Origin of the sequence: Kerstersia similis (assembly GCF_965139615.1) — a bacterium.
Taxonomy (GTDB): Bacteria; Pseudomonadota; Gammaproteobacteria; order Burkholderiales; family Burkholderiaceae_B; genus Kerstersia; species Kerstersia similis.
On sequence record NZ_CBCSIQ010000007.1, the window covers coordinates 1 to 113,213 of the forward strand.

Annotated in this window: 107 protein-coding genes, 2 tRNA genes, 2 pseudogenes and 1 riboswitch; of the genes and pseudogenes, 66 read left to right on the forward strand and 45 right to left on the reverse strand. The window is 61.1% G+C overall.

What is annotated here, in order from left to right; all coding sequences use genetic code 11:
- Positions 1-119 precede the first annotated feature (119 nt).
- Positions 120-401 (reverse strand): oxidoreductase-like domain-containing protein, encoded by a 282-nt coding sequence (locus tag ACNA1V_RS06145; RefSeq protein WP_415832712.1) that lies wholly within the window; start codon positions 399-401, stop codon positions 120-122.
- Between the two features lie 154 nt (positions 402-555).
- On the opposite strand from ACNA1V_RS06145, the gene ACNA1V_RS06150 reads away from it, so the two are divergent.
- Positions 556-1,317 (forward strand): phosphodiesterase, encoded by a 762-nt coding sequence (locus ACNA1V_RS06150; protein ID WP_415832713.1) that lies wholly within the window; start codon positions 556-558, stop codon positions 1,315-1,317.
- An 88-nt stretch (positions 1,318-1,405) separates the two neighbouring features.
- Here the strand turns inward: ACNA1V_RS06150 and ACNA1V_RS06155 are convergent, their stop codons facing one another.
- Genes ACNA1V_RS06155 through ACNA1V_RS06170 form a run of 4 tightly spaced genes read right to left on the reverse strand, consistent with a single transcriptional unit; the run spans position 1,406 to position 5,053 of the window.
- Complete coding sequence (locus tag ACNA1V_RS06155; RefSeq protein ID WP_415832714.1) at positions 1,406-2,260, reverse strand: metal ABC transporter permease; 855 nt, start codon at positions 2,258-2,260, stop codon at positions 1,406-1,408.
- Positions 2,257-3,135, reverse strand: coding sequence for a metal ABC transporter permease (locus ACNA1V_RS06160; protein WP_415832715.1), 879 nt, complete (start codon positions 3,133-3,135; stop codon positions 2,257-2,259). The genes ACNA1V_RS06155 and ACNA1V_RS06160 overlap by 4 nt, the downstream gene beginning before the upstream one ends.
- Entirely contained in the window at positions 3,132-4,148 is a 1,017-nt protein-coding gene (locus tag ACNA1V_RS06165) for a manganese/iron ABC transporter ATP-binding protein (protein WP_415832716.1), read from the reverse strand. Before ACNA1V_RS06165 ends, ACNA1V_RS06160 begins: the two co-directional genes overlap by 4 nt.
- Entirely contained in the window at positions 4,145-5,053 is a 909-nt protein-coding gene (locus tag ACNA1V_RS06170; RefSeq protein WP_415832717.1) for a metal ABC transporter substrate-binding protein, read from the reverse strand. Before ACNA1V_RS06170 ends, ACNA1V_RS06165 begins: the two co-directional genes overlap by 4 nt.
- A gap of 214 nt (positions 5,054-5,267) precedes the next feature.
- Here ACNA1V_RS06170 and mntR point away from each other — a divergent pair, with 214 nt between their 5' ends.
- Together mntR and ACNA1V_RS06180 are read left to right on the forward strand one after the other, a co-directional pair.
- Positions 5,268-5,735: a manganese-binding transcriptional regulator MntR gene (gene mntR / locus ACNA1V_RS06175; protein WP_415832718.1), complete on the forward strand. Its 468-nt coding sequence runs from the start codon at positions 5,268-5,270 to the stop codon at positions 5,733-5,735.
- A 141-nt stretch (positions 5,736-5,876) separates the two neighbouring features.
- A complete protein-coding gene (locus tag ACNA1V_RS06180) occupies positions 5,877-6,488 on the forward strand; it encodes an HdeD family acid-resistance protein (protein WP_415832719.1) in 612 nt (203 codons plus the stop codon).
- A 113-nt stretch (positions 6,489-6,601) separates the two neighbouring features.
- Here ACNA1V_RS06180 and ACNA1V_RS06185 read toward each other — a convergent pair whose 3' ends face one another.
- The 3 genes from ACNA1V_RS06185 to gloA all read right to left on the reverse strand — a co-directional run bounded on the left by ACNA1V_RS06185 (position 6,602) and on the right by gloA (position 11,057).
- Positions 6,602-9,244 (reverse strand): AAA family ATPase, encoded by a 2,643-nt coding sequence (locus ACNA1V_RS06185; RefSeq protein ID WP_415832721.1) that lies wholly within the window; start codon positions 9,242-9,244, stop codon positions 6,602-6,604.
- The gene (locus tag ACNA1V_RS06190) at positions 9,241-10,398 is read right to left on the reverse strand and encodes a metallophosphoesterase family protein (RefSeq protein WP_415832723.1); all 1,158 of its coding nucleotides are present in this window, start codon (positions 10,396-10,398) and stop codon (positions 9,241-9,243) included. The genes ACNA1V_RS06185 and ACNA1V_RS06190 overlap by 4 nt, the downstream gene beginning before the upstream one ends.
- 128 nt (positions 10,399-10,526) lie before the next feature.
- Complete coding sequence (gloA, locus tag ACNA1V_RS06195) at positions 10,527-11,057, reverse strand: lactoylglutathione lyase (RefSeq protein WP_415832725.1); 531 nt, start codon at positions 11,055-11,057, stop codon at positions 10,527-10,529.
- A gap of 468 nt (positions 11,058-11,525) precedes the next feature.
- Here gloA and ACNA1V_RS06200 point away from each other — a divergent pair, with 468 nt between their 5' ends.
- The 13 genes from ACNA1V_RS06200 (at position 11,526) to ACNA1V_RS06260 (ending at position 24,739) form a co-directional block, all read left to right on the forward strand.
- The gene (locus tag ACNA1V_RS06200) at positions 11,526-12,101 is read left to right on the forward strand and encodes an NADPH-dependent FMN reductase (RefSeq protein WP_415832726.1); all 576 of its coding nucleotides are present in this window, start codon (positions 11,526-11,528) and stop codon (positions 12,099-12,101) included.
- Between the two features lie 231 nt (positions 12,102-12,332).
- On the forward strand, positions 12,333-13,106 hold the full coding sequence (yaaA, locus tag ACNA1V_RS06205; protein ID WP_415832727.1) for a peroxide stress protein YaaA: 774 nt from the start codon (positions 12,333-12,335) through the stop codon (positions 13,104-13,106).
- A gap of 29 nt (positions 13,107-13,135) precedes the next feature.
- Positions 13,136-13,519: a SirB2 family protein gene (locus tag ACNA1V_RS06210; protein ID WP_415832728.1), complete on the forward strand. Its 384-nt coding sequence runs from the start codon at positions 13,136-13,138 to the stop codon at positions 13,517-13,519.
- 93 nt (positions 13,520-13,612) lie between these two features.
- Positions 13,613-13,960, forward strand: coding sequence for an Rdx family protein (locus ACNA1V_RS06215; protein WP_415832729.1), 348 nt, complete (start codon positions 13,613-13,615; stop codon positions 13,958-13,960).
- A gap of 216 nt (positions 13,961-14,176) precedes the next feature.
- Complete coding sequence (locus tag ACNA1V_RS06220) at positions 14,177-15,106, forward strand: LysR family transcriptional regulator (protein WP_415832730.1); 930 nt, start codon at positions 14,177-14,179, stop codon at positions 15,104-15,106.
- Positions 15,107-15,155: 49 nt separating this feature from the next.
- A complete protein-coding gene (locus ACNA1V_RS06225; protein WP_415832731.1) occupies positions 15,156-16,655 on the forward strand; it encodes an FAD-dependent oxidoreductase in 1,500 nt (499 codons plus the stop codon).
- Positions 16,652-17,626 carry an ABC transporter permease gene (locus ACNA1V_RS06230; protein WP_415832732.1) on the forward strand — a complete coding sequence of 325 codons (975 nt, stop codon included), beginning with the start codon at positions 16,652-16,654 and terminating at the stop codon, positions 17,624-17,626. Before ACNA1V_RS06225 ends, ACNA1V_RS06230 begins: the two co-directional genes overlap by 4 nt.
- Positions 17,623-18,537 (forward strand): ABC transporter permease, encoded by a 915-nt coding sequence (locus tag ACNA1V_RS06235; protein ID WP_415832733.1) that lies wholly within the window; start codon positions 17,623-17,625, stop codon positions 18,535-18,537. Before ACNA1V_RS06230 ends, ACNA1V_RS06235 begins: the two co-directional genes overlap by 4 nt.
- Positions 18,538-18,545: 8 nt before the next feature.
- Positions 18,546-19,589, forward strand: a complete 1,044-nt coding sequence (locus ACNA1V_RS06240) for an ABC transporter ATP-binding protein (RefSeq protein ID WP_415832734.1) — start codon at positions 18,546-18,548, stop codon at positions 19,587-19,589.
- Complete coding sequence (locus tag ACNA1V_RS06245; RefSeq protein ID WP_415832735.1) at positions 19,586-20,608, forward strand: ABC transporter ATP-binding protein; 1,023 nt, start codon at positions 19,586-19,588, stop codon at positions 20,606-20,608. Before ACNA1V_RS06240 ends, ACNA1V_RS06245 begins: the two co-directional genes overlap by 4 nt.
- A gap of 51 nt (positions 20,609-20,659) precedes the next feature.
- The gene (locus tag ACNA1V_RS06250) at positions 20,660-22,231 is read left to right on the forward strand and encodes an ABC transporter substrate-binding protein (protein ID WP_415832736.1); all 1,572 of its coding nucleotides are present in this window, start codon (positions 20,660-20,662) and stop codon (positions 22,229-22,231) included.
- A 36-nt stretch (positions 22,232-22,267) separates the two neighbouring features.
- Complete coding sequence (locus ACNA1V_RS06255) at positions 22,268-23,581, forward strand: acyl-CoA thioesterase/BAAT N-terminal domain-containing protein (RefSeq protein WP_415832737.1); 1,314 nt, start codon at positions 22,268-22,270, stop codon at positions 23,579-23,581.
- Positions 23,582-23,593: 12 nt separating this feature from the next.
- A complete protein-coding gene (locus tag ACNA1V_RS06260) occupies positions 23,594-24,739 on the forward strand; it encodes a CMD domain-containing protein (RefSeq protein ID WP_415832738.1) in 1,146 nt (381 codons plus the stop codon).
- 106 nt (positions 24,740-24,845) lie between these two features.
- Here ACNA1V_RS06260 and ACNA1V_RS06265 read toward each other — a convergent pair whose 3' ends face one another.
- Positions 24,846-25,424, reverse strand: a complete 579-nt coding sequence (locus ACNA1V_RS06265) for a cytochrome b (protein WP_415832739.1) — start codon at positions 25,422-25,424, stop codon at positions 24,846-24,848.
- A gap of 152 nt (positions 25,425-25,576) precedes the next feature.
- Between ACNA1V_RS06265 and ACNA1V_RS06270 the strand changes: the two genes are divergently transcribed.
- Positions 25,577-26,617 (forward strand): AraC family transcriptional regulator, encoded by a 1,041-nt coding sequence (locus tag ACNA1V_RS06270; RefSeq protein ID WP_415832740.1) that lies wholly within the window; start codon positions 25,577-25,579, stop codon positions 26,615-26,617.
- A gap of 85 nt (positions 26,618-26,702) precedes the next feature.
- On the opposite strand, the gene ACNA1V_RS06275 is transcribed toward ACNA1V_RS06270, so the two are convergent.
- The gene (locus ACNA1V_RS06275; RefSeq protein ID WP_415832741.1) at positions 26,703-26,864 is read right to left on the reverse strand and encodes a hypothetical protein; all 162 of its coding nucleotides are present in this window, start codon (positions 26,862-26,864) and stop codon (positions 26,703-26,705) included.
- A 423-nt stretch (positions 26,865-27,287) separates the two neighbouring features.
- Here ACNA1V_RS06275 and ACNA1V_RS06280 point away from each other — a divergent pair, with 423 nt between their 5' ends.
- From ACNA1V_RS06280 to ACNA1V_RS06295, 4 genes are all read left to right on the forward strand, one after another.
- Positions 27,288-29,174, forward strand: a complete 1,887-nt coding sequence (locus tag ACNA1V_RS06280) for an LTA synthase family protein (RefSeq protein WP_415832742.1) — start codon at positions 27,288-27,290, stop codon at positions 29,172-29,174.
- Between the two features lie 13 nt (positions 29,175-29,187).
- Positions 29,188-29,361: riboswitch (yybP-ykoY riboswitch) on the forward strand.
- Positions 29,362-29,366: 5 nt separating this feature from the next.
- Positions 29,367-29,945 carry a manganese efflux pump MntP gene (locus ACNA1V_RS06285; protein WP_415832743.1) on the forward strand — a complete coding sequence of 193 codons (579 nt, stop codon included), beginning with the start codon at positions 29,367-29,369 and terminating at the stop codon, positions 29,943-29,945.
- Between the two features lie 165 nt (positions 29,946-30,110).
- Positions 30,111-30,794, forward strand: a complete 684-nt coding sequence (locus tag ACNA1V_RS06290) for an HAD family hydrolase (RefSeq protein WP_415832744.1) — start codon at positions 30,111-30,113, stop codon at positions 30,792-30,794.
- Positions 30,795-30,851: 57 nt separating this feature from the next.
- Positions 30,852-31,943 (forward strand): oxidoreductase, encoded by a 1,092-nt coding sequence (locus tag ACNA1V_RS06295; RefSeq protein WP_415832745.1) that lies wholly within the window; start codon positions 30,852-30,854, stop codon positions 31,941-31,943.
- 11 nt (positions 31,944-31,954) lie between these two features.
- Here the strand turns inward: ACNA1V_RS06295 and ACNA1V_RS06300 are convergent, their stop codons facing one another.
- Genes ACNA1V_RS06300 through ACNA1V_RS06310 form a run of 3 tightly spaced genes read right to left on the reverse strand, consistent with a single transcriptional unit; the run spans position 31,955 to position 35,294 of the window.
- Entirely contained in the window at positions 31,955-32,515 is a 561-nt protein-coding gene (locus ACNA1V_RS06300; RefSeq protein WP_415832746.1) for a hypothetical protein, read from the reverse strand.
- Positions 32,476-34,161, reverse strand: a complete 1,686-nt coding sequence (locus tag ACNA1V_RS06305) for an esterase/lipase family protein (protein ID WP_415832747.1) — start codon at positions 34,159-34,161, stop codon at positions 32,476-32,478. The genes ACNA1V_RS06300 and ACNA1V_RS06305 overlap by 40 nt, the downstream gene beginning before the upstream one ends.
- Positions 34,158-35,294, reverse strand: coding sequence for an Lnb N-terminal periplasmic domain-containing protein (locus ACNA1V_RS06310; protein WP_462937400.1), 1,137 nt, complete (start codon positions 35,292-35,294; stop codon positions 34,158-34,160). The genes ACNA1V_RS06305 and ACNA1V_RS06310 overlap by 4 nt, the downstream gene beginning before the upstream one ends.
- A gap of 403 nt (positions 35,295-35,697) precedes the next feature.
- Between ACNA1V_RS06310 and ACNA1V_RS06315 the strand changes: the two genes are divergently transcribed.
- A complete protein-coding gene (locus tag ACNA1V_RS06315; RefSeq protein WP_415832748.1) occupies positions 35,698-36,855 on the forward strand; it encodes a linear amide C-N hydrolase in 1,158 nt (385 codons plus the stop codon).
- A 490-nt stretch (positions 36,856-37,345) separates the two neighbouring features.
- Here ACNA1V_RS06315 and ACNA1V_RS06320 read toward each other — a convergent pair.
- The 4 genes from ACNA1V_RS06320 to ACNA1V_RS06335 form a co-directional block, all read right to left on the reverse strand.
- Positions 37,346-37,430: transfer RNA gene (locus tag ACNA1V_RS06320), tRNA-Leu, on the reverse strand.
- Between the two features lie 194 nt (positions 37,431-37,624).
- Positions 37,625-38,209, reverse strand: coding sequence for a preprotein translocase subunit SecG (gene secG, locus ACNA1V_RS06325; protein WP_415832749.1), 585 nt, complete (start codon positions 38,207-38,209; stop codon positions 37,625-37,627).
- Positions 38,210-38,232: 23 nt separating this feature from the next.
- Complete coding sequence (gene tpiA, locus ACNA1V_RS06330) at positions 38,233-38,985, reverse strand: triose-phosphate isomerase (RefSeq protein WP_415832750.1); 753 nt, start codon at positions 38,983-38,985, stop codon at positions 38,233-38,235.
- Positions 38,986-39,229: 244 nt separating this feature from the next.
- Entirely contained in the window at positions 39,230-40,213 is a 984-nt protein-coding gene (locus tag ACNA1V_RS06335; RefSeq protein WP_415832751.1) for an NAD(P)H-quinone oxidoreductase, read from the reverse strand.
- A gap of 166 nt (positions 40,214-40,379) precedes the next feature.
- Between ACNA1V_RS06335 and ACNA1V_RS06340 the strand changes: the two genes are divergently transcribed.
- Positions 40,380-41,186: a rhomboid family intramembrane serine protease gene (locus ACNA1V_RS06340; RefSeq protein ID WP_415832752.1), complete on the forward strand. Its 807-nt coding sequence runs from the start codon at positions 40,380-40,382 to the stop codon at positions 41,184-41,186.
- Positions 41,187-41,305: 119 nt separating this feature from the next.
- Here ACNA1V_RS06340 and ACNA1V_RS06345 read toward each other — a convergent pair whose 3' ends face one another.
- Together ACNA1V_RS06345 and ACNA1V_RS06350 are read right to left on the reverse strand one after the other, a co-directional pair.
- Positions 41,306-42,817 carry an L-lactate permease gene (locus ACNA1V_RS06345; protein WP_415832753.1) on the reverse strand — a complete coding sequence of 504 codons (1,512 nt, stop codon included), beginning with the start codon at positions 42,815-42,817 and terminating at the stop codon, positions 41,306-41,308.
- A gap of 251 nt (positions 42,818-43,068) precedes the next feature.
- Entirely contained in the window at positions 43,069-44,139 is a 1,071-nt protein-coding gene (locus ACNA1V_RS06350) for an ornithine cyclodeaminase (protein ID WP_415832754.1), read from the reverse strand.
- 157 nt (positions 44,140-44,296) lie between these two features.
- On the opposite strand from ACNA1V_RS06350, the gene ACNA1V_RS06355 reads away from it, so the two are divergent.
- The 9 genes from ACNA1V_RS06355 (at position 44,297) to ACNA1V_RS06395 (ending at position 52,124) form a co-directional block, all read left to right on the forward strand.
- Entirely contained in the window at positions 44,297-44,719 is a 423-nt protein-coding gene (locus ACNA1V_RS06355) for an Lrp/AsnC family transcriptional regulator (protein ID WP_415832834.1), read from the forward strand.
- Positions 44,720-44,905: 186 nt separating this feature from the next.
- Entirely contained in the window at positions 44,906-45,796 is an 891-nt protein-coding gene (locus ACNA1V_RS06360) for a MurR/RpiR family transcriptional regulator (protein WP_415832755.1), read from the forward strand.
- An 87-nt stretch (positions 45,797-45,883) separates the two neighbouring features.
- Positions 45,884-46,645, forward strand: coding sequence for a transporter substrate-binding domain-containing protein (locus tag ACNA1V_RS06365; protein ID WP_415832756.1), 762 nt, complete (start codon positions 45,884-45,886; stop codon positions 46,643-46,645).
- A 25-nt stretch (positions 46,646-46,670) separates the two neighbouring features.
- Complete coding sequence (locus ACNA1V_RS06370) at positions 46,671-47,387, forward strand: ABC transporter permease (protein ID WP_415832757.1); 717 nt, start codon at positions 46,671-46,673, stop codon at positions 47,385-47,387.
- Positions 47,387-48,106 (forward strand): ABC transporter permease, encoded by a 720-nt coding sequence (locus tag ACNA1V_RS06375; RefSeq protein ID WP_415832758.1) that lies wholly within the window; start codon positions 47,387-47,389, stop codon positions 48,104-48,106. Before ACNA1V_RS06370 ends, ACNA1V_RS06375 begins: the two co-directional genes overlap by 1 nt.
- Positions 48,107-48,109: 3 nt before the next feature.
- A complete protein-coding gene (locus ACNA1V_RS06380) occupies positions 48,110-49,393 on the forward strand; it encodes an NAD(P)/FAD-dependent oxidoreductase (protein ID WP_415832759.1) in 1,284 nt (427 codons plus the stop codon).
- A gap of 18 nt (positions 49,394-49,411) precedes the next feature.
- Positions 49,412-50,200, forward strand: coding sequence for an amino acid ABC transporter ATP-binding protein (locus ACNA1V_RS06385; protein WP_415832760.1), 789 nt, complete (start codon positions 49,412-49,414; stop codon positions 50,198-50,200).
- Between the two features lie 237 nt (positions 50,201-50,437).
- Positions 50,438-51,370 carry a bifunctional Delta(1)-pyrroline-2-carboxylate/Delta(1)-piperideine-2-carboxylate reductase gene (gene lhpI, locus ACNA1V_RS06390; RefSeq protein ID WP_415832761.1) on the forward strand — a complete coding sequence of 311 codons (933 nt, stop codon included), beginning with the start codon at positions 50,438-50,440 and terminating at the stop codon, positions 51,368-51,370.
- Between the two features lie 418 nt (positions 51,371-51,788).
- Positions 51,789-52,124: a hypothetical protein gene (locus ACNA1V_RS06395; protein WP_415832762.1), complete on the forward strand. Its 336-nt coding sequence runs from the start codon at positions 51,789-51,791 to the stop codon at positions 52,122-52,124.
- A gap of 31 nt (positions 52,125-52,155) precedes the next feature.
- Here ACNA1V_RS06395 and ACNA1V_RS06400 read toward each other — a convergent pair whose 3' ends face one another.
- Together ACNA1V_RS06400 and trhA are read right to left on the reverse strand one after the other, a co-directional pair.
- A complete protein-coding gene (locus ACNA1V_RS06400) occupies positions 52,156-52,365 on the reverse strand; it encodes a cold-shock protein (protein ID WP_415832835.1) in 210 nt (69 codons plus the stop codon).
- Positions 52,366-52,495: 130 nt separating this feature from the next.
- Complete coding sequence (gene trhA / locus ACNA1V_RS06405; RefSeq protein ID WP_415832763.1) at positions 52,496-53,110, reverse strand: PAQR family membrane homeostasis protein TrhA; 615 nt, start codon at positions 53,108-53,110, stop codon at positions 52,496-52,498.
- A gap of 591 nt (positions 53,111-53,701) precedes the next feature.
- Between trhA and ACNA1V_RS06410 the strand changes: the two genes are divergently transcribed.
- The 3 genes from ACNA1V_RS06410 to ACNA1V_RS06420 all read left to right on the forward strand — a co-directional run bounded on the left by ACNA1V_RS06410 (position 53,702) and on the right by ACNA1V_RS06420 (position 56,147).
- Entirely contained in the window at positions 53,702-55,012 is a 1,311-nt protein-coding gene (locus ACNA1V_RS06410) for an APC family permease (protein WP_415832764.1), read from the forward strand.
- Positions 55,013-55,255: 243 nt separating this feature from the next.
- Complete coding sequence (locus ACNA1V_RS06415; protein WP_415832765.1) at positions 55,256-55,909, forward strand: DUF2975 domain-containing protein; 654 nt, start codon at positions 55,256-55,258, stop codon at positions 55,907-55,909.
- 4 nt (positions 55,910-55,913) lie between these two features.
- Positions 55,914-56,147, forward strand: coding sequence for a helix-turn-helix domain-containing protein (locus ACNA1V_RS06420; RefSeq protein WP_415832766.1), 234 nt, complete (start codon positions 55,914-55,916; stop codon positions 56,145-56,147).
- Between the two features lie 43 nt (positions 56,148-56,190).
- Here ACNA1V_RS06420 and ACNA1V_RS06425 read toward each other — a convergent pair whose 3' ends face one another.
- Both ACNA1V_RS06425 and ACNA1V_RS06430 read right to left on the reverse strand, forming a co-directional pair.
- The gene (locus ACNA1V_RS06425) at positions 56,191-57,849 is read right to left on the reverse strand and encodes a GMC family oxidoreductase (RefSeq protein ID WP_415832767.1); all 1,659 of its coding nucleotides are present in this window, start codon (positions 57,847-57,849) and stop codon (positions 56,191-56,193) included.
- Between the two features lie 91 nt (positions 57,850-57,940).
- Entirely contained in the window at positions 57,941-58,195 is a 255-nt protein-coding gene (locus ACNA1V_RS06430) for a hypothetical protein (RefSeq protein ID WP_415832768.1), read from the reverse strand.
- A gap of 86 nt (positions 58,196-58,281) precedes the next feature.
- On the opposite strand from ACNA1V_RS06430, the gene ACNA1V_RS06435 reads away from it, so the two are divergent.
- The 3 genes from ACNA1V_RS06435 (at position 58,282) to glsA (ending at position 59,967) form a co-directional block, all read left to right on the forward strand.
- A complete protein-coding gene (locus ACNA1V_RS06435) occupies positions 58,282-58,524 on the forward strand; it encodes a glycine zipper 2TM domain-containing protein (protein ID WP_415832769.1) in 243 nt (80 codons plus the stop codon).
- 15 nt (positions 58,525-58,539) lie between these two features.
- Complete coding sequence (locus tag ACNA1V_RS06440) at positions 58,540-58,905, forward strand: EF-hand domain-containing protein (protein ID WP_415832770.1); 366 nt, start codon at positions 58,540-58,542, stop codon at positions 58,903-58,905.
- A gap of 102 nt (positions 58,906-59,007) precedes the next feature.
- Positions 59,008-59,967, forward strand: a complete 960-nt coding sequence (glsA, locus tag ACNA1V_RS06445; protein WP_415832771.1) for a glutaminase A — start codon at positions 59,008-59,010, stop codon at positions 59,965-59,967.
- 131 nt (positions 59,968-60,098) lie between these two features.
- Here the strand turns inward: glsA and ACNA1V_RS06450 are convergent, their stop codons facing one another.
- The 3 genes from ACNA1V_RS06450 to ACNA1V_RS06460 all read right to left on the reverse strand — a co-directional run bounded on the left by ACNA1V_RS06450 (position 60,099) and on the right by ACNA1V_RS06460 (position 62,763).
- Positions 60,099-60,443 (reverse strand): hypothetical protein, encoded by a 345-nt coding sequence (locus tag ACNA1V_RS06450; protein WP_415832772.1) that lies wholly within the window; start codon positions 60,441-60,443, stop codon positions 60,099-60,101.
- Positions 60,444-60,799: 356 nt separating this feature from the next.
- On the reverse strand, positions 60,800-61,297 hold the full coding sequence (locus ACNA1V_RS06455) for a RidA family protein (RefSeq protein ID WP_415832773.1): 498 nt from the start codon (positions 61,295-61,297) through the stop codon (positions 60,800-60,802).
- Positions 61,298-61,347: 50 nt separating this feature from the next.
- Positions 61,348-62,763, reverse strand: coding sequence for an NAD(P)/FAD-dependent oxidoreductase (locus ACNA1V_RS06460; RefSeq protein ID WP_415832774.1), 1,416 nt, complete (start codon positions 62,761-62,763; stop codon positions 61,348-61,350).
- 663 nt (positions 62,764-63,426) lie between these two features.
- Between ACNA1V_RS06460 and ACNA1V_RS06465 the strand changes: the two genes are divergently transcribed.
- The 4 genes from ACNA1V_RS06465 (at position 63,427) to ACNA1V_RS06480 (ending at position 66,819) form a co-directional block, all read left to right on the forward strand.
- Entirely contained in the window at positions 63,427-64,341 is a 915-nt protein-coding gene (locus tag ACNA1V_RS06465; RefSeq protein ID WP_415832775.1) for a LysR family transcriptional regulator, read from the forward strand.
- A gap of 126 nt (positions 64,342-64,467) precedes the next feature.
- Positions 64,468-65,085, forward strand: coding sequence for a TetR/AcrR family transcriptional regulator (locus ACNA1V_RS06470; RefSeq protein WP_415832776.1), 618 nt, complete (start codon positions 64,468-64,470; stop codon positions 65,083-65,085).
- Positions 65,086-65,149: 64 nt separating this feature from the next.
- Positions 65,150-66,340, forward strand: a complete 1,191-nt coding sequence (locus tag ACNA1V_RS06475; protein ID WP_415832777.1) for an NAD(P)/FAD-dependent oxidoreductase — start codon at positions 65,150-65,152, stop codon at positions 66,338-66,340.
- 47 nt (positions 66,341-66,387) lie between these two features.
- Positions 66,388-66,819 carry a DUF1641 domain-containing protein gene (locus ACNA1V_RS06480; protein WP_415832778.1) on the forward strand — a complete coding sequence of 144 codons (432 nt, stop codon included), beginning with the start codon at positions 66,388-66,390 and terminating at the stop codon, positions 66,817-66,819.
- Positions 66,820-66,869: 50 nt separating this feature from the next.
- Here the strand turns inward: ACNA1V_RS06480 and ACNA1V_RS06485 are convergent, their stop codons facing one another.
- Positions 66,870-67,676 (reverse strand): AraC family transcriptional regulator, encoded by an 807-nt coding sequence (locus ACNA1V_RS06485; protein ID WP_415832779.1) that lies wholly within the window; start codon positions 67,674-67,676, stop codon positions 66,870-66,872.
- A 103-nt stretch (positions 67,677-67,779) separates the two neighbouring features.
- On the opposite strand from ACNA1V_RS06485, the gene ACNA1V_RS06490 reads away from it, so the two are divergent.
- Positions 67,780-68,919: an MFS transporter gene (locus ACNA1V_RS06490; RefSeq protein ID WP_415832780.1), complete on the forward strand. Its 1,140-nt coding sequence runs from the start codon at positions 67,780-67,782 to the stop codon at positions 68,917-68,919.
- Here ACNA1V_RS06490 and ACNA1V_RS06495 read toward each other — a convergent pair.
- Positions 68,916-69,863, reverse strand: coding sequence for a LysR family transcriptional regulator (locus ACNA1V_RS06495; RefSeq protein ID WP_415832781.1), 948 nt, complete (start codon positions 69,861-69,863; stop codon positions 68,916-68,918). The two genes, ACNA1V_RS06490 and ACNA1V_RS06495, sit on opposite strands and share 4 nt — an antisense overlap.
- A 277-nt stretch (positions 69,864-70,140) precedes the next feature.
- Between ACNA1V_RS06495 and ACNA1V_RS06500 the strand changes: the two genes are divergently transcribed.
- Both ACNA1V_RS06500 and ACNA1V_RS06505 read left to right on the forward strand, forming a co-directional pair.
- Positions 70,141-70,857: a pirin family protein gene (locus ACNA1V_RS06500; protein WP_415832782.1), complete on the forward strand. Its 717-nt coding sequence runs from the start codon at positions 70,141-70,143 to the stop codon at positions 70,855-70,857.
- Between the two features lie 271 nt (positions 70,858-71,128).
- Positions 71,129-71,983 carry an arsenic resistance protein gene (locus tag ACNA1V_RS06505; RefSeq protein ID WP_415832783.1) on the forward strand — a complete coding sequence of 285 codons (855 nt, stop codon included), beginning with the start codon at positions 71,129-71,131 and terminating at the stop codon, positions 71,981-71,983.
- Between the two features lie 37 nt (positions 71,984-72,020).
- On the opposite strand, the gene ACNA1V_RS06510 is transcribed toward ACNA1V_RS06505, so the two are convergent.
- Positions 72,021-72,752: a DUF6796 family protein gene (locus tag ACNA1V_RS06510; protein ID WP_415832784.1), complete on the reverse strand. Its 732-nt coding sequence runs from the start codon at positions 72,750-72,752 to the stop codon at positions 72,021-72,023.
- A gap of 136 nt (positions 72,753-72,888) precedes the next feature.
- Here ACNA1V_RS06510 and ACNA1V_RS06515 point away from each other — a divergent pair, with 136 nt between their 5' ends.
- Positions 72,889-74,136 (forward strand): ArsB/NhaD family transporter, encoded by a 1,248-nt coding sequence (locus ACNA1V_RS06515; protein WP_415832785.1) that lies wholly within the window; start codon positions 72,889-72,891, stop codon positions 74,134-74,136.
- Between the two features lie 7 nt (positions 74,137-74,143).
- Here ACNA1V_RS06515 and ACNA1V_RS06520 read toward each other — a convergent pair whose 3' ends face one another.
- Both ACNA1V_RS06520 and ACNA1V_RS06525 read right to left on the reverse strand, forming a co-directional pair.
- On the reverse strand, positions 74,144-74,440 hold the full coding sequence (locus ACNA1V_RS06520) for a hypothetical protein (protein ID WP_415832786.1): 297 nt from the start codon (positions 74,438-74,440) through the stop codon (positions 74,144-74,146).
- A gap of 400 nt (positions 74,441-74,840) precedes the next feature.
- Positions 74,841-75,245 carry a DUF1090 domain-containing protein gene (locus ACNA1V_RS06525; RefSeq protein WP_415832787.1) on the reverse strand — a complete coding sequence of 135 codons (405 nt, stop codon included), beginning with the start codon at positions 75,243-75,245 and terminating at the stop codon, positions 74,841-74,843.
- A gap of 500 nt (positions 75,246-75,745) precedes the next feature.
- On the opposite strand from ACNA1V_RS06525, the gene ACNA1V_RS06530 reads away from it, so the two are divergent.
- Positions 75,746-78,106: a penicillin acylase family protein gene (locus ACNA1V_RS06530; protein ID WP_415832788.1), complete on the forward strand. Its 2,361-nt coding sequence runs from the start codon at positions 75,746-75,748 to the stop codon at positions 78,104-78,106.
- A gap of 248 nt (positions 78,107-78,354) precedes the next feature.
- Here ACNA1V_RS06530 and ACNA1V_RS06535 read toward each other — a convergent pair whose 3' ends face one another.
- The 3 genes from ACNA1V_RS06535 to ACNA1V_RS06545 all read right to left on the reverse strand — a co-directional run bounded on the left by ACNA1V_RS06535 (position 78,355) and on the right by ACNA1V_RS06545 (position 80,036).
- A complete protein-coding gene (locus tag ACNA1V_RS06535; RefSeq protein WP_415832789.1) occupies positions 78,355-78,708 on the reverse strand; it encodes a hypothetical protein in 354 nt (117 codons plus the stop codon).
- 91 nt (positions 78,709-78,799) lie between these two features.
- Positions 78,800-79,072, reverse strand: a complete 273-nt coding sequence (locus ACNA1V_RS06540) for a hypothetical protein (RefSeq protein WP_415832790.1) — start codon at positions 79,070-79,072, stop codon at positions 78,800-78,802.
- Between the two features lie 46 nt (positions 79,073-79,118).
- Positions 79,119-80,036, reverse strand: coding sequence for a LysR family transcriptional regulator (locus tag ACNA1V_RS06545; protein ID WP_415832791.1), 918 nt, complete (start codon positions 80,034-80,036; stop codon positions 79,119-79,121).
- Between the two features lie 102 nt (positions 80,037-80,138).
- On the opposite strand from ACNA1V_RS06545, the gene ACNA1V_RS06550 reads away from it, so the two are divergent.
- Complete coding sequence (locus tag ACNA1V_RS06550) at positions 80,139-81,341, forward strand: MFS transporter (RefSeq protein WP_415832792.1); 1,203 nt, start codon at positions 80,139-80,141, stop codon at positions 81,339-81,341.
- 154 nt (positions 81,342-81,495) lie between these two features.
- Positions 81,496-81,789, forward strand: a complete 294-nt coding sequence (locus ACNA1V_RS06555) for a hypothetical protein (RefSeq protein WP_415832793.1) — start codon at positions 81,496-81,498, stop codon at positions 81,787-81,789.
- 94 nt (positions 81,790-81,883) lie between these two features.
- Here ACNA1V_RS06555 and ACNA1V_RS06560 read toward each other — a convergent pair whose 3' ends face one another.
- Together ACNA1V_RS06560 and ACNA1V_RS06565 are read right to left on the reverse strand one after the other, a co-directional pair.
- Positions 81,884-83,332, reverse strand: coding sequence for an NAD-dependent succinate-semialdehyde dehydrogenase (locus ACNA1V_RS06560; RefSeq protein WP_415832794.1), 1,449 nt, complete (start codon positions 83,330-83,332; stop codon positions 81,884-81,886).
- Between the two features lie 139 nt (positions 83,333-83,471).
- Entirely contained in the window at positions 83,472-84,179 is a 708-nt protein-coding gene (locus ACNA1V_RS06565) for a VIT1/CCC1 transporter family protein (RefSeq protein ID WP_415832795.1), read from the reverse strand.
- Positions 84,180-84,353: 174 nt separating this feature from the next.
- Here ACNA1V_RS06565 and ACNA1V_RS06570 point away from each other — a divergent pair, with 174 nt between their 5' ends.
- Entirely contained in the window at positions 84,354-84,719 is a 366-nt protein-coding gene (locus tag ACNA1V_RS06570) for a nuclear transport factor 2 family protein (RefSeq protein ID WP_415832796.1), read from the forward strand.
- An 87-nt stretch (positions 84,720-84,806) separates the two neighbouring features.
- Positions 84,807-85,445 (forward strand): type B chloramphenicol O-acetyltransferase, encoded by a 639-nt coding sequence (gene catB, locus ACNA1V_RS06575; protein WP_415832797.1) that lies wholly within the window; start codon positions 84,807-84,809, stop codon positions 85,443-85,445.
- Positions 85,446-85,568: 123 nt separating this feature from the next.
- On the opposite strand, the gene ACNA1V_RS06580 is transcribed toward catB, so the two are convergent.
- From ACNA1V_RS06580 to ACNA1V_RS06590, 3 genes are all read right to left on the reverse strand, one after another.
- Positions 85,569-87,533: an FUSC family protein gene (locus ACNA1V_RS06580; protein WP_415832798.1), complete on the reverse strand. Its 1,965-nt coding sequence runs from the start codon at positions 87,531-87,533 to the stop codon at positions 85,569-85,571.
- Between the two features lie 561 nt (positions 87,534-88,094).
- The gene (locus ACNA1V_RS06585; protein ID WP_415832799.1) at positions 88,095-88,271 is read right to left on the reverse strand and encodes a hypothetical protein; all 177 of its coding nucleotides are present in this window, start codon (positions 88,269-88,271) and stop codon (positions 88,095-88,097) included.
- Between the two features lie 314 nt (positions 88,272-88,585).
- Positions 88,586-88,672 (reverse strand) — tRNA-Leu (locus ACNA1V_RS06590).
- A gap of 94 nt (positions 88,673-88,766) precedes the next feature.
- Between ACNA1V_RS06590 and ACNA1V_RS06595 the strand changes: the two are divergent.
- From ACNA1V_RS06595 to ACNA1V_RS06625, 7 genes and pseudogenes are all read left to right on the forward strand, one after another.
- Positions 88,767-88,970: pseudogene (locus ACNA1V_RS06595) on the forward strand (succinyldiaminopimelate transaminase); the annotation flags it as partial.
- A gap of 1 nt (position 88,971) precedes the next feature.
- Positions 88,972-89,978, forward strand: a pseudogene (gene dapC, locus ACNA1V_RS06600) (succinyldiaminopimelate transaminase); the annotation flags it as partial.
- Positions 89,979-90,014: 36 nt separating this feature from the next.
- Complete coding sequence (gene dapD / locus ACNA1V_RS06605; protein WP_415832800.1) at positions 90,015-90,839, forward strand: 2,3,4,5-tetrahydropyridine-2,6-dicarboxylate N-succinyltransferase; 825 nt, start codon at positions 90,015-90,017, stop codon at positions 90,837-90,839.
- On the forward strand, positions 90,836-91,987 hold the full coding sequence (dapE, locus tag ACNA1V_RS06610) for a succinyl-diaminopimelate desuccinylase (protein ID WP_415832801.1): 1,152 nt from the start codon (positions 90,836-90,838) through the stop codon (positions 91,985-91,987). The genes dapD and dapE overlap by 4 nt, the downstream gene beginning before the upstream one ends.
- 8 nt (positions 91,988-91,995) lie before the next feature.
- On the forward strand, positions 91,996-92,937 hold the full coding sequence (gene prmB, locus ACNA1V_RS06615) for a 50S ribosomal protein L3 N(5)-glutamine methyltransferase (RefSeq protein WP_415832836.1): 942 nt from the start codon (positions 91,996-91,998) through the stop codon (positions 92,935-92,937).
- Entirely contained in the window at positions 92,934-94,874 is a 1,941-nt protein-coding gene (locus ACNA1V_RS06620; RefSeq protein WP_415832802.1) for an ABC-F family ATP-binding cassette domain-containing protein, read from the forward strand. The genes prmB and ACNA1V_RS06620 overlap by 4 nt, the downstream gene beginning before the upstream one ends.
- 26 nt (positions 94,875-94,900) lie before the next feature.
- Entirely contained in the window at positions 94,901-95,353 is a 453-nt protein-coding gene (locus tag ACNA1V_RS06625) for a DUF4260 domain-containing protein (RefSeq protein WP_415832803.1), read from the forward strand.
- Between the two features lie 110 nt (positions 95,354-95,463).
- On the opposite strand, the gene ACNA1V_RS06630 is transcribed toward ACNA1V_RS06625, so the two are convergent.
- From ACNA1V_RS06630 to purN, 4 genes are all read right to left on the reverse strand, one after another.
- Positions 95,464-97,755, reverse strand: a complete 2,292-nt coding sequence (locus tag ACNA1V_RS06630; RefSeq protein WP_415832837.1) for a UvrD-helicase domain-containing protein — start codon at positions 97,753-97,755, stop codon at positions 95,464-95,466.
- Entirely contained in the window at positions 97,755-98,963 is a 1,209-nt protein-coding gene (locus ACNA1V_RS06635) for a DesA family fatty acid desaturase (RefSeq protein WP_415832804.1), read from the reverse strand. The genes ACNA1V_RS06630 and ACNA1V_RS06635 overlap by 1 nt, the downstream gene beginning before the upstream one ends.
- 283 nt (positions 98,964-99,246) lie before the next feature.
- Positions 99,247-100,476, reverse strand: coding sequence for an RsmB/NOP family class I SAM-dependent RNA methyltransferase (locus ACNA1V_RS06640; RefSeq protein ID WP_415832838.1), 1,230 nt, complete (start codon positions 100,474-100,476; stop codon positions 99,247-99,249).
- A 697-nt stretch (positions 100,477-101,173) separates the two neighbouring features.
- Positions 101,174-101,821, reverse strand: coding sequence for a phosphoribosylglycinamide formyltransferase (gene purN, locus ACNA1V_RS06645; protein ID WP_415832839.1), 648 nt, complete (start codon positions 101,819-101,821; stop codon positions 101,174-101,176).
- 145 nt (positions 101,822-101,966) lie between these two features.
- On the opposite strand from purN, the gene ACNA1V_RS06650 reads away from it, so the two are divergent.
- From ACNA1V_RS06650 to dut, 6 genes are all read left to right on the forward strand, one after another.
- On the forward strand, positions 101,967-102,932 hold the full coding sequence (locus ACNA1V_RS06650; protein WP_415832805.1) for a bifunctional riboflavin kinase/FAD synthetase: 966 nt from the start codon (positions 101,967-101,969) through the stop codon (positions 102,930-102,932).
- Positions 102,922-105,804, forward strand: coding sequence for an isoleucine--tRNA ligase (ileS, locus tag ACNA1V_RS06655; RefSeq protein ID WP_415832840.1), 2,883 nt, complete (start codon positions 102,922-102,924; stop codon positions 105,802-105,804). The genes ACNA1V_RS06650 and ileS overlap by 11 nt, the downstream gene beginning before the upstream one ends.
- Complete coding sequence (gene lspA, locus ACNA1V_RS06660) at positions 105,801-106,319, forward strand: signal peptidase II (RefSeq protein ID WP_415832806.1); 519 nt, start codon at positions 105,801-105,803, stop codon at positions 106,317-106,319. Before ileS ends, lspA begins: the two co-directional genes overlap by 4 nt.
- Before the next feature lie 12 nt (positions 106,320-106,331).
- Complete coding sequence (coaBC, locus tag ACNA1V_RS06665) at positions 106,332-107,543, forward strand: bifunctional phosphopantothenoylcysteine decarboxylase/phosphopantothenate--cysteine ligase CoaBC (RefSeq protein ID WP_415832807.1); 1,212 nt, start codon at positions 106,332-106,334, stop codon at positions 107,541-107,543.
- A gap of 71 nt (positions 107,544-107,614) precedes the next feature.
- On the forward strand, positions 107,615-108,199 hold the full coding sequence (locus ACNA1V_RS06670) for a hypothetical protein (RefSeq protein ID WP_415832808.1): 585 nt from the start codon (positions 107,615-107,617) through the stop codon (positions 108,197-108,199).
- Positions 108,200-108,407: 208 nt separating this feature from the next.
- Complete coding sequence (gene dut, locus ACNA1V_RS06675) at positions 108,408-108,857, forward strand: dUTP diphosphatase (RefSeq protein WP_415832809.1); 450 nt, start codon at positions 108,408-108,410, stop codon at positions 108,855-108,857.
- Positions 108,858-108,987: 130 nt separating this feature from the next.
- Here the strand turns inward: dut and clpA are convergent, their stop codons facing one another.
- Together clpA and clpS are read right to left on the reverse strand one after the other, a co-directional pair.
- Positions 108,988-111,315 carry an ATP-dependent Clp protease ATP-binding subunit ClpA gene (clpA, locus tag ACNA1V_RS06680; protein WP_415832810.1) on the reverse strand — a complete coding sequence of 776 codons (2,328 nt, stop codon included), beginning with the start codon at positions 111,313-111,315 and terminating at the stop codon, positions 108,988-108,990.
- A 99-nt stretch (positions 111,316-111,414) separates the two neighbouring features.
- Positions 111,415-111,750, reverse strand: coding sequence for an ATP-dependent Clp protease adapter ClpS (gene clpS, locus ACNA1V_RS06685; protein WP_415832811.1), 336 nt, complete (start codon positions 111,748-111,750; stop codon positions 111,415-111,417).
- 304 nt (positions 111,751-112,054) lie between these two features.
- Between clpS and ACNA1V_RS06690 the strand changes: the two genes are divergently transcribed.
- On the forward strand, positions 112,055-112,300 hold the full coding sequence (locus ACNA1V_RS06690) for a cold-shock protein (protein WP_068368049.1): 246 nt from the start codon (positions 112,055-112,057) through the stop codon (positions 112,298-112,300).
- A 129-nt stretch (positions 112,301-112,429) separates the two neighbouring features.
- Positions 112,430-112,927 carry a DUF192 domain-containing protein gene (locus ACNA1V_RS06695; protein ID WP_415832812.1) on the forward strand — a complete coding sequence of 166 codons (498 nt, stop codon included), beginning with the start codon at positions 112,430-112,432 and terminating at the stop codon, positions 112,925-112,927.
- Positions 112,928-113,213: the final 286 nt, after the last annotated feature.

Here is a 113,213-nt window from a genome sequence, read left to right on the forward strand (position 1 = left end):
GCCCCCCCTGCCCATTCCCCCTCCCGCAGCACCTGATGGGTTCAGGGTTCAGGGTTCAGGGTTTAGGGTACAGGGCGCAGGAAGGACATCATGGCAGCCACGGCCTGCCCCCGGCAATCTCAGTTTTTTGCGTCCCGCGCGGCCTGGCGTTGTTCCCAGGCCGCCAAGGCTGCGCGGTACTCCTGCATGGCCTCGGCATAAAGGTCATAGACGCATGGCACACAGCCGCTTTCACAGCATTCATTCGGACCCGGTGCTTCCGGCGGCTCAGGCATGGGGTCTTCCGCCGTCAGGAACAGGCCTTGCTCGTGCAGTAGCGGATCATCGGCAGCCATCCTGCCGCCAGCCAAGCCCGCTGGCATAGCCCGGCCGACAGAGGCGGGACTGAGAGAAACAGACATAAACATACTCCGACCGCGGACAGGCCATGCGCCCCTGCATCGTGCCGCTTCCGGGCACCTGATGTGGCCCGTGCGGCACCTGCCTGCCGGTAGTCATCAAACTGTTATTTTCCAAGATTACCTTGTAGCACTTTCCTGCTGTTGCGGCATCTGCATGAAAGTTCTTCAAATCAGCGATTCACACCTGACCTCGCCCGGCCAATGGCTTCATGGCTCGGATCCCCTGGAACGCCTGCGCCAACTGCTGGAACATGCGGGCGAACATCATGGTGACGCCAACGGCATCATTCTTACCGGCGACCTGACGCACCGCGGCGAAGCTGCCGCCTACCAGGCCTTGGGCCTGCTGCTGCAGGAACAGCGCTTGCCCGTGCATCTCATGCTGGGCAATCATGACCGGCGCGATATGTTCCGCCAATGCCTGCCCCACCATACGCATGGCACCCTATCATTCCTGCAATATGTGCTGGTGCACGGACAGCACCGGCTATTGCTGCTGGACACGCTGGACGAAGGCAAATCCAGCGGCCACCTCTGCCCAGCCAGATTGTCATGGCTGCAAGCACAACTGGAGGCCGCAGGCAGCGACCCGGTGTATCTCTTCATGCATCACCCCCCGTTCGAGGTTGGCATGGCGCCGCTGGACAACTGCCGCCTGGATAACGCAGATGCGCTCCATGCGGTACTGGCTGCGCACGGCAATGTTCGGCACTTGTTCTGTGGCCACGTGCACCGCCATATTTCAGGCTGCTGGCGCGGCCTGCCCTTCAGCACCGTCAAGGGCAGCAATCATCAGACGGCGCTGCGCCTGGGGCAAGCCACGCATGCCCATAGCGGGGAAGCGCCGGGCTATAGCGTGATCCTGGCGGATGAATCCAGCGTCGTCGTGCATTACCAGGATGTCGCCTGTCCCTGAACGGCCGCCCTGGCAGGACCGGCCGGCCCAGGCATCAGCCAGCCATCTCCGCGCTGACTGCGCGGACCGCCCCCGCTGCCAGCCCCGCCTAGGCGTCGGGTGCTGTTGCGCCAGCGGCTTCCACACGCCGCTGGCGCGCCATGCTGACCAGCAGCACGATAATGAACAGCAAGGTCAGCAACAGAACGATGGTTGGCGCAGGCGCGCTGTCAATGAAAAAGCTCAGATACACGCCGCCCAGCGCGCAGCCGACACCGATAATGACCGACGTCAGCAGCATATAGCCGAAGGTACGCGTCATCAGATAGGCAATGGCGCCAGGGGCGATCAATAGTGAAATCGCCAGAATGATTCCGACGGCATGCAAGGCGCCGACGACAGCCAGCGACACCGCAGCCAGCAGACCGTAATGCAACAGCCCAACCTTCAGGCCAATGGTACGCGCCTGTACCGGGTCAAACGCGTGCACCAACAGCTCGCGCCACTTGAACAGCACCCAGCCGCCAATAACCAGCGCAATCAGGCCGCTGCCGCGCAAATCCTCGGCGTCCACGCCAAGGATATCGCCAAACAGAATGTGATCCAGGTGCACATCGCTGCGGATGCTGGTGTACAGCAGCAAACCAATGGCAAACATGCCGGAAAACACGACCCCCATGACCGTATCTTTCTTGATCCGGCTGTTGTCGGCGATATAGCCTGTCGCCAGGGCGCACACCATGCCGGCCGTGAACGCGCCCAGCGCATAAGGCAGGCCCAGCATGTAGGCGATCACCACGCCAGGAAATACCCCATGCGCAATGGCATCACCAATCAGGGCCCACCCCTTGAGCACCAGAAAACATGACAACAGCGACGCCGGCACCGCAACCAGCACGGCAATCGCCAGGGCATACTGCATGAAATCCAGTTGCAGCGGCAACATCAAGGTCTGGAACATCATGCCTCTCCCAGAGGGGCGGCTTGCGGCGCCGCCGTCCGGCGGCCCCTGCGCCTGGCAGCCAGAACACCGTGGCGCGGCGCAAAGATAAAAGCCAGCACGAAAAGCACGGTCTGCAACACCACGATCACGCCACCCGTCGCACCATCCAGGAAATAGCTGGCATAGGCGCCGAAAAAGCTGCTGATCACTCCGATGCTGACGGCAATCATGATCACGCGGTGGAAGCGATCCGACAGCAGATAGGCCGTGGCACCCGGCGTCACAATCATCGCAATCACCAGGAACGCGCCCACCGTCTGCATGGCTGCCACGGCGCAAGCTGACAGCAAGGCGAAAAACAGCACTTTCAGCGCAGTGGTGGAAATCCCGACGGAACGCGCATGGTTTTCATCAAAGAATGTCACCAGCAGGTCTTTCCACTTGAGCAGCAGCACCAGCAAGGTAATGCCCCCGATCAAGGCAAGCTGCAGGGTATCGCCCGGCGTAATCGCCAGTACATTGCCCAGAATGATGGTCTGGATATTCACCGATGCCGGCGAAAGCGACACCATGAACAGGCCCAGGCCAAAAAATGAAGAAAAAATCAGCCCGATGATGGCGTCTTCCTTGAGCCGCGTGCGCTGATTCAGGAACATCATGGCACCTGCCGCCAACGCGCCCGAGAAAAATGCGCCCAGCGAAAAAGACAGGCCCAGCATGTAGGCGCCGGCCACCCCCGGCACAATGGAGTGCGAGAGCGCATCGCCAATCAGCGACCAGCCCTTGAGCATCAGATAGCAAGACAGAAACGCGCAAACTCCGCCGATCAGCGCCGACACCCACATCGCGTTGATCATGTACTCGTACTGGAACGGCATCAGCAGCGTCGCCATCATCGCTCTCCGGCAGGCGGCGCTTCATCGTGATCCTGGCCCCGGATGGTAGAACGCCCGTCACGCAGCACCAGCGGACGCTCATCGTCCGTCACAATGCCCATCACGCCACCTTCGAAATCGGTGGCAGGCAAGTTGAAGTGGCGCAGCACGCCGCCGAAAGTCTTTTCCAGGTTTTCTCTGGTAAAGACATCTCGTGTGGCGCCATAGGCCAGCACCGTGCGATTGATCAGGATGGTACGGTCGCAGAACTCCGGCACGCTGCCGAGGTTGTGCGTTGACACCAGCATGACACGGCCTTCATCACGCAAACTTTTGAGCAGCGACACGATGGCGTCTTCTGTTTTGACGTCCACACCGGTAAAGGGCTCATCCAGCAAAATCACCTGGGCGTCCTGCGCCAGCGCCCGGGCGAGAAAAACGCGTTTTTTCTGTCCGCCCGACAATTCGCCGATCTGGCGGTGCCGGAAAGCCTGCATATTCACGCGCTCCAGCGCCTGCGTAACGGCTTCGCGGTCAGCCAGACGCGGCCGGCGCAGAAACCCCATATGCCCGTAGCGCCCCATCATCACCACATCTTCGACCAGCACCGGAAAATTCCAGTCCACATCTTCGCTCTGGGGCACGTACGCCACCAGGTTACGTCGCATGGCCTGGCGAACATCCTGGCGCAACACCTTGATGCTTCCCTGCGACACCCGCAGAAAGCCCATGATGGATTTGAACAGCGTGGACTTGCCGCTGCCGTTCACCCCTACCAGCGCAGCGATCGTGCCGGTAGGGATGGCAAAACTGGCATTACGCAAGGCGGTATGGCCATTGCGATATGTCACGGTGACATCTTTGACCTCAAGCCCCGCTCCCTCCTCTTCGCTGGCCTGTACCGGCTGCCGGCTGGATTGCCCGGCATGCCCGCCAGCAGCCGGCGTGGCTGCAGCCATCAGGGAATAGGCATGCGGCGCATGCCCGGATTGCGTCAGCCCGGTGCCCAGGCCTGTGGTCAATGCTGGCTTCATTTTTTCAGCGCTTTGGCAATCGTTTCTGAAGTGACTTGCAGCAGATCCAGATAGGTAGGAACCGGGCCGGAGGGCTCGCTCAGGGAATCCACATAGAGCACGCCACCATAGCTGGCGCCGGTTTCACGCGCCACCTGCTGTGCCGGGGCCGGAGAAATCGTGCTCTCGCTGAAGACGGCCGGGACCTTGTGCTCCCGCACTGCGTCGATCATCTTGCGCACCTGCTGCGGCGTACCTTGCTGATCGGCATTGATGGGCCAAAGATACAGTTCCTTCAAACCGAAGTCACGCGCCAGATAGCTGAAAGCGCCCTCACTGGTGGCCAGCCAGCGCTGATCCTCGGGAATCTGCGACAGTTCCTCGATGATGGGGGCCGTCACGGCTGTGATCTTGGCCTTGTAAGCCTCGGCGTTGGCATGGTAGGTCGCGGCATTGGCCGGATCCTGTTGCGCCATGGCATCGCGTATGTTGTCCACATAGATGAGCGCCGCGGACGGCGACATCCAGGCATGCGGATTCGGCTTGCCCTGATAGGGGCCTTCGTCGATGGAAATCGGCTCGACGCCATCGGAAACCACCGCGCTGGGCACATTTTTCAGGCGTTTGAAAAATTTCTCGAACCACAATTCCAGGTTCAGGCCATTCCACAGGATCAGCTGGGCATCCTGCGCCTTGAGCAAATCACCAGGCGTGGCCTGGTAGTTATGAATTTCGGCGCCAGGCTTGGTTATGGATTCAACGATTGCCGCATCGCCCGCCACATTCTGAGCCATATCGGCAATGACGGTAAAGGTCGTGACGACCTTCAGCTTGCCTGCTTCCTGTGCAGCTGCCGACCCGCCGGCCAGCACAAAAGCAAGCGTCAGACTGCCCGCCAACAGCTTGCGTCTCATTGAATTATGCATTTCCGACTCCGAATATGACTCATTGTTTGATGGATGATTCATGTAAATGCAGATGCATCGAATTTGCATTTGACGCATGCATCCGGAAAATATAGCACAGGCTATAACTGATAGCATCAACCATAATACATTTTGGCGCTATAGTGGCGGCTGATGCGCATCGCTAACCTGGGATGGGATGCAGACAAGCAAAGAAAAGCAGGATAAATCAGCCATGACCGACCCGACCTGTCGCCCGAAGACCACAGGCCTGATGGATGCCGCGCTACAGGTGGAAAGTTTCCGCCAGGCGCGCGAAGCACGCCGTCAGGAGCGTGTGGACGATTATGTCGAGCTGATCTCGGATCTGATCCGGGATACCGGGGAAGCCAGGCAAGTCGATATTGCCGCCCGCATAGGCGTCACCCAACCTACCGTTGCGAAGATGCTGCGCCGCCTGGTGGATGCCGGATATGTCATTCAGAAGCCCTATCGCGGCATTTTCCTGACCGAAGCCGGCGAACAACTGGCGGACATCAGCCGTACCCGCCACCAGCTGGTTGAGCAGTTGCTCCTGGCCGTCGGTGTCGATCCGGATTCCGCGCGCCGGGATGCCGAAGGCATCGAGCACCATGTCAGTGAAGCCACGCTGGCAGCCTTTGCCCGCTTCATCGCCAGCCAGGACCACTCCCGGGCAAGCTGAATACGTACTGCCGGTTTCAGCACGATTGCTTTGCCTGCCGCCGGTTTCCGGGCATTGACTTTATCTTCCGGCCAGCCTGACGCAAGTCGTGAAATTCCTTTAAAGTAATGGCATAGGGTTACCGTTACGAGGAATCGTTCAATGTCTGACCGCAAGCCCCCAGTTGTCCCATCCTCATCTTCCAACCCGCCGGAGTACGCGGCGCCGATCGCCAATGCCTTGCAGGCACTGCAGGCCAGTTGGCGCTGGTTCATCACCGTCGGCCTGCTCTTGCTGGTGCTGGGCCTGATCGCAAGCGTCCATGTCCTGGCCGCGACGGTTTTCAGCGTGGTGTTCGTCGGCGTTCTGATTGTCGTCGCCGGCATCAGTCAGCTGGTGCAGGCCTGGCGCATCAAAAGCTGGCCGGGTTTTCTGCTGTGGAGTCTCGCCGGGCTGCTCTATACCGCAGCGGGCGTCATTGCCATCATCAACCCGATCACTGGTGCAGCTGCCCTGACGCTGCTGCTGGGCGCCACCTTGATCGCCAGCGGCGCCATGCGGCTCTGGCTCTGGTTCAACAACCGCAGCCAGCAAGGCTGGGGCTGGATCGCCACCTCAGGTGTCATTACGCTGCTGGCTGGCATCCTGATCGCCGCCGGTTGGCCTGACAACAGCCTCTGGCTGCTTGGCCTGCTGCTGGCGCTCGATCTGTTGTTCCAGGGATGGACCCTGCTGCTGCTGGGCCTGGCGCTCCGCAATAGTGCATCCAAATAGGCAGCAGTATCCGGGTGTCACCCCGGTGCCACCCGCCATGCAAACCGCCCGTGCCTCTGGACAGAGACACGGGCGGTTTTTCGAACGAACAGCCCTACGGATAGCAATCTCGCTCAAGCCGCCTGCAAGCTGCGTGATGCAACGCCCAGATCCTCCCAGGCTGCCGGGTGGCAGGTAAAGATCAGGATCTGGTGTCGCCTGGCAGCGTCGTACAGCACGCGTTTCATTTGCCCCAGCCGGCCTTCGTCGGAGTGCACCAGCGCATCATCCAGGATGACCAATGAGGGGCGGCCGGCTTCCTGCAGCAAATCCGCATAGGCCAACCGCGCCAACACCCCGATCTGCTCCCGCGCCCCGTGGCTCAGGTCAGCCAGCGCACCGCTTTCCAGCCCCTGGCTGCCCGCGCGCCGGATCTGACCAGGCACCAGTTCGTCATCCAGCTCCACGCTTGCGCCCGGAAAAAGAATACGCAGATAGCGATCCAGATGTTTCTGCAAAGGCGCGTGCAGACGTCGCATCATGCGGCCTCGTGCCGCCTCCAGGCTGGCCAGCAAATAATCCAGCGCCTGCGCCCGTCGAGCCAAGTCGCCGGCACGCCGCCGGGCCTGTTCCAGCTGCAAGCGCCGGTCTGCCAGATCTTCTTCCAGCCCGGTACTGCCCATGGTTTCCAGACGGCTACCCAACTCGGCAAGCAAGCGCTCCCGTTCTTGATAGCGTTGCCGCTGTATGGCTTCGCTATCCGCCAGACGCTGCACATCTTGGCGCAGGAAGTCGAGATCCAGCGATGCCAACTGCGCCTCCAGCGCCTCCAGATGGGACTGGGCCTGGGCTTCGTCGCTGCGCGCATTGGCCAAATCCATCAGGGCCTGGCGTTGCTCCGCATCCCGGTCCGGTGCCGTCAGCGCGGCCTGCGCCCGTTGCCACTCGGCTTGAGCGGCCGTCAGTTCCGCTTCGCTGACGCCCGCCTGCAAGCGGCTATCCTGCAAGGACTGCATGACACGATCATGCTGATGCTGAACCTGCCGGGCCGTGGCTTCCGCCACCTCCAGCGCCGGCATCGCGTGCGCGTCAACCGCCACGCTGCGGCGCTGTGCCAGCCACTGCGTGGCCTCCTGCCATTGCAGCCTGGCATTCTGCAGCTCTTGCTGCAAGACGGCGTTGCCTTGAGGCGCATAGCTGGCGGCAACCTGCCGGGCGGCTTCGGCCTGCGCCTGCAACTGGTCATAGCGGCGCGCCCTGGCCTGGGCGGCGCCAGCATCGGCAACCCCCAATTCCTGCAACAGGCTGGCCAACTCTTGCTGCAGGCGGGCATGGTTGTCCCGCAAAGTTTCCAGCTCGCTGCCGCCCGGCAATATGCGCAACGAACCCAAGCCAGCCACCTGCCAAGTTGTCGCAGTGGCCAGCGTACGCCGGCCACTGCCGCTCAACCGTTCGTCGCCCGCGTCAATTTCCACGCCCGCATCCAGCGCATACTCTACGGTCGTGGCAGCTGCCTCCAGGCGCGCCTGGGCCAAACGCGCAGCCTGTTCCAGACGTTCCAGGCGCTTGATATCCTCTGGCGCCAGGCGTTCCTGGCGGGCCTGTGCCTCCCGCTCGCGCCAGCTGGCCTGGGCAGCCTCTGCCTGCGCCAAACGCAGCGTCAGTTGCTCGACCTGCCGCTGGGCAGCCTGGGCCTGGCGCTCCACTTCCGCTACACGCTGGCGCTGGCGAGCCGCATCCAGCTCGGCCTGCGCCTCGGTGCGTGCCTGCGAAGCCTGTGCCGCCAACTGCTCCTGCCGCTGCAATTCCGCTCGCGCTGCTGCGCTGCGCTGTTGCGCCGCCAGTAGCGCAGCCTGGCGCTCGTTGAGCGCCAACTCCTGTTGCCGCAGGTGCTCTACCCGCAACTGTTGAACACCAACCTGCGCCTGACACTGCCGCAGTCGCTCAAGCGCCTGCCGCCGCTTTTCTGCCAAGCCTTCGGCCTGTTGTAACCGGGCCTGCGCCTGCTCGCGTTCCTGCGCCAGCTGCTCCCATGGACGCTGTTGCCTGGCCTGCGCATGCTCGACCCGCAACTTGCTGAGGCGATCAATATCCTCATGGAACAGGGCGATGCGTTGCTCCAGGCCGCGTACCTCTTCGATCAGGCTCTCTGATTGCTTCAACGCCGCTGCGTAGTCGCCCTTGGGCGCGCCCGTGGCCGCATGCAGCAACGCTGCCCGCGCCTCTCGCACCTGGGCCAGCACCTCATCGCCCTCACTGGCGGAAAGTTCGCCCAGGCTGTCGCTCAAAGCATCGCGCAGATGCTGCCCGGCATGGCGCACGCGTTGGGTCAGGTCATGGGCATCGCCCTGGCGAATCCACAACAAACCCGGAACGCCCATATCTGCGGCATCGCTCGCGCCTTTGCGGGCAAAACGGAAACCGATCAGCTCAGCCAGATAATCTTCCGCTTCCGCACCATCGAGCGCCTTGCCGTCAATCAGCAGATGACAGCGCTTGCGGCCCATGAATGTCTTGGCCAGGCGGTATTCCCTGCCCTGCCAGACAAAATCCACCTCGACCTGCGGCGTAGCGGAAGGCTCATCCCAGGGCCGCAAATACGCGACCGAACTGGAACGGTGACGCTCCAGGAACGCTGCGCGTATGGCCTCGGCCACAGTAGATTTACCCGCCTCGTTCGGCGCTGCAAACAAATTGAGCCCAGGCGTCAGCCCCGTAATTTCCAAGGGCTGGCGGAAACGCCGGAACGACTCCAGACGGATACGCGTCAGTTTCATGCATCCCCCATTGGCAGCGTTGCCTGCCGGGCATCCTCTCGGACGCGGCCAGCCTCCAGAATGCGCGCCAGTTCCAGTAAAGCGCCGCGCGCAATTTCCGCCTGCGCCGGTTCCTGCGTCAACTGGGCTTCGCGTAATTGCCCCAGTGTTTCACCGACATAGCCATCTGCGCGCAGCGCGGCCAGGTCTTCATCGGTAGGTTCCAGGCGCAAGGCGGCATCATCCCATAACAAGGCCCGGGTTCTGGCGCCAGCCAGGCGTCCGGCCTGGCGCAAGCGTTCATGGCCCAGCAGATCCACGGTACCGCTCAGGCGCACCTGTGCGACATGCTCCGCCCCCAGGGCTGCCACCGCATCCAGGGCCTGATCCGTGTCAGACTCCCCTTGCAACGCCAACTCCAGCGACACCCATTGATATGCCCCGGCACGCCAGGGCTGTACCTGCGGCAGTGCGCCGGGTGCCGCTATTTCAACCAGCAGCGCATGACCGGCGTCGTTATCGCGAAAACGATCCTGCTCGGGCGTGCCCGAATACCAGCAACGCGCCTCAATGCCGCGCATGCCATGCCAATCTCCCATGGCCAGGTAATCCAGGCGGCCGGTTTGCACGCGATCGGCAGCAATCGGGTTTGTCGCGTCGATATCCTCTGCCAGAACACCTTGCACGCTGCCATGGGCCAGACCGATACGTGGCAGGCCTGGCGGCGTTTGCGCCTGCGCAAACCACTCGGTCAGATCGTTATAGGTGTGCCGTTGTGTCAATGGCGCCGGCAGGATGGCGCATTTGTCTTCAAGAATCACCACTTCGGGCGCCAATGCCAGCACGACGTTATCAGGCACGGCGCCCAGACGGCGCGCACGCGACCAGACGGATTCGGCCAGGGCGGCGTCATGATTGCCGGAAATCATGACCCACGGACCGGTAAAACCCGCCATGGCAAGAAACATGCGGTGTATGGTCTTATCACGAACGCCCTGGGCATCGAACACATCACCCGCCACCAGCACCGCATCCGCCTGCCAGCGTGTTGCCTGCGCGGCGATCCGCTCGATCACGGCAAAGCGCTCGGCGGCAAGGGCTTCTGCGTCGTCTTCTTCAAACTGTGAAAATACCCGGCCGATCTGCCAATCAGCGGTATGAATGAAACGCAGCACGTGCGATCTCCAGCACTCAACAAGCGAAACGCGCCGGCCCTCTGCCAGGCACGCTACCGCAGGACATCAGGGACGTTCTGATGGCCCGCAGGCCATTCGCACCGTCCTTCCCGGCATCCGCATGCGCCTCAGGCTTGCAGCGGCGTAAGCTGAATCACTTCCACCCAGTAACCGTCCGGATCCTTGATGAAAGCGATGTCTTTCATGCTGCCATCTTCCAGGCGTTTCTTGAAGGGGACGCCCAGCGCTTCGAAACGGGCTTGCGCAGCGCGGATATCCGGCACGGTGATACAGATATGACCAAAGCCGCGCGGTTCGCTGTTGCCATCGTGATACTGGAATGCCGGATCCTTCTCCGTGCCATGGTTGTGCGTCAGTTCCAGCATGCCTGGTTGCGCCTTGCGCCACTGGTGACGCGCCTGGGGGTCGTCGGGCATCACGCCGGGGTCAGCCAGCAGGGCCAGAAAATACAGGCTGAAACCCGCTTGCGGGAAATCATGTTTTTCCACCATGGAAAAGCCCAGGATCCGCGTATAGAAATCAAGCGAACGCTCAATATCTTTGACCCGCAGCATCGTGTGGTTGAAGACGAAATCGCGGGTAGCGGCATCCGGATTGGCCGTGACGCCAGGCAAGGAATGAAGGTCTTTGATGGACATATGCGGCTCCTGATCGGGTTTTTTACTGTCGTCGCCAGGCTTGCACGCCATCGTCGCGGCGCGGTTTGGCCTGGGCGCCCGCGCTAAAGCTGGCGCAGGCGTCAAAAATGGCAGACGCAGTTTACAACGCCCCCTGTTTCCCTGCGCCTGGCGGCCGTACTGAGCCCCCCCTGAGCCCTCGCACGCCAGCGTATCGCCCCATGATGGGACCCACACCCGACGCGGCGCACCATCGTTCACAATATAGAACGCTCCGTTATCTGCAAAACAAGAAAAATCACCCAAAAATACCCCTGAAACCCGCATGGAAACTTGTTTTTCCTGCATCAAGAAGCAAGGAAAACCTCCCAACCTGATTCTTCACTATCCAGCAAACCAGCGCTATGATTTGCCCAACGGTTAGCCAATGACTCCCACGCCAACGGCCACCGGATCTCTACGATCCCTCTCTTACTTAGCTGCTCAATCATGTCTGCCAAACCTCGCCTGCATATCATTATCTCCAGCACCCGTCCTGGCCGCGTCGGCCCGAAAATCGCCACCTGGTTCCAGCAGTTCGCCGTTGAACACGGTGGCTTCGACGCTCATCTGGTTGATCTGGCTGACTTCGAACTGCCGGTTTACGATGAACCCAACCATCCGCGCATGCAGAATTACCAGCATGAGCACACACGCCGCTGGGCGGCCAGCGTCGCCGCTGCCGATGCTTTCGTGTTCGTCACCCCGGAGTACAACTTCACCGCTCCACCGGCACTCTTCAATGCGCTGCAATATGTGTACAACGAGTGGAACTACAAGCCTGCAAGCTTCGTCAGCTATGCCTACGCATCCGGCGGCCTGCGCGCCGTGCAGGAAGTGAAGACCCTGCTGACCTCGCTGAAGATCGTGCCGCTGGTCGAACAGGTCATGGTGCCGATGTTCCCGCAGCATCTGGGGGAAGATGGCGAATTCATCGCCAACGAACAACACACCGCCTCGGCCCAGGCAGCCCTGGATGAACTGCTGCGCTGGACCAAGGCCCTGGCCCCGCTGCGCCAGCAATAAACCCCGCATCCCGCCCGCAACGCTACCGCCGGTTTCGGCGCTAGCGCTGCTGCTGCCGAAACCGTGCGCGCAGCCAATCCTGGCACTCTCGCACCAACCCTGGCCCCCGCTCCGGGCGGCCAGGGCCGGCGGATTCCCTCATGTGGCGTGTTCTCCCTTTGACGCCCACGCCTATACGCAGAAAAGCCCGACGGCTATGCTACGCTCACTCCTGAATTTTCCGGAGACGCCATGCTTTTCCTGCTATCCCCCGCCAAGAAACTCGACTATGACAGCGCCCTGCCCGCGCTGCCCCACACGCAACCCCGCTTCGTGCCGCAATCGGCCGAACTGATCCAGGTTCTGCGCCAGCTCTCCACCGACGATATTGCAGCCCTGATGTCGCTCAGCCCCGCACTGGCTCAACTCAACCATGATCGCTACGCGCAATGGGAGCCGAGTTTCACTGACGCCGACTCCCGCCAGGCGATCCTGGCCTTCAACGGCGACGTTTATGAAGGGCTGGATGCCCGTACCCTGGCCCCCAAGGATCTGGAATGGGCACAGCAGCACCTGGCCATCCTGAGCGGCCTGTATGGCGTGCTGCGCCCGCTGGATCTGATGCGCCCCTATCGCCTGGAAATGGGCACCCGCCTGGAAACCGCCCAGGGCAAGACCTTGTACGCCTATTGGGGTACACAGATCGCCCATGCGCTACGCGAGCAATTGGCCGAGAGCAAGGGCCCGGTGATCAATCTGGCATCCGAAGAGTATTTCAAGGCCGTGGACCAGAAAGCGCTGAGCGCCGAAATCGTGCAATGCGTTTTCCAGGACTGGAAAAATGGTGCCTGGAAAATCATCAGCTTCCATGCCAAGCGCGCACGCGGCCTGATGGCACGCCACGCCATCGAACAACGCGCCCGTACCCTGGACGACCTGCGCAGCTTCGACAGCGAAGGCTACCGCTATGACGCGGCCGCCTCCAGCACCACCAAGCTGGTCTTCCGCCGCCGGCTGGAAGACTGAGCACACGGCCACGGACATGACTGCCAGCCATGGATAGCGCCTATGCCTTCATACGCGGCGCCCATCTGGCCGCAGTGATGCTCAGCGGCTGCCTGTTCATGGGGCGCGGCGCCGCCATGCTGCTGGGCTTTCCCGGCATGATGCGGCCGGCGTTGCGCTATGCCAGCTATGCCATAGATACCGTGCTGCTGGCCAGTGCCGTTGCCCTGGCCGCGGTGCTGGCGCTCAACCCATTGAGTACCCCTTGGCTGGCACTCAAAATCGGGCTGGTCGTTCTATATATCGTGCTGGGGTCTTTCGCCCTCAAGCGTGCGCGCACCCGCCAGGGCAAGGCCATCGCCTATGCAGCAGCGCTGATCTGTTTCATACTTATCGCTCACGTTGCCCACACCCGGGAAACCCTGTTCCCTTGACACGCCAGCACTGCCAGCCTGCCATCGACCCGCCCGAGTGTCGCCGCCGCTTATATTCCCACACGCCTTGCCACAGCCTTCAGGCCAGCCACCATGTCGATTGAAGCACGCTCTCCTGCCGCCACGCCGGATGCACCGGCAGCCCCCTTAGGCACACAGCCGCGCATCGTCATCAGCTATTGCACACAATGTCTATGGTTGCTGCGCGCCGGCTGGATGGCCCAGGAGCTGTTGTCCACCTTCGGCACAGACCTGGGTGAAGTGTCGCTGAAGCCGGGCACCGGGGGAATTTTCCAGATCCACTACAACGATGAACTGATCTGGGACCGCAAACGCGACCATGGCTTCCCCGAAGCCAAGACCCTCAAGCAACGGGTACGCGATCGCCTGGATCCATCCCGCGACCTGGGCCATATCGACCGCAGCCGCGAACACGGTTAATCCCTGCCGCGCCACTCGGCGCTCTGCCTGACGGCCTCCGACGCATCGGAAGAGGCCGGCCTGAGCACGCCTGTACGCAGGCAAAAACACTGGCGGCAGGACGGTTGCCTGCCTCGCTGCCCGGCCCGCCTTAGGCCGATTCCCCATATGCATATACAAAACAATTATTTTGATTGTGCATACAAACAGCCAAATAATGCATAAAACGCATAAATCATGGAACTACGACAACTTGAAGCCTTCACCGCCGTCATGGCTGCGGGCAGTATTACCGGCGCTGCCCGGCAACTGAACCGCTCGCAATCCATGATCACCCGCCAGATCCAGGATCTGGAGGCGGAGCTCGGCTATGACCTGCTGCACCGCAATGGTCCCCGCATCAAGCCCACCTTGCTGGCATCTCACCTGTACGAGGAAGCCGAACGCATCATTTCCAGCGTACGTCGCATCCAGCAACAGGTTCGCGAAGGCAAAACCCACGAACAGCCACTGCTGATTTCCTCCATTTCGTCTTTGGCGCTGGGCCTGATCCCGCAAGCGCTGGCCCGGTTCAAGCCCGAACTGGCCATGCGTAAAGTCACGTTGCGCACCATGACCCCCGAACGCGTGGTCAACGAGGTTCTGCACCGCACGACCACCATCGGCTTGTGCAGCCTGCCGGTCGATCACTACGGTGTTCATGTGCACTGGATAGCAGAAGCCCCTTGCGTCGCTGTGCTGCGCGAGGATGACCCGCTGGCACGCCAGGCGGTCGTCCGTATTGCCGACCTGGCCGACCGGCCGCTGGTCGGCATGGACAACCCGCTGCGCCTGCAACACCGGCTGAACGAGGCCCTGCACGGCCGCCTGCCCGAGATCGCCACGACCACCTCCGCCAATGCCCAGGTACTGGTCCTCGCCGGTCTGGGCATCGCCATTCTTGAACCACTAACCGTGCTTGGCGCACCGCTCCAAGGGCTGGTGCACCGGCCCCTGGATATTCATTTGCCGTTTTATTTCGGTGCCCTGACCCCGCAAGGCGTGGATCTTCCGCCCCTGGTCAGCGGCCTGCTGGACACCATGCGCGAGATTGCCGCCCGACTGCCCGGGTGCGTCCTGCACGCGCCCGACCAGCATGCCCGCCTGATACAGGCACAGGCCGGCTGATCCCGCGCTCCCGCACCCAGGTGCGTTCGCCACTTTTTACTGTTTTGCCATGACCAGCCATTCATCCTCTGCTTCCATTTCCTGTCAGCCCGGCCTTGATGCCCTGCGCCAGCGCTATGAGCATGACCTCAGCCTGCTGAGCCTGCCTGCGCGCCGCTGGACACCGGAGCAGCACGCCGACGGCCACGAAATCCTGGATGTCGCCATCATCGGTGCCGGCATGGCTGGCCTGGCCTTGTCCACCGCACTGCGGCACCTGGGCGTACAGGCACGCAATTTCGACCAGTCTCCGGCTGGCTACGAAGGCCCCTGGGCCACGACGGCGCGCATGGAAACACTGCGTTCCCCCAAAGAGCTTGCCGGCCCGGCACTCGGCTTCGGCGCCCTGACCTTCCGCGCCTGGTTCGAGGCCCAATGGGGCCAGGCCGCCTGGAGCGCACTCGACAAAATTCCGCGCCTGCAATGGATGGATTACCTGCGCTGGTATCGTGACGTCACAGGCGCCGATGTCCGCAATCTGCAACAGGTCACTGCAGTACAGCCCCAAGCCGATGGACGAGTCGCCCTGCAAGTGCGTGATCTTGGCGCGGACGCTGCCGGTGCAACCTATCAGGTACTGGCGCGCCATCTCGTCATTGCCACCGGACGCGATGGTCTGGGCGGCGCCTGGGTGCCAGCCTGGGGCCAGCAGCTGCCGCGTTCGCTCTGGGTACATTCGTCCGACGTCTGGGACGGCGACACCATGCGCGGCAAACGCGTCCTGGTCATCGGCGGCGGCGCGTCGGCCATGGATAGCGCCGCGACGGCGCTGGAAGCCGGTGCCAGCAGCGTGCACCTGCTGATCCGGCGGGCAGAGCTGCCACGCGTCAACAAAGGCAAGGGCTCCGGCAGCCCCGGCGCCACCCATGGCTACCAGCATCTGTCCGATGAGTGGAAATGGCGCATCCGCCATTACATTCAACAGCAACAGGTGCCGCCGCCCCATGGCAGCACGCTGCGTGTCTCGCGCCATGACAACGCCTTCTTCCACCTGGATGCCGCCATCGAAGGCGTGACGGTGCATCCCGGCGAGCAGTCCCTGACGCTGGAAACACGCCAGGGCCCCATCCAGGGCGATAAAGTCATTTTCTGCACGGGATTCCGCCCGGATTGGCATTTGCGGCCCGAATTCGCGCCATTTTCCGAGCACGTACAGCTGTGGCAAGACCGCTTCCGCGCCCCGGCCGGGCAGGACGATGCCGAGCTGGCGAACTCTCCCTACCTGGGCAATCTGTTCGAATTCCAGCAAAAAGTCCCTGGTAGCTGCCCCGGACTGGAACGCGTGCATTGCTTCTGCTACCCGGCAGCCCTCAGCATGGGCACGGTTTCCGGGGATATTCCGCAGATCAGCGATGGCGCACGCCGCCTGGCCCAAGGCCTGGCTGGCGCGCTTTATACCGAAGATATCGCGCTGCACTACGAACGCCTGGAACAATTTGCCGAACCCGAACTGGACGGCAGCGAGTGGGTGCCTGCACCCCTGCCCCCTTACGCCGGGACGCCAGCATGACGCAATGGCTGTTACGCCGCTTCGGCCAGGCCCTCCTGGTCATCCTGGCGATGACCGTCATCGTTTTCGTCGGCCTGCATGCCATCGGAAATCCGGTTGATATCCTCATCGGCGACGACATGAACCAGGAAGAACGCCTGGCAGCCATCGCCCGGCTTGGCCTGGATCAGCCCCTGTGGCGCCAGTACCTGCTGTTCCTGCAGAACGCGCTGGTCGGCGATCTGGGCAAGAGCTTTGTCTATGGCGAAGATGCCATTCATCTGATCCTCGACCTCCTGCCCGCCACGCTGGAACTTGCTGTGGCCGCATTGCTGCTGGCCATCGTCCTGGGTGTACCGCTGGGCCTCTATGCCGGCCTGCGCCCGGACTCCCCGCTCTCGCGCCTGCTGATGAGCGGCAGCATCGTCGGCTTTTCCCTGCCGGCCTTCTGGGTCGGGCTGATGCTCATCATGGTCTTCAGTGTGCAGCTGGGCTGGCTGCCGGCCAGCGGTCGCGGCCCGACACGCAGCCTGATGGGCATAGAGTGGTCCTGGCTGACCCTCGAAGGCCTGCGCCATATGATCCTGCCTGCCCTGAACCTGGCGCTGTTCAAGATTTCGCTGGTCATGCGGCTGACGCGTGCCGGCGTGCGGGAAATTCTGCCCCAGGATTTCGTCAAGTTCGCTCGCGCCAAAGGGCTGTCAGATACCCGTATCGTCGTGGTGCACGTCTTGCGCAATACCCTGATTCCGCTGGTAACCGTGCTGGGCCTGGAACTGGGCTCAACCATTGCCTATGCCGTGGTGACGGAATCCATCTTCGCCTGGCCCGGCGCCGGCAAGCTGATTCTTGACAGTATCAATTCGCTGGATCGTCCGGTCATCGTTGCCTACCTGATGGTCGTCGTCGTGATTTTCGTGACTCTCAACCTGCTGGTTGATCTGGCCTATCGCGTGCTTGATCCGCGCGTCCGCCTGGAGGCAAAAGCATGAGTACGCCTGCCGCCCCGCAAATCCCGGCCGCACAGGCGCAATCCATCTGGCGCCAGATGGCGGGTGATTTCTTCGCTTCCCGCATGGCCTGTGCCGGGCTGTTGTTCCTGCTGCTGGTCATCGCGGCTGCGCTGTTCGCACCGTTCATTACGCCGCAGGATCCCTACGACCTGATGCAGCTGGATGTCATGGACTCCCGCCTGCCGCCCGGCACCGTCAGCACGGAGCAAGGCTATACCTACTGGCTGGGCACAGATGGCCAAGGCCGCGATCTGTATTCAGCCATCATCTACGGACTGCGCATCAGCCTGTTCGTGGGCATAGGCTCGGCCATCATCGCCGCCGTGCTCGGCACCGTCATCGGCCTGGTGGCCGCCTATGCCGGCGGCAGGATCGACGCGCTGATCATGCGCATCGTCGATCTGCTGCTGTCCTTCCCGACGATCCTGATGGCCTTGATGATCCTGGCCTACATGGGCAAGGGCATCGGCAACGTCATGCTGACGCTGGTGCTGCTCGAATGGGCCTATTACGCCCGTACCGTACGCGGACAGGCACTGGTGGAGTCGCGGCGTGAATACGTCGAGGCCGCACGCGGCCAGGGCATTCCGCAATGGCGCATCGTGCTGGGGCATATTCTGCCCAACTGCCTGCCGCCGTTGCTGGTTATCGCCGCCCTGCAGGTCGCACGTGCCATCACGCTGGAAGCCACCCTGTCTTTCCTCGGCCTGGGCGTACCCATCACCGAGCCCTCGCTGGGCCTGCTGATTTCCAATGGCTATCAGTACCTGCTGTCGAATGAATACTGGATCAGCTTCTTTCCGGGCATTGCGCTGTTGTTGACCATCGTCGCCATCAACCTGGTCGGAGACCAGATGCGTGATGTGCTCAATCCGCGCCTGCAGAAGTGAGAAACCGTATGAATCCAGCCATCCACACCTCCTCGCCCGCCGCCAGCGCCCCCACGCTGGAAGTCCGCGATCTGCACACCGAGTTCCTGACCCGTGCCGGAACCCTGCCCGTGGTCAACGGCGTGTCTTTCACGCTGGAGCGCGGCAAGGTGCTGGGCCTGGTCGGGGAGTCCGGTTCCGGCAAATCCGTCACGGGGTTTTCCATCATGGGCTTGCTGGATGCCCAGGGCCGCATCAGCGCCGGTGAAGTGCTGTTCCAGGGGCAGGACCTGGCCGGCCTTTCGCCCAAGGCGATGCGCGCCATTCGCGGCAACCGTATCGCGATGATCTTCCAGGATCCGATGGCCACGCTCAACCCGGTGCTGCGCATCGACCGCCAGATGCTGGAAGCCGTGCTTGCCCATCAACGCATGGACAAGCGCAGTGCGCTGGCGCACTGCCGTGATGTACTGGCGCGCATGGGCATTCCCAGCCCGGAAGAACGCCTCAAGGCCTATCCGCACCAGCTCTCTGGCGGCATGCGCCAGCGCGTGGCCATTGCGATCGGTCTGCTGAATTCACCTGACCTGATCATCGCCGATGAACCCACGACAGCGCTGGACGTCACGATACAGGCTCAGATTCTTTCGGAAGTGCAGACGCTGGTGCGGGAAACCGGTACGGCAATGATCTGGATCAGCCATGATTTGTCGGTGGTCGCAGGCCTGGCCGATGATGTCGCCGTCATGTATGCCGGCCGCATTGTTGAACACGGCCCGGTCGATGCGGTGCTCGATCATCCCCAGCATCCCTACACCCAAGGCCTGATCAACAGCCTGCCCAGCGCCAACCGGCGCGGCGAACGCTTGCGGCAAATCAGCGGCATGGCGCCGAACCTGCTGGATCTGCCGTCCGGCTGCGCCTTCGCACCGCGCTGTCCGCGCGCCGCCGCAGCCTGTACCAGCCCGCCGCCCATCCAGACGGCGGCCCCAGCACGTGCCGGCGTGCAGGCCCACACGGTGCGCTGCTTTTTCCCAGGCCGTTCCGCTGACGCGGCAGGAGTCCAGCCATGACCGCATCCCCCCAGCCCTCGACACCCCTGGTTGATCTCCAGGCTGTCCGCAAGGATTTCGGCGCCCGTCCCGAGCCTGGTGCCTGGGGCCGCCTCATGCGCCGGATGCATCTGGAGCAAGCGCCCGCCGTCACGCACGCCCTGGATTCCGTCAGCCTGACGGTACAAGCTGGCGAAGTGGTCGGTCTGGTTGGTGAATCCGGCTGTGGCAAATCCACGCTGGGCCGGATCGCGGCCGGCATGCTGGAAGCCAGTGCCGGACAGGTCAAACTGCTGGGGCATGACATCCGGAGCATGAGCTCGGCACAACGGCTGGAAGCCCGCCTGGCGATCCAGATGGTGTTCCAGGATCCGCTCTCCAGCCTCAACCCCCGCCTGCGCGTCAATCGCATCGTCGGTGAAGCCGCGCGCCTGCATGGCCTGACGAATGATGCCGACGCCGATGATTATGTCTGCGCCCAGCTCGAACGCGCCGGCCTGGATCCGCGCCTGCGCTTTCGCTATCCGCACCAATTCAGCGGTGGCCAGCGCCAGCGCATCGGCATTGCCCGGGCGCTGGCGGTACAGCCGCGCATGCTGGTCTGCGATGAAGCCGTTGCCGCGCTGGATGTCTCAATCCAGGCACAGATTCTCAATCTGTTCATGGATCTGCGCGAAGAACTGGGCCTGTCCTATCTGTTCATCAGCCATGACCTGGGCGTCGTGCGCCACCTGTGCGACCGCGTGGCGGTGATGTATCTGGGCCGTATCGTGGAAACCGCACCGGTGGATGAATTGTTCGCCAACCCGCAGCACCCCTACACACGCGCACTGCTGGCGGAGATCCCGCGCATAGATGTGCGCAAGGTTCACTTCAACCCGCTGCGCGGCGAAATTCCCAGCCCGATGGCGCCGCCTGCGGGCTGTCACTTCCATCCCCGCTGCCCGCAGGCCATGCCGCGCTGCCGGCAGGAAGTTCCGCAGCTCAAGGGGATAGCCGTGCGCCACTACAGCGCCTGTCATCTCAACGACGCGGCCTGACTGCCATGCCGCAAGTATTTTCCCCCTCCAACCTGGAATAAGGACCTGGCCATGAAATCCATCAAACTCTCGGTGCTGGCCGCCGCCTTGCTGGTCAGCGGTACCACCTTCGCGCAAACCCTGACCATAGGCTTTGCCGACCCGATCTCTTCCGTCGATCCGCAGCTCAACAACCATGCGGGTGACCGCTCCCTGGCGCTGCACTTCTGGGACTCCCTGGTCGAGTCGCGCGATGGCGGCAAACTGCTGCCTGCCCTGGCCGAAAGCTGGCAAGCGCTGGACCCGACCACCTGGGAATTCAAGCTGAATCCGGCGATCAAATGGCAGGACGGCACGCCGGTCAGTGCCGAAGACATCCTTTTCTCGTTCGAGCGCGCCCGTAACGTGCCCGGCTCCGTCGCATCCTATTCCGGCGCGCTGCGTTCCGTGGCTTCGGTCGAATCCCCCGACCCGCATACGGTGATCGTCAAAACCAAGGCCCCGTCGCCCAACCTGCCGCTGGAAATCGCTTCCATCTATGTCGTGAGCAAGCATGTGGGCGAATCGAGCACCACGCCCGACTACAACGCCGGCAAGGCAGTGGTCGGCAGCGGCCCGTACAAATTTGTTTCCTACGTGCCCGGCGACCGCACCGTCATGGAGCGCAACCCTGACTATCGCGGGCCGGCCCCGCACTGGGAGCGCGTGAACTACCGCTACATCAATAACGGCGCAGCCCGTACCGCCGCCCTGCTGGCAGGCGATGTCGATGTCATCGACAAAGTTGCCGTGACCGACGTTGCCAAACTGCAGAACACCCCGACCGTCGAGGTTTACACCTACCCCGGCCTGCGCGTCCTGCTGCTGCAACCCAGCTTCCGCCCCGGCAGCAATGAATTCATCAAGGACAACGCAGGCAAACCGCTGCCTGAGAACCCCCTGCTGGATGTACGCGTACGCCAGGCGCTGTCACTGGCCATCAACCGCCAGGCCATCGTGGACCGCATTCTGCAAGGCACCGTTACCCCTGCAAACCAGTGGATGCCCAAGGACAGTTTCGGCTTCAACCCCGAAATCCCTGAGATTCCCTACGATGTCGCGGCGGCCAAGCAATTGCTGGCCGACGCCGGTTTCCCCGAAGGTTTCCAGATCACCATCCACGTGCCCGGCGACCGTTACCCGCAAGCGCCTGAAACCGCTCAGGCAGTGGCGCAGTTCTGGGCCCGTATCGGCGTGAAAACACATGTAGAAGTCGTGCCCTGGTCGGTCTATGCCAGCCGCGCCGGCAAGAACGAATTCGCTGTGAGCGTGCTGGCCTGGGGCAACGGTACTGGCGAAGCCGGTTATGGCCTGCTGCAGACGCTGGCCAGCAATGATCCGGCGCAAGGCCGTGGCATCAGCAACTGGGGCCGCTACAGCAATGCCGCCGTGGACAAGGCGCTGGACGATGCCAATGCCGAGTTCGATGCCGAACGCCGCGCCGCCATTTTCCAGGACGCAGCCAAGATCGTTACTGATGAAGTCGGCCAGATCCCCTTGTTCCACTACAAGAACATCTGGGCCGCCAAGAAAGGCCTGAAGGTAGAGCCTCTCCTCAGCGACCGCACGACCGCGCTGCAAGTCAGCCCGGTGCAACCGCAGTAAGCCACAACCACCATATACAGGAGCCTGAGCAAAGCCATGAGCATGCTTGACATCACTCCCGGAGACGCGCTGATCGACGTCCCTCGCCGCATCACCGTCCAGGGCCTCGCGCCGGGCGAAGTCATCACCCTGCGCAGCAGCACCGTGCGCGGCCCCGGTGTGATGTGGCATGCCCAGGCACGCTATACCGCCGATGCCCAGGGCAAGGTGGACCTGAGCCGTGACGCGCCGCTGGACGGTAGCTACAGCGGTGTGTCACCCATGGGCCTGCTCTGGTCGCAGGTACCGGAACAGGAAGGCGCTCCGCGCGAAGTCTTCCATACCGAAGCCTGCGCGCCCATCAGTACCGAGCTGCAGTTGCTGCGCGGTACGGCAGTCACGGAGCGAACCACGCTGGTGCAACGGCTGCGTGCCGAAGGCGTGCAGCGTGAGGAAATCCGTGAAGACGGGCTGGTTGGCACACTCTATACCCCGGCCACGCCCGGCCCGCACCCGGCCGTGCTGATCCTGAACGGCTCGGGCGGCGGCATCAATGAGCCTCGTGCCGCGCTCTATGCGTCGCACGGCTATGCCGCCTTCGCGCTCGGATATTTCAAGGCACCGGGCTTATCGGACTACATTTCCGATACGCACCTGGAATACTTTGAGCGCGGCCTGCAATGGCTGCATCGCCGGGTGCGCCCGCTGCACGGCTTTCTTGCCTTGAGCGGGCAATCCCGCGGCGGCGAACTGGTACTGCTGCTGGGGTCGCTGATGCCGGAACTGGTCAGCGCAGTGATCGGCTACGTGCCGGGCGCGGTCGTGCATTGCGCGCAAAACGCGTGCAACCCGGCCACGGGCCGCGATGGCCCGGCCTGGTGGTGGCGCGGCCAGCCGCTGCCGCACCTCTGGGAAAACAACCGTACCGCCACCTGGGAACCGTGGGACCATGGCCCCGAACCGCGCCGCCACACCCAGGCCATCCTCACCGGCCTGCAGGATGCCGACGCCGTGGAACGCGCCCGCATTCGGGTGGAGCGCATCCAGGGCCCGGTCATACTGCTTTCGGGGCAGGATGATGGCTCCTGGCCGTCCAGCCTGTATGGCCGCATGGTTGAAGAGCGCCTGGAACAATTTGGCCACCCCTGGCCTGTTGAACGCTACGACTACGAAGGCGCCGGGCACTCGATCCTGTTCCCCTACGTGCCCACCACGCAACTGATCTATCGCCACCCGGTATCGGGCCGCCTGAGCACGACTGGCGGCTCGCCCGCCGTGAATGCAGGTGCCGATGCCGACTCCTGGCAGCGCGTGCGTGCGTTCCTGGAGCGCGCCGTGGCCGCCCGCGCAGCCGAGCGTTCAGCCGACTGAAAAACAGAAAAAATGACAGATACGACCCGCAGAGACAATATGGACCTGATCGACCAACTGACACAACTGGAAGCCTATCCCGACACCCTGGCCTTGCGCCACCGGCGTGAAAAGATTGTCGCGGCCAGCCAGGGCAGCTACGATGCCCTGTTCGACCCGGCCCTGCCTGGCCTGGGCCTGCGTACACGCCTGCAGGTAGCAGAACGGGTCGCCGCGCTAAGCGGGATTGCCTCCCTGCAACACCATTATGCCGAACGCCTGGAAGAATCCGGGCTCGCAGAAGACTCGGCGCTCATCACCGATGCTGCGCTGGCCTTCGCCGACAAGCTGACGCGCCGCCCGGTTGATGGAGACCAGGCCGCCATCAATACACTGCTGGCCGCCGGCCTGGGCGCGCCTGCCATCATCACGCTGGCGCAATTGATCGCCTTCGTCACCTTCCAGGTTCGTGTCATTGCCGGGCTGGATGCGCTCAAGCACAGCAGCGCCCCCACAAGTGACCTGGCAGCGGCCGCTGCCGACAGCGTCCCGTTCGTCCACCCGGCCCATCTCCCCAAGCCCGGCGAGCCCCTGGAAATCAATGGCTACACCAGCGCCAGCCTGGACTGGAAAGCCTGGGTACCGGTATTGCAGCTGGATCAGGCCACACCGGAACAGCTAGCCATTCTGGAAGCCAGCCATCCGTCCGCCAAAACCAGCGACTACTACCTGGCGCTGGTGCAGCAGCCCCGCATCCTGCAGGAACGCTCCACGGTCTTCAATGCCATCATGTATGCCCCTGGCGGCATGTCGCGCGCAGAACGGGAACTGGCCAGCACGGTAGTGTCACGCGTCAACGGCTGCGTCTATTGCGCCTCGGTGCATGCGCAGCGCTTCGAGCAATTGGCCAAGCGCAACGATGTCATTGCGCAAGTCTTCGAAGACCCCGACACTGCCGGCACCAATTCGCGCGAACGGGTCATCGTGCAACTGGCGCTGACCTTGACCCGTCACCCCGAACAACTGACCGCGGACAGCCTGCAGGCGCTCTATGCCGCAGGCCTGACTGCCGCTGAAATCCTGGACGGTATCCACAGCATCGCAATCTTTGCCTGGGCCAACCGCCTGATGCTGAATCTGGGCGAACATGTCTGGCCTGCCACGCAGGGACAGGGCTAAACGGCACTGAATGCTTCCGGCCGTCACGGCGCCCGCCTCGGTACCGTGACCACCCGCCAAGCCGGCCGTACATACAGAACGCCCGGAAGACAGGCGCCGCCCAGCGCTAACGCAAGCGTCCAAACATGCGCGCCATCACGCCATCCCGCAGTACCACGCGGTGCCATACCGCCATGGCGATATGGCCGCCGATCAGGCCCAGCAAGCACCAGGCCAGCACCCCATGCAGGGCATTGGCCGGCGCCACCATCCATTCGACTTTTTCAGCTGTCGCCGGCAACACCTGCCAGCCCCAGATGTTCAGGCCACGGCCCGAGCCGTAGGCGCGCAGCCCGGCCAGCAGCGGCACCACCAGCATCAGCAGATACAGCAAGCCATGCCCGATACGCGCGGCCATGGCTTGCCAGCCCTGCCCTTGCGGCGGACGCTGGCGTAGATTGCTGCCTGCCCAAAGCACCCGAATCATCAGCAGTATCAGCAACAGCGTACCGACCGGCGCATGCGTACCGACAAAAAACGATGCCAGCGGCGTGCGGCCCTGCGACAGCTTGACCGCCATTCCCAGGAACTGCCAGGCAAACAGCAATGCCATGGCGCCATGCAGCATCCTGGTGACAAGACCATACCGGTGGCGGTCATCCCGCCATTGCCTGCCCTGCCCCTGCATTTCCCCCATTTCGCTCATGTTTCCCCTCATTCCCCGCGAATTTCCTGCGTGCCCGGCCTTTCAAGCGCTGATGCTTGCTGCCCTGCCAGCTTGCCCGCCCCCCGGCGCAAACTGCCCCTCATGAATCGAAAGCCCTACAATGCTACCAGCCTTCGCCACGCACCGTTTCCATGCCACACCGCGCAGACCCGTTAGCCGTCCACCTTTCGCCCGACCTGCTGGAGCAATTGTTCCTGCGGGCGCCTGAGGTATCGGGCCGGCAAGCGCTATCCATGGCGCAGCCTTACCTGGCCGGCGCAGCGCCTTTGACCCCCGAAGCCTTGGCCGCGACCTACCGCCAGCTGGCGACGGATATGGCGGATGAGCACCTGGGACTGTTCCTGCGTCCGGCCAGGCCAGGCACCCTCAAGTTCCTGATGCTGGGCTTGCTGGACGCACCGACGCTGGGTGTCGCCCTGCACCGCTATACTCATCTGTTCCATATTCTGTTCGACGATTTCCGCCTGCGCCTGCGGCGCGACGCCAGCCTGGCGCACATCAGCGTTCACGCGACGGATGGCCACCGGCTCCCTGACGAAGCCGGCCAGTTTCTGTTGCTCAAGCTGACCCACGGCATCGCCTCATGGCTGATCGCCGATGACTTGCCACTGACCCTGCTGCATTTCGCCTTCCCCGCCGGCGCGCGCGCGCAGGACTACATCCAGCTGTTTCACGGCATTCCCCAGTTCGAGCAGGAACGCCCGCAGTTTTCCTTTCCGCGGGATTATCTGGACCTGCCCATCCGGCGCCGCAAGCCCGAACTGCGCAGTTTCCTGGCACGCGCCCCGCTGGATTGGTTGCATACCGATCTCGGCCATGGCCTGGTCAGCCGCGAAGTCAGGCGTGTGCTGACCGCCGCGCTGCCGGATCTGCCGGCCCTGGAAATCGTCGCCAGCCGGCTGGGGCTCTCTACGCGCACCCTGGGCCGCCGGCTGAGCGAGGAAGGCCATACCTTCCAGGGCATCAAAAACGGCTTGCGCCGCGATATTGCCATTCAACGTATTGCAATGACAGACGACCCGATTGCCGATATTGCCCTGGAACTGGGGTTCGATGACCCCAATACTTTCTATCGCTCTTTCCGGCGCTGGACCGGCCATACCCCCGGCTATTACCGGCAGGCCAGCACAGAGCCGGCGGCGACAACGGCAACGGCCCCGGCAGGGGCATAGACAGACAACGGGCAAACATGCAAAAAAAGCCAGGCTGCAACCTGGCTGCCTGGCTTTTCCCGATGACGGCGATTCGCCGCGACGTCTAATTGAACGTCATGTATGCCTTGTAGATGGATGCGAACAGCACACCCATCAAGCTAATTCCCAGCAAAGCCAAACCCGCGTTCCGGTCACGCAGACCGAAGCCGAAGATGAAAATAATCAGGCTGGCGACAAAAATAATCAGCAATGTGCCGTTAGTCATGAATTCCTACCTATCCCTTAAGGTCGGCCAATACCGACTGTCACAGCAAGCATACCCTGCCAGCATCATGCCGGCTTGACCTGGCGCAAATCGACGCAGCAGCTTGCTACCTGCCCGATACGCTGGCGGAACCTTCATTTCCCTCTCACGGAAAATAGGCTTTGCAGGCCCTTATCCGCGCCTGTACGCCCTTATTTCAGCGTAAGACGATTTTTATGTCCAGCTCGGACATTTCCCGTCTTGCAGGAGCGATTCTTAACAAAACGAGAACATTTTTTTTCTTGCCGGGAATTATTTCGCTGCATTACAGTCCAATCCGCTCGCATCGTGCGCCCCTATCAGGATTGGGGGGCGTCGTCTTCTCCGGCATCCGGTTTTTCCCACTGCCCTGTCTTTCAGAATCCTGCCAGGATCATCGCCTTTATGCTGAAGCTCACCCTACGATTTCTTATAGCCAGTCTGATATTGTTTTTTATTTCCCGCACCGGACTGGCACTGTGGCAATGGGATCGCGTCCACGCTGTTGCGGACTTCTGGCGTATCTGGTTCGGCGGGCTACGGATCGACCTGGCCATGCTGGGCATGCTCGCGGCGCTGCCGCTGTTCCTGTCTCCCTGGCTGGGACATAGCCCCCGCGCCACGCGCTGGACGGCGATCTGGTTCCGGGTGTGCTGGCTGCTCCTGGCGATCATGGAAGCGGCCACGCCGCAATTCCTTGCCGAATACGACACCCGCCCCAACCGCTTGTTCTTCATCTACCTCATCTACCCGGAAGAAGTGCTGTCCATGCTCTGGACAGGCTACAAGCTCAGCGTGGGCGCAGCCATCATCGGCGTCGTCGCTCTACTCTGGATCGGCATCAAGCTGTTCCCCATGAACGCCAAACCGGATACCCGCCTTGCCTGGGGCTGGCGTCCCGTCCTCAGCGTGGTCTTTGCCGCGCTGGCCTTCATCTCGATACGCGGCACGCTGCAGCATCGTCCCATCAACCCCTCGACAGTCGCTTTCGCCAACGACGCCATGGTGAACTCGCTGGCCTTGAATTCGTTCTACAGCGTCACCTATGCCGCCTACCGCATGAAGGACGAACGATCGGCGGAATCCCTGTATGGCAGCATGCCCACCGAAGAAGCCATCGAAATCGTGCGTACCTCGGCAGGCTTGCCCGCCCAACCTAGCGACCCGCAGATCCCGACCCTGCATGAACAGCGCGCCAGCCTTGCCGTCGAACGGCCCCGCAATCTGGTATTGATCGTGGAAGAAAGCCTGGGCGCACAATTCGTAGGCAGCCTGGGGGGACAAAACCTGACACCGCATCTGGATGCCCTCGCCAAAGAAGGCTGGTACTTCACCCGCACCTATGCCACCGGCACACGCTCGGTGCGTGGCCTGGAAGCGCTCACCACGGGCTTCCCGCCGACCCCCTCGGAAGCCGTCGTCAAGATGCCCAATGCCCAGACCGGCTTTTTCACACTGGCGGAATTGCTGGGGCGGCAGGGTTATGGTTCGCGCTTCCTGTATGGCGGCGAAGCCCACTTCGACAATATGCGCGGCTTTTTCCTCGGCAACGGCTTCCAGGAAGTCGTCGATCTGCCGCGTTTTTCCACCAAACCCAGCTTTGTCGGCTCCTGGGGTGCGGCCGATGAAGATATGTTCACCGAGCTGGATCACCTGCTGATGCAGGAACGCGGCAAGCCCGAGTTCATCCTGGCCTTCTCCGTGTCCAATCACTCGCCCTGGGAATATCCTGAGGGCCGCATTAGCCCTGACGGCGAACCCGACACCGTTGAAAACACCGTCCGTTACGCGGATTGGGCGCTGGGCCAGTTCTTCGAAAAAGCACGCACCCGCCCCTATTGGGAAGATACGATATTTCTGGTTGTCGCCGATCACGATGCCCGCGTCTATGGCGCCACCGATATCCCTGTCGAGCGTTTCCATATCCCCGCGCTGATTCTTGGCGGCAGCATCTCGCCACGCAGCGATGAGCGCCTGATCAGCCAGATCGACCTGCCGCCGACGCTGCTCTCCCTGATCGGCATTTCCAGCGAACATCCCATGATAGGCAGCGACCTGACCGTGCGCAGCCCTGACCGCGCCATCATGCAGTTCGGTGACAACTATGGTTATCTGCAAGGTGATCAGTTGCTGGTGCTGCGCCCCAGCCTCGAACCCCAGCAATACCACTGGACGCCGGCAGGCCAGGAAGCAGTTGCCACCGACGAAGCCCTGGCACGCAAGGCGCTGGGCCATGTCATCTGGCCCAGTTGGGCCTACCGCGCACGTACCTATCACTTGCCACCGCAGTGATCCATGCTATGATCCGCCGCAGTAATGGGGAGTAGCCTACTTCCACCCTAGGAAGCGCACGCGTCAACATACTCGGTGATTTCACCGTGGCGCGTGCAGCCATAGTGCTCGGCGAGACCATGAACACAACAGCCAAGTAGTTGTCGGGCTTGTCTGTTGTGTCCAGGTTTCCGACACTCACTATGGTGCCCCATGAATTTTGCTTCAACCCTCCTGCTCGCCCTGGCCATGTCCACCGACGCATTTGCCGTCGCTGTCGGCAAGGGAGCTGCCCTCCACAAACCCCGCCTGACCGAAGCCATGCGCGTTGGTCTGATCTTCGGCGTGGTCGAAGCCATTACCCCCCTGATCGGCTGGCTGCTGGGCCGCGCCGCTGCGCCTTATATAGAAAGCTGGGATCATTGGGTCGCCTTCGGCCTGCTGCTGATGCTGGGCGCTCACATGATCTGGCGCAGCCTGCAGCCGGCAGAATCCGGTGCTGGCGATGAAGCCTGTGCCCGGCGTGGTCGCCAGAGCGTCTGGGCGCTGGCCCTGGCAGGCCTGGCCACCAGCATAGATGCCATGGCCGTCGGCATCAGCCTGGCGTTTATTGATGCCAGCATCGTCTCAACGTCCGTGATGATCGGCCTGGCCACCATGGTCATGGTAACGCTGGGCATCATGCTGGGCCGCGTACTCAAGCGCCTGGTCGGCCGTTGGGCGGAACTGGCCGGCGGTGTCATCCTGATTCTGGTGGGTCTGAGCATCGTCTATGAGCACCTGAGCCTTTGATGCCGCTGGGCTGGCCGGAAGCCCTGGCCGGCCCTGTGGGCATAGGCGGCCCAACATTGCAGATGCAGTATTCTTGGCAGAATCGCACCACGATCCGATACGCCTGAACCCGCACCGACTGCAGGCGGGTTCGTTCCCCTCCCTCCGTTTGCCTTCACTGTTGCCATGACCCGCACCGCCTGTTTTGACGCCATCCTGTTTGACTGTGATGGCGTGCTTGTCGATTCCGAACCCATCACCCATCGCGTCCTGGCAGAAATGCTGGCGGAACAGGGCTGGGCGATCAGCCTGGAAGAAGCCTCCCGCATCTTCACCGGCAAGACGGTCCGTGATGAATCCGCCCTTATCACATCCCACACCGGCAAACCCGTCACCGATGCCTGGCTGGCCGAGTTCTGGCAACGCCGCAATGCCGCACTGGAAACCGAACTGCTGGAAATTCCTGGCGCCGGCCGCGCGGTGCAGTCCTTGCATCAGACGCTGGATGGCCGCATTGCCGTGGCTTCCGGCGCAGACCGCCGCAAAGTGGAATTGCAGCTGCGCAAAACCGGCCTGTACGACTACTTCCAGGAACGCATCTGCAGCGGGCATGAACAAGCGCGCAACAAGCCCTATCCCGACGTCTATCTGGCTGCGGCCAAATTGCTGGGGGCGGACCCGGCCCGCTGCGCCGTTGTCGAAGACACGGTCACTGGCACCCGCGCGGGTGTCGCTGCCGGCGCGACCGTTTTCGGCTACAGCCCGGGCGGCCTGGGGCATAGTTCTGCCCAGGAACTGCGGGATGCCGGCGCCAGCCATATTTTCCAGGACATGGCAGATTTGCCCGCGCTAATTACTGCCGGCGCCTGACACCCGCCTTGCCCGCCTGACTTGCCCTTGACCCGTCCAGCCCTCCCAGGAACCCTCATGTCTGCCCTGTTTCAATCATTTCAACTGAAAGATGTCAGCTTGCGCAACCGCATTGCGGTGCCGCCCATGTGCCAGTATCAGGCTGTTGACGGTCTGGTCAACGACTGGCACCACGTCCATTATGCCGGCCTGGGCCGCGGAGGTGCCGGGCTGGTCATCGTCGAAGCCACCGCCGTCTCGCCGGAAGGCCGGATTACGCCCGCTTGCGCAGGCATCTGGTCTGATGCCCATGCCGCAGCGCTCGCTCCGATTGCCGCCGCCATCAAGGCCGGCGGTGCCGTTCCCGGCATCCAGATTGCGCACGCCGGCCGCAAAGCCAGCGCCAACCGCCCCTGGGAAGGCGACGACCACATTCCGGAAGGCGACCCGCGTGGCTGGGAAACCATCTCCCCCTCCGCGCTGGCTTTCGGCGCCCAGCTACCCAAGGTGCCGCGTGCCATGACGCTGGACGACATCGCCCGCGTCCGCCAGGATTTTGCAGAGGCGGCACGGCGCGCCCGCGATGCCGGCTTCGAATGGCTGGAGCTGCATTTCGCGCATGGCTACCTGGGGCAAACTTTCTTTTCTCCACACAGCAACCAGCGTCAGGATCAATATGGCGGTACGGCTGAAAACCGCAACCGATTCCTGCTGGAAACCCTGGAAGCCGTGCGCGCCGTCTGGCCTGAACATCTGCCTCTCACCGCGCGCTTTGGCGTGATCGAATACGATGGCCAGGACGAACAGACCGTCGCCGATGCCATTGTGTTGGCCCGGCATTTCAAGAACGCAGGCCTAGATCTGCTCAGTGTCAGTGCGGGCTTTACCATTCCCGGCACGCAGATCCCCTGGAAAACGCCAGGTTTTCTCGCACCGGTTGCCGAGCGCGTCCGCAACGAAACCGGCCTGCCGGTTTCCAGCGCCTGGGGCATGGATGACCCCGCCCTGGCGGAACGATTGATCGCCAGCCACCAGCTGGATCTGGTGCAGATCGGCAAAGGCCATCTTGCCAACCCGCACTGGTCTTATGCGACGGCCCGTGCGTTGCATCAGGACAATGCCGCCGCGCTGCTACCGCCATCCTACCGCTACTGGCTGCAGCGCTACTGACCCCGGACGCCTCAGGGGCTGGCCGGCCCCAGGCGCATCCTCAGCACACCCGGCTCATCACCTGAGTGGGCCGACCGAAGCGGCAAGGCCGCCGATGCGGCATCCGGCGGAACGGACGATTCAGGCGCTGTCGCCGGCATCGCGGCTGGCTGCTTGTCGTGATTGGCGCTGCCCTGCCGCTGTTGGGCAATATCTTCATGCAGAATTCGGCGCAGCTCCAGAATGGCAGCGGCCGTTTCCTGGACGCTATGCCCGGCCACAATGATTTTTTCGGATACCGCATCCGGCAAATGCGAGCTGCGATATGGCACCACGCCATCATCGCTTTCCGCCAGCGGCCCTTCCGGCTGCTGGCGCGCAATGATGGAGTGATATCGCACCGCACGGGATATGGGCAAATCTGCGGCCGTCCTCACAAAGGCGTCCTGCTCATTCAGGTTGTCGATGCTGGTGGGAACGCTGACGCGTGCCCGCCCTGAGCCATCACCGGACGCCCTTGCCTGCAGCGCATCGTCGAAATTTTCCAGAATGGTCAAAGGCAGGCGGATAAAGCTCGCAATCCAGCGCACCAAGGTATGGCCCGCTCCACCCCAGGGAAAGGCTCGAACCTCAGCATGGGGTCGGCCTTGGGCCGCAGGCGTTCAAGACGCTCGGGATCCATGGGATGCTCCTTCAGCGCCCAATCCCACAGTTGCTCATCGGCAGAAGAGATCATCATGCGTGAAATCATGCCGCCCATGCTGTGCCCCACCAGCACCAGCCCGTCTGACGCAGGCGCCGTGCCTTCGGGATCGAAATGATGCAGCGTACGTTCCAGCAGGCGCCGGATCGCCACGTGATTGAAGACGAGCGGCAAGTTGGTCGGGTAATAGACCTGCCAGACCTGGAACTCCTCACGCAAAGCCTCATCGCCCATGATTTCATTGGCAACATTGACCCAGGCTTCCGGGCTGCTGGCCAGGCCATGCAACATCAGGATAATGCGCCGGTTCGGGTCATAAGGCTGCATCATATAGAGATGGGGCCGCTCGATGCCGTCCTCGCGCCCGAACAAATTGCTCAATGACTGCCGGTTGAAGCCCGAGCGTGCCAGCCAGAGCCCATAACCCGCAGTGAAATTGCCTGCCAGCGGGACAGATTCATCGTCCAGCGTCAACTCGCGCTCGACCAGCGGATCATGCACGCTGACCTCGACCTCATGCGTGGCCAACACTTCCTCCAAGGTCTGCCCTGCAAAGCGGAACACCACGGTGATGTTGGGCGAAGGCATTTCGCTCCAGGAGGCCGTCCGCCATTGCGCCCAGCGACGCTTGCGCTGAGCCTCTTCAGCGTTGCGCCGGGTCTGTCCGGCCTCGTCCGCAGCAGGCGGCACAGGCTTTGCGGCACGATGTTGCGCCATCTCCTGAGTGGCCTCGGCACTATCTTCCAACCGGCTGTCCAAGGCCCGATTGGCACCATCCCCACCCCAGGCCGGCTCCTCCATCACCGCCACCAGCTCCGCGCCGAAACCGTCGCGCCGGTAGATACTGCGCAAGCCCTGGAATGACAGCGACGATGCAGGCACCAGCTCCTTGACCATATCCACCCCTTCGGGCAGGCGCACGGCAAGATCGACATCCAGCAACCACTCCCCCAGCCGGAAACGTGTCTGGGTACTGTCGGCAGCCACCGGTTGATTGCGGCGGACGGCAAACATCCGGGCGACGGCCTCCTGCACTGCGTAGTTGTACCAATCCCGCACCTGCGTCTGCCGGTCTTCAAAAGCGCGTTCGCCTGGGCTGCGCGGGGTGAAGAACAGGTAGGCATAGGCATGGCGAGCGGCTTCCATCCAGGGGGTCAGGCCGCTGGGGTCGTCATGCTTCGTATCCCTGACGCCCCTCATCGCCACCTGCAACCACAGCTCGGACAAAGCCGACATACGCTGTTCATCCAGTACGCCCTCCACGTCGGACATCGCCTGGATACAGGCCGCCGATGCCGTCACCGCGCAAGCGCCCTGATCCAGCCCGGTCACTCGAATCGTCTGGGCCGTTCTTTCACTCAACTTGCCGGTCGTCAGAATGTCGCCGCGCTGCAGCGTAATGTACTCATTGGCCGTCATGGGCTTGATGACGACCGAGGGCTGAAACTCGCTCAACAGGCCACAGCCATTCAACATGACAGCAGCGACAATCATGCCCACCCAACGGGCGGCCCTCACCGCATTCCAAGCCTTCATGGCGTCACCGCCTCGCCTGCTGGCGGAATGCCCGGGATGCCTGGGATGCCCTGGCGTATCGCCCCGGAAAACGCATCCGGTGTTCCGGTGAACGCCCTGGCGCGCGCGGTAATATCGCCAGCAGACTGCAAGGCGGCATAATCCTGCCCCGGCGCCAGTGCACCTTGTTCGTAGGCATATTCGGCAAAATAGCCTGACAGCAAGACGCGATAGTCCAGCGGCAGGCCATCGGCGATCTGCCTGGCAAGATCCATCACGATCGTCGTGCAGTTGCTGGTCAGCGTGTTATAGAAACGCGGTTCCTGGCGTATGGCCTGGGCCTGTTCCAGATAGCCGAGAAAAGCGGTTTTCAATTGCTCGGGCGTCAAATTCAACCGGTACAGCTGTACCTCTTCCCCGCGCGCATTAGTTCGTACCCTGACGATGTCATTCTCATCGGCGGCAATCAACACCACCTCATATTGGCGGAAAAAACCGGCAATGGCGGAAAACGACTCATGGCTTTCCTTGCGGATTTCCAGCGAGAACACCAGTTGCTTCCCATCTGCAAAGCCAAACGACACCAAGGTATGAGCAATCGCCGGGCCCATCCAGTAAGACAGCAACAGGTCTGCAGACACCAGCTGGTCCAGATCATATTCACGTGTTTCCCAGCGTGGCGTGTAATCCGTCTCGCTGCGCCAATCGAAATTACGCACATTGCGCAAGGTGACATGGCTGCCATCCACCTCCGCCTCCAGCAGTTGGGCCACATCATCTGCCCAAATGCGCTCATGCGAAGGCTGCAAACTGCTCCACCATCCCAGCATCAGCACCGCCGCGACGCACATCAGGCCGAGTATCCAGCCCGACACGCGAGACCTGCGTGCCCACAAAGGGCCGCGTACCGGCGCATCTCTGGAGCGGCCGGCGGCAAGCACCACGACGGCAGCAGCCCCCACCCCCAGCCACAACACCAAGGCCGGCCAACGCCATGGGGAACCCGCCTGAAACCATAATGCCAAGGCTCCCCAGGCCACGAAACCGGCCAGCACACATACCGCCAGCGCGCGCCCCAGCACGCGCAACCAGGCCATCCCGCGACAGGCTGTACGGGGGGCGTGACGCTGGGAAAAATAATGGCGCTTCATCATAAGCACAATGCAGGCGCAAGCCCTATGGCGCCGGACGCCTGTTGAGATAGGGCATGATTTGACCACAGTTGCCTCTTGTACAGCATCGCCCAACGGAAAAGCGATCCTCCCGGCCACATAAATCTGTGCTGACGCTCACAGCCGCTATACACGGCCGATATCCACTGCTTCACCCTGGCAGGCCATCTCTCCCTAAGGGTATATACGTATTATTTTGTTACCGTATCTCGATTCCGCCTGCAACCAGCAAGGTTAGTCTTTTAGACAGCATGATTTTCCCTTTCATATTGCCCCGCGAATGAGAGAGTGCCCGAAACCGGGCACTTTCTCCTGTCGTGGGTAAGGATCGTCATACGGTCGGATATGACGCTTGATTCATTGACGTTTTTTTTCGGAGAATACGATGGGATTGAAACTGACGGTGCAACGTACCCTACTTGCCAGCGCAATGGCCATGCTGCTTCCCAGCATGAGCCAGGCGTGCACGTCGTTGCTCTACACCGACGGCCAGGGTGCTTCCTATGCCGGCCGCACGCTGGAACTGGCCATGGAGCTGCCATACCAGGTAGCTTACTATCCCATCGGCACAGGCTTCGGTTCCCAGGCGGATCAGCATCATGTCCTGGACTTCCAGGCCAAGAATGCCTTCGTTTCGATTGGCATCCCGGATCCGGTCAACGGACAGTTCAAGGCCATCCAGGGCGTCAATGACAAAGGCCTGACATTCAGCCTGCTCGCCTTCCCCAGCACAGACGGCCCGGCCAACGCGGCCAGCCAAACCACGGCCGTCTTGGCCGCGATAGATCTCGGCGCCTGGACCCTCTCGCAGTTTGATACCGTTGCCGATGTCAAGGCAGCCCTGGAAACACAACCGGTTCTGGTCACGGCATTGCTGCCCCACAACCAGATCAAAACGCCGTTCCATTATGCCTTGCATGATGCAACGGGCAAGTCCATTGTGATCGAATACAGCGATGGCGCGCAGCATGTGTATGACAATCCGGTAGGCGTCATGACCAATGGTCCGACCTTTCCGTGGCACATGACCAATCTGGACAATTACTCATTCCTGACCAACAAGGATCAATCCAGCTGGGAAGTCAACGGCAAGGTATTCCAACAGCCTGATTCCGGCATTGCAACCGCTGGACTGCCCGCCTCCAATACCTCTGTCGGCCGCTTTGTCAGAGCCGTGTATTACTCGCACTTCGCAGAAAAAGTGGATAACCACGATAAGGCGCTGATCACCCTGGCCCATATCATGAATAACTTTGACCGGCCCCGTGGCATCACCATCGACAAAAGTACCGAGACAAACGTCGCCGGCATTCCGGTGCCTGATGTCGCCGGACAGCCGGGATACACCACGGAATACACGTCCTGGACCACGCTGACCGACCTCAATCGCCGGCAAATGTATGTGCGCACCTATGCCAACATGAACTATGTCCGCTTTGATCTTCAAGAGTTGATGCAAGGCACGACGGTCAAGGTGGTGAATCTCGCCACGCTGGCGGGCAGCACTACCGATGGCTCCAAGGTGCTGCTGGCTGCGAAATAATGGACGCCGGGGCAGCGTTCTACAGCACTTGGCCATGAACGCCGCCAGAAAAAGCAAATGACGTACGAAAGCCTGAATCCGGTATTGCACCGGGTTCAGGCTTTTTTTCAAGACAGCTGCAATCGGGCGCTGGGCAAACGGAAGGCAACAACCCCTAATCCGATCAAGACAGCGCCACACGAATAGGCATGAGGTCTAAGCGAGCAGTGCCCGCACCAGGCAAACCCGCACGCGGTGATATCTTGGAATGTTGCCATCGTTGAGCGTTACGGAAACGCTGTACCTACATCAATGATGCCGACCTGAGAAATCTTTTTTGAATGCCGGCCAGTTTGGATCAGATGAGGTAGATCGCAAAAATGGGGCCGATAAATGGGGCCTGTATTTGGGAAATTGCTCTTCCCTGCCCATTCTGCTGCAAGCAGATACTATGAAACCTGTTGATTTCTAATCGTTTTTATTTTTTTATCATCAACAGACTATATTGATTTGGTGCCGTCGGCGAGACTCGAACTCGCACAGCTTTCGCCACTACCCCCTCAAGATAGCGTGTCTACCAATTCCACCACGACGGCACTGGCACCAATCTTTACTTCCTTCACAACCACAGTGGTGTGAAGCATTAAATTATAGCACGGTATTTTATTTTTAAAACAGCCTATCGAAATTTTTCGATAGGCTGTTTTTCGATAGGCGACTTAGGCCAGAACCGGGCATGCGCATATCCATGCCGGACATGGCCCGCCGGGGGCAAGCTGCCCCACCATGCTTATTGCTGCGCGGCCGCTTCGGGCTGCGTGTCCGCTGCCTGGCTTTCCACTTCCGGCTCGCTGGCAGGCGTTACGGGAGCAGGCGCTTGCGTTTCAGCAACAGGTGCGGATTCCACCTCATTTGCCTCCTGCTGGGGCGCGGCTTCGGCGGCAGGTGCAACAGGCGCAACCGGAACCGACACAGCGGGCACCGCAGCTTCCGGCACAGCAGGCGTGACCGGCGCCGACGGCACCGCAGCGGCACCACCCGCATTGTTCACAGGCGTATCACCCAGTTGCGGAACCGAAAGGTCTTGATAACCTTGCATCACGCCGCTTTCTTCCACTTTTTCCTTGGCGCGGCTGGGTGCATAGCTGAAGTATGCCAGGCCGGTGGTAACGGCAAAGAACAGCACGGCTGCCCATTTGGTCGTGCGCGACAGGAAGTTGGCCGCACCCGTTGCGCCGAACAGGCTGCCGGCCGAACCGCTGCCGAAAGAAGAACCCATATCAGCGCCCTTACCGTGCTGCATCAGCACCAGACCGATGATGGTAAAAGCGGAAATGATTTGAACGACCAGCAACAACGTGTAGATTGAAGACATGCTTTTAATAGCTCCAGAAACTTTTATGCTGCGGCAATCTGCAGAAAATCATCTGCCACCAGTGCCGCGCCACCGATCAGGCCGCCATCAATGTCTGGCTGCGCAAATAGACCAGCAGCAGTGGCGGGCTTGACGCTGCCACCATAGAGAATTCGTACTTCAGCCGCAGCAGCGCCCAGCGTGCGCAGTTGCGCGCGTATGGCGGCATGAACTTCCTGCGCCTGCTCCGGCGTGGCGCTCAGGCCTGTGCCGATGGCCCAGACCGGTTCATAGGCGACCACCAGCCGGGCGACCTGATCTGCACCAAGCGCCAGCACCGGTGCCAATTGCTCGGCGATGACCGCCAGCGTATTGCCTGCCTGATGCTGCTCCAGCGTTTCACCCACGCACACCACCGGCGTCAAGCCTGATTTCAGCGCCGCGGCAGCCTTTGCTGCCACATAGTCATTGCTTTCGGCATGGTAGCTGCGGCGCTCGGAGTGGCCAACCAACACCCAGCGGCAACCGAGGTCTGCCAGCATCGGGGCGGAAACCTCGCCCGTATAGGCGCCTTTTTCGTGCGTGCTGACATCCTGCGCACCCCAGGAAACCGGGGAACCAGCCAAAGCGGCACCCGCCTGGGCCAAGTACGGAAATGGCACACAAACACCAATGTCGGCCGTCAAGCCAACAGCACCGGCGCGGACGGCGGCCAGCAGCGTGGCATTGTCAGCCAGATTGCCATGCAATTTCCAATTGCCCAGCACCAGGCGCTTGCGAGTATTTTCTGCGTTCATGCGTCAGTATTGCGAAATCGGGATAAACGCAGGATTGTATCCTGTCGGCCCGCCCAATGGCGAGGGAAAGCCGCCCTTGTCCGATAAAAAAACCGGCGCAAGCGCCTGCAGCCTCTTGATCACGCTGAATCGGACAAAAAAGACCGTCACCTCAGGTCACCCAGCCGCCAGATGCTCCCTTCAGGTTCTGGCCTCACGCCCTGCCCTTTTTGCCACCCCGTTTCCGCGCTTGCCTTCCGGTCACTCAATCCTGCAGTTTCAGAACCAGTTTGCCCGTATGCCCACCGGTTTCCATGATGGCGTGCGCCTGTGCAGCCGCCTCGAAGTCAAACACCCCATGAACCACCGGGCGCACCCGCCCTGCGGCCAGCAGCGGCCATACCTGCTGGCGCAGCTGGCGTGCAATTTCCGTTTTGTAAGCCACACTGCGAGGGCGCAGCGTCGAACCCGTCAAGGTCAGACGACGCTGCATGATCAATCCGGCATTCACCTCGGCGCGCGCACCACCCAGCACGGCTATACACACGGCACGCCCGTCTTCGGCCAGACATTTCAGATTGCGCGGCACATAGTCACCCGCCACCATGTCCAGAATCACATCCACGCCGCGGCTCGCCGTCGCTTCTTTGATCACAGCCACGAAATCCTCGGTGCGGTAATTGATGCCACGCACGGCCCCCAATGCCTGCACGGCCTGTACGCGCTCATCGCTGCCCACCGTCGCATAGACCTGATGCCCCAGCGCCGTGGCAATCTGGATGGCTGTCACGCCGATGCCGCTGGCCCCGCCATGAACCAGCAGGCTTTCCCCTGCTGCCAAACGGCCACGATCAAAGACATTGCTCCACACCGTGAACGCCGTTTCCGGCAGGCCGGCGGCTTCAACCATGCTCCAGCCATCGGGAACAGGCAGACAATGCCCGGCAGGCGCCACGCAATACTCGGCATAGCCGCCGCCAGCGGTCAGTGCGCATACTTTGTCGCCCAGCTGCCAACCGCCAGCCTCGATGTCGCCGCCCACGATTTCCCCTGCGACCTCCAGCCCCGGCAAATCCGAGGCCCCAGGCGGCGGCGGATAGCTGCCCTGGCGCTGGAAAAGATCCGGCCGATTGATGCCGGCAGCATGAACCTTGATCAGAACTTCCCCAGGCGCAGGAACTGGCACATCCCGTTCTGCCAATACCAGCACTTCCGGGCCACCGGGCTGAGAGATTTCTATAACGCGCATGAGATCAATCCGTTGCGGGAGAAATGGAAACAGACATATTAACGCGCTGCCCCGAACGCAGGCAGCCGCCGCCAGATGAGCGCCACTCGCTGTAACATGGCGCCATGCAGCGCCGCTTCTTGCCGGCGTCCGCCTTTGTCCTTCCCAGCATTGCACACTGACCCCTATGCAGACTTCACGCTACTTGCCTTCTTCATCATTCCCCTGGCCCACCGCCGCACTGATCGCCCTCAATGTCGTGCTCTACCTGCTGGTGGCCCTGAGCGGCGGCAATCTGATTGATTTCAACAGCCGCGACCTGCAAAACTGGGGGGGCAACCTGGCGGTGCTGTCACTGACCGGCGATTACTGGCGCCTGTTGAGCAATATGTTCCTGCATGGCGGACTAATGCACCTGGTCGCCAATATGTATATGCTGATGATCGTCGGCCCGCTGTCCGAGCAACGCCTGGGACGCATCGGCATGCTGGTGGTGTATCTGGTGGGCGGCCTTTGGGCCAGCTTCTCCAGCGCCGCCTGGAATGCCCATCATCTGCTGGAGACGGTGCCCGGCTTTGGCGGCATGCAGAGTGTTACGGTGGTCAACCTGGTCGTCAGCGTCGGGGCGTCCGGCGCCATCATGGCGCTGTGCGGCGGCTTGCTGGCAAGCGCCCTGGCCAGCAAGATTCATACGCCCGAGGCCAATAGCCACCTGTTCAAGGCCTTGTTTCAGGTCGTCGCCATCAATATCGTGATCGGCCTCATCGTTCCCGGCATCGACCAACTGGCCCATATCGGTGGTTTGCTGGCCGGCTTCGCGCTGGGGCTGGCCATCGGCAGCCTGCGTCCGGACAGCACGCGTTCACGCTATATCGCACGCAGCCTGTTATCTGCCGCCATTGCGCTGATCCTGCTGGCGCTGGCCCTGGAAACTGGCGGCTGGGACGAGGCTCACGCCGTACGCGCCGAAATGGACGCGCAACAGTCCCGGTAAGGCTAAGTGGCCAAGTGCCCGGCACGGATGACATTGCTGGTGCACGCACCGCCTGCGCATCCGTGCTGCCGCTGCCAGCCCTGGCGGGCACCCAAGGCGCCGTTGATTGGCGCCGGGTGTCAGGCCACGGGCGGGACCAGCACAGCCGGGCCCGCATAAGCCAGCAGCACACAGGCAACCAGCAATACGATCACGACCACCACCCCCATGAATGGCAGCACGGTGCGATACACCTCACGCATGCCCACCGCCACGCCGGCAAAACCACAGGCCAGCATGATGCGCACCGGGGAGAAGGTGCTCATGGCAATGGCCGATGCATGCTGCAAGGCAGCCGCACCGAGTGCGCTCAAGCCTGTCCCGTGCGCCAGCGCCAGCTGAGAATTCATCAACAAACCATTGGACGCATTGGCGCTATTGGTCACCAGCCCGAACAGCGCTGCCAGCATCATCGACAGGAAGACCGAGGTGCGGCCCAACGCCTCCAGCATGCCTGCAGCCAACGAAGTCGCAATCCCCGACAGGCTCAGCACTTCCGCCAGAATACAGAACAAGGCAGTCGTGAAGATTGCCGTCTTGCCACTGGCCCAGCTCTCCCGCATGATAGGCACGACACGCCGGCTTTCATGCACCAGGACAGCAACCAGCAAACCCAGCCCCATCAGCCAGACGCCCGAGTGAAACATCGGACTGAACGCAGGCAGATTTTCGAACGGCCGGATACTGCCCGCATCGCGCAGAAAACGCGCCCAGGAAGGAATCAGGCGCGTCAGCGCCAGGATGCCTACCAGCAGAATATACGGCCATACTTGGCGCGCCGCCTGCAACAAGCTGCTGAACCGGGCATCGTGACCCAGAAAGTACCGCAACGCAATCACCGGGCCAAAGGAAGCAATCAAACCGGTTTCAGGCCCGCCCAGCCAGGTCATGAGCAACAGCAGCACCAGCGTCGCTGCCAGCCAGGCGGCATCCTTGCGCCGCTCTTCACGAGGAAAACCCAGGCCGGCCTGTTCGGCCAAACGCCAGAACAAAGGCAACCACGCCAGCAGAACCACACAGACAATGCCGCCACTCCAGATGGCAAAAGTCGCCGGATCGGAGCCCGCCAATGCGGCAGCAATCAGCGTGCCACTGGCCATGCCGCCCCATGGCCCCAGCGCCTGGCCGATAAACCCGAAGGCCAACAGATAGGCAGGACGCAGCGACAGGCTGGCCAACAAGGCAAAGGTGCCCATCATGCCGACGCCAAAGCCGGTCACGGACTCGGCAAACGGGCCGATCAGAAAACAGGCATTGAACAAAATGCGGCGCTGCGCATAGGCCAGCTTTTCCGACGCGTCCCCTGCCACCGCCCCGGCCAGATCTGGCTGCACGGCCCGCCCGGCCAGACTGGCGACGCGCCAGAACAGCAACCCACCTAATATATAAGGCACAACGGTCAAGCCGATCCAGCTGCCGCGCGCGACCGACAGCACCGCCTCATGCAAGCCAAAGACTTTGGGCGCGCTCAAGAATGCGACCACCAGGGCCAATGCCGCGCCTAGCAAAGCAGAGCGGATAACCGGTTGCCGGAATACCCCGATCAGGACAATCAACAGGACTACCGGCGCCAGCCAGAGCAGATATAGCACGTTCGCATTTCCAAGCAATACCGCTCCAGCCAGACCGCGTCATTTCAGCGGATCGTCAGAAAACGGTCGATCAGATGAGAAATGCCCCGACCAGAATCTGGCCAGGGCATGGAATGCTATTCTACTTGTTGCAAGCCGCGCCGAACCGCACGATGGCTCGGTTTGGCTCGCATGACGGGAAAAAACATCATTCGAGCGGCGGCGGCGCCATGGCCGCCTGCCTATGAAGATGAACTCACCTGCCGGCGTGCTTATGCCGCCAAGACGCCTGTTGCACGGGCTGGCGCTGCTGACACGGCAGTCGCCGCACCCAGCGCCTCGCCAAACAGATTCTTGGGGTCAACCAATTCGGGCACCAGTTCCAGGCTCACGCCCAACGCACGCGCCTGGGCCTGGTCATACAGGAAACGCAGCGACGCATAATCTTCCAAGGCAAAGCCCACGGAGTCGAATACCGTGATTTCCTCTGCCGTACGCCGTCCTATCCGCTTGCCAGCCAACACTTCCCACAAAGGCTGCACGGCATAATCCGCAGGCATCTGCTGGATTTCCCCTTCGATACGGGATTGCGGCTCGAACTCCACAAACGTACTGGCGCGCCACAGGATATCCGCCGCCAATTCAGTCTTGCCCGGGCAATCTCCCCCGACGGCATTGATGTGCATGCCGGGTTCGATCATGCTCGCATCCAGAATGATGGCGTTGGTTTTGTCGGCCGTCACTGTGGTCACGATATCCGCCCCGCGCGCTGCGTCTGCCGCACTGTGGCAGACGATCAATTCCAGGCCCTCGACCTGGGCCAGATTGGCGCGCAATTTGGCGGTCGCACCGGCATCCACATCGTAAAGCCGGATGGTGTCTATCCCCAGCAGATAGTGAAATGCCAAAGCCTGGAATTCACTTTGCGACCCATTGCCGATCAGGGCCATGACTCGCGACGCCGGGCGCGCCAGCACTCTGGCCGCCAGCGCCGACGTAGCGGCCGTGCGCAAGGCGGTCGTCAGCGTCAGCTCGCTCAGCAACAGGGGCTTGCCGGTGGAGACCTCGGCCAAGGCACCAAAAGCCATCACCGTGGGCAAGCCCACCTGCGGATTGGACGGATGGCCATTCACATATTTGAACGCGTACAGATCCTTGTCGGCGGCGGGCATCAGCTCAATCACCCCGACCTCGGAATGGCTGGCTACACGGGCGGTTTTGTCGAACTCTTCCCAGCGCAGGAAGTCCGCCTCGATATAGGCTGTCATCTGCCTGAGGGTCTGTTCAAGCCCCAGTTGACGGGTCAGCGTAACGACGTCTTCGGTTGCCAGGAAGGTAGTCATGTTTTTTCTCCTCTTGATGAATCGAACGCCCGGTTTTTCGTAGTCCGTGGCGCTTTTTTCTATTGTTTATCAGGGCGAGTTCAATTCATAGCGTCAAAAATATCTATAAAATGTCCATCTATTGACATAATGACAATAAAAAATGACGAAACTATCAATGGACAGCCTGGATCACCAGATTCTGGGCCTGCTGCGCAACGATGCCCGCACCTCCGTGGCCACGCTGGCCAAGAAGCTGGATGTGTCACGCGGAACCGTCAACAACCGCTTGAGCCGCATGGAACGGGATGGCGTCATCCTGGGCTATAGCATCCGCGTCCGGCCCGACTCGCAGCCGGAAGAGGTCGTGGCCTGGACCAGCATCGCCATCGAAGGGCATGAAACCCAGCGCATCGTCCAGGCGCTCTCGGGGGAACCCGCCATCGCCGAACTGCACGACACCAATGGCCGCTGGGACATGCTGGCCGAGCTGCGTGTGCAAAGCATGGCGCAATTGGCGGAGGCGCTGGAACGGATACGCCTGATCAAGGGCATTGCCGCCACAGAAACCAGCATTCACTTGAAAAGCCTGAAATTCTGAGCACGGCTCCGGCGGCTGGTTTTCCCGCTTTTCCGCCCTCGTCTCCCTCGCGCATTGCACTGAAATAGTGCCCTTGCGCACTGCCAAATGGCAGCCCGCCCTCGTTTTGACTAGGGAATCCCCCAAGTACCCAATGACAGCTTTATCCCATAAATTTTAAAAATGACAGAAAACTTGCAGGAAACCATGGGAAATCCAGCAGCCACCGCCAGCGTGCTTCAACGCCTGGAACGCTTCCGCAGCCAGGGAACGGCCTCGGAACGAGCGGTGGCAAGCTATATGCTGGGCAACCTGAACAGCCTGCCATTCGAGACTTCTGCGAGTCTGGCTGCGAAACTGGGCCTGAGTGAAACGACGGTCGGACGGTTTTGCCGCCACCTGGGGTTTCGTCATTTCAAGGATCTCAAACAGAATCTGCGTGACGACCTCGGCGATAGCCCGTGGCTGATGGGCGAGCGTTTGCAGGATTTCCTGCAAAGACGCTCCACAGACGGCCCAGACTACAGCCGCAGCCTGGAACTCAGCATCGCCGCCCAGGTCGCCGTGTACGAATTGACGCATGCCCCCCAATGGCAGCCAGTCGTTACCCGCCTGGCACAATGCAAAACCGTGCTTGTGGCCGGTTTTCAGACCGAACGCGGCGTGGCCGCCAGCATGGCTCACCTGCTGCAATACATCCGCCCGGGCGTACACCTGATCGACAACGCTGCCGGCCACTACAGTGATGCGCTGCTGGCCGACCCGACAGAAACCGCCCTGGTCGTTTTCGACGCCCGGCGCTATTCGCGCCATGCCCTGCTGCTTTGCCGCAAGGCCAGGGATCACGGCCTCCCCGTCACCCTGGTCACCGACATGTACTGTGACTGGGCCGATAGCAGTGCCACCGAAGTATTCCGTGTGCCGACAGGCCTGGACCTGTTCTGGGAGTGCACAGCGCCCATGCAGGTACTGGCCCATTTGATGGTCAATGAAGTCTTTGTCAGGCTGGGCAAACCGGCAGAACAACGCCTGGAGCAAATCGCCGGCCTCAACCACGCTTTCATCGGCTACACCTCGGCGCAGGACGCCTTTTCCTGAATCGTCCTACACTGAGCCCCTTTCAAGACGGTAATCCTGCAGGCCGTTCCCGCTTTACACAATTTTCAACCGTTCAAGGAGCGCATCATGAAGAAAATGCTGAAATCCATGCTGGCCGTCACAGCACTGTGCGCCGTCACCGCGCAAGCACAGCAAGCCGACACCATCCGCATTGGCATCGAAGGCGCCTATCCTCCGTTCAATGCCGTTGATGCCTCCGGCAAGCTCTACGGTTTCGACGTCGATATCGCCAATGCCCTGTGCGAAAAAATGCAGGCCAAATGCGTGCTGGTCGCCCAGGACTGGGATGGCATCATCCCCGCACTGATGGCTCGCAAGTTCGACGCCATCGTGTCTTCCATGGTGGATACTGAAGAGCGCGCCCGCCGCGTCGATTTCACCGAACCTTACTACCGCACCCGTCTGGCGATCGCTGTGCCCAAGGATTCCAAGCTCACCGGCACCTCTGCCGAAGAACTGAAGGACAGCGTGATCGGCGCACAATCCTCATCCACCCAAGGGATGTACTCCGAAGACGTCTATGGCAAGGCCGGCGCCGATGTCCGCCTCTATCCGACCCCCGATGAAGCAGGCACGGATCTGATCAGCGGCCGCCTGGATGCCATCGTGCACGACAAATTCCCGCTGCTTGAATGGCTGGAAAAGAACAGCGAAGGTTGCTGCAAGCTGCTGGGCGACATTCCCGGCACCGAAGGCGACACCAGCATCGCCCTGCGCAAAGGGGATAACGCGCTGCGCGAACGCTTCAACCAGGCAATCAAGGATATCCGCGCCGACGGTACCTATCAGAAGATATCCAACCAGTACTTCGGCGCTGACATCTACTGACCTTCCCTGCCGGATATGAACCAACATGCTTGATCTGCTCAGCCTGCTTTCCTTCGGCCATGGCGGATGGGGCGGCGCGCTGCTTCTCGGCGCGCTTGTCACTATCACACTGGCACTCTGCTGCGTGCCCATCGGCCTGCCGCTGGGGCTGCTGGTCGCGGTAGGCGCGCGCTCCAAGCGCCGCCTACCGCGTGCCGCCTCCACCGTATTTTCCACTGTTTTCCGGGGCCTGCCCGAACTGCTGACCCTGCTGCTGGTGTACTACGGTGCGCAGATCGGCATCCAGCATCTGCTGGAAAAAATGGGCTACCAGAGTGAATTCCGCATCAATGCCTTCCTGGCCGCTGTCGTGGCATTCAGTCTGGTATTGGCCGCGTTTTCCAGCGAAGTCTGGCTGGGCGCATTCAAAACCATCCCCAAAGGCCAGCAAGAAGCTGCGCAAGCCCTCGGCTTGTCGCGCCGCACGACTTTCCTGCGCGTGACCTTGCCTCAGCTCATGCGCGTCGCCCTGCCCGGCCTGTCCAACAACTGGCTGACGCTGCTGAAGGACTCCTCCCTGGTTTCCACCATTTCACTGGTCGATCTGATGCGCCAGACCAACCTGGCCGTCGCCGCTACCAAAGAGCCCATGCTGTTCTATTTCGTCGCCTGCCTGCTGTACCTGCTGCTGTCGGCGCTTTCCGGCGTTGTTTTCAGCCGTGCTGAACGCCGTTTCGGCCGTCACTATGAAGGGGCACGCTGATGAATGAATTCGTCATGAACCTGCTGTCTCATGTCATGGACGTAGAACTGCTGGAACGCTATGGCCCGCGCATGATGGACGGCCTGGTGATCACGCTGAAGCTGGTTGCCGTGTCCTTTGTCCTGGGCATGGTGCTCGGCTTGCTGCTGGCCATAGGCCGCATGAGCAAGGCCAAGCTGATCCAGTATCCTTGCCGGGCCTATATCTATTTCTTCCGTGGCTCACCGCTGCTGGCGCAATTGTTCCTGCTGTACTACGGCCTGGGTTCGCTGCGCCCCTTCTGGCAGGACGTCGGCCTGTGGTGGTTCTTCCGTGATGCCTGGTACTGCGCCTTACTGGCCTTCACGCTGAATACGGCCGCCTATCAGGCGGAAATCTTCCGCGGCAGCCTGATGGCCATTCCCAAAGGCCAGTATGAGGCCTGCCAGGCGCTGGGCCTGGGGCCTGTCACGGCCATGCTGCGAGTCATCCTGCCGCAATCCATGCTGGTTGCCATCGGCCCGCTGGGCAATGAACTGATCCTGATGATCAAGGCCAGCGCCATCGCATCGCTGGTAACGGTCTATGACGTCATGGGCGTCGCCCGCCTGGCCTTCTCGCGTAGCTTCAATTTTGAAGTCTATCTGTGGGCAGCCGTGCTGTATCTGATCATCGTGGAAATCATCCGCCGCGTGCTCAAGCGTATCGAAAGCCGCCTCTCCCGGCATGTGGTGAATTAAGCCATGACCGTGAACGCTTCTTCCGTACATCCAGGGTATGACGTACTGGTTCTGGGCGCCGGCATTGTCGGCACCAGCACCGCCCTGCATCTGCAGCAACGGGGCCAATCCGTCTGCCTGGTTGACTGGCAAATACCGGGAGCCGGCACCAGCTTTGGCAATGCGGGACTGATCGAACGCGCCAGCGTGGTGCCCTATTCTTTCCCGCAATCGCCGCTGGCGCTGCTGCGCTACGCTGCCAACCGCCAGACGGATGTGCATTTCCAATGGCGTGCGCTGCCCGCCATGGCCGGCTGGCTCTGGCGCTACTGGCGTGAATCCGCGCCCGGCCCGCTGGAACATGCCGCGCAGGACATGCTGCCGCTGATCGAACGCTGCGTCACCGAACACGATGCCCTGATCCAGGCGGCCGGCCTGCAACACCTGGTACGCGCTGCCGGCTGGATCGACATCTACCGTGAACCCGCCGCCTTTGCGGCAGCCGCCGCCGATGCTCGCGCACTGGCCAGCCGCTATGGTCTGCAAGCCGATGTGCTCGCTGGCGCAGCGCTGGCCGCACGCGAGCCGGCATTCCTGCCGCAGGCCCAGATGGCCGGCGGCATCCATTGGCAGGATCCCTGGACTGTCCGCGCGCCCGGCCAGCTGGTGCAAGGCTATGCAGAGCTATTCTGCCGTCGTGGCGGCGCGCTGGTTCATACGGATGCGCGCAGCCTGCGGCCGCATCAGGACGGCGGCTGGCAACTGCCCACCCCGAATGGCGTTCTACACGCCGCCCAGGCCGTCATTGCGCTCGGTCCGGATGCGCCGGAGCTTTATCGCTCCCTGGGCTACGAGCTGCCATTGGCGCACAAGCGCGGCTACCACCTGCATTTCCAGACGGGCCCCGATACACCGCCGCCCGAGCATCCGCTCTGCGATTCACGCGCCGGCTTCGTCATTGCGCCCATGGAACAAGGCGTACGCCTGACCACTGGCGTTGAACTCGCGCTTCCGGATGCGCCGCCCAATCGCATCCAGCTGGAACGTGCCGAACGCATCGTCAGGCAATACTGGCCACTGGGCCAAGCCATCGAAGCCGAACCCTGGATGGGCCGCCGCCCTTGCACACCGGATATGCGGCCCATCATTTCCGCCGCTCCGCGCCATCAAGGGCTGTGGTTCAACTTCGGGCACGCGCATCACGGCCTGACGCTTGGCCCGGCCTCCGGACGCCTGCTGGCGGAAATGATGACCGGCGAGCAGCCCTTCACCAACCCTGCGCCCTACTCGGCGCACCGATTCCTATAAGACCCGGAGACACCCTCCATGTCACAAAACAACGCCCAACAAAGCACCTCGAATACGCCCGGCAGCACAGACAGCCGTCCGGTCGTTGTCAAAATCCGTGGGCTGAACAAATGGTATGGCAACTACCATGCCCTGAAGAATATCGACCTGGATGTGCACCAAGGCGAACGCATCATTCTTTGCGGCCCATCCGGCTCCGGCAAATCGACCCTGATCCGCTGCATCAACCAGCTTGAACGCATCGAAAAAGGCAGCATCGAAATCCACGGCACTGATGTCACCCGGCAAGACTCCCAAGCCACCATTGCCTTGCGCGATGTCGGCATGGTGTTTCAGCACTTCAACCTTTTCCCTCACATGTCCGTCCTGGACAACTGCACACTGGCGCCCGTCAGCGTCAAGGGCGAAAACCGCAAGCGCGCCGAAGCAAAGGCCCGTGAACTGCTGGAAAAGGTCGGCATGTCCAACCACGCCGACAAATATCCCACGCAGTTGTCCGGTGGACAGCAGCAACGCGTTGCCATCGCCCGCACACTGTGCATGGATCCGAAGATCATTCTGTTCGATGAACCGACGGCTGCGCTTGACCCGGAAATGGTCAAGGAAGTGCTGGACGTCATGGTCAAGCTGGCCAATACCGGCATCACCATGCTGTGCGTGACCCACGAAATGGGCTTCGCCAAGCAGATGGCCGAGCGCGTGCTGTTCCTGGATCACGGCTCGATCCTGGAAGATACCCCGCCGCTGGAATTTTTCGCTTCGCCAAGCACGGATCGCGCTCGCGCGTTCTTGCAGCAGATCCTGTAAGCCCTGCGCAACTGTGCCTGAAGGGCCGGCCCGGGCAGCCCGACTGCCTGGCCAGCCTCGAAGCCCCCTTTTTCCTGGCCTTCCGGGTGCAGCGTCTTACCCAGGCGCCCCGTCATCCATCGTTCCGCCTGGCCGCAAGCCGGCCTGTTGCGGAGCCCTTCATGAGCGCCAGGCTTCCCTCTTTCATTCAAAGCAGTCAGCGCCCGTCCTGGCGCCTGGCAGACACGGAGTACCGCCATGCAACACTTCGACGCGTCGCAAACCCGCGCCCAGCTCTCTTTTGAAACCCTGATTCCCGCCTTGCGCCAGGCATTTGCCGAGGGCGGCACGGTACCGTTGCGCCACAATCATGCAATCGAATGCCAAGGTGCTCACGGCATCTCCTTGATCATGCCCGCCTGGAGCGAGCAAGGCTATTACGGCCTGAAAACCGTCAATATCTTCCCTGGCAATGGCCAACGCAATCTGCCAGGCCTGCATTCGACCTATATTCTTTACGATGCCACAACGGGCGTACCGCTGGCACTGATAGACGGCGACGAAATCACCTCGCGCCGCACCGCCGCAGCGGCTGCCTTGGGCGCGGATTTTCTCGCCCGGCCGGATGCGCGCCGCCTCTTGCTGCTGGGAGCAGGCCGTGTCGGCAGTCTGGTGCCGCGCGCCATGCGCGCCGTGCGCAAGATCGAGCATGTCGATATCTGGAACCCCAACCCCGAACGCGCCCAGGCACTGATCGAACAACTCCAGGCCGAAGGTTTGAGCGCCCGCCGGGTCGAAAACCTGGAACAAGCCGTGCACCAAGCCGACATCATCAGCTGTGCCACCTTATCGGAAGCCCCCCTGATCCAAGGCAAATGGCTGCAACCCGGCGTCCACCTTGACCTGATCGGCAGCTTCACACCCAAAATGAAAGAAAGCGACCCGGACTGCTTCATCGGCAACAAGGTGTTCGTGGACACAGACGAAGCGCCCACGAAATCGGGCGATCTGCTTGATGCCATCGCAACAGGACGCTTTCACCAAAGTGACATCTGCGCCAACCTGGAAACCCTGTGCCGCCAGCAGCACCCAGGCCGCACGCAGGCCAGCGACATCACCGTATTCAAGGCCGTGGGTTCCGCCCTCGAAGACCTGACGGCTGCCACGCTGGTGTACCAAAGCGGTCGTTGATGCCCGACTGCGCCGCGCAAGGATGTCTTCCCCAGACCATCCATCAACATTGGCCTTGATATGGACAGCTGCCCGGCCGAGCCGGGCAGCGTCGGCGTCTCTCCTGCCACCAGGACAGACGCCGATGCAAGCTCACCAGGAATAGAACGACAAGCCAGAAATCGGCTATCATCTCGCCTCGGCCACGGTCGCCAGACCGCAGCCCCACTGCCCGAGTGGTGAAATCGGTAGACACAAGGGACTTGAAAATTTGAGCCCTGCCGGGGAAACTTGGCAGGTGACGCCCGTCAAACTCGGCGAACGCCCTGGATGCCCCGGCATCCGCGCCAACGCCGAGCCAAGCCTGACCGTACACACGGCCAGGAAGGTGTAGAGAGCAGACGGCGGGCACCTACAGCCGCAAGGCCAAGGTGAAGGCGTGCTCCAGACCACGAACGTCCTGCGCCAGCAGAACGGCGGCGAAAGCCGAAGTGGTAAGAAAATCCCTCGCCGTCAGGCGTGCCGGTTCGATTCCGGCCTCGGGCACCAAATTCGCTTTTACAACGATGTACCGCTGCACACCAAACCCGCACCGGTCCTGAGCTGCCCCCCCGAAGGTTGGATCTATGTCCCATTTTCGGGGGGTAGTTCATTTTTGCTATGCGGTTTTTGTCCATGGAAGTCTGCGATTATGGAAAATGGCAGAAAACGCGGCATACCAAAACAAATAAAAAGGCAGCTTCTGCTGTTTCAACAGAAAGCTGCCTTCGAGTGAGTTTCAGCCTGCCATCAAGGCAGACCAAAAATCAAATAATCTGAATTTTCGTGGCGCAAGGGCCTTTTTGCCCTTGTCCCGGTACGAACGAAACGCGCTGGTTCTCTTCGAGAGATTTATGACCGTCGCCCTGAATTTCGCTGTAGTGTGCGAAGAGATCCTTGCCACCGAGTTCGGGCATGATAAATCCAAAGCCCTTTTCGTTGTTGAACCACTTCACAATGCCGGTTTCTGTATTCAATGTAAATCCTAATGTATGGAGAAAAATATCTCCAGCCCCACTATCGTTCATATATCATAGGAAAGCCAGGTATGTTACAAATAAATACATCTACCACCGATATCACCAGCCAATCGACCGATTGAAAAACTCACAATACATGTGCCTCGATCGAGAAGTAATGACACATCGTTCCCATTAGAACAAACATATGCCACATTCCGTGAGCATGCTTCACTCGGTTGGAGACGCGATAGAACAAGGTACCAGCGGTATAAAACACCGCACCGCAAAGCAAAAGAATAAAAGATTTTTCGCTTAACAGTGTCCATTCCTGAAACACTGAAAAAACCGCGGCCCATCCCAAACCGACGTAAATCCAGACTGAAGGCGCGCTCTCAGTCGTTGCCCGGCACTCAAAAAATACGCCCGCACCAGCGAGCAGCCAGAGCAGCAGGACAGATAGCCAGGCTATCCAATCCATTGAAGGGCTGATGATAAAGGGGGTTGCAGTCCCTGCGATCAATAGATAAATGGCGCAATGGTCCATTCGTTGCCATCGTCGCTTGGCCGGTTCCCGGGTACTGTGATAGAGCGTGGAAGCTAGGTAGAGCAGGATGGCCGACACGGAAAAAACAACCGTACCGACAATTCTGGCAGCGCTGCCCGTTTCGATGGCGCCTGTGACTAACCAAGTCGAACCCGCACTGGCCAGAACGAGCCCCAGCAAATGGCTAAGACTGTTGAAACGCTCGCCGTAGTACATGTGTCATGTCAGAAAATGCTTGAGCTGAAGCGCTCGACTCGGCCGGATTTGATGCAAAACCAGCCGGATGAGAGGCAACCGTCTCATCAGCGGAAGATGGCTGCAAGTCAGCCTGAGGCGTACAAGACTCAGCATGCAGATAGGCCTCTACGGAACCGCAGCGTAACACGCGAATATGACAGATCATCGCGGCCCAACGCAGATCCCGGCACGACCTCGTCTGTTAGCGCTCCCCATCAAATAAAAAATAAAATAATAACCATTCAATAAAATAAAAAATATTCAGAAATTCGAATCCCAGCCATACCGCTCAAAAAGCCAAGACAATTTCATATTATCCCCCTTCTCAGCAGAAGCCATCTTCGCTCCCTGACTTTTCTTGTCAACTCAACATTGCCTCCAACCTAAGGCCGGCAAAATACATCATTCTAAAAAAGAAATCCGATTTAAACCCCCCTCTCCTCTACATACATTGATTCAAGCCCATTGCCCCCAAAGGATGAGTCGAGTACAACACGGATGTCATGCGCCTCACGGGGCATGCCGCTTTCTCGCCCCCACCGGGGCCTTTTACTTTTTGGCAGGGTACGTGTGGCAAGCAATCAATCGAAACAAACGCTGAATCTGATTGACGTCATTTCCATTGGTATCGGGGCAATGGTCGGCGCTGGCATATTCGTGCTGATCGGGCAGGTCGCAGAATTGATGGATACCTTTACCTGGTTTTCCTTCGGCCTGGCGGGTGTGGTCTCGCTCTTGATCGGTTATGCCTATGCCCGCCTATCGGTGTATTACCCCACCAACGGGGGTTTGATCGACTATTTCCGGGCCGCCTTTTCCCGGCCATTGGTCATTACCCTGTCTTTTCTCTATATCGGCACGCTGATTCTGACCATCGCACTGGTCGCACGCGCCTTCGGCCTGTACGCAGCACAGTGGCTGCATCCCGGCCATGCCAATCTGGCACTGCTGGGCCTGGCCTATACCCTGGGCATCATCGTGCTACTGGCCTTGCTCAATATGTACAGCAATCACGCTGTCGGGCGTACCGAATCGCTGCTGGTGATTCTGAAACTGGGCATTTTGCTCATCTTCATTATCGCGGGCGCGGTTCAGCTCAAGCCGACCAGCCTGATTCCGTCTCCCCTGCCAGGTGCCGATCCGATTTTTTCCAGTCTGGGGCTGACCTTTTTTGCCTACGCCGGCTTCAATATGATGACCAATGCGGCAGATAAGGTAAAAAATCCTGCGCGCACCATGCCTTTGGCCTTCATTCTCGCCATCAGCATCACCATGCTGCTGTATGTCGCCCTGGCCATCATTCTGGCGTCCAGCCTATCCATGGCGCAACTGCGCGAGTACGCAGAAACGTCAATCGCCTATGCCGCCTATCCCGTGCTGGGCGCAACAGGCTTCGTGATGGTGTCGGCCGGCGCCTTGCTGGCCACATCTTCAGCCATCAATGCGACGATTTTTTCACTGTTCAATACCCTGGACAGCATGGGCCAATCCCGGGAAATTCCGGCCGCCCTCAATCGTCCGCTGTGGCGCAACGCGTCGTCCGGCAATGTCATCATCAGTATCGCCATCGCTATCCTGGCGCTCTGCTTCGATGTCAGCGTGCTGGCCGATGTTGTCAGCTTCACGTTCCTGGCCAGCTACTTTTTTGTTCTCATCGTTGCCTGGCGCATGCGCGCCAAGATTCATCTGGGTGCGGGCTTCCTGCTGCTGACCCTCGCGATTGTCTCGCTGATCATGCTGGGCTTCCTCTATAGCCTGGCCACCAGCAATCTGATGGCTATTGCCTCCATCCTGGCTGCCCTGGCGCTTTGCGCCGGCCTGGCATTCTGGCGCAATCGCTATCTCTCTGCCAGCGGCGCCACGGGCGCCCGGCCTCGCTAGAAAAACAGCCCTCCACCCAGGTTTACAGGTGCCTGCCGCCACAGCGGCGGGCGCCTGTCCGTCCGCTTTCCGTGCGTTCCGCTGAACGTCTGGCGCCCGCGGCTGCCCGCGCCATTTCCAATTCCCCGCCTGCACTTTCCCTGCCCCGCGCCCTGCCCCGCACTGGCTGTCCGTTCGCCATCGCAACCAGAAAAACCATCGCCCCACGACAATTAATTATCGTTTTACATAAAAATATTTTCATTGAACAGAAATAAAAGTGGATTTATAGTGCGCCCTACGCTTGACCCTTTCAAGCACACCAACCTAGACCCTGCACGAGGATTCCACATGTCACACCCCGACGCTCTGGCACGCACCAGCCAGAGAATGGCCGTTTTGACCCTGCTTCTGTTATTCGTGATGCTGACCCTCAATGCCGCCATCTGGTGTTACCCGGACCTAGGTTCAAAAGAAGGCGGATATGGCCTTGATTTCGCGCTATCCAATCAACTGATTCCCGCCACCTATGGCGTGGTCGAAAATCTGCCTGCCTGGCAACGAATAGGCGCCATTCTTATCTCCAGCATTCCACTGGTCATGCTCGCCATCAGCTTGCTGCATCTGCGCCAGCTGTTCCAGCACTACGCCCAGGGCGACTACTTTTCTGGCACGGCGGCAACCCATATGGAGAAAATGGGGCGCGCCGTGATGTATTGGGTACTATTGAATTTCCTGTGCCTGCCCATGCTCAGTGCCTGGGTCACGATGCGTGAACCAGCCGGGCAACGCTTCATTTCCATCGCCTTCGATTCAGCCAGCGTGGTCGCCTTGTTCGTCGCGGCCAGCATCATGGTCATCGCCCGCATCCTGAAAAAAGCGGCCACCCTGAATCAAGAAAACCAACAGTTCGTCTGACGCCATGCCAATTGAAGTTACCCTGGACCTGATGCTGGCCAAACGAAAGATCAAATCCAAAGACCTGGCTGCCGCCATCGGTATCACCGAAGCCAATCTGTCCCTGCTCAAGCAAGGCAAGGTCAAAGGCATACGTTTCGCAACGCTGGAAGCCATTTGCGACTATCTGCAATGCCAACCGGGCGACATTCTCGTTCATGTCAGCCCGGCCGCCGCCGAGTCGCCAACATCCCCTTGAACGGTAGGCGCTGGAGCGGTGCGACGCCCGCTCCACCACAGGCTCAACGGCGTGCATCCGCCTTGATCATGTCTGCCGCTTTTTCTGCAATCATGATGACTGGCGCATTGGTGTTGCCTGACGGCACCATGGGCATGATGGACGCATCAACCACGCGCACCCCTTCCAGGCCACGCACCTTGAGACGGCTGTCCACAACAGCCTGCGGCCCCTGCCCCATGGCACAAGTGCCGACCTGATGATGATAGGAAGACACGGCACTGCGGCAATAGTCTGCCAGCTCCGCGTCGCTCTGCTTGTCCGCGCCAGGATAGACTTCCCTGCCGCGCCAGGCTTGCAAAGCCTCTTGATCCGCAATCTCGCGCATCATCTTCACGCTGGCCACCAGCACGTCAATATCCTCCTGTGTCGCCAGCACATTGGGGTCCAGCAGCAACACGTCGTCCACCCCTTTGCCGCTCAGCCGCACCTCGCCGCGGCTGGTCGGCATCACGCAAGCCGCACACAATGTGAATGCATTGGCCGGCCCGCTTTGTTCTGGCGTGTAATACGGCACATTGAAGAACAAGGGCTGCATGTCCGGCCCTGGCAAATCCGGATCGGTCTTGGCAAACAATTGGGCATGCAAAGGCGTAATCGCCGGATTGGCGGCGAGGTCCGGTATCGCTTGCTTGCTCTCGTAAATCACGGGTACCAAGGTATGGTCATGCAGATTCTTGCCGACACCAGGCAAGTGCTGCACGACCGGAATATCGAATTGCGCCAGTTGCTCGCTATCCCCCACGCCGGACAGCATCAAAATCCTGGGTGATTCGATTGCACCGCCGCTCAGGATCACTTCCTTGCGGGCGCGTACAGTGTGAGGCTGGCCGGCCTGTTCATAGACCACGCCCTCACAACGCTTGCCATCAAACGCAAGCTGCTGAACCCGCGCATGGGTAACCAGACTCAGATTGGGGCGCTCCAGCGCCGGTCTCAAAAACGCAACGGCCGTACTGACACGCTTGCCATCCTTGGTATTGAGATGATTGAAACCCACTCCAAGAATGTCTTTGCCGTTATGGTCAGGATTGTAGGGATGGCCGGCCTGCACCGCCGCGTCCACCATGGCTTGGGTGACAGGATGCGGCGTGTAGTTCACAGTCACATGCAAAGGCCCGCCAGCACCGTGATAGTCGTCCGCCCCCAACTCGTAATCTTCCGACTTCTTGAAGTACGGCAACACATCCGCATAACCCCAGCCTTCATTCCCCTGCTGCGCCCAGGCGTCATAGACAGAGGCGTGCCCACGTACATAAATCATGCCATTGAGAGAACTGCTGCCGCCCAGGGTTTTTCCTCGCGGCCAGAACAGCGTACGGTCGTGCGCGTGTTCCTGGGGGACGGTTTCATAGGCCCAATCGTAGGGCGAGTGCCAAAGCTCGATCAGTCGCAATGGCGTGGAAATCAATTCCGAGTCATCCGGCCCGCCGGCCTCCAGCAGCAGTACCTTGACAGCCGGATCCTCAGTCAAACGGTTAGCCAGCACACACCCGGCGGAACCCGCGCCTACGATGATGTAGTCAAAGCTGCCGTCTTTGTCTTCGGCCGCGTTGACCCTGGCGCCCAGGACTCCTCCCACCATCAGCGTACCGCTGGCGATTCCCGCCGTTTTGATGAAACGTCGCCTGCCTGCGTTCGTGCCGTGCTGTTCTGCGCCCATTCTGTCTCTCCTGTTGTCAGGGTCGTGATCAAGACGAATTGATTCACTGACCGGTCGGTTTTCCAGAAAACTTTAGCGCTAAACGATTGGCTCAATCATGCAGGATTCCCTCAGCTTGACAAAGACATGGCAATACAAGCTGCACCTTCTCTGCGAATCCAAAAATTGACAATTCCTGATATTGCCAGCGTGGCATCGGTAAAGTCTTTGCAACGCTGAAGAACGCATTGCCAAACAAATTCCCGGAAACGCTGCGGACAATCAAACCCTTTGCAGATAGGCCTTCTCTTTCACCGCCCTGCGGTCTATGCTTTGAATGAATCATTCGCTTCAATGCGGTGGCCATACAGGGCCGGGCGCGATCTATTCGCGCCATTCCAGGCACCGTTCATTTCCCGGCAGTCCACTATCCATTGCGTGGAGTACGTATTTATGAAAAGAAGCACATTCTTAGCCGTGGCACTGTTCTCGACCAGTCTGGCACTGGTCGGTTGCCAAAGCGTGAACAGCCCGCAGGCGCAGTCGGAATTCGACTGCATTGCCGGTACGGTAGGTGGCGCCGTGGTCGGCGGCCTGCTGGGCAGCATGGTCGGCGACGGCACGGGCAAGACCATTGCCACGGTCGCGGGTGCTGGCGCTGGCAGCTATGCCGGTAATCAATTGGGTTGCAAATAAGCGAGGCGGCACAAAATGAAAGCAAAGAAATTATTCCTGGCCCTGGCGCTGGCCCTGCCGTTTTCCGCCAATGTCGCGCTGGCACAAGCACCGGTTTTCCAATTGGACGAAAGCGTATTCAAACAGCTCGATACCAACCAGGATGGCAAGATCAGCGAAGCGGAATACCGTGTTTTCATGGAACACGCCTTTGACAAACTGAATACCCAAGGCAATGGCGTCCTGAGCCGCGAAGAGGCTGCGCCGGTCTTTACTGCCAGTGAATTCGACCTGGTGGATACAGACAAAAACGGCAGAATTTCACGCGAGGAGTTCATCACTGCGGTCATGAATGATTTCCATCGCCAGGATCGCAACGGCGACGGTTTCCTGACCCGCTGACCTCCCCTGCTGCCGCGATTGCCCAGTTGTTCCAGCCAGCCTGGACAAACGGGCAATTTTCCGGCTCGTGGCCTTGGATCATCCCTTCCCGGAGCAGTCGCTATGTCCACTTCCCCTTCCATCCAGCGCGCAGTTGATGACGCCTTCCAAGCGTTCGGACAACTGCCTGGCGGCGCCAATGCCGATTACATCCCTTTTCTGGCGCAAGTGCCTGACAAACTCTCCGCGCTGGCGGTTGTCGGCATAGACGGCAGCCAATATTGCGCTGGCGATGTGCATTACCGTTTTGCCATTGAATCCATTTCCAAGGTCTGCACCCTGGCATTGGCTCTGGAAGACTGGGGGCACGATACGGTGCAGGAAAAGATAGGCGCGGATGCGACCGGCCTGCCTTTCAACTCCATCATGGCGCTGGAACTTCACGCAGGAAAACCGCTTTCCCCCCTGGTCAACGCAGGCGCCATCGCCACGGCCAGCCTGGTGAAAGCCGGCTCGGTGGAAGAACGCTGGCAGCGCATTCTTGCCATCCAGCAACAGCTGGGTTCGGGTGAGATTGCCTTGTCCGCCGAGTTGAATGAATCGGAACAGAGCACCAACGCCCATAATCGCGCTATCGCCTGGCTGCTGCACTCTGCCGGCTATATGTATTGCGACCCCATGGAGGCTTGCGATGTCTATACCCGCCAGTGTTCGACCTTGCTCGACTGTCTGGAACTGGCCACCATCGGCGCGACGCTGGCCAGCGGCGGCATTCATCCCTTCAGCGGCAAACGGATCCTGCAAGCAGAAAACACCCCGCGCATTCTGGCCGACATGACCATGGAAGGGCTGTACGACAGCTCGGGCGATTGGGCCTATACCGTCGGCCTGCCCGGTAAAAGTGGCGTTGGCGGCGGTCTTTTGGCCGTGGTTCCCGGCGTGCTGGCCATTGCGGCATTTTCTCCGCCCTTGGACGAATTCGGGAACAGCGTGCGTGGACAAAAGATGATAGCCGCGGTTGCCGACACCCTGGGCTACAACATCTACCGTTCGCCCGCCACGGCGCTGCCTCCGTCACGCTGAGACAGGCTGCCGCGTTCCGGCCGCCCGTCAGGCCGGAACGCCAGGCTCGCTTCCCTTTCACCAGGCATCCTGCGCGGACGCTCGCACACCTCGGAACCGCGATGGCGCGCCGGGAAGCAAGACACCGGCTGTCAGTCGGTGCTATCCAGGCAGCGAATGAAGTAGTCCTTCAGTTTCCTATCGGTGGGGACATCCAGGCGAAAGCCCAGCTCCAGGGCTTCCCACTCCTTGGAACCTACCGTGGTCAGTCCGCTATCCACGAACTCGTTGAGTTTCAGCCCGCTCGCCCGGCTTTCCAGCCCAACCAGCACCGCCCTGGCCCGGTCAAAACACAGCTCTGCCCGCTGCCGCATATCAACCTCGACCTGGGGCTCGGCAGCTGTGGCCGTTGCCGTCTCGCTGGCTGACAAGATTGGCGCAAACGCCCATAGCCCACACAGCACAAGTGCGCTGGCCGGCACTCTGAAAACAGACATGGGTAGCTCCCTTTTATTTAGTTGCTGTGCATATTAGTTCAAGTCCGGCGCTCAGCCATCCGCTTACCCGCGCTTCAGCGCGTTTGGCCGCTCAAACGGCAACTGTTTCCTGACAACGGCAAGCCGCCCTGGCAACAGCTGCATCGAGCCTCTCAAACGTCCTCTTCAGTGCAGCCTGTAGCTGCCCAAACAGAGCGGGCACACCATGCGCCCCCCCCTCTCTTGCAGGCATGAAAATGGCCGCTGGTGCGATAGACACCAACGGCCATGATTGCCGCTCCCGGCTGGCAACCAGAGCGGTATCGCCCTGGCTGCATACACTGAAGCCGCTTGCCTGACTCAAACCACCCGGGCAGTTACGGGCGCACTGCCGTCACTTCGATTTCAACTCGCCAGGCTGGATGGGCCAGCGCTGCCACCTGGAACGCCGAACGCGCGGGCAATACCGGCTGTTTTGCCGCATCACCATAGAACTGCGTGTAGCCTTCCATGAAACCGGAAAAATCCATCTTGCCATCGTTTTCCGGGCCACCCACCAGGAACACTTGCATCTTCACAACGTCCTCCAGGCCCAAGCCCAGGCTTTCCAGGTGTTTTTTCGTCTGATTCAGCACGCTGATGGTCTGTTCCTTGGTATTGCCGTAGGCTGCCAGAGAGTCCTTGGGCTGATCCGGATGGCTCACTTCCGGCACCTTGCCGCTCAGATACACCACGGTTTTTCCTGCCGGCACTTCCACCGCCGAGGAAATCGGGAAACTGCCAGCCCCGTGGCGCACAAGCTCTCCGGCAGCCAGCGCCGTCCCGGATGCCGTGAGCCCGGCCAAGACGGCCGCGGCCATCGTTTTTTGCATCATTCCTGCCATGAAACTATCCTTTTTCGCGTCTTGCATATGCTTGCCCGAACTTACAGCAAGCGGCTGAGATGGAAGGGTTTGGGGTCGATCTTCGGCGTTTCGCCAGTGATCATATCGGCCATCAGCTGGCCGGCGGCCGGGCCTTGGGTCAGACCGAAGTCGAAGCCCGAAGACACGAACAGCCCTGGCACGCTTTCGACATCGGAAATGACGGGAATCAGGTCGTTGGCCACATTCACCACTCCGCCCCAACGCTCGATGACCTTGGCATTTTCAAAGACTGGGAATTCGCCACGCAACCACGACAGCGAGGTATCCAGCAATTCGTTATTGGGCGTAGGCGCTGTGACGCGTGCCAGTTCGAACGGGCTGACTTCATCCATTTTCCACGAACGCGGTGTCTGGAAGGAGCGCACCAGATCACGGTTGAGCGCCAAATCCATGTGCAGGCCACCCAGGTGTTTGGGCAGATGCGGCAGGAAGTCGGCCGCCAGCGCAAAGCTGTCACGGATGATGGGAGCGGTCAGATAGCGGGGGCCATTCGAATAGCTGCCGTCCACTTCCTTACGCCACACCACGATACCTGCATGGCCGCATGCCGGCGGCGCGCCGGCAACATCGCTGATACGCTGCTGCGACAGGTAAACAGGCAGCAATGGCAGGTTGATGCCTGCATTGCCGCAGAACAAGCGTGACCAATATCCCCCCGCCACAACGACGGTCTTGGCACGAATCGGGCCTTTTTCAGTGATGACGCCGGAGACTGCGCCACCTTCGGTTTCAAAGCCACGTACCGCGCAATTGGTGACGATTTTCACGCCTTGGGTCTGGACATAGCGCGCCAGCATCGACGCGCCGAGGGCCGGCTCGATACTGCCGTCGTCTTCTTGCAAGAATGCGGTTTTCCACGGTGTTTTCGCGCCGGGCAAACGCTCTTCCAGTTCAACCCCCTCGATAAACCGGGCACGGATGGGCGCATGCTCCGGCGCCTGCTGGCGTGCCTCGGCAAGCCAGGCTTCGACCTTGGCCACATCTTCATCATTGGCGCATGCCTGCACACGTCCATACGAGCGATAGCTGGTGTCGGCGCCGATTTTCTCGTTCATGCCGCGCCAGAGGTACTTGCTGTGCTGGATCAGCTCGGTAATGCCGTCCAGGCCGTAGCTCGTGACCTGCCCGTAGGCACGGCTGGACTGTTCGCCTGCGATCACGCCCTTCTCGCAAATGACAACCGACAGGCCGCGCTCGGCCAGGTACAGCGCCGTCGCAACACCGATCATGCCGGCCCCGACAATCACCACATCCGCACTGGCCGGCAAGGTATCGTCGCCCGCGACCGGCAAGGCACGCGAGGTCGTTGCTTCCAGCACGCTATCGCGCAGCAGCATGGGCGTTACCGCCGCACCGCCAGCAACCACCACACCGGCACCGGCTCCAATCAGAAGTTTCCGCCTGGTAATCTTCATAATAGTTACTTCTATTCTCGTTAAATGTGCGAATGCACCGGACCCTGAGCATCCGGTACGTGTGCGATCGTTATCGTTGGCTAACGCTGGTACTACCGGCGCGCAGGTCCGGCAATGCCATGGGCAAAACTGCCCCTACAGGGCCAGGCAGCGAAAAAGCCAAAGGTATTTAAGGCATCCATGACCACTCTCATGAGCAAGGCTGATGACGGACACAGGACAGACGAGATGAAATGCCATCAGACGGCCTCTATCGAGGATAGCCGGCCAGCATACGGAAAGCCGCCGGACGATTGGCATTTCAGCCAGTGTGCGTCATACGCAAGCGATGCCATGCAATCACGGGCATCAAAATGAACCGCCCCCAATCGGGCGAGTGCTCATGCAAAAGTTCCAAAGTCATACTGATGGCGCGCATTGTGGGGCATTCTTGAAACGCTCACAACCGTGTCACATAAAAAACATATTTGCATAATATGTAAAAATAAAAAGGGCTCATCGCATCCTTTACCGGATGAAGACGGTGAAGGAGTCCTCCCATCCTCGCAAAATTTCCTCGGCCGATCGGTTCAGAATTTTCGTAAATCATTAATAAATCAACCTCTCCTGGCTACAAGCTGAGAAATCATGAGCAGAAACCTTGAATCCGGTGTGATTCATGCAATGAGAGCATTCTTACGCGTAGTGGATAGCGGCAGTTTTACTGCTGCCGGTGAGCAAATGGAGCTGACCACCGCCCAGGTCTCCCGCCTGGTGGCGGATCTGGAGCGACGGCTGGGCGCCAAACTGCTGCAACGCACGACTCGCAGCCGTGTGCTGACCGATATCGGCCGCGATTACGCGGCACGCTGCCGCGAGATCCTGACGCTGGTAGAAGAAGCCGAAGCCAGCGCCGCCGGCGCCACCGCCAAGCCCCAGGGCCGGCTGCGCCTGCAATGCATGGCCAGCTTTGGCCAACATTATGTCGCGCCGCTGCTGGCGGACTTCTGCGCGCACTACCCAGGCTTGAACGTCAACTACAGCACATCGCAATATTTTCCCGACCTGCTGGCCGATGGCGTGGACGTCAGCCTGTATCTGGCGGAATCCTTGACAGATTCCGGCCTGACTGCCCGGCGCCTGGGCACCACCTTCTCCCTCCTCTGCGCCTCTCCGGATTATGTCCGGCAACGCGGGCTGCCTGTCTTTCCTGCCGACCTGGACGGCCATGATTGCCTGCGCGTGGTCAACCCTTCCGTTTCCCCCGACTGGCGCCTGACGGATCATCAAGGCAACAGCTACAGTTTTACTCCCCAAGGGTCACTGGTCGCAGATACACCGGAACTGCTGCTGGAAATGGCGACGCGCGGCGCAGGCGTCACGCTGCTGCCGCTGTTTTCCGTGATCGACGCCATCCAGGCGGGCCGCTTGATACGCGTTCTGCCACGCTGGCGCTCCCCGGATATCGGCGTGTTTGCGCTCCTGCCCTCACGCTCGTTTGTCGATGCGAAAACCCGTGTGTGGCTCAAGTGGATCGAGCAGCATATTTCCCCCCGCCTGCAAGCCGACGCCGCCTATTTCTCTCCTGCCGACGCATAGGGTTCAGGCCCCTGCGCCACCGTTTTCCCGATATGGGCAGGCTAGAGAAAACCCCGTGTTGCCTGCTGCTTTAACTGCTTGATACATTGCTCAAAAAAACAGAACGAACATTCGTTCTAATATCCAATGACCATGACTGCCCTGGCTTCCCCCTCTGTTTCCCTGACGCTGTTCCCCGAGCTTGGCTCACGCCATGTTGCCACCTTGCGGGCCGCGCTGCGCCTGTTTACCGAAAAAGGCTACTTCAGCACATCCATTCATGACATCGGTAGTGCAGCCAATGTTTCTGTCGGCTTCATGTACCACCATTTCTCCGATAAGCAAGGCCTGGCGCTGGCGCTCTACCAGCATTTGCTCAATCGCATGAATACCCTGCTTGACGATATCGAAGCCACGCAAGTGTCCGCCAGCAGCCGCTGCCGCGATGTCGTCCGCATGCTGTTTGAACTGACCGAAGCCGAACCCGATGTCATGGCTTTCATCGTGCATGCCCGGCACCAGGAGTTCCTACCCGGTGAGCCGTCCATCTGTTCATCCACACCGTTTGTCCGCATGCGCAACTTTGTTTTCCAGGGCATAGACGCCGGGGAAATCCGTGCCATCGAGCCCATTGTTGCCGCGTCCATGATGTATGGCGCAGCCATTCGCATGGTCTGTTTGCGGCTGGACGGTGTGATTGCCGAACCGCTGGAGCACTATCTTGATGAACTTTGGACGAATACCTGGCAATCTCTGAAAACTTAATTTTTTTTTAATAAACCAGAACGAACATTCGTTCTGATAATTCAACTACCCTGAGGAGGGTTCCATGGCACATCGCGTACTTATCATCGGCGGTGGAATAGGCGGCACCATGACCGCCAACCATCTGGTGACCAAGCTGTACCCTGAGATCCGTTCGGGCAAAGTGCAAGTCACTATGCTGTCGAACTCCCCTTGGCACTATTACAAACCCGCCTTCATGTATGTGGCGTTCAACAGTTTTTTCCGCGATGAACTGCGCCGCCCGCAACGAGGACTGTTGCGGCCCGAGGTGGACTTCCTCATTGAGGAAGTCGAATCGTTCGAGTTCAAGGCCAACCGCGTACGCTGCAAAAGCGGCAAGCAGGTAGGCTACGACCATCTGATCATCTCTACCGGCTGCATCCCCTCTCCGGAACGCATCGAAGGCCTCAAGGAAGCAGGCGACCACTTCTACCAGCATGCGCCTGCCCGCCAGCTGGCCGAAAAACTGAGCACCATCGAGCAAGGACGGATTTTCATTACCGTCACCTTCCCCAAGACTCCCAATGTGCCGCATCAATGCGGTATTGCCCCTATCGAAACCACGCTGATGCTGGATGATCTGCTGCGCAAACGCGGGGTGCGCGACAAAGTGGAAATCGTGTACACCTACCCCACGGTATCGCAGTTGCTGCGCAACTGCCTGTTCCTGCAGAAAGACACCTGCGAAGTGCTACCGACGATTTTCGAGCAGCGCGGCATCAAGTACCAACGCGGTTTTACGCTCGACCACGTGGATCCCGACCGGAAAATCGCCTACTCAGCGGAAGGCAAAGACGAGAACTTCGACATCCTGATGGCCACTCCGCCGATCCGTGCCGTTGACGCCGTACAACGCACTGGCATATCCGAAGCGCTGGACGGCGAAGGCTGGCTGCCCACCAACCACGAAACCATGCAGGTCTATGGCCTGGAAAATGTCTATGTGCTTGGTGACACCGTCGATTTGCCGGTCAGCAAGGCGGGCGGCTCCTGCCACAGCCAATCACCGGTCGTCGTCAATAACGTTGCCTCCGAAATCCGCTTCGGCCACCCCTGCGATGCCTATGACGGACGCGTGGTTGCCATCGCCCAGATGGGCCTGGAAGACGGCATGCCGCTTTGGTATGACTATCACGTGGACGTCAAACCGACACCGCCCAACAAACTTGGCGGCCTGATGCGCAAGGGCTTCAACCGCGGCCTGTACTGGTCAGTCGCGCGCGGCCTGGTGTAAGCCCGGGGCAGCGCCTCTCTCCCCCTATTCCGTATTGGAGCCATATCATGAGCACCTCTGACAACACCCAAGCCACCCCTCAGCCCGATCCCTGCAGCTTGCTCAAGGACGAGGCCGCCATGCAGGGGCTGGCTGAACTGGTCGGCAAGCTCGAACCGCTGCTGGCAGGCCGCCGCCTGAACCGTATCGTTGATCTGCTATCGGTCACTGCTGACCTGGTGGACATGAGCGATGCCTATATGATCGAAAAGCTCGCCAAGGCCTACGAGGAAACCACTGGCGCGCTCTGGACAGCGGGCAATGCCGTCCGCATGGCCAATGCCCAGGTGTCGCAGATGCAGGAAACGCCTTCGCTGCTGGGCCTGGTGCGCATGGCACGCGACGAAGATGTACGCCGGGGATTGACCTTCCTCTTGGCCGTCGCGGGCGTCCTGGGCAAGCAAATGTCGCAGCCGCCGCTGGATTACACGGCGGATTGAACGCTGCGGCCAGCCAGCCTGGCCGCAGCCGGCCGAGCAGCGCCGTCCGCTCAGACGCGGCGCTGCCTGGCCGGGCGTGGCGCAGCCGGCAACTGGCGAAAATACTCGCCAGGCGTCTGCCCCATCATGCTGCGGAAAAAGGCGATGAAAACGCTATCGCTGGAAAACTCCAGTTCCGCTGCCGTGGCTGCAATGCTTTTCCCGATCGACAGCCATTCCATGGCCCGCATCAAGCGCCACTGCTGACGCCATTGCTGGTACCCCATCCCGGTTTCCTTGCGGAAAATGCGTCCGATGGTTTTGCCGCTCGCACCTACCTGCTGCTCCAGGGCCTGCAGGGTCGGCGGCAGCTTGTCCATCTCCTTCAATAGCCTGGCCAGCCGGCGGTCAGAAGGCATGGGCAGCAACATAGGCTGCACCGGCGCCTGGGCGATCTCATCGAGACACAGGCCCAACAAATGCAGATAACGTCCTTGCGTCCAGTCCTGTTCAAAAGGCGCCAGCGCCATGGGCTCCAGAACCGCACGCAGCAGCGCACTGACCTCGATCACCCGCACATCCGCCGGCATCTGCGCCGCCACTGCCGGATGAAAATACAAAGACCGGTAATCAACGATACGCGTCATGCTGGCACGATGTGTCACATGCGGCGGAATCCAGACCGCGCGTGACGGCGGCATCAGGCACAGCCAGGCCTCGAACGTAATTTTGATGCAGCCCTGGCAGGCGTACAGCAACTGGCCTCGTGCATGGCTATGCATGCCCGAATCATGATCCGCCAGTTCCGAAGCAATGCCGACGACGGGCGCCGTATGCTGATCCGCATCGAATATCGCGCTGGGAGCAATCCAAGCCATCAGGAGTCTGTCCGATTTCAGATATTTTTTGTCCAGGCAAGCATAATCGGAATCGCCATCCCCTACCAGAATGTTCTCCTTCGTTATTCAAGGAGTCAGGCTCGTGCAGCAACGACATCTGATCATCTGGTCGATTATCGTCCTTATGTTTCCCCAACTGGCGCAAACGCTCTACAGCCCCGCGCTGACGGATTTCGCCCGTGCCTTCGGCATTCCGGCGAGCGCCGCTGCCCAGGTATTAAGTGTCTATTTTCTTTGCTTTGCCTTGGGCGTGGTGCTGTGGGGACGGTTGAGCGACCGCCTGGGCCGCCGTCCGGCCGTGTTGGGAGGCTTGCTGATTTTTCTGCTGGCAAGCTGCGGCGGATTATTCGCCACCCGCTTTGAGACCTTGCTGGCCAGCCAGGGGCTGGCTGCGCTCGGCGTCGCCACCTGCTCCATTGGCGTGCAGACCATTCTGCGCGACCGCTTCCAGGGCGCCGCATTGGGCGGCGTGTTTTCATTGGTGGGCATGGCATTGGCGCTCAGCCCCGCGCTGGGCCTGTACGCCGGCGCCCTGCTGGCAAGCTGGCAAGGCTACCATGGTGTGCTGTGGGCCCTGCTGGCCAGCGCACTGGCCTTGTTGATCTGGACGGCCTGCCGCCTGCCCGAAACCCGCCCTTGCCCAACCCATCATGCGGCTCTCTGGCAAACCCTGAAGCTCATGCTGCGGGATCTTGATATTTGGCGTACGGCTTGCCTGGTCGCCCTGTTCAATGTGGCCATGTTCAGCTACTACGCCATCGGCCCGTTTCTATTCCAACGATTAGGGCTGTCGGATGCGCAGTATGGTTACAGCGGCATCCTGCTGGCTGGCGGCGCCGCGCTGGGCGCCTGGGCCAACCGCTACCTGCTGCGCGCCGGTTATGCCGGGCCCGTTCTGATCCGGGCTGCCATTGCCTTGCTTAGCCTGGCAGGCGCTGCCGTGTGGATGCTGCAGGACAACGCCTGGTTTCTCTTGCCGCTGTGCGGCGTCGTTCTGGCCTACGGCGTGGCGATACCGAATTTGCTGGGCGCGGCGCTGCATGCCTATCAGGATCGGCTGGGCACCGCCGGGGCATTGCTCGGCCTGATGTACTACCTGCTGATAGGCATCGGCATGTGGTTGACCGGCCAGGCCCAGGCCCTGGGCGGCAGCCTGCTCGCGTGCGGCCTGCTGGCGATGTGTATCGCCACGGCGCGCCGGAGACCGCCGCAGCACGCCTAGCCTGGCGGCACCAATGCTGCGGGTGCAGCCGTTTGCGCCCAGGGCTCCTGCATGAAACGATTTGCCAGATAATCCATCAGGGCCTGCACCCTGGCCGGCCGGCGGCGCCCTGGGGGAGCGACAAGGCACAGGGCCAAGGGCTCAACGCTCCAATCCTCCATGGCAATCTCTACCTGCCCGGCCTGCAATTGCTGCCAGATCAAAAACTCCGGCTGCAAGGCCAGCCCCAGACCAGCCAGGAGGGCCGGCGTCAGCGCCTCGGCATTATTGGCGCGCATCACTACCGGCAATGCCTGGGTGAATTCGCCTTGTGATGCATGCCTGAAACGCCAGTGCGCGCCGCCGGCAGAATAGCTGTACTGCAAGGCTCGGTGCGCGGCCAGATCCCTCGGATGCTGCGGCCTGCCATAGCGCTGGAAGTATTCAGGTGCGCCAACCAGCAAAATACGCATGCGGCACAAATGGCGCGCCAGCAAACTGGAGTCCGCCAGGTTGGCAATGCGCAAGGCCATATCCAAACCTTCCGCCACCAGATCCACACGCCTGTCATCGAACTGGATATCCAGCGACACCTCCGCATGTTGCTGCAGGAACTCCGGCAACAAGGGACTCAGGCGCTCGATCCCGAAGGACATAGGAGCCGACAACCGGATCACACCGCGCAACGTGGCCGACTGCTCCACCATTTCCGCCTCCACCGCTTCGCCTTCTGCCAGAATGCGTTCGGCCCGCTCCAGCGCGGCATGGCCGCTTTCCGTCAGGGAAAGGCGGCGTGAGGTGCGATGGAACAGCATGGTCTTCATGCGCGCTTCCAGGCGCGTCACAGCCTTGGATACCGTCGCCTGCGACAAGGCCAGTTCCGTTGCAGTTTTTGCAAAAGAGCCAGTCTGCGCCACTTTGGCAAATATGGCCCAGGCTTCCAGGTCTGGTAGTTTCTTTTTCATTCCACAGTCTCCGCTGCATGCCCGACCGCCATGCCGGCGGAGCATCCGCATCGGCTGCCTGCACGTGATCATCCCGGCATTATCCTCGTATTGTCGCGCGATTATCCGGGGATCAAGGCCCTCATCAGCCCTCATCATGCATGGCCGCCAAAGCCGCCCCCAAACCACTGAACACCTAAGAAATGGAAAGCATGGGTTTCCATTTTCGGGATTCCAGGACGCGAGATGCCGCCTTAGACTGTCAGCATCAACTTTGAATCAGCCGTAGGAGGACAGCATGATCGAACATCGTCCCTTTGCCAGCCTGGGTGGCGCCGACCACGGCTGGCTGAATGCCAAACATCACTTTTCATTCGCCGAGTACCATGACGCGGACCGCGTCCACTGGGGGGCGCTGCGCGTCTGGAACGATGACACCATCAAGGCCGGCACCGGGTTTCCGCCACACCCGCATGCGGATATGGAAATCATCACCTATGTACGCGAAGGTGCCATTACGCATCAGGACAGCCTGGGCAACAAGGGCCGTACCGTCGCCGGCGACGTGCAAGTCATGAGCGCAGGCAGTGGTATCCGCCATAGCGAATACAACATGGAGGCCGACAGCACACGCATTTTCCAAATCTGGATTTTCCCGGAAAGCCGTGGCGGCGAACCTTCCTGGGGTACCCGCCCCTTCCCGCGCGATGACCGCTCCGGCCGTTTCGTCACGCTGGCCAGCGGCATGGAAGGCGACCATGACGCCCTGCCCATCCGGGCACGCGCCAGAGTCCTGGGCGCCACCCTCAAGGCCGGTGAAACCATTGAATATGACTTCAATGAAGCCTGGCGCTACGGCTATCTGGTACCAGCGGCCGGCAAGGTAGAAGTCAATGGCATCGTGCTGGAAGCCCGCGATGGCGCGGCAGCCTTCGACGAGCCCAAGCTGCGCATACGCGCCCTTGAAGACGCCGAACTCGTGCTCGTCGATGCACCGGGCTTGAACCACGCCTGAACCTTCCTTGCCTGGGTGAGGCCATCATTGCCAGCGCTGGACGTGCGTCCTGCGCCGGCAGTTTTCAGGCACAATCTCTGCTGCCTGCCCTGACCATCACCGCCCTTCTCACCTCGGCCCGCATGCCCCTGCTACGCGACTGGCTGGAACGCCACCAGATCCTCAGATCCTTCTCTATTTCCTTGCCGTCCTGCTGGCCGCAGGCCTGGCCCTGGCCCTGCCGAGCCAGGCTGCCGGGCTGGAATCCTGCATCAATCCGGCGCTGGCGCTGATGCTCTACCTGACCTTTTATCAGGTGCCGATGACCGAACTGAAACGCGCCTTCCGCCAGATTCGCTTTCTTGCTGCCTTGCTGCTGGCGAATTTTCTGTTCGTTCCGGTGCTGCTCGCCGTGATGCTGCCGCTTTTCCCGGCGGATCCGCTCCTGCGTCTGGGCATGCTGATGGTGCTGCTCTGCCCATGCATAGATTACGTCGTGACCTTCTCACATCTGGGCAAAGCCGACGCCCGCCTGCTCCTGGCAGCCACCCCGGTCCTGTTGCTTGTACAAATGCTGTTGCTGCCCGGCTATCTCAATATCTTCCTGGGCCATGGAGTCTCCCAGGGGGTCAGCGCCGCGCCATTTGTCCATGCCTTTATCTGGCTGATCGCCATTCCGCTGGCCCTGGCCGCACTGACGCAAGCTGCCCTGGCGGCAGCAAAACGCAACCGGGCGGTACATCTGGCAACCCAGGTTTCCGCCCTGCTGGGGGTACTGCCCGTTCCCGCTACCGCGCTGGTGCTATTCATCGTTGTCGCCGCCGTCATCCCGCAGCTTGGCCTGGCCCTGCCAACCGTCTGGAAAATTCTCCCGGTCTATGTCGTTTTTGCCTTGGTGGCTCCCGTGCTGGGCTGGATGGCCGCCCGGCTGTTACGCCTGGCGCCAGCCGAAGGCCGCGCGCTGGCATTCAGCGCGGGAACTCGCAATTCGCTGGTCGTGCTGCCCCTGGTTCTGGCCATTCCTGGTGCGCTGCCCCTGCTGCCAGCCGTCGTCCTGGCCCAAACCCTCGTCGAGCTTGTCGCCGAGTTGCTTTATATTCGTGTCATACCCATGCTGGGCGGCAAGCCCATCAAGCTGAACGGATAATCCCCCTGGCGCCATGACGTTGCATCGTCCCCGCTTTTCATGCACGGACTGCGTGAGCGCCCCGCCGGTCATACCACCACAGAGCGCTCGCGAAGAACACCAGCTGGGCCAGATTCAAGCTGGCGCAGCCCACCCATACCGCTAACTGGCTGGAAGGAAACTGCAGGGTCATCGCAGCCAGGACAATCGCCACGACCACAGGATTCAGGCAAGCGCTCCAGCGCGGCAAATATGTCCTGCCGGCCATGACGCGCCCCATGACCAGCAACCACCCCAGGGTGCTCGCCGTCACTGACCCGATCCAATGCACCGTCAGCAGATGCTGAAACTGGTTGAACGCCAGCACCTGGGCCTCCAGGGCGCTGGTATCGCTCTGCAGCATGCTTTGCGCCTGCAGGCCGACAAAACCGAATGCGGCATGCCCCAAGGGCGACCAGGCATATCCCGCCAACAGCAGCAACACCGTCAACCGGCTGAGGCTCCCCCGCGGCAGCAGGCGATATAGCGCAAAACACGCCAGCAAGTAGAGCAGAACACTGAAAGTGGCCAGATAAATTCCCCACATCAGGCGCTGCGGTGACGCATCCAACATCAGTACAGCCATATTGCTATCGAGCTGCGTTGCCAATGACTGGGAAAACAGCGGATAGTCCGACGGCCTCGGGACAAAACCAACCAGCAGCATATCGGCCGCCGACCAGCACAAGGCAGCGGCAATGCCACAAATCAAACTGCTTCTGATAGCTTTTTGCAAATCAAAAGAAGACATCGGCCACACTCCAGGAAAGCTTCTACAAAACCCGGCTGGCACAGCGCCGGTACGCAGGTAACGCTAAACTACCACGATAACGCCAACTCATGCGGACGCGTCCGCCTCTCCACGCCGCCAGCAAACAAAGAAGCCGATGGACATTACCCTGCTGATTTTCCTGATCGTGTACATCGCCATGGGCTTTGGCAAACTGCCGGGCTTCAAAGTGGACCGCACCGGTGCTGCCGTCGTGGGCGCCCTGGCCATGATGGCTGCTGGCAGCATCACGCCCCAGGCCGCCTGGCATTCGATCGACTACCGCACCATTTGCCTGCTATTCGGTTTGATGGTCGTTTCCGCCGCCTTTGTCGAATCCGGCTTCTATGCCTGGACGGCCCAGCGGGTAGCCACCTTGCGCATCAGCCCGCCCGCCCTGCTGGGGGCGCTGGTCGTCGTGGCCGGGGTACTGTCCGCACTGCTGAGCAATGCCGTTGTCGTCGTGGCCATGACACCGCTGCTCGTTTCGCTGACGCTGGCGCGCGGGCTGAATCCGGTTCCCTTTCTGCTGGCCTTCTGTTTTGCCGCCAATACCGGCGCTGCCGGTACGCTGATCGGCAGCCCCAAGAACATGATCATCGCCCAGGCGCTCGATCTCTCCTTTGTCGGCCTGTTGCGGGCCACCTTTGTGCCGGCATTGATTTCGCTGCCGCTGGTCTGGGGAATCGTCGCCTTCATGTACCGGCGGCGCTGGACGCTCGCCGCCACGCCCCTGACCCAGCCCGTAACCTCGACAGGCGGCACTATTCCGTCACTGGATCGCTGGGAAACAGTCAAAGCCAGCCTCGTCACCCTGGCAGTCATCATCGCCTTCGTCGCCAGCGACTGGCCGCGTGAACTGGTCGCGCTCAGCGCAGCCGGGCTGCTGCTGATCAATCGTCAGATTTCATCCAGCGATATGCTCCGGCATGTGGATGGCAACCTGCTGTTGCTCATCATGGGCCTGTTCATGGTCAACGCCGCATTTTCCGCGACCGGCCTGCCGGAAGTGCTCTTGAGCGACTTGCGTGACGCCGGCATCCATCTTGACTCCCCGATCGCCTTGTTTCTGGTGATCGCCCTGCTCTGCACCCTGGTGGGCACCAACCCTTCCGTCATGATGCTACTGCCCTTCCTGCGGCCCACGGCGGAAACTGCCAACAGCATGGGAGCAGCACTGGTCATGGGCTCCAGCTTTTCCAGCAACCTGTTCATCTTCGGCAGCCTGGCCGGCATCATCGTCGCCGAACAGGCCGCTGCCTGCGGCGTCAAGATTTCCTTTGGTGAATTCGCACGCGCCGGCCTGCCTGTGACGCTGGCGTGCATGATCATGGCGGGCGCCTGGATTCTGCTCAGCGGTACCTGAAAACGCGTCAGTACCCGAGCAGCACCAGTGTCCAGGAGCACACCGCGGCCAGCCAAAGCACGACGACATACCCCGCTCGGCGAATAGCGATATCAAAGCCAGCGCGTTCCAGCCAGGCATAGCAAAGCCCTGCGACGACAAACCCCAGCGACCACAGCACACCTGCCGAAACCGTCGCTGGCCAGACCCAATCGCCCCGCCAGGCCCCCATGCTGCCATGCCATGGCCCCAGTACCGGATAGACTGCGTAATACAGAATGCCACCCAGGGCTCCCATGCTCAGGACGCCCAGCATCGCTGTCACAGACGCAGCAATAAATGATCGCCTGATTCCAAAGAACAGGCCTGCTCCGGCTTTCATCCGAACCACCTATATATATGGCAGCGACGCCTGATCGGGCACAGCTGCCATCACGCCGCCAGACGGTTCCCACCGTTGCACTGGCCGCGCCTGATTCACTCATTGAGCTGCGAATGGCCTTGTTCACACAAGACTCGGCCTGGCGCAGCGCATCCCCTCACCTGGCAATACGGGGCCGCCATAGCTTGGCACGCACTCCGAATTTACCCAGCTTGTATCACCGATTTTTATTATTACAGCAGATGCTACTACAACAGACTTCCCCTCGGTACACAGACCATTCAATCACGATACGCATGTGGTGCCTGCCGCATTGGCAGGCACCCGGTTCAGGCACCCAGGTTCAAGGGTTGCCCCTGGCCCCTTCCAGTGCCCGCAGTTCCTCCTGCAATATGCCCAATTCCTCACGTTCACGTCCCAGCTTGCGCTCTAACTGACGCACTTTATCCAGACGGCCTTCCATCTGTTTCTCCTCGATTTCGTCCAGGAGAGCATCGACTTTTTCAGCCTGTTCTGCAATTTCCGCCCGTTTTTCCTGAATCAGATCCGCATCGCGGCAACGTAACTTGACTTCGGACAAGGCCCGTTCCAGACCGCGCTGGCGATACATGTTGCCATAGGCCCTGGCGTGATCCAGCTGTTGCTCGATTTCCGCCGCCTTGCGCTCACAGAGAGGGTTTGCGGCCTGTGCCGGCAAGGCAGCACAGGCTGCACTCACCAAAATGACTTGCAGCAATCTTCGCATCATCTTTTCTCCTCAGCCATGACGCCGGCGCAGGCCACAAACGGCCACAACCTGCCGGTATATCAAACCCGCCCATTTCGTTACACATTGTTATAACGAATGTCCCGCCCGCACTGAATCAGAACTTTGAGAATTCCACTTTCTCAACGTTAAAGATTTAAAAAATCATGCGAAAACCAGATTTTTTTGCCGTGATTATTGTGAATTTTTTAGATCAATCGCGATTTTCCCCAGTTTAGAGAAATCACGAAAAACAGGGTTAATCCCACGCTCCCTAGCCTTGCAGCCAGACGCTAAGCCCCTTATAAATTGACCTGCCGGACGGTCAATAAATCCACGAGAACATGCTGTCCGGGAATGTACTTACCCATTGCATTCCCCTCTGATGCGCAGCCCTGATCCACGCTGCCACGCATCCGACAGTGCAATTTCACCTTGCCCTGTTACCAACAACATAACAATCAAAACAGAAACGCAATGCGTTCTGGAGGAGCAAATTTTTCATGAAGTCATATCGACATAAACAGCTGGTGCGTAACGTGGCATGGGTAAGTGCCATGGCTGCGCTCATGGTCGCCTGCGGCTCCGACAAATCCGAAGCCGGTTCAGGCACGTCGGAGACGGGCGGCTACCAAGTGGATATCCGCCGCACCACGGGTGGCGTCCCGCATATCAAGGCGAACGACTACGCCAGTGCAGGCTACGGCCTGGGTTATGTCTGGGCGGAAGATCACGCCTGCACCATGTCCGGCCGCTGGCTGACGACTGGCGCCCAGGCTGCCGCCCGTTTCGGCGCACAAGGCCCCGATTTTTCCTTTGATCTGCGCAATGGCAATCTGGCCAGCGATCTGTATATCCAGAAACTCATAGACCAGGGCTGGCTGGAACAGCTGCTGGCCGACCAAAGCCCGGCAGGCGTGTTGCCGGAAGTCCGTGAATTGGTGCGCGGCTATGTCGCTGGCTACAACCGCTACCTGAAAGAAGTCGATTACAAGCTGCCGGACGAACGCTGTGCCGGCGCGGACTGGATCCGCCCCATCACCGAACGCGATCTTTACCTGAACGCTGCCTTCTGGGCCGACATGCTCACGGCCGTGCGCAATGAATTCGACGGCTTCCTGGCGGCCGTACCGCCGGGCGGGAAAAAAGATGCCATGCACATCAGCGCCGCCCAGCGCGCGGCTATCCCTGCCCCGAAAATCCTGGCCAGCAATATGGTGGCGCTGGGCAAGGACGCCACCCGCGACGGCACCGGCATGGTGTTCTCCAACCCGCACTGGGAATGGAACAAGGCCGATGGCATGGTCGCCGCGCACCTCACCATTCCTGGCAAACTCAACGTGAACGGCATGACCTTCGGTGCCAGTCCTGTCATCGGCATCGGCCACAATGACGAGGTAGCCTGGGCAGCCACCTCGGCAGGCGCCACGATCACCAATGGCGTGCGTTACCGTCTGGATCTGGTGCCCGGCTCCCCCACGAGCTATATGGTCGATGGCGAACGTCATGAAATGGTTCCCACCACCGTAACCGTTCAGGTGCGTGGGACCGACGGCAAACTGTCGCCCTATACCCATACTTTCTACGACACCCTTTTTGGCACCGTCACGGTTTCCACGGATCGCCCCTGGACCACCGAGCACGCCTATACCTGGAAACACAGCCCGATCAAGGTATCCGGCCTGAATATGTGGCACCTGTATTCGCAGGCTAAAACCGTGCAGGATATCCACGCCGCAGACAAGGCGACCCTGGGCGTAGCCTGGATCAACTCCACTGCCGCAGACGCCCAGGGGCACGCCTATCGTTCCATGCCCAACCCCCTGCCGTATGTCACCAATGCCATGATGGCCGACTGCGCCGTGGCAAACGGCATTCTGGACGGTAGCCGCACCAGCTGCGCGCCCATTCAGGATGACAGTGCGATCTTCCCTGGCGTCTTCCCGTCCGCGCAGATTCCCTATCAGTTCCGCGACGACTATGTTTACAACGCCAACGACTCCTACTGGATCACCAACCTGCGCGCTCCGCTGGAAGGCTATCCCTCCCTGTATGGCAATGAAAGAACCGTCCTGAGCAATCGCTCGCGCGGCGGCCTGGAGATCATCGAGCAACGACTGCAGCAAACCGACGGCCTGCCTGGCAAGGGTTTCACGCTTGATCAGTTCATCAGTCAGCTGTTCGACGGCCGGGATTATGCGCGTAACTGGTTGCCGGAACTGGTGCCGTTCTGCCAATCCCTGACCAGCCAAGCCGACGCCCCTGCCCAATTGCCGCAAGCCTGCGATGCCCTGGCTGGCTGGCAAGGCACGTACTTGCTGGATGACAAGGGCGCGGTGCTGTTCCGTCGCATCCTGGAAAACGGCAAGGACACTGCCAGCTGGTACGCCGTACCGTTTGATGCCAACGATCCGCTGAACACGCCTCGCGGCCTGAAGACGTCCAACGCCGTGCGCGATGCGCTGTATGCCGCCGTCAACGATCTGACCAGCAACGGCATTGAACTGGATGCCGCATTGCGCAACTACCAGCATCGCACCGTCAAGGGGGAGCGTATCCCCGTTCCTGGCGGCGCTGCCTTCCTGCGCATGAACACGGATCCGTTCCAGGGCAAGAACGGTTGGGAAGCCGTCAGCGGCAGCAGCTTCATTTACTGGGTGGAAATGACGCCGCAAGGCCCGCGCGGCAAACAGATCCAGGTGCAAGGCCAATCGGATGACGCCAATTCGCCGCTGCACGCTGACCAGACCCGGCGCTTCAGCGCAGGCAACTATCTGGATATTCTGTTCACCGAGGAAGAGATCCAGGCCGACCCCAAACTCACGGTCAAAACCCTGAACGCCAAAGCTGACGGTTCCTTCTAAGCGCAGTTCGCTGGGAATACTGAAAGCCTGCGGTCAGCACTGAACCGCAAGCCGCACAACGGGATGCCTGATGCCGGCATCCCGTTGTTTTTCCGGCGGCCTCCGCTGTCTCGCGGATGCCTCGCCGTCCCGTCACCGTGCGCCCTGGCGGCGTTCGCTGGCAACGCCATTGCGGCATCATTAAGACACGGCCACCTTAAAACACCACTGCCGCACCCTCGTGGCGCCGTTGCGACCCGAACACGCCGTTATTGTGGTGCATGGGCCAGGCACAGCTTGCGCCATTTTTCACCAAAATCCTCGACCACCTGGCTCTTCGCGGCCTCGCCTTCGGCCTCTGGCGCTTCGTAGGCATCCTGCGCAATCGTCCGTACCAGCTCTTCCTGGCCACCATAACCCTGGCCGCTGGCGGCGTGTGCAGCCAGCAGATTTTCCAGGCTGACACCATGCTGGCGTACATGCATGGTCGAGCGCGACAACAAGGCCACGGTTTCACAGACCTCTGCTGTCGTGGATTGTGCACCCGTCACCGGTGACAGCAACGCCAGCACCACCGCCAGGCCACCTGCCCTCGCCATCCGTCCCATCATGACATCCTTCATTTACTGCTGCTCCCTGCTATCCGTTGTCTCATTGCGCATTGCCCTGAGCTGTCTTTCCGGCTCCCTGCACCATACACGTTTGCCGCCCACATCATAAGGCGGTGGCAAAGGTTGCCAGGCCAAATATGATGCCGGGGGCATTGGCAGCGGCAATCGGCCAATCCCGTTTGGGCTTTTTCATCAAACCGTAAATGACCCATAGGGTGCAGTTGATGGCCGCCACCAGCGGCTGCAACCAGTCTCCCTTGATGCCCTGCAGGTTATTGCTGATCTGGGGGATATAGGACACATACATCGCCATCGCAGTGGCTGTCGCCACCCAGCCCAGTATCGTGAACCAGCGCGCTTCCGGTACTGCCGTCATGTCTTGTCTCCTTGTCACACTCATGAATTCGTCCGGCCAAAGGCCCTCAGCTTGCCGTGGGGCCTGCCAGCCTCAATGCCTGGGCAAAATGAGCAATTAGCGCCTGAATCTTGCGCGGCAAATATTTTCTTTGAGGATAGGCGGCAAACAATTCCAGTGGTGCCGCCGTCTTATCCAGGTCCAGCACTTCCAGCTCTCCCGCCTCCAGCGCGGCCTGGCATGCTGACCGCGCTAGGATAGCGTAACCCACGCCTTGCCGCGCGGCTTCCAGCGCCAAGGCTCCACTATCCAGGCGCACCTGCGCCTGCACAGTCTGGTTCACGATACGACCATTGCCTGAGCGAAAGCGCCAGGGCGCGCCCCCGAGGATGCTGGCCGTCGTTATGCAGGGCAAGTGTGCCAGCTCTGTCGTGTGGCGCGGCCTGCCATGGCGCGCAATCAACGCTGGCGCAGCCACGACCACGCTATCAAAACTGATCAGGGGGCGGGCCACCCAGAGACTGTTGGGCAATTCCCCGCGCCCGACCAAAACCGCCAGATCCGTATCGGCCAGCCCTGTATCCAGGCTGGCATATGTCGTCACACAACGCACCTCCAATTCAGGATGCTGGCAAACAAAATCCACCAATGCCCGCCCCAGCAACAGCGGACCGACTTCGCTGGGCAGACTGACCCGTAACCGGCCACGCAAATGCGCGGCATCCGGCCGCAGCATCTCGACGAAATCATCCAGGCCATCGAGCGCACCACGGAAACGCTCGAACAGCGCCGCTCCCGCCTCGGTGGGCTGCAACGGCCGTTTCTGGCGTTCCAGCAAACGTGTGCCCAGACTTTGTTCCAGGGTATTGATATGACGGCTGACGTTCGAGGTCGGCAAGCCCAAGGCCTTGCCCGCTGCGGCGAAACTTCCCTCGGCCAGTACCACCGTGAACACCCGCACTGCATTCAAATTCAGCTTTGCCATCGCCATCAGTCTCTATTTTGATCATTAAATCTTATCAAAATAGAGACTGATGGGATGCCGCACAGCAGCCTATGCTGGCGCTTTTCCAGACTCCAGCCAGCCATGCGCATTCCTTCATTTTTTCTTCCTACCGTGATCGGCGGCACCCGTAGTAGCGGGAACCGCATCGCCTGGATCGTCGCCGCCATCCAGTTCACCAATGCACTGGAGTACATGGCCATCAGCCCGCTGTTTCCCTGGCTGGCCGCCGACTTTGGGGTGCCTGTCGCCTGGGCGGGCTATGCAGCGGGCATCTATACCGGCACCGCCATTCTGTCCGGGCTGGTGGCCTATTTCTGGATTGATCGTTTCGACCTGCGCCGCCTGTTGATGAGCACGCTAGCCGTACTGACCCTCGCTACGCTGGCCATTACCCTGGTCCAAACGTTCGCCGGCCTGATGTTCTGGCGTGCGGTGGCCGGGCTGATGGGCGGGCTGGTCATGAGCGCGGCCTCCGGCGCTCTGCTGGCCCATATCACGCCCCAGGAACGGCCTGCGTTATTGGCGCGGGTGGTGGCCGCCTTTTCCGCCGTCCGCATCGTGGGCACCCCACTCGTCATCTGGATCGCAAGCCATTGGGGCTGGCCCTGGTCTTTCCGGCTGATTGCACTGTGCTGCCTGCTATGTCTGTTTGCTGCCGCCATGGGTTTACCGCCCAGCCCTGCAGTGCGCCCCTCCGCCATGCCGGAAATGCCCTGGGCTCACTTACGTGGCAAAACCCTGGTGTACGCGGCCCTCAATGCCATGTCACAGCTGCCCGCCTTGCTGCTCATCCCCCTGCTGGCCCCCTTGCTGGTTCTCCTGGCCGGCACATCGGATTCATTGCCGCTACTCTTCTGCATCGGCGGTGTCGCCGGGTTGCTCGCCTCACGCTTGGCCGGGAAATTCATGCGACATCATTCGCCGGCACGCGGATTTGCCATTGCCCTGGGCCTGTTCGCCGCCAATCTGGCAGGTGTTCTGAGCCAGCACTGGCCCGCCTGGTGCGTCATCCTGGTATTCATGGCTACGACCTACACTGCCCTGGTCGCCGCATCCACCCTCAGTGCTGCGCATCCCGTCCCGGAACGTCGCGCCAGCTTTTGCGCATTGCAATCCGCCTGCATGCACCTGGGTTCGACGCTGGCGTTCGGCGCTTCCGCGCTCATCATGCCGTCCAGTGCCCGGCAACTCAGCGACTACACCCCCCTGATCGCTTGCGCAGCCTTGCTGGCCCTGGGCCTGATCCTCAGCCTGAGAAAGACCTTCTCTGCCGCAGCAACCTGAGTGGATAGCCTGGGCCCACCGCGATTGGCCACTGCCTGCCCCGGCTCGGCCGGCGAGCCGGATCATGAAGAAATTCTGGCGATGGCATGCTCAGGGGCTTTTCCTGGCCCCAGGAAATACTGTATAAATACACAGCAAACTCTGGAGACTCACCATGTCATACACCATCACGCTGCAAGATGCCCCGACAGAACTGCCGGAGCGCGCCCGCATGGATGCCGAAAGCCGCTTCCGCCGCACACTGGAACGCGCGCTCGGCGGGCCTGAGGCCGTTACCGAAACCTACCGTGCTTGGCAACAGGCCGAAGAAGCCAGCGATGCAGAAATGCGCCAGGAAGACATCATGCTGGCCAAGAAATGGATCACCGCCGCCATGCGAGCCCGTAACGAAGGCTTCCGCGAGCTTGGAGAATGCGAAGCCTATTTTGAAGTGCGGCTGGAACGCTGAGCACAGGCCTGATACCTCCCGCCTTGCAATCCAGGACACGGGCTCCCGCCCCGGCGGCGCGACCGCCAACCAAACCGGGAGCCCCGCCGCTGCGTTACGACATGACTGACACCAACTTGGTGTTCAGATAGGCCTCCAACGCTTCCGGGCCACCCTCCGAACCATAACCGGAATCCTTGATCCCGCCGAACGGCAGTTCCGGCCAGGGTGCGGCAGGCTGATTCACCCAAAGCATGCCAACTTCCACCCCTTGCGACAGCAGGCGCAGATTGTGCAGCGAACGGGTAAAGGCATAGGCAGCCAGCCCGAATGGCAGACGGTTGGCCTCGGCAATGGCGTCCTCGATGTTGTCAAACGCGCGCACCGCTGCCACCGGGCCGAAAGGCTCTTCATTGAAGACCGGTGCTGCCAAGGGCACATCATCCAATACCGTCGGGGCAAAGAAATTGCCCGTTTCCCCCAGGCGCTTGCCGCCAGTCGCCAACCGGGCTCCCGATGCCACCGCGCTTTCCACCACCTTCTGCATGGCATCCAGGCGGCGTGGGTTGGCCAATGGGCCTAGCGTCGTCTCGGCTTCCAGGCCATTCCCGACCTTCAGGCTTTCGGCATAGCGCACCAACTCCCGCGTGAATTCGGCCTTGATGCTCTCTTGCACCAGGAAACGCGTCGGTGAAATACAAACCTGTCCGGCATTGCGGAACTTGGCGCCGCCAATTGACTTGACGGCCTGCGCCACATCCGCATCTTCCGCCACAATGACAGGCGCATGCCCACCCAGCTCCATCGTGGCACGTTTCATGTGAGCACCGGCCAACGCCGCCAGCTGCTTGCCCACGACCGTCGAGCCTGTGAATGTAATCTTGCGGATCACCGGATGCGGAATCAGATAGGAAGAAATCTCGGCAGGATCCCCATAGACCAAACCAACCACGCCTTCCGGCACACCGGCATCCACAAACGCACGCACCAACTCTGCCGGAGAGGCAGGCGTTTCTTCTGGTGCCTTGACCAGAATGGAACATCCGGTGCTTAGCGCGCCGCACAGCTTTCGCACCACCTGATTAATCGGAAAGTTCCAGGGCGTAAAGGCTGCGACCGGGCCAATCGGCTCCTTCAGCACCTGCTGCTGAGCGGCGATATTGCGCGACGGCACGATACGTCCGTACACCCGGCAACCTTCTTCCGCAAACCATTCAATGATGCCCGCCGCCGACAAGGTTTCAACACGAGCCTCGGCCAAGGGCTTGCCTTGCTCCTGCGTCAACAGGGCGGCGATGCGGCCTGCGCGCTCACGCAGCAAACCGGCGGCGCGACGCATTACCGCAGCGCGTTCCGGCGCCGGCGTCCTGCGCCACACCTCGAACCCCTTCTGCGCGGCGGCCAGCGCCAGATCCAGATCTGCCTTGCCAGCGTGGGCCACCTGGCCAATCACCTGCCCCGTCGCAGGATTGCGCACATCCAGGCGGCGGCCATCGGCCGCATCACGCCACTGATTGGCAATCAGCAACTGAGTCGAGGGATACGAAGTTTCAACTTGCGACATGCGTGCTCTCCAAGGTTTGACAAGCTCCGATAGCCTAACCCAAGACGGGCCATGCCGTGCGGCCAAAGGGGGAAAACACCGGGAGAAACCGGCGTTTTCGCAGGCGCAAATGGCACCGGCTCCCCTCAAGCGACACCGCTCAGCTTGCTGCTCCGAACAGCGTGCCGATCGCGGCGGTCAGCGCCATGGCAAAGGTTCCCCAGAACACCACCCGGGCGCAGCTCCGCCATACGGACGCGCCACCTATCCTCGCGGCCACGATGCCCAGCACGGCCAGGCTGAGTACGGCGCCGCCTATCGTCCAAGGCAACAGAACCTCTTCGGACACCAGCAGCACCAGTAGCACCGGAATGATTCCGCCCGCAGCGAAGCTGGCTGCCGACGCCAGGGCCGCCTGCAAGGGCCGCGCCTGCCCGGCCTCCGAAATACCCAATTCGTCGCGGGCATGCGCCCCCAGCGCATCGCGCCGCATCAGCTGGGTCGCCACCTCGTCGGCCAACCGGGGTTCCAGGCCGCGCCGGACATAAATCGCCGCCAGCTCCCGATGCTCCAGATCCGGCGCCTCCTCCAACTCGCGGCGCTCGCGATCCAGGTCGGCATTCTCGGTATCCGCCTGCGAATGCACCGACACATACTCGCCGGCTGCCATCGACATCGCGCCCGCGACCAGGCCCGCCACCGCCGTCGTCACAATGCTGGCATGGCTGGCATTGGCAGCGGCAACCCCCGCCACCAGGCTGGCCGTGGAAATAATGCCATCATTGGCCCCCAGAACCGCCGCCCTCAACCAGCCTATCCGCCCGGTGCGATGCCGTTCCGCATGATTGCGCTGCTGCAAGGTACCCATGAATCCTCCGTCGCCGAACTGATGAAAACAAGCTGCCGAGCAAGCCCTGCCATGGCCAGCATAGATCATCTTTACCCTCCTCCGGCCGTGCAAAGACACAGCGTCTATCGGGTACATCGGCTATGCACTGGGCCACACAAGCCTGTCTCGGCCCAAGGACGTATCATGTAGGGCATGAATTCCACCCTTTCGCCCCTCGAAGAACTCATGGCGCTGGAACAAGCACTCTGGCATGCCAGCACCCGCTACGACCTGGCGTTCCAGCAACGCCACTTCGCGCCGGACTTCCTTGAATTCGGGCGATCCGGCCGAATCTATTCACGTGCCGACTGCCTGATGCAAAACGGCCCCGACATCCAGGCCACTTTGCTGGGCATGCAAGCCCGTGAACTGGGCGCAGGCCTGGTGCAACTGATCTATGACAGCATCGTCATCGGCCCGGACGGCCTGCCCCAGCATGCGCACCGCAGCTCGATCTGGTCACGACACCAGGGCACCTGGGTCTTACGCTTTCATCAGGGTACGCCGTACCAGCCCTGACACAACTTCGGCGCCCCAGCAATCTTGGCCATCCTCCCGGCACCACGCTGCCTCTTGGCTCGCCTGCCCTCTTTCCTCTCGATTACCATGCACACCAATTATTTTGAAAGCCCGTTTCGCGGCAAACTGTTGAGCGAACAGGTGACCAACCCCAACATCCGGGTTGGACGCTACAGCTATTACTCCGGCTATTACCACGGCCACTCCTTCGACGACTGCGCACGCTACCTGATGCCCGACCGGGATGATGTGGACAAACTCATCATCGGCAGTTTCTGTTCGATAGGCACGGGCGCCAGCTTCGTCATGGCTGGCAATCAAGGCCACCGCCATGATTGGGTCTCTTCCTTCCCCTTTTTCTTCATGCAGGAGGAACCGGCCTTCGCCGCCGCCCGGAATGCCTATCACGGCGCAGGCGACACCGTTATCGGCCATGACGTCTGGATCGGCGCGGAAGCCATGATTCTGCCTGGCATTACGGTCGGTCACGGGGCAGTGATAGGCAGCCGTGCCCTGGTTACCAAGGATGTTGAGCCCTACACCATCGTAGGCGGCAACCCGGCCAAACCGATCAAGAAACGATTTGCCGACGAAGCCATCGTCCTGTTGCTGGAAATGCAATGGTGGGATTGGCCCCTGGCACACATCCAGGCCGCCATGCCGCTGCTCTGTTCAGGCGATATTGCAAGCTTGCATCAGTACTGGAAAAACGCAGTCGCAACCTAGCACAACTGAGCGCCAGCAGCGCTGGTGCACAGGCAAGCAACACGCATAGGCGGCTTTGCTGCGGGCGCAGCTACCCGCCTGCGCGCGAATTATTGCCCCAGGCACGCCGGCGCCACAGATGACTCATGCAGCGCTTTGCGGCTCGGTCAGGCGTTCGATCTGCGCCAGCCATTCGCATACGATGGCATTCAGGCCGGCCAGCGTCTCCGCCTGCTCGTTCTCGGCCGCCAGCAAGTCCTCGGCGCCATGGGCCTCGCCCGACACCCAGGCCGCCAACTTCGTCAACATTTCAGCCTGCGCCCCAGGCGCAATCGAATGCTTGATGGCCCAGGCGCTGATATCGTCGCACAACTGCTCCGCGCTGGTGACCAATGGAAACCAGGCAGCCGCTTCCGGCCCGGCCGGCGGCGGCTCCTGCATGGCGTTTTGCAACTGCCCTCGCATCGTTGCCAGCGCGACATACACCTGCCGGCGCGTCACAGTCTGCCGCCCCGGCACCACGCCCCCATCCCCCTCCGGCCTGAGCGCCAGCAGATACTGCGCCAGCCGGGACCGCGCTTCCTGAAACCCTCGGGTCAATACCTGTGCGTGGCTGCGCGGCCAGAGGAAATAGCCAAACACCAAAATAATGACGCCGCCCCAGACGGTATCGACCAGGCGCGCCAGACCATAGTCGATATTACGTATCCCTGGTGCAATTTCATCCAGCAAGATCAACACCACGAGCGTTGCGCAAAAAGTCGCGAAACCGTAGGAACGCAGCACTGCCCATGGCAACAGCGCCGCCAGCAAGGCCAGTACGCACACCATTCCCATGCCCTTGGGCACCAGCGCGAAGATCAGCGCGCCGACGGCCACCGCCACAATCGTTCCCAGCATGCGCAGCACCGTACGAGCGAAAATCGACCCCAGTTCGGGCTTGAGCACAATGATCACCGTCAGTGGCGTCCAGTACCAATGAGGGTCGTCATTGAACCAGCGCGTCGCGAACGCCAACCCGATGCACAAAGCCAAAATCGCTGCCGTCTTGATCGTCTGCGGCGCGACGGCCAAACGATCCAATAAATGCCGGCGTGGCTGAGCCTGCCCAGGCGCCTGAAAAATACGCTCCGCCATGCCATGCGAGGAGGCATGCAACCAGAAAATCTGGCGGAAATTTGCCAGCGCCCGGGGCAAGAGCATGGCACCGGCGGGGTTAGGATCCACAGCAGCCATTGAAAACGACTTGCCCAAGCGCACCTGGCGGGCGATTTCACGCAGCTCCTGCGCGCAGGCCGTCAGGTTCTCTGGAATCTTTGACGCCAGCGTCGCTGAAAACAGATGCTCCACGCCTTGCAGCACGGATGCCTCCCAATCCAGATAGGGAGAACGGCCAGCCTGATGCCGATAACGGCTGGACAGCAAGCCGCCATAGGCTGCGGACAATTTGTCGGTCACGGCCCGCCGATAGGAAGCCTCGCCAGCAACGGTAATGCCGCGCGAGCGTGCCGTCGCCAGCTTGGCAATATCATCCAGCAAACTCGCGACTTCATTGATAAATGGCCGCTGACGGTAAAGCAAGGCCTCTATCCCCAGCAACAGCGCATAGAAGCCACAGCCCGCCAGGAAAAACAAAGCCGGTTGCCAATAGGGTGCAATGGCTGGAATCGCAATTGCTATACACCCCATCAGCAGCCCCTGCACCGTCCCAGCAGAAAATGCCGAACCGAAACTGCTGACGATACCGGCCACAAATGCCGCCAGCGTCATACACGCGACCACCCAGCCCCAAGGTAAATCGCCCAGATACCCCAGGAAAAAACCAATGGCACCGATCGGTGCCACAATCAGGATTTCCTTGAATCGGGGGAGATAAGGACCATCCCGCTCCCCCAGGCATAGGCCGAGCGCGCCCAAGGACATCATCATGAAAGTCGCAGGGGAATCCAGCATCATGCCAAGCAGAATCGGCAAGGCAATCGCCAAGGCCGTCCGCACGCAACGGGCCTTGGGCCAGCTGGCAGGCTTCAGCCGTGTCAATTGCCGCAACCAAGCATTGGGGCGAACCGTGCCATCCAGCGTGACAGAGCGAATCGTGTGGCGTTCCATGTTGCAGCGTTCCTCGCATGATCCGGCCTCTATCCCACGGGACAAAAACCGGCAAACCGGCTGACAGGCCGCACATGATAGCCATGGCGGCAACGGCCACCCCGCCCGGAACGGGCGAAGCACCGTAGGGGGCTCAGCACCACATTAGAAAGCGTATCCGGCCAGCATAGACGAAGCGCGGCGGATTTTTGACATTTTTGATCGGACAGACTTCAGGAGTCGGCCTGTGGGCATAGGGATAGCTGTGGCGTCGATCGGGCCACGGCCGATAAGCCGATAAGCCGATAAGCCGATAAGCCGATAAGCCGATAAGCCGATAAGCCGATAAGCCACAATACAGCGCGATTCTCAGCGCAAGACAAAAGCGGTCCACCCTTATCACCGAACACCGTGGTAACTGGCCCCAGGCACAATAGAAAGCCGGCATAGCAAGCCGGCCTGCAGTTCATGACACATCTATTCCATGGGCTGTACGAGCCGTATCACACTCCGCCTACACCTCGGGCAGGATATGCGTGGAACGTGGGCGCGTGGTTTGGATATCCGCGCAAGAGGCAAGAATCAGGCAGCCTTCGCCAGACGTTTCCGAGCAAACGAGAGCGCGAGCATCGGGCCGCCACACACCATGAAAACACCACCGAGAATCATGAACGTGGTGTTGCTCAACGCGACGCCGGTAGCCAGAAAAGCAACGCCGACGCACAGCAGTGATAGGGAAACAGGGAGAAATGGGCTCATGGGCGCATTATGCCACGGCCCAGCGCAGCCGTACCTCTACCTGTTACGCCAGATCCGGCATGATTGGCTTGTGTGGCGGTAGATCTGGCTGAGTCAACCTGATGCCCTTCGCAGGGATCGAGGTGGACTCCTGATTCAGGCAGACTCCTGATTCAGGCAATAAAAAAGACAACATGGGAATGTTGTCTTAATGTCTGCTCATTCAGATGCTGTGGGCATCAATCAGATGCGGGCTCGACCAGACTGAAAGCCCCATCCAAGTGCCCTTGAAATCACAGCAGATAAAACCAAGCCATTGATTTCATTAAAATAAGTGGTGCGAGGGAGGGGACTCGAACCCCTACACCTGTTACGGCGTCAGGACCTAAACCTGGTGCGTCTACCAATTTCGCCACCCTCGCATTCACAGGCTTTTCGTTATTACACTTTCACCTGCGAAGCCGACTATTGTAGCCGACTTGATAGAATTACGTCTATACACTCCTGGGTACATCCATGAACCCCCGCCTAGACCTGCTGCATCCCTACCCTTTCGAAAAGCTCCGCAAGCTTCTGGCCGAAGCCGGGCCGACACCTGAAGGCCTGCTACCCATCCCCCTGCATATCGGCGAACCCCGCCACGCCGCTCCGGCTTGTGTTCGCGATGCGATGGCGCAGGCGCTGGATCGTTTGTCTCACTACCCGCCCACCAAAGGCGACNCCGCCTTGCGCCAGGCCATCGCCGCCTGGCTGGGCCGCCGCTACGGGATTCCTGCTCCAGATGCGGAAACCCATGTGCTGCCGGTTCTGGGTTCGCGGGAGGCCCTGTTCGCCTTCGCGCAGGTGGTCATAGACAGCAGTGACGCTGCACCACTGGTGGTCTGCCCCAATCCGTTCTATCAGATTTATGAAGGCGCTGCGCTGCTGGCTGGCGCCCAGCCTTATTACGCCCCGGCAGAACCTGCGCTGAATTTTTCTTCTGATTGGAGCAAGGTGCCCGCAGACGTCTGGCAGCGGACTCAGTTGCTGTATGTCTGTTCACCCGGCAATCCCGCCGGCAGCGTCATGCGACTGGAGGAATGGCAGGATCTGTTCGCCCTGTCCGACCGCTATGGTTTTGTCATCGCCAGCGATGAGTGCTATTCCGAAATCTATCCGGATGAATCGCAGCCCCCGCTGGGCGCGCTACAGGCAGCCCGGCAGCTGGGACGCGATGATTATGCCAATCTGCTAGTGTTTTCCAGCCTCTCCAAGCGATCCAACCTGCCCGGCCTGCGCTCCGGCTTCGTCGCTGGCGATGCCCGTCTGATCGCCAAGTTCCTGCTCTACAGGACGTATCACGGCAGCGCCATGAGCCCCATCGTGACCCAGGCCAGCATCGCCGCCTGGAACGACGAAACGCACGTGATTGCCAACCGCGCCGCCTACCGCGCCAAATTCGCCGCGGTGTATCCCATCCTGAAAGATGTGCTCGACGTACAGATGCCGGATGCCTCGTTTTATCTCTGGGCCGGCACGCCGGTTGCCGATACCGAGTTTGCGCGTGAGCTCTACGCCGCCACTGGTGTTGGTGTCCTGCCCGGTAGTTTTCTTGCCCGCGAGCAGGATGGCATCAATCCCGGCGCCAACCGTATCCGGCTGGCCCTGGTTGCGCCGCTGGAAGCCTGCGTCGAAGCGGCCGAGCGTATCGCCCGGCACGTAAAATTCCGTTCCATGACCCCTAAGTAATTTCCTCTTTTTTTCCACCTAGCCGGACCTGAAAGCATGACTGCACAACTGCAAAACACCATCGAACAAGCCTGGGAAGACCGCGCCAACCTGACTGCCGCGCACCACCCTGCCAGCCTGAAAGCCGCCATCGACGACGTGCTGAACAGCTTGAATACGGGCAAGCTGCGCGTAGCGGAAAAAATCGACGGAAAGTGGCAGGTGCATCAGTGGCTCAAACAGGCGGTGCTGCTGTCTTTCCGCTTGCAGGACAATCAACCCATGGGCGGCGCGCCTTTGCAGTTCTACGACAAGGTCGCGCTGAAATATGCGGACTACAGCGCCGAGCGCTTCGCGGCCGAAGGCGTGCGCGTGGTTCCCCCCGCCGTGGCGCGCCATGGCGCCCACATCGGCCGCAATGTCGTGCTGATGCCGTCGTACGTCAATATCGGCGCTTATGTGGATGAAGGAACGATGGTCGATACCTGGGCCACGGTGGGCTCATGCGCGCAGATTGGCAAGAATGTGCACTTGTCCGGCGGCGTGGGAATCGGCGGGGTGCTGGAACCCCTGCAAGCGGCACCTACCATCATTGAAGACAATTGCTTCATTGGCGCGCGCTCCGAAGTGGTGGAAGGGGTGATCGTCGAAGAAAATTCGGTGCTGGCCATGGGCGTATATCTGTCGCAAAGCACCCGCATCTATGACCGGACGACCGGCGAGATCCTCTACGGCCGCGTGCCGTCCGGTTCCGTCGTGGTTCCTGGCAGCCTGCCCGCTGCCGACGGCAGCCATAGCCTGGCCTGCGCGGTGATCGTGAAGCGTGTCGATGCCCAGACCCGTGCCAAAACCGGCATCAATGAATTGCTGAGGTCTGCATGAGCGCCAATGGCGATAACACGGTGCTGACGCTGGCCAGTGAACTGCTGGCACGTGCGAGCGTCACGCCTGACGATGCCGGCTGCCAGGCCATCCTGGCCAGCCGGCTCGCACCGCTGGGTTTCCAGCTGGAAACCATCAGTGCAGGCGGCGTCACCAATCTCTGGGCCAGGCGCGGCCAGGCCCGGCCCGTGCTGGTATTCGCCGGGCATACCGATGTCGTGCCCCCCGGGCCTGAAACCTCATGGGTTAGCCCACCCTTCGCGCCCAGCTTGCGCGACGGCCGTCTGTATGCACGCGGCGCGGCCGATATGAAAAGTTCTATCGCGGCCTTCGTCGTGGCCTGCGAGGAGTTCGTCGCGGCCTGCCCGGATCATGAGGGCGCCATCGCGCTGCTGATCACTTCCGACGAAGAAGGCCCGGCCGTGCACGGCACCCGCCATGTCTGCGACCTGCTGCAAGCGCGTGGCGAGCAGCTGGATTTCTGCATCGTGGGAGAACCGACCTCCGGCGCTGTCCTGGGCGACACCATCAAGAACGGCAGGCGCGGCTCGCTGACCGGCCGCCTGCGTGTCATCGGCAAGCAAGGGCACGTGGCGTATCCGCACCTGGCACGCAACCCCGTCCACCAGGCCGCCGCCGCGCTGGCTGAACTCGCCGCCACGCAATGGGATGAAGGCAATGCCTTTTTCCCGCCGACGACGTTTCAGGTTTCCAATATCCATGCCGGAACCGGCGCAACCAATGTCGTCCCCGGCGAATTGCAGGTCGTCTTCAACTTCCGCTTTTCCAGCGCCAGTACCGCTGAGGGCCTGAAAAGCCGTGTGCACGCCCTGCTGGACCGCCACGCCCTCGAATATGTGCTGGAATGGGAGCTGGGCGGCGAGCCTTTCCTGACGGAACCTGGTACCCTCACCGCGGCTGTCACGAGTGCCATTGCGGCCGAGACCGGCATTGCCGCCGAGCTGTCCACGACCGGCGGCACCTCCGATGGACGTTTCATTGCCCGGATCTGTCCGCAGGTACTGGAGTTCGGCCCGATCAACGCCACCATCCATCAGGTCAATGAAAATATCCCGGCTGACAGCCTGGAGCCCCTGAAAAACATTTACCGGCGCACGCTGGAAACCTTGCTGCGCCCTACAGCCTGAACATGACTATGAATCCAAACGCCAGCCAGAACAGCAGTCCTGCGCCAGCCATCGCCGCCACCGCGGCACAGGAACTGCTGACCCTGCGCGACTTGCTGCGTTACGGCGTGTCGCGGTTCCGGGCCGCCAATCTGGCCTTCGGCCACGGCAGCGACAACGCCTGGGATGAAGCGGCCTACCTGGCGCTGCATACGCTGAATCTGCCGGGTGACACGCTGGATCCGTTTCTGGATGCTCGCTTGCTGCAAACGGAACGCGACGCCGTCTTGAATATCTACCGCCGCCGTATTGAAGAGCGCCTGCCGGCCCCCTATCTGACCGGCGAAGCCTGGCTGCACGGCTACCGCTTCCGGGTGGACGAGCGCGTCATCGTCCCGCGCTCTCCCATTGCGGAATGGCTGGTACAGGGGTTGACGCCCTGGCTGGACGACCCCGAGAGCGTCACCCGTGCGCTGGATCTTTGCACCGGCTCGGGTTGCCTGGCAATTCTGGCGGCACATGCCTTTCCGCACGCCCAGGTGGATGCCGTGGATCTCTCCACGGATGCCTTGGATGTCGCCCGCGCCAACGTCGCGGATTATGGCCTGGAAAACCGGTTGCACCTGTATCAAGGCGATCTCTACCAGCCGCTGCCTGCTGATGCCCGTTATCAGGTCATCATCAGCAATCCGCCCTATGTCAATGAAAACTCCATGCGGGCGCTGCCTCAGGAGTTCCGCCATGAGCCCCGGGGCGCCCTGGCGGGCGGCGACGACGGCATGGACCTGATCCGCACCATCATTGGCCAGGCGCCGCGTTATCTGGACGACAATGGCATCCTCGTGCTGGAAATCGGCCACGAACACGAACACTTCGCCCGGGCATTCCCCGGCCTCGAACCTATTTGGCTGGATACCGCCAGCGGCCTGCATCCGATCATGCTGCTGACGCGCGACCAATTGATTACGTGATACGAGCTTCTAAACTCAACCTGCGCGCCGGCACCAAAGTGTTGCTGGACGACGCGGATTTTGTGGTTCACCCCGGCGAACGCGTTGGCATCGTCGGCAAGAACGGCGCCGGCAAATCGACGCTGTTTGCCTTGCTGCGCGGTGAACGCGATGCCGACGCCGGCACCCTGGATATCCCGCAGGGCTGGCGCATCGCCAGCGTACGGCAGGAAATCGTTGCCGACGAACGCCCGGCCAGGGAATTCGTCATCGACGGCGATAGCCATTTGCGTGCCTTGCAAGCCGAGCGCGCCAGCCTGTCCGATCAGGCCGACGGCATGCGCATTGCCGAACTTGAAGCCGCCCTGAGCGACGCCGGCGTGTGGGATGCCGCCTCGCGTGCAGAGCAGTTGCTGGCCGGCCTGGGCTTTGCCCCGGATGAATGGATGCAGCCGGTCTCATCCTTTTCCGGTGGCTGGCGCATGCGCCTGGCCCTGGCACGCACGCTGATGGCGCCGTCTGACTTGCTGCTGCTGGACGAGCCGACCAACCACCTGGATCTGGACGCCATGCTGTGGCTGGAACGCTGGCTGGGCGCCTATCCTGGCACCGTCATGCTGATTTCGCACGACACCGAGTTCCTGGATGCCGTGGCGCGTTCCATTCTGCATTTCGACCACGGCAAGCTGGTGCGCTACCGTGGCGGATACCAGGACTTCCTGGTGCAACGCGCCGAGCGCCTGCGCCAGACCCAGATTGCCTGGGACAGGCAAACCCGGGAAGCGGCGCGCCTGCAATCCTTTATTGATCGTTTCAAAGCCAAGGCCACCAAGGCCAAGCAGGCCCAGAGCCGGGTAAAGGCCCTGGCCCGCATGGAAGTCCTCGCGCCGCTGCAGGCCGAGGCCGGCATAGACATTCGTATTCCCTCACCGGAACAAATGCCAGACCCCTTGCTGACGCTGGAAAACGCCGCCATGGGGTATGCCTCGGAAGATGGCACGGACAGCGCCATTCTGCGGCAAGTCACGCTGATGGTGCGCGGCGGTAGCCGCATCGGCGTGCTGGGTGCGAACGGCGCCGGCAAAAGTACGATGATCAAATCGCTCTGCGGCGAACTGCCGCTGCTGGGCGGCAGCCGTGTCGCATCCAAGGGTTTGAAGATCGGCTATTTCGCCCAGCACCAGCTGGATATGCTGGATCTCGATAGCACGCCGCTGGCGCATCTGGCGCGCCTGGCACCCGACGAACGCGAACAGATCCTGCGCAACTATCTGGGCGGCTTCGGCTTTTCCGGCGACGCCGCCACCGGCCCGGTGGCGCCGATGTCCGGTGGAGAAAAAGCCCGTTTGGCGCTGGCGCTGGTCGTCTGGCAACGCCCCAACCTGCTGCTTCTCGACGAACCCAGCAACCACCTGGACGTCGATACCCGCGAAGCCCTGGCCACCGCGCTGGCCGAATTCGGCGGCAGCATGCTGCTCGTTTCTCACGACCGGCACCTGCTGCGCACCACGGTCGATGATTTCTGGATCGTCGCCGACGGCGGCGTTCAGGAATTCGATGGCGACCTGGAAGACTACCGTGACTGGCTGTCATCCCGCCAGGCCCAGGCACGCGCAGAAGAACGCCAGGAGGCCCGCCAGCAACAAGCCGAGCCTGCCCCTGACCGCAAGGCCCAGAAACGCCTGGAAGCCGAACAGCGCCAGCGCCTGGCCCAGCAGCGCAAGCCGCTGGAGGCGGAACTGCGCAAGGTGGAAACGGCCATGAACAGCCAGCGCAGTCGCCTTGAAACCCTGGATGCCTTGATTGCCGACCCGGCCTTCTACGATGACTCCCGCCGCGACGAGCGCGTCAAGGCACTTGCCGAACATGGCGAACTGAGCAAAAGCGTGGACGCCCAAGAGGAACGCTGGCTGGAGCTGGTGGAAGCCATAGAAGCCATCAACGCCAGCGAAAGCTGAGGCCGTCAACACGATCCGCCACGCCCATGCCATCGCCTCCCTCTGCGATTCCCCAACCCGCCGCGCCATCGGCGCCGCATGCCGCCACCGGTGGCGTGCGACACCTGCTGAGACTGGAAGGGCTGTGCGTGCTGCTGGCCAGCCTCCTGGCCTACGACAGCTTCGCCACCAGCGGCTGGGGGCTGTTCGCCCTGTGCTTTCTCGTGCCGGATCTATCGCTATTCGGCTATGCCGCCGGCCCGCGCCTAGGCGCGGTTCTCTATAACTGCGCGCACTCCTATGTCGGTGCCGTGGTGTGCCTGGCCGCAGGCGTCTTTTTCGGTATCCCCGGCTTGCTTTCCGCCGGACTGATCTGGGCCGCACACATCGGCTTTGATCGCGCCCTGGGCTACGGCCTCAAGTATGGGCAAGGTTTTCGCCTGACTCACCTGGGCCTGATCGGCCGCGCCAGGCAAGACGGCCCTGACGCCCGCCATTGAAACATCAGGCGCCTCGCAACACGGGAAATGAAAACGCCGAAACCCGGCAACAGGTTTCGGCGACAGGCCATCCAATACAGACACAGCCCTACGGCTGCCGCAGCCCAGGGTCAGCCGGCCACGACATCCAGCTTGGCAATGCCCAAGGCCAAAGTCTTCTGCCCCGCCTCGCGGAAATGAATCCTTGCCTGGGCATCGTCGCCGTTGCCGGATAGTTCAATGATCGTGCCTTCCCCGAAACGGGCATGGCTGACCCCCATGCCCACCCGGTATTCACGTTCGCCGACCTTGACCACATTGCTGCCATGGCGTGCCTGGCGCGGCTCTATCCTGCCGGTGGACTGACGCCCGAAAGCATCAGCCAGGGCACGCGGCGCCGGGCCACCCCAGCCTGTACCCTGGTGGGACGAGGCCTTGGGCGTAAGCCATTTCAGGTGCTGCTCCGGAATTTCCTGGAAGAAACGTGAACGCATGGCGTAGCGCGTCTGCCCATGCAGCATCCGGCTCTGGGCCAGGCTCAGGTACAGACGCTTGCGCGCCCGCGTGATGGCCACATACATCAGCCGCCGTTCTTCTTCCAGGCCTTCCGGGTCGGACAGGCTGTTTTCATGCGGGAACAGGCCTTCTTCCATACCCGTCATGAAAACCGCGTCGAACTCCAGCCCCTTGGCCGCATGGACCGTCATCATCTGGATGGCGTCTTCACCGGCCTGAGCCTGATTGTCCCCAGCTTCCAGCGAAGCATGCGACAGGAAGGCCGCCAACGGAGAGATACCCGCTGCCGGCGGCGCACCGAAAAATGCCTCATCATCAGGAACGGCCGGAACATCCAGCGCCGCAGCAAAGCCCGCAGGCATGCCTTCGTAGTTTTCTTCCGCCACGAAAGCGGCCGCTGCCGCCACGAGTTCCCTCAGGTTTTCCAGCCGCTCTTCGCCTTCCCGCTCGGTTTGGTAATGGGCAACCAGGCCGGAGTGTTCGATGATATGGGCCACCATCTCAGGCAAGGGCAGGCTGCGCGTTTCGTGCCCAAGGCGGCCGATCAGCGCGGCAAACTGGGCCAGGTTGGCCCCGCCCTTGCCGGGCACACGCGCCACCGCGCCATACAGGCTGGTACCGTAGGTACGCGCCTGATCCGCCAGGGATTCCAGTGTGCGTGCACCGATTCCCCGGGCCGGAAAATTCACCACTCGCAACCACGAGGTGTCGTCATCCGGATTGGCCAGCAAGCGCAAATAGGCCAGCGCATGCTTGACTTCCTGGCGCTCGAAAAAGCGCAGGCCGCCATATACCTTGTACGGAACCCCTGCACTGAACAAGGCATGTTCCAGCACCCGCGACTGCGCATTACTGCGATACAGAATGGCGATTTCGCTGCGCGGCATGCCTTCACGCGCCAGCGACTTCAATTCATCGACGACCCACTGCGCTTCCAGGCCATCACTGGCCTGTTCACAGACACGGATGCGCTCGCCCTCGCCCTGCGCAGTCCAGAGGTTTTTCCCCAGACGGCCGGTGTTATGGCTGATCAGCGCGTTGGCCGCATCCAGAATATGCCCATAGGAGCGGTAATTCTGCTCCAGACGGATGACATGTTCGCCCGCGTAATCACGCACAAACGCCGACATATTACCGACGTCTGCCCCACGGAAAGCATAAATGGATTGGTCATCATCGCCGACTGCAAACACATGCGCACCGCCGCCAGCCAGCAATTTCAGCCAGCGATACTGCAAGGCGTTGGTATCCTGGAACTCATCGACCAGGATATGACGGAAGCGGCGCTGATAGTGCTCACGCACTGGCGCATTGCGCGACAGCAACTCATAGGCGCGCAACAGCAGCTCGGCAAAATCCACTACGCCTTCGCGTTCGCACTGTTCCTGGTACAGCGCATAGATCTCTGCCAGACGCCGGCTGTGCGGATCACCCGTCACGACGGTATCGGGCCGCTGGCCCTCTTCCTTGGCATGATTGATGAAGCGCTGCACATCACGCGGGGGATATTTCTCGTCATCAATATTCGCAGCCTTGAGCAGGCGCTTGATGGCAGAAAGCTGATCCGCGCTATCGAGGATCTGGAACGATTGCGGCAAGCCGGCATCGCGGTGATGCGCGCGCAGCAAGCGATTGCACAGGCCGTGGAACGTACCGATCCACAGGCCGCGCGGATCCAGCGGTAGCATGGCCGTCAGGCGAGCCAGCATTTCGCGGGCAGCCTTGTTGGTAAAAGTGACGGCGAGCAGCCCAAAAGGACTGGCCTGGCCAGTTTGTACCAGCCAGGCCATGCGGGTTGTCAGAACCCTGGTCTTGCCGCTGCCAGCCCCGGCAAGAACCAGGGCGTGGCAGGAGGGATCCAGGGTAACAGCGGCGCGTTGCTCGGGATTCAGGCGGTCCAGATCCATCATGCCGCGTAGCGGCGCAGACGGCTGGCGAATTCGGCCAGACCTTCGATACCGCTTTGTTGAGCACGCTGGCACCAGGCTTGCAGGTCATGCAGCAACTGTTCGCTGCTGGCGCTGGAGCTTTCCCAGAGACGGCCCAGATCCTTGCGCATTTGCATCAGCGTGGAGAGCGACTGGCTGCTGGCAACAGCCTGATCGATCTGCGCCAATTGCTCCGGCTGCAGGTTGGTATCCGGCAGGTGGAACCAGTTGCGCACACGCTTGAGCGTCTGGCGCGAGGTCTGCACGTTGCCTTCGCCGTTGCCGCCCTTCATGCGGCTCAGCTCCTGCGAGCAGGCATGCTTCAGCAGATCGGCGTAGCGCGCCATGATTTCATAGCGGTGCGTGATCACGCCATGCAGGGTCTTGAGATCGACCGAACGCACATCGGATTCAAGCTTGAGCTTGGGCGCAACCTTGCGCACCTTGGCCAAACCGACAGCCTGCATCATGCGGATGTACACCCAACCGATATCGAACTCATACCACTGGCTCGAGAACTTGGCCGAGCTGGCATGCGCATGGTGGTTGTTGTGCAGCTCTTCGCCACCGATGATGATGCCCCAGGGGAACACGTTCGTGCTGGTGTCCGGGCTGGCGAAATTGCGGTAGCCCCAGTAGTGGCCGATACCATTGACCACGCCAGCTGCCCAGAAGGGAATCCAGGCCATCTGCACGGCCCAGACCGTCAGGCCAACCACGCCGAACAGCAGCAGGTCGATCACCAGCATGATGAGAATGCCCAGGGCGCTGTGCTTGGCGTACACATTACGCTCAAGCCAATCGTTAGGCGTCCCGTGGCCGAACTTGGCCATGGTTTCTTGGTTCTCGGATTCCTGGCGGTACAGTTCGGCGCCGCGGAACAGCACCTTCCAGATACCGAACAGCATGGGCGAGTGAGGATCACCCTCGCGCTCGCAGCGCGCATGGTGCTTGCGGTGGATGGCGACCCATTCTTTGGTCACCATACCGGTTGTCATCCACAACCAGAAGCGGAAGAAGTGCGCGATCGCAGGATGCAGATCGAGCCCGCGGTGCGTCTGGCTGCGGTGCAGAAAAATGGTTACGCATACGATGGTAATGTGGGTCATTACCAGGGTGACAATCAGGACTTGCCACCACGAGGCCTGCAAGAGGCCACCGCTGAGAAAGGAAATAATAGTATCCATATGGATATCAGGTCTCGCGTCAAAAGGTGAAGGCCAGTGTATATCGCTACTGACCGTATGACACCCTGGTGACAAAAAGGTTTTTGCGTCAGATCAAGAAAGATTCCGGCTTGCGCTAGGGTCTGCCCCCGACAGGAGCATGGAAACCCGGGCTTGCGCTGACGGCAATCGCCTTGTGCCGACGGGAACAGCGCTTGCACCCTGCCCCCGCTCAGATGTCATACCTTAATTTTGCTACAAAAAACAGCATCTGTCGCTAAAAAACTGGCTTTCCTGCAACAAATCATGCCGCTTCCGTACGACGCTCCAGCGCTGCGGCGAAAAATCCGTCGGTTCCGTGCTGATCCGGGCGCAGGCGCAGATAGGCATCCTGCATCTCCAGGCCCGGCACGCGAGACGCCAGAATGGTGCCTGCCTCCAACAGCTGGAACTCCGGATGTTTCTTCAAGAAGGCCTGCACCTGATCTTCGTTCTCCTGCGGCAACAGACTGCATGTCGCATAAACCAGACGGCCGCCTGGCGCGACGCAGCGTGCTGCACTTTCCAGCACGCGTGCCTGCACATCGCACAGCTCCCGCACCGACTGCGGCGACTGGCGCCATTTCATATCAGGGTTGCGCCGCAAGGTTCCCATGCCGCTGCAAGGCGCATCCACCAGCACCCGCTGAGCCTTGCCTGCCAAACGCTTCACGCGGACATCATTCTCATGCTCCAGCGCAATGGTGGCCACATTGGACAAACCGCTGCGCGCCAGCCTGGGCTTGGCGCGCGCCAGGCGCGCTGCCGACACGTCAAACGCGTACAGCCTGCCCGTGGAACGCATCAATGCGCCCAGCAGCAAGGTCTTGCCCCCGGCGCCGGCACAGAAATCTATGATCATCTCGCCACGCTTGGGGCCAACCAGCAAGGCCAGCAGCTGGCTACCTTCATCCTGAACCTCAAGCAGGCCATGCTCGAACTGCGGCGTGCGCTGCAAGGAGGGACGCCCCTGCACACGGATGCCCCAGGGGGAATATGGGGTCGGTTGCGGGTCGTGCTGCGGCATGCTCTTGCGCAAGGCCGCCAGCGTTTCATCGCGATCCGCCTTCATCGGATTGACCCGCAGGTCCAGGCCGGCAGGCAGGTTCAGCGCGGCCATCAGCGACTCGCCATCGGGTAAGGCAGCCAGTTGCTCTGACAACCAATCCGGATAGCTATGCCGCACGGCCAAGGGCAAGGCGTCGGCATCAATTTCATCCAGACGCGTCAGCCATGCCTGCTCATCTGCGCTCAGCACCGGCTCCAGCGCTTCACGGCCCTGCGTGGCCAGCAGGCCCAGAATGGCCAGGCGACGGTTAGCCGTTCCCGAACCGCTCTCGGCATAATGACGATAACGACGCAAATGGCGCAGCACATCATAGACAGCCTCCGCCAGCTGGCTGCGGTCGCGTGCACCGACCTGCGGATGTGCACGCAACCAATGCGACAGCACGGCATCTGCCGGATATTCCCAGGTAAAGACCTGATCAAAAATCTGGCCCAGCTGCACCATGCGATATTCCATCGGGTGCAGGCGCGTACGCACGACGACAGGCTGAAAGCCGGTGTCCTGCTGCGCGCCTGGCTGAGTACGGCGCACTGCCGAATCCTGACGCACGCCCGGCTGGGCACGCTCGTACGCACCGGACTGACGCGGCGCGCGATCCTGCCCCCCTGCCTGCGCGGGGGCAGCTGAACGACGTTCGTTGCGTTCGTTACCATAGCCGCTGCCGCGTGCCGCGCGATCGTGAGAGCGATCATCGCGGCGTACGTCACGCGGGCCACCCTCACGCTGAGCCTTGCGGGCATCGCCGCGGTGCTCCTCGAACCGGCTGTCACGCGCACCGCCAGCACGGCTGCTGTCGCGCTGCCCTCGCCCCTCGGCGGCAGCGGGCCGGCGCTCGAACGGGCGTTCCGCGTTGCGTTCTGCCCGACCGCCGTCCGCGCGTCGGTCGGACGCAGCGCTTGCGCCAAAGCGCTTAGCCGGCGTCCCGCCTGCCTTGGGCTCCTGCCCTTCCCTGCTGCTGCGCCAGCCTTGCAGGCCTTCGCTGCGGCGGCCCGGTGCTTCCGGGCGCTCCTCGCGCCGCGCCGCGCCGCCGCGCTCTGCCCTGGCGTTAGCGCCAGCCGTGCGGCGGCCACCTGCCGCCGGCGCATCCTGAATCGGACGGCCATAACGATTTGTGCGACCCTGATCAGCCATGATGATTTGCCTCTGCCTGCCAAATATAAAGACGCGAGGCCACGCCCGCGACCGTCACACGGCCGTCTGCAGCCTGTGACACTCGTCCTTCCGCCAGCCAGCGAACGGCTTGCGGGAAAATATGATGTTCGGTTTCCAGTACGCGGTCAGCCAGCGTATCCGGCGTATCGTCCGCCAGAACGGGCACGACGCTTTGCGCGATGATCGGGCCGTGATCCAGCACCGGCGTCACGAAATGCACGGTGCAGCCATGCGCCTGCACCCCGTTGGCCAAAGCCTGCGCATGCGTATGCAGCCCCGGAAAGGCCGGCAGCAACGACGGATGGATATTCACCAGACGCCCCGCGTAACGCTGTACAAACCCGGGCGTCAGGACACGCATGAAACCGGCCAGAATGATGTAATCAGGCTCGAAGGTATCGACTGCCTGCGCCAACGCGGCGTCAAAGGCTTCGCGGCTGGCATAGTCCCGGTGCGGCAAGGCCAGGGTTTCCAGCCCCTGCTCCCGCGCCCAGCTCAACCCGGCGGCGTCCGGCTTATTGGCAATGACACCGACAATCTCTGCCGGCCAGCCCTGCGTACGGCAAGCTTCGACCAGCGTCCGCATATTGGAGCCACGCCCGGAAATCAGGATCAGCAGGCGGCAGGGAGTCTTTCCAGCAACAGGAGCGCCGGCATCCTGGCCAGCGCTCGAAAGAGCGTAATCCGCGCTCTGGCGGTTGATCGCGTCGGGCAAAGCGGTATTTCCATTAAAAAATATAACTGGTGATTGTAAACTGTCGCCCGTGAAACCAACGCTGCATATCTACCGTTCCCTGCCGCCTGCCAATCGCCGCCAACCTTGCGCGCTGACGATAGGCAGTTTTGACGGCGTTCATCTTGGCCACCAGGCGATTCTGGCGCAGGTCTGCGAAGCCGCGGCCCGCCGCGGGCTGGTACCGTCCGCCATGACCTTTTCGCCGCACCCGCGCGAGTATTTCGCCAGGCTGCGTGGCTTGCCCGACCTCGTGCCCCGCCGGATTTCCAGCCTGCGCGACCAATGCATGGCACTGGCCCAGGCGGGCATGCGCCAGCTGGTCGTACGCCGCTTCGACCACACGCTGGCCAACATGAGCCCTGACGACTTCGTCCGCCAGATCCTGGTCGAAGGCCTGGACGTACGCTGGCTGCTGGTAGGCAGCGACTTCCGTTATGGCCGCGCCCGTTCCGGTGACATCGAGACATTGCGCCGTGCTGGCGCCGAATATGGCTTCGAGGTTCATACGCTGGAAGACATTCTGGATGCCCAGGGCCGGCGCATCTCCAGTTCCGACATCAGGGAGGCGCTGGCGCAGGCAGACCTGCAGCAAGCCCACGCCCTGCTGGGCCGCTGGCCCTCCGTTTGCGCCCATGTGCGTCACGGGCGCAAACTGGGGCGCAACCTGGGTTTCCCCACCATGAATCAAGGGGTGCCGGAACGCAGCGCCCTGCGCCCCGGCATTTACGTCACCCGTGTGCACGGGCTGGCCGACCGGCCACTGGCAGCCGTGTCCAGCCTGGGCGTACGGCCTACCGTAGAAGGCGAAGGCAGGCTGCTGCTTGAGACACACTTGCTCGATACCAGTGCCGACGCCTACGGTAAACTGATTAACGTTGAATTCCTGCAGTATCTGCGGGATGAGCAGAAATTTTCCGATCTTGACGCCTTGACTGCCGCCATCCGCCAGGATGCCGACGATGCGCGCGCTTATTTTTCCGTCCATGGACTATAAAGACACCCTCAACCTGCCCGATACCGCCTTCCCGATGCGCGGAGACCTCGCCAAGCGCGAACCCAAATGGGTCGCCGACTGGGAAGAAAACCGAATTTATCAGGCGATTCGCGCTGCCAGCCAAGGCCGCCCCAAGTTCGTGCTGCACGACGGCCCCCCCTATGCCAACGGCGACATCCACCTGGGCCACGCGGTCAACAAGATCCTCAAGGACATCATCATCAAAAGCCGCAACATGGCCGGCTTTGATGCACCGTATGTGCCGGGCTGGGATTGCCACGGCATGCCGATTGAAATCCAGATCGAGAAAAAATACGGCAAGAACCTGCCCGTTGCCGAAGTCCAGGCGCGTGCCCGTGCTTACGCACTGGAGCAGATCGACCGCCAGAAACAGGATTTCAAACGCCTGGGCGTGCTGGGGGATTGGGACAACCCATACCTCACAATGAATTATGGCAATGAAGCCAATGAGATCCGTGCCCTGGCCGGAATCATCAAGCGCGGCTACCTGTTCCGGGGCCTCAAACCCGTCAACTGGTGTTTCGACTGTGGTTCGGCGCTGGCGGAAGCGGAAGTTGAATATGCCGACCGCGTCGATCCCACCATCGACGTCGCGTTTCCGTTTGCCGACAAATCCGCCATCGCGCGCGCCTTCGGCCTGCCTGAGGACGCCGTGGCAGACGGCGCCATCGTCATCTGGACCACGACGCCCTGGACCATCCCGTCCAATCAGGCGCTCAACGTCCACCCCGAGCTCGAATACAGCCTGGTGCGTCTGTCCGAAGCGCGCCAGACCGGCAGCATGCTGCTGCTCGCACGCGAACGTGTCGCCCCCTGCCTGGAGCAATGGGGCCTGAGCGGCGAAATCATTGCCACCGTGGCCGGCCAGGCGCTGGAAAACCTGCGCTTCCATCACCCGCTGGCCCAGGCCGATGCCGGCTACCAGCGCACCTCGCCGGTGTATCTGGCCGAGTACGTGACCCTGGACACCGGCACCGGCGTGGTGCACTCGGCGCCCGCCTATGGTGTGGACGACTTCATCAGCTGCAAGGCCCATGGCCTGGCAGATGCCGAGATCATCAATCCGGTGATGGGCGACGGCCGCTACGCCACCACCCTGCCGATCTTCGGCGGGCTCAAGATCTGGGACGCCAATCCGCTGATCGTCCAGACGCTGCAAGACACCGGCACCCTCCTGCGCACGGAAAAGCTCAAGCACAGCTACATGCACTGCTGGCGCCACAAGACGCCGGTGATCTACCGCGCCACCAGCCAATGGTTCGCCGGCATGGATGTCGTGCCCACAAACCAGGGCCCGACGCTGCGCGAAACAGCCTTGCAAGCCGTGGACGCCACCGCCTTCTTCCCGGCCTGGGGCCGTGCGCGCCTGCACAACATGATCGCCAACCGTCCGGACTGGACCCTGTCGCGCCAGCGCCAATGGGGTGTCCCGATGTCGCTGTTCGTCCACAAGGAAACCGGCGAGCTGCATCCACGCACGGTCGAATTGATGGAGGAAGTGGCAAAGCGTGTGGAACAGCACGGTATCGAGGCCTGGCAGGCCCTGGATCCTCGCGACCTGCTGGGCGACGAAGCCGACCTGTACGAAAAAACCCGTGACACGCTGGACGTCTGGTTTGATTCAGGCACCACCCATGTCACCGTGCTGGGCGGCGCGCGCACCCCGGATTCGCCCGTCAGCAATGGCGGTTCGCATGGCGATGTGCTGGCCTGGCCGGCAGACCTCTATCTGGAAGGCTCGGATCAGCACCGCGGCTGGTTCCATTCCTCGCTGTTGACCGGTTCCATGCTCTATGGCCGCGCGCCCTACAAGGCGCTGCTGACGCACGGCTTCACCGTCGATGGCGATGGCCGCAAGATGAGCAAGTCGCTGGGCAATGTCATCGTGCCGCAAAAGGTGTCCGACTCCCTGGGCGCAGAAATCCTGCGCCTCTGGATTGGCAGCACGGACTACTCCGGCGAGTTGTCGATTTCCGACACCATCCTCAAGCGTGTCGTGGAAGGCTACCGCCGCATCCGCAACACCTTGCGCTTCCTGCTGGCCAACCTGGCCGACTTCGACGCCACCACCCAGCTGGTGAATGTCGAAGACATGCTGGAAATTGACCGTTATGCGCTCGGCATGGCCGCCCGCATGCAGGAAGAAGTGCTGGCCGCCTACGAACGCTATGAGTTCCACCCGGCCACGGCGCGACTGCAAACCTTCTGCTCCGAAGACCTGGGCGCGTTCTACCTGGATATCCTGAAAGACCGCCTGTACACCTCGGCAACCGACAGCCACGCCCGCCGCAGTGCGCAAAGCGCGCTGCTGCACATCACGCTGACCTTGCTCAAGGTGATGGCCCCGGTGCTGTCCTTCACTGCGGAAGAAGCCTGGGCGGTTCTGGCCGAGGCCACTCCCGGCGCCGTGCCGGAGAATGCCCGCCTGACGATTTTCACCGAAACCTACCATCAGCTGCCGCTGAGCGCCGGCAACGACGCCCTGCAGCAAAAGTGGGGCCGCCTGCGCCAGACCCGGGCACAGATTCTGCGCGAACTGGAAACCCTGCGCGCCGCCGGCAGCGTCGGCTCCTCTCTGCAGGCAGAAGTGGTGCTGCAAGCCAGCGGCCAGGAATATGAAGACCTGGCCAGCCTGGAAGACGATCTGAAATTTGTGCTGATCGTTTCGCGCGCATCGGTGCAACAGGGTGAAGGGGAACTGCAAGTGACCCTGTCGGCTTCCTCGCACCTGAAATGCGCCCGTTGCTGGCACTGGCGTGCCGACGTCGGCGCCAATGCCGATCACCCCGAGCTGTGCGGCCGTTGCGTCAGCAACCTGTTCGGCACGGGCGAACAGCGCAGGTTCGCATGAGCCAGGGCACGCACCCGACAAACCGCTCCCCGGCGCCGCTGTTCTGGCGCTGGGTGGCGCTGGCCATCCTGCTGATCGGCCTGGACCAGGTGACCAAGTACCACTTCAATACGGTACTCCACTATGGCCAGCGTCTGAATGTCCTGCCGTTCTTCGACTTCACCCTGCTCTACAACGAAGGCGCGGCGTTCAGTTTCCTCGCTGGCGCCGACGGCTGGCAACGCTGGTTCTTTACCGCGCTTGGCTTCGCGGCCAGCGCGCTGATCCTGTTCCTGCTGCGCCGCCATGCCAACCAACGCCGTTTTTCCCTGGCGCTGGTGCTGATCCTGGGCGGCGCCCTGGGCAACGTGATCGACCGCCTGCAACACGGGCATGTCGTCGATTTCCTGCTGTTCTACTGGAACAACGCCTATTTCCCGGCGTTCAATGTTGCCGACATCTGCATTACCGTGGGTGCCATCCTCATGCTGTGGGACGAACTGGCCCGCGCACGTCGTGCCCGCACCACCCCTTGAAGGGTCCTTGCCATGCCTGAACTGCACAACAAACGCCTGGTACTGGGCCTGACTGGCGGCATCGCCTGCTACAAGAGCGCCGAGCTTCTGCGGCGCCTGGGCGACCACGGCGCCACGGTTGACGTCGTCATGACCGATGCGGCAACGCACTTCATCACGCCCATCACCATGCAGGCACTCTCCGGGCGCCCCGTGCACCTGGACGCCTGGGACAGCCGCGCGCCGAACAATATGCCGCACATCAATCTGTCGCGTGGAGCGGATGCCATTGTCATTGCGCCTGCGTCGGCTGACTTCATGGCGCGTTTGGTGCACGGGCGCGCCGATGATCTGCTGGCAACCCTGTGCCTGGCGCGCAACTGCCCCTTGATCCTGGCGCCAGCCATGAATCGGGAAATGTGGGACAACCCGGCAACACAGCGCAATGTGCGCCAGCTGCGGGAAGATGGCGTCATCATCATCGGCCCCGGCAGCGGCCAGCAGGCCTGTGGCGAAACCGGCGACGGCCGCATGCTGGAGCCGGCAGAAATCCTGGCGGAAGTCATTGCGTTCTTCCAGCCCAAGGTACTGAAGGGCAAGCGCGTCCTGCTGACAGCCGGCCCGACATCCGAGCCGATCGACCCGGTGCGCGTCATCAGCAATCGCTCCTCTGGGAAAACCGGCTATGCCCTGGCCCGCGCCGCTTTCGAGGCCGGCGCCCAGGTGACACTGGTTTCCGGCCCCACTGCCCTGGCGGCTCCCTACGGCGTCACCCGCGTTTCCGTGCATACGGCGCTGGAAATGCATCAGGCAGTCATGAACCGGACTGGCGAGGCCGATATCTTCATCGCGGTCGCTGCCGTCGCAGATTGGCGCGTTGCCAACCCGGCCGAGCACAAAATCAAAAAAACCGATGGCGGCCATGGTGTGCCAGTGCTGGAATTTATCCCCAACCCGGATATTCTCGCCAGCGTCGCCGCACTGCCAGACGGGCCCTGGTGTGTCGGTTTTGCCGCAGAAACGGAAAAACTGGTTCAACACGCCGAAGAGAAACGATTGCGCAAAGGCATAGACCTGCTGGTAGGTAACCTGGCGCAAGATGTCATGGATGGCGACGACACCCGCCTGAGCCTCTTTGATGCCAACGGTTGTCATCATCTGCCTGCCGCTGACAAACTCAGCGCTGCGCGCCGGCTGATCGGCGAAATCGCCCGCCGGGCACCGCAACGCCATCACAGCGCCTGACCTGTCGGCGGTCTGCTACCCTTTAAAGGCACCAGACTCGCACGACCGGCCCAGGGTCACAGGAGACGCGCATGCCCTTGCATGACGATACCCCCCCGAAAGGCGACTACGCAGCCTACATCGAAAAACTGACGCAACGCAGCCAGGCCGGCACGCCTGGCCAGGCCGATGCCGGGGCGGCAGGCCAACAGCGAAAATCTTCCGTGGCGCAAGTCATCCAGGATGCGGCCAAAAAGGCGCGCCAGGAAACCCGGCAAAGAACAGACCAGGCGGCGCCCCCTGCAAACACGGCGTCGCCCTCCTTGCCCCCGATGCAGGCCCCGAAACCCGCAGCCACGCGCCCCTCCGCCGGCAGCCCAATCACCTACGGCCCGACTACACCTGCCAGCCAGGATCAGCCCCTGCCCGAAACCAAGCGCCGGAACAAACGCTCCATCTGGCCGCTGATCCTGGCCGTGCTGTTTTTCATGCCCATGATCAATGTGGTGCGTGACATGCTCGACGACCCCAGGCCGGAAGGCTTCTTTTTTCTGGCTGTCGCATTATTTGTCATCTTCTCCATTCGCCACTCGATCAAATCCGGCAACGAACCAGACAAAGATAAAAAACGCAGCGCCATCAAGAAAGACGACGATTACCCAAACACCGGGCATTGAACCGAGGTAGGGCCAAAATCCAGCAAACCGGTACACAAACCCGGCACCACGGCGCCGGACGCCGCCGACGCCATTGCGGCAATCCGTTGCAGCTCACCATTTCGGCCACCCATCAGGTGTATCGGTGTCGGCCCCAGGCCAAGCACCGTCATCGTGCTCCCCTACTTTTAAACTCCCCAAGCTTTTGACACACGACAGGACCCAAGTCATGAAAACCATTGCCCTGAAAATCCTGGACCCGCGCATGGCAGCCTCGCTGCCCGCCTATGCCACACCCGGCTCCGCCGGGCTGGATCTGCGCGCCTGCCTGGATGCGCCGCTGGAACTGGCGCCGGGCGCTACAGCCCTGATTCCTACCGGCCTGGCAATCCATATCGGCGACCCTGGCTATGCCGCAATGTTCCTGCCCCGTTCCGGGCTGGGCCACAAGCACGGCATTGTGCTGGGCAATCTGGTTGGCCTGATCGACTCCGATTATCAAGGCCAGCTGCAGGTTTCGGTCTGGAATCGCAGCCAGCAAGCCTTCATCATCGAGCCCATGGAGCGGATTGCGCAAATGGTGATCGTACCCGTCGTGCAAGCGGCCTTTGAAGTCGTGGAAGACTTTGAAAGCAGCGACCGCGGCGCCGGCGGCTTCGGCAGCACAGGCACCCGCTGAACGGCTGGTTGTACTTCGTCATGTTAAACCCCCCGAAGCTTGGATCTATGTCCAACTTTCGGGGGTCAGTTGAAAAACAGCCAGGGTTTTTCATTGTCCGCCTGTCAGGCGGTGGCAGGCAGGCAGATCATCACTCCGCCAGCGCCTCCTCGGGCCGGTCACTGCCGGCACCATTGGCCTGTGCATCGTCCGGCTTCGGGAAGTTCAGGACGACATTGCCATTGCCATCCAGATCCACGACCACCGCACCGCCTTGCGTCAGCTTGCCGAACAGCAGTTCGTCGGCCAATGCCTTGCGGATCGTATCCTGGATCAGGCGCTGCATCGGGCGTGCGCCCATCAAGGGATCAAAACCTTCCGCTGCCAGATGCTCGCGCAGCGCATCGGTAAACGTCGCCTCGACGCGTTTCTCGTGCAGCTGCTGCTCCAGCTGCAACAGGAACTTGTCCACGACGCGCATGATCACTTCGCGCGACAAGGGAGCAAAGGAAACGATGGCATCCAGACGGTTGCGGAACTCGGGCGAGAACAGGCGCTTGATCTCCGCCATTTCGTCGCCGCGCGTTTCGCCCTGCGCAAACCCGATAGAACGCTTGCTCAGGCTTTCCGCTCCGGCATTGGTCGTCATGATCAGGATCACGTTGCGCAGATCCGCCTTGCGGCCATTGTTGTCCGTCAGCGCGCCATGATCCATCACCTGCAGCAGGATATTGAATACATCCGGGTGCGCCTTCTCAATTTCGTCGAGCAGCAGCACGCAATGAGGATGCTTGCTGACGGCCTCCGTCAGCAGCCCGCCCTGGTCGAACCCGACATATCCCGGCGGCGCGCCGATCAGACGTGATACCGCATGGCGCTCCATGTACTCGGACATGTCGAAGCGCAGCAGCTCGACGCCCAGCGTAAACGCCAGCTGACGCGCCACTTCGGTCTTGCCCACCCCGGTCGGGCCGGAGAACAGGAAGGAGCCGATAGGCTTATCCGTTTTGCCCAGGCCCGAGCGCGACATCTTGATGGCGGCAGCCAGTGCGTCAATGGCAGGATCCTGGCCAAACACCACGGCCTGCAAATCACGCTCCAGCGTCGCCAGGCGATTGCGGTCGTCCGTCGATACCGATTGCGGCGGAATGCGCGCCATGCGGGCAACAATGCTTTCGATGTCGGTTCGACCGATGACCTTCTTCTGCTTGGACTTGGGCAGCAGCCGTTGCGCCGCACCCGCCTCGTCGATGACGTCAATGGCCTTATCGGGCAGATGACGATCACTGATATGGCGTGCCGACAACTCGGCCGCAGCCACGAGTGCGTTGTTGGCATAGCGAACGCCATGGTGCGACTCGAAACGGCTCTTCAGGCCCCGCAGGATCTGCACCGTTTGCGCTACCGTCGGCTCAGCCACATCGACCTTCTGGAAACGGCGCGACAGGGCCGAATCTTTTTCAAAAATACCGCGATATTCGGTATAGGTCGTTGCCCCCATGCACTTGAGCTGCCCGGACGACAGGGCCGGCTTGAGCAGATTGGATGCGTCCAGGGTGCCGCCGGACGCCGAACCGGCGCCGATCAGGGTATGGATTTCGTCGATGAACAGCACCGCATTGGGGTTGCCCTTCAATTGCTTGAGCACCGCCTTCAAACGCTGTTCGAAGTCACCACGGTATTTGGTACCCGCCAGCAAGGCGCCGATATCCAAGGCATAGACTTGCGTCTCGCACAGGATCTCGGGCACATCGCCGCGCGTGACGCGCCAGGCCAGGCCTTCTGCGATGGCAGTCTTGCCCACGCCGGCCTCCCCCACCAGCAAGGGATTGTTCTTGCGGCGGCGGCAGAGAATCTGGATCACGCGCTCGACTTCTTCTTCGCGCCCGATCAAGGGGTCGATGCGGCCGGCCAGCGCGGCGGCATTCAGGTTGTGCGCATACTGTTCCAGCGGGGATTGCTGGCGGTTGTCACCCGTTTCGGATTGAGGGGTACGCGGCTGCTGCGGCGCCGGGGATTCCGGTGCTTCTTCGGTCGCTTTGGGCGCGATGCCGTGCGACAGATAATTCACGACAGCCAGGCGCGTCAGCCCCTGCTGCTGCAGGTAGTACGCCGCATGGGAATCCTTTTCGCCAAAGATGGCCACCAGGACATTGGCACCGCTGACCGGCTTGCGCGCGGTGCCGCCACTGGAGGACACATGCATGATGGCGCGCTGGATCACGCGCTGGAACCCCAAGGTAGGCTGGGTATCGACTTCGGCACCTTCTGCCGCTACCGGGGTGTTCTCGGCCACGAACTGGCGCAGATTGCTGCGCAGCAATTCAAGATCGACGTTGCAGGCGCGCAGTACTTCAGCCGCCGAAACGTTATCCAGCAGCGACAGCAGCAAGTGCTCAACGGTGATGAATTCGTGACGGGCGGCGCGCGCCTCGACGAACGCCATGTGCAGACTGACTTCAAGCTCTTGGGAAATCACGACGCTCCCTCCATTATCGTTCGAGGCGGACGATGAGACAGGTTTATATTCTATGCTGATCCGTGCTGCGCACCATTCCCGAGAGGCAAAACACAGAAATCAGGTAGATTCCATGACGCATTGCAAAGGATGCTGATGCGTCCGCGCGTAGCGGGATACCTGCGCCACACGCGTGGCTGCGATATCCCGCGGATAGATCGCACAGACTGCCCGGCCTTCATGATGCACCTGCAGCATGATACGGGTGGCCTCTTCCAGCCCCTTGCCAAAAAATTTCTGCAGCACTTCGATGACGAACTCCATGGGGGTGTAGTCGTCATTGAGCAGGATGACCTGATAGAGCGGTGGCGGCGCGACCTTCTGCTCTGCGGGAGCGGGAGGGGCCACGACAGTAGTTTCGACACCGCTCTGTGCGGCAAGATTAATGCTAATCATTCTTGTATTGTAGGATATTTAACCGGCGCCCGATGCGCCATGAAAAAACGTTTACCGTCACCTGAACATGCAGAATATAGACCGCCATGCATGCGCAGCCACGGGCACAAGCAACAATCAGTAACCCCGATTCAAGCCTGAAATCAGCCAAAAACGTGATTTAAAACAAGGTATTTATTCCACTTGATGCATTTTAAGGGTTTGCAACACTTGACGGTGACCCAACAGCCCAAGCATTATCAATAACGGAGAACCGGCAACTGTCTGTGCCGGACCGTTTCACTCGATTCATGAGGCTGTTTGCATGTCCGACACTACTGCTTCCACTCAAACCGAGTCCACCGAAAAATCCACGGGTACCGTCAAATGGTTCAATGACGCCAAGGGCTTTGGCTTCATCACGCCGGATAACGGTGACGAGGACTTGTTCGCGCACTTCTCCTCCATTCAGATGGAAGGATTCAAGACCTTGAAGGAAGGCCAGAAGGTCTCCTTCGACATCATTCAAGGGCCGAAAGGAAAGCAAGCCCTGAATATTACTTCCGCCTGAGCCGCTACGGCCGATTATCCAGCCCTTCCACCGCAGAAGGGCTGGTTTCTTATTGCCCGGACAACAGCTTATGCCTATTTGGCGCTGATGTCTTTCCGCTGCTGTCTTTCAATTCCTGCTCCTGCCTCCATGTTTCCCGCCCTTCCCCTTTCGCGCCAGTCCCGGCTGCGCACCTGGGCTACCGCCGCCCTGCTGGCTGGCGCCCTGAGCCCCGCCTACAGCCAGGCTGCCACGCAGGCCAGCCCGACATCCACCCTGCCGACCGTCACGCTTCAAGCCGGCATGCACGTCATTCAGGCAGAACTCGCCGACACCCCCGAAACGCGACAAACCGGCCTCATGTACCGCAAGGCCTTGGCCCCCAACGCCGGCATGCTGTTTGTTTTTGAAGAAGAAGATATTCGCTGCTTCTGGATGCGCAACACCTATGTCCCGCTGAGCATCGCCTTTCTCAACGCGGACGGCCGCATCGTCAACATTGCCGACATGCAGCCCCTGGATGACACGCCACATTGCTCGACGGAACCCGTCGGGCAGGCCCTGGAGATGTCTCAAGGCTGGTTTGCAGAGCGCGGCTTCGCCCCCGGCGCTGTCCTGCGCGGCCTGCCCAGTCCCGCCACCCGCTGACCTCGACAATGGCCATGGCCCTGACGCGCAACCCGTATCTCCAGGCCTCAGGGCAGCCATCGGCCAAGACAAATGGAACCCGCTTCCGTCCCGGCTTTCGGGACAGCATCGTCGCCGCGATCCTTGTATTTGCCAATTAGGAAATTCCATAGGGCTATGGAAAAATACCGAGGGGCACAGAGCCCCTGCCATTGACATGGGATTGTCCCGCCCGGTTTTGTGCCTCTTAGGCAAATAAAGAATACTCCCAAAATCAGCTATTACGTACTTAAGATGGCGTTTGCCA

Coding starts and splice junctions, on each gene's coding strand:
- ACNA1V_RS06245 (WP_415832735.1), top strand. CDS start 19,586: ATGACCGCATCCCCCCAGCCCTCGACACCCCTGGTTGATCTCCAGGCT.
- ACNA1V_RS06305 (WP_415832747.1), bottom strand. CDS start 34,161: ATGAAGGCTTGGAATGCGGTGAGGGCCGCCCGTTGGGTGGGCATGATT.
- trhA (WP_415832763.1), bottom strand. CDS start 53,110: ATGTACTACGGCGAGCGTTTCAACAGTCTTAGCCATTTGCTGGGGCTC.
- ACNA1V_RS06285 (WP_415832743.1), top strand. CDS start 29,367: ATGAATTTTGCTTCAACCCTCCTGCTCGCCCTGGCCATGTCCACCGAC.
- ACNA1V_RS06255 (WP_415832737.1), top strand. CDS start 22,268: ATGAGCATGCTTGACATCACTCCCGGAGACGCGCTGATCGACGTCCCT.
- ACNA1V_RS06540 (WP_415832790.1), bottom strand. CDS start 79,072: ATGACGGCAGTACCGGAAGCGCGCTGGTTCACGATACTGGGCTGGGTG.
- ACNA1V_RS06630 (WP_415832837.1), bottom strand. CDS start 97,755: ATGGATCTGGACCGCCTGAATCCCGAGCAACGCGCCGCTGTTACCCTG.
- ACNA1V_RS06370 (WP_415832757.1), top strand. CDS start 46,671: ATGCTTGATCTGCTCAGCCTGCTTTCCTTCGGCCATGGCGGATGGGGC.
- ACNA1V_RS06275 (WP_415832741.1), bottom strand. CDS start 26,864: ATGACTAACGGCACATTGCTGATTATTTTTGTCGCCAGCCTGATTATT.
- glsA (WP_415832771.1), top strand. CDS start 59,008: ATGTCCACTTCCCCTTCCATCCAGCGCGCAGTTGATGACGCCTTCCAA.
- ACNA1V_RS06465 (WP_415832775.1), top strand. CDS start 63,427: ATGAGAGCATTCTTACGCGTAGTGGATAGCGGCAGTTTTACTGCTGCC.
- ACNA1V_RS06260 (WP_415832738.1), top strand. CDS start 23,594: ATGACAGATACGACCCGCAGAGACAATATGGACCTGATCGACCAACTG.
- ACNA1V_RS06420 (WP_415832766.1), top strand. CDS start 55,914: ATGCCAATTGAAGTTACCCTGGACCTGATGCTGGCCAAACGAAAGATC.
- ACNA1V_RS06160 (WP_415832715.1), bottom strand. CDS start 3,135: ATGATGGCGACGCTGCTGATGCCGTTCCAGTACGAGTACATGATCAAC.
- ACNA1V_RS06625 (WP_415832803.1), top strand. CDS start 94,901: ATGCCATCGCCTCCCTCTGCGATTCCCCAACCCGCCGCGCCATCGGCG.
- ACNA1V_RS06695 (WP_415832812.1), top strand. CDS start 112,430: ATGTTTCCCGCCCTTCCCCTTTCGCGCCAGTCCCGGCTGCGCACCTGG.
- ACNA1V_RS06440 (WP_415832770.1), top strand. CDS start 58,540: ATGAAAGCAAAGAAATTATTCCTGGCCCTGGCGCTGGCCCTGCCGTTT.
- ACNA1V_RS06340 (WP_415832752.1), top strand. CDS start 40,380: ATGCAGACTTCACGCTACTTGCCTTCTTCATCATTCCCCTGGCCCACC.
- ACNA1V_RS06670 (WP_415832808.1), top strand. CDS start 107,615: ATGCCCTTGCATGACGATACCCCCCCGAAAGGCGACTACGCAGCCTAC.
- ACNA1V_RS06375 (WP_415832758.1), top strand. CDS start 47,387: ATGAATGAATTCGTCATGAACCTGCTGTCTCATGTCATGGACGTAGAA.
- ACNA1V_RS06315 (WP_415832748.1), top strand. CDS start 35,698: ATGGGATTGAAACTGACGGTGCAACGTACCCTACTTGCCAGCGCAATG.
- lspA (WP_415832806.1), top strand. CDS start 105,801: ATGAGCCAGGGCACGCACCCGACAAACCGCTCCCCGGCGCCGCTGTTC.
- clpS (WP_415832811.1), bottom strand. CDS start 111,750: ATGATTAGCATTAATCTTGCCGCACAGAGCGGTGTCGAAACTACTGTC.
- ACNA1V_RS06295 (WP_415832745.1), top strand. CDS start 30,852: ATGTCTGCCCTGTTTCAATCATTTCAACTGAAAGATGTCAGCTTGCGC.
- ACNA1V_RS06435 (WP_415832769.1), top strand. CDS start 58,282: ATGAAAAGAAGCACATTCTTAGCCGTGGCACTGTTCTCGACCAGTCTG.
- ACNA1V_RS06210 (WP_415832728.1), top strand. CDS start 13,136: ATGGATAGCGCCTATGCCTTCATACGCGGCGCCCATCTGGCCGCAGTG.
- ACNA1V_RS06525 (WP_415832787.1), bottom strand. CDS start 75,245: ATGATGCGAAGATTGCTGCAAGTCATTTTGGTGAGTGCAGCCTGTGCT.
- ACNA1V_RS06505 (WP_415832783.1), top strand. CDS start 71,129: ATGCTCTACCTGACCTTTTATCAGGTGCCGATGACCGAACTGAAACGC.
- ACNA1V_RS06360 (WP_415832755.1), top strand. CDS start 44,906: ATGGGAAATCCAGCAGCCACCGCCAGCGTGCTTCAACGCCTGGAACGC.
- ACNA1V_RS06580 (WP_415832798.1), bottom strand. CDS start 87,533: ATGGAACGCCACACGATTCGCTCTGTCACGCTGGATGGCACGGTTCGC.
- ACNA1V_RS06265 (WP_415832739.1), bottom strand. CDS start 25,424: ATGAGCGAAATGGGGGAAATGCAGGGGCAGGGCAGGCAATGGCGGGAT.
- ACNA1V_RS06475 (WP_415832777.1), top strand. CDS start 65,150: ATGGCACATCGCGTACTTATCATCGGCGGTGGAATAGGCGGCACCATG.
- ACNA1V_RS06530 (WP_415832788.1), top strand. CDS start 75,746: ATGAAGTCATATCGACATAAACAGCTGGTGCGTAACGTGGCATGGGTA.
- lhpI (WP_415832761.1), top strand. CDS start 50,438: ATGCAACACTTCGACGCGTCGCAAACCCGCGCCCAGCTCTCTTTTGAA.
- ACNA1V_RS06380 (WP_415832759.1), top strand. CDS start 48,110: ATGACCGTGAACGCTTCTTCCGTACATCCAGGGTATGACGTACTGGTT.
- ACNA1V_RS06270 (WP_415832740.1), top strand. CDS start 25,577: ATGCCACACCGCGCAGACCCGTTAGCCGTCCACCTTTCGCCCGACCTG.
- yaaA (WP_415832727.1), top strand. CDS start 12,333: ATGCTTTTCCTGCTATCCCCCGCCAAGAAACTCGACTATGACAGCGCC.
- ACNA1V_RS06635 (WP_415832804.1), bottom strand. CDS start 98,963: ATGGATACTATTATTTCCTTTCTCAGCGGTGGCCTCTTGCAGGCCTCG.
- ACNA1V_RS06500 (WP_415832782.1), top strand. CDS start 70,141: ATGATCGAACATCGTCCCTTTGCCAGCCTGGGTGGCGCCGACCACGGC.
- tpiA (WP_415832750.1), bottom strand. CDS start 38,985: ATGAACGCAGAAAATACTCGCAAGCGCCTGGTGCTGGGCAATTGGAAA.
- ACNA1V_RS06455 (WP_415832773.1), bottom strand. CDS start 61,297: ATGATGCAAAAAACGATGGCCGCGGCCGTCTTGGCCGGGCTCACGGCA.
- ACNA1V_RS06690 (WP_068368049.1), top strand. CDS start 112,055: ATGTCCGACACTACTGCTTCCACTCAAACCGAGTCCACCGAAAAATCC.
- coaBC (WP_415832807.1), top strand. CDS start 106,332: ATGCCTGAACTGCACAACAAACGCCTGGTACTGGGCCTGACTGGCGGC.
- ACNA1V_RS06560 (WP_415832794.1), bottom strand. CDS start 83,332: ATGTCGCAAGTTGAAACTTCGTATCCCTCGACTCAGTTGCTGATTGCC.
- ACNA1V_RS06170 (WP_415832717.1), bottom strand. CDS start 5,053: ATGCATAATTCAATGAGACGCAAGCTGTTGGCGGGCAGTCTGACGCTT.
- ACNA1V_RS06565 (WP_415832795.1), bottom strand. CDS start 84,179: ATGGGTACCTTGCAGCAGCGCAATCATGCGGAACGGCATCGCACCGGG.
- ACNA1V_RS06385 (WP_415832760.1), top strand. CDS start 49,412: ATGTCACAAAACAACGCCCAACAAAGCACCTCGAATACGCCCGGCAGC.
- ACNA1V_RS06495 (WP_415832781.1), bottom strand. CDS start 69,863: ATGAAAAAGAAACTACCAGACCTGGAAGCCTGGGCCATATTTGCCAAA.
- ACNA1V_RS06450 (WP_415832772.1), bottom strand. CDS start 60,443: ATGTCTGTTTTCAGAGTGCCGGCCAGCGCACTTGTGCTGTGTGGGCTA.
- ACNA1V_RS06200 (WP_415832726.1), top strand. CDS start 11,526: ATGTCTGCCAAACCTCGCCTGCATATCATTATCTCCAGCACCCGTCCT.
- ACNA1V_RS06145 (WP_415832712.1), bottom strand. CDS start 401: ATGTCTGTTTCTCTCAGTCCCGCCTCTGTCGGCCGGGCTATGCCAGCG.
- dapE (WP_415832801.1), top strand. CDS start 90,836: ATGAGCGCCAATGGCGATAACACGGTGCTGACGCTGGCCAGTGAACTG.
- prmB (WP_415832836.1), top strand. CDS start 91,996: ATGAATCCAAACGCCAGCCAGAACAGCAGTCCTGCGCCAGCCATCGCC.
- ACNA1V_RS06280 (WP_415832742.1), top strand. CDS start 27,288: ATGCTGAAGCTCACCCTACGATTTCTTATAGCCAGTCTGATATTGTTT.
- ACNA1V_RS06215 (WP_415832729.1), top strand. CDS start 13,613: ATGTCGATTGAAGCACGCTCTCCTGCCGCCACGCCGGATGCACCGGCA.
- ACNA1V_RS06585 (WP_415832799.1), bottom strand. CDS start 88,271: ATGAGCCCATTTCTCCCTGTTTCCCTATCACTGCTGTGCGTCGGCGTT.
- ACNA1V_RS06545 (WP_415832791.1), bottom strand. CDS start 80,036: ATGGCAAAGCTGAATTTGAATGCAGTGCGGGTGTTCACGGTGGTACTG.
- ACNA1V_RS06350 (WP_415832754.1), bottom strand. CDS start 44,139: ATGACTACCTTCCTGGCAACCGAAGACGTCGTTACGCTGACCCGTCAA.
- ACNA1V_RS06355 (WP_415832834.1), top strand. CDS start 44,297: ATGGACAGCCTGGATCACCAGATTCTGGGCCTGCTGCGCAACGATGCC.
- ACNA1V_RS06485 (WP_415832779.1), bottom strand. CDS start 67,676: ATGGCTTGGATTGCTCCCAGCGCGATATTCGATGCGGATCAGCATACG.
- ACNA1V_RS06535 (WP_415832789.1), bottom strand. CDS start 78,708: ATGAAGGATGTCATGATGGGACGGATGGCGAGGGCAGGTGGCCTGGCG.
- ACNA1V_RS06335 (WP_415832751.1), bottom strand. CDS start 40,213: ATGCGCGTTATAGAAATCTCTCAGCCCGGTGGCCCGGAAGTGCTGGTA.
- ACNA1V_RS06460 (WP_415832774.1), bottom strand. CDS start 62,763: ATGAAGATTACCAGGCGGAAACTTCTGATTGGAGCCGGTGCCGGTGTG.
- ACNA1V_RS06430 (WP_415832768.1), bottom strand. CDS start 58,195: ATGGCCACCGCATTGAAGCGAATGATTCATTCAAAGCATAGACCGCAG.
- ACNA1V_RS06365 (WP_415832756.1), top strand. CDS start 45,884: ATGAAGAAAATGCTGAAATCCATGCTGGCCGTCACAGCACTGTGCGCC.
- ACNA1V_RS06515 (WP_415832785.1), top strand. CDS start 72,889: ATGGACATTACCCTGCTGATTTTCCTGATCGTGTACATCGCCATGGGC.
- ACNA1V_RS06155 (WP_415832714.1), bottom strand. CDS start 2,260: ATGATGTTCCAGACCTTGATGTTGCCGCTGCAACTGGATTTCATGCAG.
- ACNA1V_RS06225 (WP_415832731.1), top strand. CDS start 15,156: ATGACCAGCCATTCATCCTCTGCTTCCATTTCCTGTCAGCCCGGCCTT.
- mntR (WP_415832718.1), top strand. CDS start 5,268: ATGACCGACCCGACCTGTCGCCCGAAGACCACAGGCCTGATGGATGCC.
- ACNA1V_RS06240 (WP_415832734.1), top strand. CDS start 18,546: ATGAATCCAGCCATCCACACCTCCTCGCCCGCCGCCAGCGCCCCCACG.
- dapD (WP_415832800.1), top strand. CDS start 90,015: ATGACTGCACAACTGCAAAACACCATCGAACAAGCCTGGGAAGACCGC.
- secG (WP_415832749.1), bottom strand. CDS start 38,209: ATGTCTTCAATCTACACGTTGTTGCTGGTCGTTCAAATCATTTCCGCT.
- ACNA1V_RS06290 (WP_415832744.1), top strand. CDS start 30,111: ATGACCCGCACCGCCTGTTTTGACGCCATCCTGTTTGACTGTGATGGC.
- ACNA1V_RS06180 (WP_415832719.1), top strand. CDS start 5,877: ATGTCTGACCGCAAGCCCCCAGTTGTCCCATCCTCATCTTCCAACCCG.
- ACNA1V_RS06470 (WP_415832776.1), top strand. CDS start 64,468: ATGACCATGACTGCCCTGGCTTCCCCCTCTGTTTCCCTGACGCTGTTC.
- catB (WP_415832797.1), top strand. CDS start 84,807: ATGCACACCAATTATTTTGAAAGCCCGTTTCGCGGCAAACTGTTGAGC.
- ACNA1V_RS06555 (WP_415832793.1), top strand. CDS start 81,496: ATGTCATACACCATCACGCTGCAAGATGCCCCGACAGAACTGCCGGAG.
- ACNA1V_RS06310 (WP_462937400.1), bottom strand. CDS start 35,294: ATGATGAAGCGCCATTATTTTTCCCAGCGTCACGCCCCCCGTACAGCC.
- ACNA1V_RS06230 (WP_415832732.1), top strand. CDS start 16,652: ATGACGCAATGGCTGTTACGCCGCTTCGGCCAGGCCCTCCTGGTCATC.
- gloA (WP_415832725.1), bottom strand. CDS start 11,057: ATGTCCATCAAAGACCTTCATTCCTTGCCTGGCGTCACGGCCAATCCG.
- ACNA1V_RS06550 (WP_415832792.1), top strand. CDS start 80,139: ATGCGCATTCCTTCATTTTTTCTTCCTACCGTGATCGGCGGCACCCGT.
- ACNA1V_RS06570 (WP_415832796.1), top strand. CDS start 84,354: ATGAATTCCACCCTTTCGCCCCTCGAAGAACTCATGGCGCTGGAACAA.
- dut (WP_415832809.1), top strand. CDS start 108,408: ATGAAAACCATTGCCCTGAAAATCCTGGACCCGCGCATGGCAGCCTCG.
- ACNA1V_RS06480 (WP_415832778.1), top strand. CDS start 66,388: ATGAGCACCTCTGACAACACCCAAGCCACCCCTCAGCCCGATCCCTGC.
- ACNA1V_RS06425 (WP_415832767.1), bottom strand. CDS start 57,849: ATGGGCGCAGAACAGCACGGCACGAACGCAGGCAGGCGACGTTTCATC.
- ACNA1V_RS06235 (WP_415832733.1), top strand. CDS start 17,623: ATGAGTACGCCTGCCGCCCCGCAAATCCCGGCCGCACAGGCGCAATCC.
- ACNA1V_RS06185 (WP_415832721.1), bottom strand. CDS start 9,244: ATGAAACTGACGCGTATCCGTCTGGAGTCGTTCCGGCGTTTCCGCCAG.
- ileS (WP_415832840.1), top strand. CDS start 102,922: ATGGACTATAAAGACACCCTCAACCTGCCCGATACCGCCTTCCCGATG.
- ACNA1V_RS06220 (WP_415832730.1), top strand. CDS start 14,177: ATGGAACTACGACAACTTGAAGCCTTCACCGCCGTCATGGCTGCGGGC.
- ACNA1V_RS06165 (WP_415832716.1), bottom strand. CDS start 4,148: ATGAAGCCAGCATTGACCACAGGCCTGGGCACCGGGCTGACGCAATCC.
- ACNA1V_RS06250 (WP_415832736.1), top strand. CDS start 20,660: ATGAAATCCATCAAACTCTCGGTGCTGGCCGCCGCCTTGCTGGTCAGC.
- ACNA1V_RS06150 (WP_415832713.1), top strand. CDS start 556: ATGAAAGTTCTTCAAATCAGCGATTCACACCTGACCTCGCCCGGCCAA.
- ACNA1V_RS06510 (WP_415832784.1), bottom strand. CDS start 72,752: ATGTCTTCTTTTGATTTGCAAAAAGCTATCAGAAGCAGTTTGATTTGT.